Genomic DNA, 115,343 nt, shown 5'->3' with positions numbered 1-115,343 from the left:
ACACGAATTTGTTTTCTTTTCCGGCTAAGTCTATTCTTCCTGCAATAATGGTTCCATCGAATTTCATGTTTCTGTCTTTCAGAATATCTACAGTTTTTTTGGTAGGAAAGAAGGTTACATTGGCAGTGTCGCTAATTGGAATTAAACCTACACCGCGCAGTTGCATATCGGCAGTTTTTAAATCGAGGTAATCTATACCATCGGGTGCAATAGAGCGCATGCGCAGGTAATCGTAATCTACCTTTTTTGCATTTGCTAAAACATACTTAGAAAGTTTTTCGCTCAAGCGTACAAGACCTGCTTTTTCGTTGTAAATAATAAAGCCGTTTTCTACTAATTTATAGAGTAAACTTTTTATTTGAACTTCGGTGAGTTTGGGGTCTATTTTCTTGGCAATATCTATGGCTGCAATTTCATCGGTTCCTTTTTGTTTTTGAAGTTGGTAAATGAGTGCCAGTGGCTCGTATGCCGATACGCCTTGAATTTGGCGGATGCGATCTTTGTTAAAGTAATTGGTGCTTTCAAAATTGGCTGCATTTTTTCCAACGCCTGTAAGAATTTTCATTTGCATGCGTGAGGAGTCTAAGTTCCATATAAGCGCATCGGTTTCAAATTCAAACTGGTGGTAAGAATCTATAAAGCGTGAGCGACCAATGGCATTTTCGCCACGGAATAGGCGCATTTCGCGTCTATCTACACGGTAGTTTAAGTTTACCGATGGGTGAAAAATAGAGTCCTTTCCAAAGAATATTACTATTTCGGCATTGCTGGCGCCCAGCTCTTTATCGCGAATAATGAGAATGTCTTTTGAGCGGGCACGCATGGCCAATGTTTTACCATCGCGTGTATAGAAATCGAAGCCTGCACTTTCGCCATTGGAGTTGTAGCCCACCACTTTGGTTCCCCAAAAGTTGAAGCCTCCAAAGTAGTTTACGTTGGGCGCTACTTGGTTGAGTACAATATCGGTTTCGTACGATTCAAAACGCGGATAGTCGGATTTTGTAGTGTCGTTATTGGGAATAAGTTTATCGGTGAATTTGCCGGGCAATACGCGTTTTAAATAATAACTGTTGGTGAATATGGCAGAGTCGATAGTGTAACCGTATGTGCTTAAATCTACCACATAGTTTTTAAGGGTAACAAATACTTTGTTTACATCTTGGCTGGAACGCTTCCAATCGGCTTTCCCGCCCTTGCCTTCAAATTTATTTTCTACCGGATAGTAGTAACCTTGTGTGTTGTAAATTTGTATGGTATCGGTAGAAAGAAAACCATAAAAACGCGTGGCAGGAATTTTTAGGCGAGGCTTGCCATCGGTGTATTCCAACTTACATTCTGCGGCATCTACTTTCCATGCTTTGTTTTGTGTTTTGTGGAGAAGATTTTGTTCAAAATAAACTTTTGAAAATTCTAAGAACTTGGTGTAGCTGCTGTTTTCGCCACGCTTTAAGTTGCGCAGCATTTGGTCGCAAACTTCGTCCCAATCATTAAAAATACTTTCGGGTTTGCCGCTGCGTGCAAATGCCACAATAGCATTTATATAGTTGCTAAATTGTGGCGAAGCCGGGAAGTTTTTTTCGCGCATTACATTGGCGGTAGCGGCTATAAATTTTAACTGCTGCTCGGTAATTACACCATCTTTTACAGCTTTTTGAAATGCCTCAGTAGCTTCTTTGCAATCGGGTAGTTTGTTGGCATTCATAAAGCCATCGAGGTCGCGAACAAATTGTTGCGGCTCGGTAGAAAATAAGGCTACGTTTTGTGCAGTAGCAATAGAAAATGAAAGTAAAAGTGCGATGAGAAGTTTATTCATGGTTTTAAAAATATAATTATGAAACAGAACCCAAAACCGAAACTTTACAACCAAATTGTGAAATGAAGAACTTTCACATCATTTTTGTTGTTCTGCATTAAATTTCATGCTTCTTCGCACCCATAAATTCTATTGGAATGCTGCAACCTACTATTCAAAAAAATGATGCCTTGGCTTATGCGCTTATTGGTATATTATCTGTTATTGTATTTGCTGCCGTAGTGATGCTTAAAAAGGTACACCTGCAAGTAGAAGTTGGGTTCGATGTACATGTATTTGCTGCCATCAATGCTGTTATTAATTCTATGGTTTCGGTATTGCTAATTGCCGCTTTGGTATTTGTGAAGCAAAAAAAATATACGCTGCATAAAAAGGCAATGCTGGCAGCAATGGTACTGTCGGTGCTGTTTTTGGTGTCGTACATAGCACACCATTTACTAAGTGGAAGTACGGTGTATGGAGGCGTAGGCGCAGTTAAGTACTTCTATCTTTTTATACTCATTACACATATTATTTTGGCAGGAATCATTTTGCCATTTATTTTATTAACGGTGTACAGAGGGCTTACAGGTGAATTCAATATGCATAAAAAAATAGCGAGAATTACTTTCCCAATTTGGCTCTATGTAAGCATTACGGGCGTAATAGTGTACTTAATGATTTCGCCTTATTACAATTGAATACATGACCTCGTAGAAGCACAAAGAACACATGCAAGGCCGCATTTATTTTAGCGAACAGCAGCGTTTTAAGCAGGTTTGGCTTTGGCTTTTGCTTATTGGTATAAATGGCTTTTTTATTTACGGATTTATCACCCAAGTTTTTTTAGGGAAAGTTTTTGGAGATAATCCTACCAATAACGGAGTGTTGGCAGCGCTTACTTTAATGGTATTGGCTATTTCTGTTTGCATAGCTTTTGCCCGCCTTGAAACAGCTATTGATGAAACTGGTGTGCATTATCGCTTTTATCCGTTTTTTAGAATCGAAAAAACGATTCCATGGAATAGAATTTCCGAAGCGTATGTGCGCACATACAGTCCAATTGGCGAATACGGGGGTTGGGGATTGCGCATTGGTATTTTAGGAAAAGGTCAAGCATTTAATGTTGCAGGCAATCAGGGTTTACAACTGGTGTATGATGGAGGACGCAGGCTCTTACTGGGTACGCAAAAACCGGAAATGTTAAGAAGCTCACTGCTGCAACTTGGCAAGCTAACTAAAGGCGGTATGTAGTTTTATAGGCATTTATGATTGCAGTTTTTTATATGTGGTTTCTAAAACATTTAGTTACCTTCCCACACTGTATAAAAAGGCAAAATGAAAAATCTTTCAATTTTGATGTTGTGTGTTATCATAACATCGTTTGGCTGTAAAAAGGAAGTAAAAGATATAGTTGATAATACAGCTTGGGATACAGTTCAAATAAACAAGGTACAAGTATTGGCAAGCCACAACAGTTACCGTAAGCGTACTTACGACCCCATTTTGCAAATGGTGATGACTATAAAATCGAGCCTGCCTGCAAGTTTAAACCCCGAAGACTGGGATTATACACATATTCCATTGCCCGAGCAGTTTAATAATTACGGAGTGCGCAGTATTGAATTAGATGTGTATTACGACCACGATGGCGGGAGATTTTACAACAGAGCAGGAATGGGGCTTATTGGAGAATCGGTGGAGTCGGGTATTCCGCAATTAAAAGAACCGGGCTATAAAATATTGCATATTCCCGATGTAGATTTCGAAACCAACTATTACACTTTTAAGCAAGCATTAGAAACTATAAAAGATTGGTCCAATGCACATCCGCGCCATTTACCCATTTATATTTATGTAGAAACTAAACAAGAAACTGCGGGCGATAGATTGCCACTTAGCGGCTTTGTAAAAGGCATTCCATACACGCCTGCCTATATGGATGAATTAGATGCAGAAATAAAAGCTGTGTTTGGTGCAGATTTAGAAAAAGTAATTACGCCCGATAAGTTTAGAGGAAGCTATGCCACCTTGCGCGAAGCTGCACTTGCCAATAATTGGCCTACTTTAAAAGAAGCACGCGGAAAAGTAATATTCGTAATGAATGGTGAAGGTATGGATGCCTATCGCAGTGGCAAAACTACTTTAGAAGGAAGAGCCATGTTTGTATTTGCCGATAGCTCCAATGCCAGCGATGCCGCATTTATTATTCGCAATGCACCTATTGGAAATGAAGCCGCCATTGCCAATTTAGTGAAGCAGGGGTTTATGGTGCGCACTCGTGCCGACCATAGTACCGAAGCTGCCCGAAACAACGACTACACCGAAGCAAATGCCGCATTTGCCAGCGGAGCGCAAATAGTATCAACAGATTATTACAGACCCGATTACCGATGCGATACCAGCAGTATATATTCTTGCTACTCGGTTAAAATGCCAAACGGTAAGTTAGCGCGCGTAAGTCCTGCTTTTACCAATTATTCCGTAAATGCCGATATACGGGAATAGCAAGCATTGTAAGGGTACTTAAAGAATTACTTTTTTAAATAACATTTGCTTTTTAGGGTGAAGCCTTTTGTGTAATCTTGCGCCCTTTATTAGTTCACTAACGTAAATTATACCAATGTCTGCCTCAGAAAATTTCTTTACGAAAGAAGATTTAGCATTTTTAGAAAACTACTTGAATACCTATTCGCCCACCGGATTTGAAGCCGAAGGACAAAAGGTATGGTTAGAATACTTAAAACCTGCCATAGATGAATATCATGTAGATAACTATGGAACTGTTTATGGCGTTATTAACCCTAAAGCAGATTTTAAAGTAGTAATAGAAGCTCATGCCGATGAAATTTCTTGGTACGTAGCCAATATCACATCCGATGGTTTATTATATGTAAGAAGAAATGGCGGTAGCGATCACCAGATTGCACCTTCGATGCGCGTATGGATTCATACCGATAACGGAAAAATTCCTGGAGTATTTGGTTGGCCGGCCATTCACTTGCGCAAAGGTGCCAATGGCGAAACTCCTGCAAAAGTTGAAAATATTTTTGTGGATTGCGGCTGCACTTCTGCCGATGAGGTAAAAGAAAAGGGCATTCACCCGGGTACGGTAATTACCTTTCAAGATGGCTTCTTTACTTTAAACAATCGCTACTTTGGAGGCAGAGCTTTAGATAACCGCATGGGTGGTTTTATGATTGCAAAAGTAGCTCGCTTAATAAAAGAAGGCAAACACGAATTGCCATTCGGTTTATATATTGTAAACAGCGTGCAAGAAGAAGTTGGCTTGCATGGTGCTGCTATGATTGCGCATACCATTCATCCTAATTGCGCCATTATTACAGATGTATCGCACGATACTTCTACACCAATGATTGATAAGAATGTGGATGGCGACTATAAATGCGGAAAAGGGCCGGTATTAACCGTAGCACCTGCAGTGCATAATAAGTTGCTTCGCCATTTGCGCACTACTGCCGATAAAAACAATATCCCATATCAGTTAGATGCAGCTTCGCGTTCATCTGGCACAGATACCGATGCTTGGGCTTATACCAAAGGTGGTATTCCTTCGGCTTTAATATCGTTGCCATTGCGCTATATGCACACTACGGTTGAAATGGTGGCGCAAAGCGATGTGGAGCATGTTATTAAACTCATGAAAGAGAGTGTGCTCGGATTATCGCCAGATTTTAATTTTAAATACTTGTAATAGTTACACGGTGTGTAATATCATAGTTTGTTTCATTCTGTTCTATAAGAATGAAACAAACTATTCCACCGAATGCGCAATACTCCTCCAATAGCTTCTTTTACAATATTGGTGCTCATTTTGCTCACACCTTCTACGCGCTCGGTAAAAATAATTGGTATCTCTTTTATTGAAAATCCTAATTGTTTGGTGGCAAACTTCATTTCGATTTGAAAGGTGTAGCCAATAAACTTAATGTTATCCAGTTGAATGCTTTCCAGCACCTTTCTTTTAAAACATACAAAGCCTGCGGTAGTATCGGCAATACCAATCCAAGTAACTAAATTCACGTAAATAGATGCTATACGCGAAAGTAAAATTCTGCTCATGGGCCAGTTTACAAAGCCGCCATCTTTTACATAGCGCGAACCAATTACTAAATCGAATCCGTTTTGAGCTTCGCGGAGCAGGCGAATTAAATCATCGGGGTTGTGGCTAAAATCGCAATCCATTTCAAAAATATAATCGTAGCCTTTTTCGAGCGACCATTTAAATCCTGCAATGTAAGCAGTACCTAAACCTAATTTTCCGCTTCGCTGTATTAAATGCAAGCGTGTATCGAATTCCGATTGCAATTTTTTTACTACATCGGCAGTACCGTCCGGAGAGCCATCGTCTATAACCAATAAATGAAACTCGGGTTGTAACGACATTACTTTGCGCACCATTTTTTCAATGTTGCCCAGTTCGTTATAGGTGGGAATAATTACAATATTCTTGCTCAACTTGAGTTGGTTTTATGCGAATGTAAACTTATTCGGTTTCAACTTATTTGCTTTAGGACTTATTCACAGCGTTTGTATGAACTACTTACGTAAATAACTTTAACAAAAGAGCCTTTATTTTTAGCAATTTATACCGCAGCAGCTTATTAAATTCGCGTTCCTTTTTAAAAGAATGCGCACTATTTCAACACTTGTTTTATGGTTGTTTTTTTCAACTTTAATGGCCGAAACGCCTGCTGTGGCTGGTGTTTTGCTCGAAAAGAGGTTGGTAAAATCGTTTTCCGAAGAAGAGTTGAAAGCACTGTTTAAAAAGAACCGCATTCCATCTATTTTTTTTGCTGCCAAAAAGGGAATAAATATTTATGATGTACTTTATACCACTACTTATGCCGATGGAAGCATTGTAAAAGCATCGGGTTTGGTATTTGCCCCAATTGCCGAAAAGCGGGTGCTGCCTATGATGGTTTACAATCAGGGAACAGAAATTTGCAAGGAGCGCGTTTTCTCTTTTCGTGGTGAGCAGGCTGTGTGTATGGCGTATGCTTCCGATGACTATTTTGTGCTAATGCCGGATTATGTTGGTATGGCAAGCGGGGAGCGGTGCCATTTATATTTACATGCCCAAACCGAGGCCGATGCTACGGTTGATATGATGAATGCCGTTACAGATTCAATTGAAAGTTTTGGGGTGGCGGGATTTAATAAACTTTTTTTATCGGGCTATTCGCAAGGTGGCCATGCATGCCTTGCCACACATAAGTTGCTTCAAGAAAAATACTCCAATAGATATGAGGTAACTGCCAATTCGCCAATGTCGGGTCCTTACGATGTTTATTACACTATTTATGAAGGTAGAAATAAGCATTACGATTATCCGGGCTACATGGCATATATTTTTAAAGGCTATTATGAAAGTATAGGTCAGCCTGAAAGAGTGGGCGAGGCTTTTATTAGTCCTATTGATACGCTTTTGCCTACATTGCTCACAGGCGAATATCCAATGGAAGAGGTAGATAAACTATTGCCCGACACCGCATTTAAAGCAGTGAAGCCTGAGTTTTACAGAGCATTTGAGTCTGACCCGGAGCAGCCTTTTAGAAAGTATTTGGTTAGTAACAATGTGTACGATTGGAAACCGGAGGCTCCGGTACAACTTTGTTACTGCAACAGCGATGAACAGGTTACTTACAAAAACTCCATTATTGCTTACGAAACTATGGTGCGTAATGGAGCAAAGCAAGTAGAGTTGTGGCGTGCCGGAAAGAAATTCAAGCATATTAGTTGCGCTCTTTTCTCTATGGTTTATACCAAGATGTTTTTTGATGGTTTCATTCGGAATAAACCGGGTACGCACGGTCCTGGTTTTAAACGCTTATTGCTGAATATAGGCAAAATGGCTGTGAAACCTTAGTTTATTTCACCAACCTTTGCTTGCCAATAAATAACTCATCTATTCCGCTGGCATAAAAACTTGCTACGGCCTGGCGCGGTGTATGCACTATTGGTTCGTGGCTTAAATTAAAACTAGTGTTGAGCAGCACACCAAATCCAGTAAGCTTTTTAAATTCAGAAAGTAAATTGTAGTACAGTAAATTTTGTTGCGGGTTTACGGTTTGTACGCGGCAAGTGCCATCCGCATGGGTAACTCCTTTGAGAAGTGTACGGTATGCTTCTTTTACATAAAATACCTTAGTCATGTAAGGTGCATTGCTACATGGGGCTTCAAAAAAAAGATGAAAATCTTCTTCTAAAACACTAGCTCCAAATGGGCGAAAACCTTCGCGAAACTTTATTTTATGATTAACCGTTTGTTGTATATCCGGTGCCGCAGGATTGGCTAATATGCTTCTGTTGCCTAGGGCTCTTGGACCAAATTCCATTCTTCCTTGAAACCAGCCAATTACTTTATTGGCAGCTAACTGCTTTGCAGCAATGGCAATGTTGTTTTCTTCTTGTGTGAAATGTAAACCGCATCGTTGTAAAGTTTCGGTAATGTTTTGCTCTGTAAATTCATTGCCAAAGAAAGTATGTGTTTGTGTTTCGAAAGTAGTGATGCCTGTTTCTACACTCGCTAAATAGGCGGCACCCAAAGAGATGCCTGCATCGCTCGATGCTGGCTGAATAAACAAGGCTTCCACTTCTTCTAGTGCTTCAATTTTTTGATTGGCAAGGCAGTTTAACGCAACTCCACCTGCCATACATACTTGGCGAATGCCTGTTTTGTGAATGTACTTTTGCACTAATGCCGTTAATGCTTTTTCTAATTGATTTTGTGTGGCTGCGGCAATGTCTTTATATACAGTTGTAATTTCTTTTTGTGTTCTGCGGGTGGTGCCGAGGAGCTGTTCTAAATCGTGGCTAAACAGCATTTCGTTGCGCGAGGGTGCCGATTGCCCCGGCACAATTTGAACCATAAAATCTTCCTTAAAGTAATAGCCATAATCTCGTACGCGCAGCACTTCATCTAAGTTGAATTGTTGATGATTTCCGTAAGCTGCTAAACCCATTAGTTTATATTCATCGGCATCGCGCGTAAAGCCGCAAAATTGCGTAAGCATGGCATAAAACATTCCCAAACTTTGTGGGCGTTCGTATTGCTCTATTATTTCTATGGAATTGTTTTTGCCAATGGCAATTTGAGTGCTGATGCCATCTCCGGAGCCATCTACCGTAATAATAAGCGCTTCGCTAAAACCCGATGGATAATAAGTAGATGCTGCGTGGCAGTTGTGGTGGTGATAGCGTTTAATAGGTGGGCAATAACCAAAATAGTTATTGAAGTGTGATTGCAAAACACTTTCTATACTTTGCTGCCATGTGCTGCCATGAAAAGCTATTATAGATACTTGCTGTATGGTAATGCCTGCAATGTTTAATACTTCCTGTATTGCATAAATAGGTAAATGTCCGGCAGTATGTTTTACACGATTTATACGCTCTTCTTCTATGGCGGCAATTACTTTGCCGTGTTGCATCAGCACTGCAGAAATATCTTGGTAGCCGGGGCGAACGCCTCCATTTATTCCTAAAATATAGTTTGTTTCCATTTTAAAAAAGCAGTTTCAAAATTGAAGTTTAATTCCTTCTAGGATTGAAGCATTTAATGTCAATTACTCGCCACATAGGAAATATTTATCGTACACAATTTCCGGCATAAAGCCCATTTTGGTGGCAAGTTTAATGAAGGGACGAAGCCATAACATGGTATCGTGTCCGGTATTGTAATCGCGAAATGTTTTAGGTGGCAATTGTATCCACTCATCAAATTGTTCACGAGAGATGGCAAGGCGCTTTAGGCAAAGATCTATAATGCGCGGGTCTTCCATCACATAAGGCTTTTTTACGGCTTCTATTGCCCAGTTGCGATCCATTTGTGCATCGCGCACTAAAGCACTGTAGGCATTTAGCCTAAAATCAATATTAAACTTTACGCGGTGAACATAGGTGATGAGCGCCCAATATAAATCATCGTAATAATGCGCTCCGGGATATACCCAGTTGTATGCTTCTTTAATAATTTCTTCGGCATTTTTACGAATGTAGGGTTCGTAATATAGGGGCGAATGGGCTTTAATTCCTTTAATGATGCTGTAATAGAAGAGTTCTTTCCAACCTAAATGATAGTTGGGGTCATCGGCTTTCCATGGGCGTAATTTTACGCTGCCAAACTTGTTTTGTACATCGTTTACATAATCGCCTACCATATATGCCCAACTCATTGGTTTTATGCCTTCGGTGCGGAACGATTGCCCGTATATAACATGGCGAATGCCTTCTTTATGAGCAACGCCATAACATGCCGCAGCAATGCCTACATCGGTGCCTTCGTTTAGTTCGGGAACAGATGCTTTAAGGAAAGAAATTTTAAGGTCTTTTGCTTCGCGCCAATCGCTGGTAATGGTGCGCAGTTCAACCCCTAATTTGCGCGTAATATTTATCATGTTTTCGCCTCCAACCGGATTATCGAAACCATCGTTGAAATGAACGGCAAGCGGACGTAATTTATATTTAGTAACTACTAAATGAAGAATGTAAGTGCTGTCTCTTCCTCCACTGATGCCTACTACGCAATCGTATTTTTTGCCTTTACCATCGCGTTTTATTTTTTCTAGTTGTTTATTCCAAATTGCTTGACCTTGTTCGTTGTTGGGATACATTTTTTCCCATTTATCGTGTAAATGGCAGTAGTTGCAAACGCCATTTTTATCGAAGGTAATTCCGGGGCAAGTGCTGTCGCTAATGCAGCGCGAGCAGCGTTGGTAGTTTATGTTTCGTTTTATGCCGTTTACAACAACAAAATTATTCATGTTTAATTATAGAACTTAAAACCTTGTTTTTGTAATGATAATCCTATTTCTGTTCCTTTTAAGTGTGTTGTTGGCATTTCGAATGTAGCAATGGCAAGGTCTCCGGCAAATTCATTAAAAACTCCTTGGGCAATAATGCCGTTTTTACCAATGCAGAGTGAACAACCTACCATTTTTTTTCCTTCATATGGACCGCCAACAATATAGCCTACACTGGTGGCGCTGGCAATTACAATACCATGTGCTTTGGCTATTACGCTGAGTGGATGTATCCATTTATCGCGGTAAGGATCCTCAGCTTCGGTAATAGAATGCTCTACCGTCCACGAAGAGGGCGCTAAAATAAGTTGCGCGCCCATGCGTGCCAGGGTGTGTGCCATATCTATGGCGTCAATGTAATTATCGGCACAAATATTTAGCCCTATTTTGCCAAAGGGTGTATCGAATACTTCTAGTTTTTGCCCTACTGCGTAGTACGGAAATTCTACGGTAAGTAGGTTTATTTTTCGATGTTTTCCTATGATATTTCCTGCTGTATCTATTAACAATGCTGTGTTGTAATTACAATGTTCGGTTTTTTCGGTTAGGCCAACACAGAGCCATATTTGATAGTGCTTTGCTAATTCGCAAAATAGATTGCTGTATGCTCCGGGAATAGGTTTTGCATGTGTGAGCGCATCGGGGTGAGTCCAAGCAAAATCAATGGTTTCGGGGAGTAGTACTATATCGCAATGTTCTTTTTTTGCTTGTGCAATTAGTTTTTCGGCACGTTCAAAATTGCGTTCCGGTTCGGTTCCTTCTACTAAAAGTTGTGCTAAAGCGAGTTTCATTTTTCAACGGTAAACTTATGTACTTCCCACCAGAGTTTAGATGTTTCTATCATTGCTTTGCGCAAGGTTTTCCAGCTTCCACCTTTGGCAATGCCGTATGTTCTTGGTAAATACTCCGATGGAATTTCAATTGGCATGATATTCATTTTATAGAGTTTGGCGCAAATTTCGCTTTCTATAAGTGAGCTGGTGAGTTTCGTTTTTACGGCAAGGAGTTGTTCTTTTCTATACACTTTTATCCAGTTTACATCGCGCAGGTATATGCCGAGCAGGTGCTGGTTAAACAATCTGTTTATCCATGTTAAGCAACTTCTATAAAATGAATAGTTGGTTTTTAATCTGTAAAAGGAATAATAGGTGCTGTTGTTGAAAGGTTTAGTGTTGCTTAGCTCTTTAATATTGAATTGTCCATCGCCAGGAATGGCACATACGTATTCGTTTTTGGCTGCATGATAGCCGGCTGTGAGTGCTGCTCCAATACCTAGGTTTTTGGGGTGTGTAATGATGCTTGTGTATGGGAATTCGGTTTGTAGTTGTTGGCATATTTTTCCTGTATCGTCTGTGCTGCCATCGTTTACGAGTATTATTTCGTAGTTAGCATTCATGTGTTGAAGTTGTGCCACAACATCGCTATATACTTTCCGGATATTTCCGGCTTCGTTAAACATGAATATTACAATGGAAAAGTTCATGCAATCTCAACTATTTCGCCCCCTAATTCTATGGATTTTTGTGCAGCTTCCAATACTTTAATTACTTCTAATGCATTTTGCCCATCGGCAATGGGCGGTGTGGCGGTATGTATAGATTGGTAGAAGGCGTTTACTACGTTAAAGAGTGCTTCGCTGTGTTCAAACTTAGGAATGATGGCATTGCCTAAACGATAATCTGTGAGTTTACTTTTGTTTTTATCGGTTGCTTTAGCTTGTTCATAGTCGTAGATGGTGAGTTTGTTGGTGGGTTCAATATCGTCATAAATAATCATTTGCTTTTCGGCTCCCAGTATCATTTTTCGCATTTTAACCGGACTTGCCCAAGAGGCGTTTATATGCACTACTAAACCAGATTGGTAGTGTAAAAACATGTAAGCAAGGTCTTCTAATTGGTGTATTGGATTTAGTCTGCTAATAGTTCTTACCGCAGTTGGACGTTCGTTTATTAAGTAGTTGATAATGGCAATATCGTGGCATGCTAAGTCCCATAGTACATTTACATCGGTTTGGTATATGCCAAGATTTATTCTTGTAGAATCTACATACAGCAAGTTGCCGGTTTGTTCGGTGTTAGAAACAAATTCTTTAAGTTTTGTAATGGCCGGGTGGTAGAGGTAAATGTGATCTACCATAAGGGTTAAATTCTTTTCTGCGGCAATTTTTATGAGTTCCAAAATTTGGGCAGAGGAGGTGGTAGCCGGCTTTTCAATAAGTACATGCTTGCCGGCTAAGAGTGCTTGCTTGGCTAAATTGTAATGTGTAGAAGTTGGTGTTGCTATTGCCACGGCATCTATGCCTTCAAAAGCAAATACTTGTTCTGCTTTTTCAAGTATGCCTGCAATGCGATATTGTGCTGTGGCATCGTGTAGCATGGTATTGCTGCTGTCGCAAACCCATATATTGCCGGATTGTGGATGCTGCACTAAGTTTCGGAGAATATTTTTTCCCCAGTAGCCAACTCCAATAAGTGCTGTATTTATTACTTGTTTATGTAGCATGGTTTATGTTGTGTGAATGCGAGCGGTGCATTTTATTTTCCGAAAGGTTAAAAAAAAAAATTACTCTTCGGCTATTGACTTTTTAAAGTAAGCAGTGCACATAAAATAGTATTGCTGCTATTGCTTGCTAAATGCTTTAAGTTGCGTAGAATGTTCATTTATTTTTTCAATCACAATATCGGCATTTGCTATGGAATCTATTTGCCAACCAGCCTTGTTTTTTACAAAGAAAAATTGAATGCGGTTACTGCTGTTTGCTAATGTTCTACTAAAGCCTAATTGCTTGTTAGCTATAAAGAAGCCGCTGGGCGAAGAGCCATGAAACGTAAAGTGTTGTATGATATTTTTAATAGTAGTGCGCGGTGGTGAAGCAGGGAAATTATGTTGTATAGTTTCTAATAGATGACTGGTGGAAGGTATGGAGTCGGCATCTGCGGCTTCTATGTATAGGTACACAAAGAATATTTCTTTAAAGGCACGGTTGTAGTTTTTACGCTGTGTGTGCACATAGAGCAGCAGTATTGCTATTGCTGCAAACAAAAATATTCTAGCCGCAATGGTTGTTACTTTATTGGCCAACATTTACTGTATCTCCTTTTAGCGCAATGGCATCAATATCGTAAAACAATTCATAAGCTGTATTCCAATGTGGAGCGTTGCGATTTCTTTTTATATCGCTGCTTCTGCTAATGCTGGTAGGATAGCAAGGAATAGTATCTATGATGGCAAGCTTGTAACGGGCTTGAGTGTTTCGTACCGCTTCAAGTTGAGTATGCCTAAGTTTCATGGCATTGGAATAAGTGCTTAACTGGCCACTAGAAAATTCGGTACGTATTAAGTTGATATTGTTGTTTTCAGACAAAAAAATACTGCCAATCCACAATATACATACAAGCATTTTAAGCGTATTTGAAATGGCAATATTCGGAAGGTTTTCTAGTGCTCCAATTGCCAATAGAAGCATGAATAATACTGCCACAGAATTAAATATTCTATGTGGAAAATGCTCTGCTCCCCCCATAGGCAAATAGTATGTTGAAATCATGCTCCATGCCAGTAGCAGAGTAGAAATTGCAAAAAAGATAAACCGAAAAGGCAAATACGGAAACACCCTGCTTTTAACTGTAAATGCAGATTTAAAACAAGCTAAAAGCGCTAAAGAAAATAGAATAACAGGATGCAGAAAAAATTGCACCGTGTATAAACTCAGATGCTGTAAACTAATGCTTAATTTGTGAGTAAAGGAATAGTTTTCTATTCGGCTGCTTTCAATAAAAATACGCTGTGTAATGCCGGGCGACACTACAAAAAATGCAATGAACATAGTGCCGATGGCAGCAAAGAAAACTGCAAAGCCTAATTTTGAATTGTAGTAACCATAAGCCAAGGTATATAGCAGTAAGCACACATTGAGCGGCAACATCATTTCGTTTATTCCTATCGAGGCCGGCAGTAAGAGTAGCGCTAGCCATTCCCACCAATTGTTTGTTTGCTCAGATGATACTTGCATGGCTCGAATAAGTGAGCCACAGCAGAATAAAAAAAATATCCACGACCATAAGTAAACCATGCTGCTGCTCATCCAATACAATTGATGCAGTATAGATGGAGTTACCAAAAAGTAAATGCCTGTAAAAAGTAAACTAAAAAGCAGTTTGATACTTTTTTTTGCATAGAAGAGCGTATCGAAAATAAAGTAAACGGCAGCAATGAAAAGAGCTAAACTGCCTAATGCCATATAAGGATATGTGGCATAACTGCCGTAAGCCAAGGGTGTAAAAGTGTGTAATAGGTTTAAGAAAAATCTGCCATCGTACGTAGCCAAAGTGTGTACCACAAATTGAAAGCGTCCTACCGTAAAGGTTGGATGCGAAAGCGATAAATCTTCGGCATTAGGATGTGTAAACGTGGCTGCCAATGCCAACCATCCCAACATCCAAACTGCTGCTGCAACTAATAGAAAATAGGAAGCAGAAGAATAAAACCGTTGTTGCATACTTACCTGTCTTTGGCTCCTTTAAGCCCGGAAATTACAAACTGTTTATCCCAAAATAGGTAACGCAGTAAACTCCATCCTAATTGAAATATCTGGTTAAAATTATTTCTAAATACCGCTATGTTATTGGTGAAGTACGATGGGCGCAGGTAGAATCCCTTATAGAACCGCATTTTATCTTTATCGAATTTTTCGTACACGGTTTTATCTATCCATTCATTTTTGTAAGGATAGATACTGAAATCAATTTTGTCTTTTAATTGTTGGTACAATGGTGTGCCTGGGTAAGGTGTTAGCGGATTAAAAGAAGCGTAATTTAACTGGGCATCTTTGGCAAATGCAAGCGATTCTTGAAAATCGTTTTCTGTTTCATCGGGATGGCCGGCCATAAAGAAGGCAGCGCTTTCTACACCTACTTTTTGGCAGAGGAGTAGTGCTTCTAAGGCATCTTCTTTTTTAATATTCTTCTTGTAAATATCTAGCATACGTTGGCTGCCGGTTTCCACACCAAAGTAAATTCTTTTGCAGCCCGATTTTTTCATCCAAGTTAAGAGTTCTTCATCTAAGTCATCGGCTCTGCTGAGGCATGCCCATTCTATGTTGAGTTGATGGTTGATAATTGCCTTACACAATTCAATGGTTCTATGTTTATTGATGGTAAAGGTATCGTCTATAAAGCGAATGGCTTTTACGCCATGCAGTTGTTTCCACTGTTGTATTTCTTCTATAATTCTATCTACAGTTAATTGCGATAGCTTGGAGCCATAGCTTTTTACGCAGTAGTTGCATTGGTGCGGGCAGCCACGCATAGTTTGAATCATGCCGTAAGGTTGTGCAAGCAGCGGTTCATAGTATGCTCCTGTTTGGGGGAGTAAATCGTATGCGGGAGTTGGTAGTTCGTTGGGGTCTTTTATTCTGGAGGCTGTGCCTTGAAGGTGAAAATGGTTGTTTTTTAGATAAGCAATTCCTGTTACTTGTTCAATATCGCCTTGTGTGATGAGTGTTGAAAGTAGGTTGTTTAACACAATTTCCGGCTCACCTAAAATTATATAATCTGCAGAGGAATGGCGCAGGGTTTCTTCGGGAAAAGTAGTGGCATAGTGTCCAAACAGAATAAAGGTGGTATTTGTGAATTGCTGTTTAATTTCTCTCACAACATTTACATCTTGTTCGTAGCATTCAAAGCCTGTGAGTGCAACAATAACATTGGGATTCCATTCTTTTAGTTGGCGAATGGTTTGTGTAGTATCTGTTTTTTCGGCAATGGCATCGAGCAAATTTACTTGCAGTTGGTGGTGATGGCGTGCTACGGATGCACAAGAAATGAGCTCCAATGGAGGCATAAGGCTCTCCGGAGAAACATAGCTGCACATGTATCTTCGTGTAATTTGCTCAGGATTCGGCAGATTGAGTACTGTCAATTTTTTCAACATCATGTTTTGCTTCTTTGTTTGCTGCCAATATTTTAATTCGCTTTGCTTCTTCAATCTGGTACGCATTCCAGTTTTCGCGTGCTTCTATAAGCGATTCTTTTTGTGGTTTATAGTTGCTGTAAATTACCTCTTCGTAATCGTGTGGTTTAAGGTTTAAATGCTCGGTAATGGAGTTTCGTTTCAGTAAAATTTTCTTTATTACTTCTAAAGCAGCTTTGCGGTATTCCCATAAGAAGAGTAGCAAATCCCAGTATCGGTAATTGAATAAATATACTTTTAAATAGGCTCTAACTTGAAACCATTCAATTTGTCTTCTGCTTAGGTTGGCAAATTCCATTGCGCCACCAATTTGTTTGTTGTATTCATCCCAGTTGGTGGTGAGCAGCCTATAGCCGCCTTCGCCTTTGGCAGCCATCTTTGCAACTTCGGTTCCGGGATAGGGTGTCATTAAACCAAACATGGGTAAAACCGGGTTTAGTTTTACGGCTAAATCTACGGTGCGCTGTAAGCTTTCAATGGTTTCGTTAGGCTGGCCAAATAAGAAGAAAGTTCCGATGGGTACTTTGGCTTTTTTTCCGGCTTCAACAGCGGCATAAATTTTTTCGAGGTTGGTTCCTTTTCCGAGTTTACGGAGCATATCTAAATCGCCAGTTTCTATTCCCAATTCAACTCTTTCTACGTTTGCTTTTTTAAATTGGAGAAACATTTCGTAATCTACGTATTGCACGTGTGTTTGAACATCCCATTTTACTTTTTCGCCAATTTTGTGTTCAATCATTGCCTCGAGCAATTGGCGTGTTCTATCCATATCAACGCTAAAAATTTCATCTCCAAAGCTTATGCGTTGCGGGTGATATTGGTTAATAATGAGGTTAAGTTCTTCTATTACGTTTTCTACACTTCGTTTTCTTGCATAGCGCCCGTTGGGATTCATGCAAAAAATGCAATGTAGTGGGCAGCCTCTTTCGCTTTGTATATAATAAGTTTTGGCAGGCGGCAATAAATCCCAAGCCGGTAGTGGAAGGCTGTCTTGGTCGGCTATTCTTGCACGAGGTGGTGTTTGCTGTAAGGTGTCTTGCTTTCGGTAAATAAGTCCCCTAATTTTTGCAATGTCTTCTTTGTGCAGTACTGCATGGCATAGCTCGTGCAGGGTTTCTTCGCCTTCACCAACCACACCTATATCGAAAGATGAGAACTCGCGCATGGTTTCGCGCGGTATGGCTGTTATGTGTACACCTCCAATTACGGTGATGCATTCGGGTAAATTTTTTTTTATGAGGGCAGCTGTGTATGCAGAGGGTTTTATTTCGTTTGTGAAGGCTGTAAATCCAACTATATGTGGATTAAACTCTAGTATGCGTTCTAGTACTTTGGCAAAATTTAATCGCTCTAGCTTGGCATCTATAATTTGTATTTGAACCTGCATTTTTGAACGCAGGTAGCCTGCAAGAATAGCGAGTCCTGTTCTTCCGAAATCGGGTGTATCGTACCACGGCTCCATTACTCCAATTACGGGAGCATTTACTAAACAGATTTTAAGGTGTTCTTCCGAACTCATAACTCCATTTCAATTTAAGGAAACTGTGTACTAATAGTGGTGAGAAATTGCCAACTTACTTAATTAAAATCGTTTTTAAGTTAAGAGTATAGCCTGCTCCAAAAGTTCTGTAAAGGTAAATAAACCCACCACAAAAAAGAAATGGCTTTATGCAAAGCGTGTTTTAAATTCTCCGGAGTTTTTTTGAGCGCAGGTATTAAGTCATCTAAGTATTTAATGGTAATGGCGCCTAAACTTTGTGCATTTACCCATGTTTTTTGTTCGGCAAATTCGCTGCGTGTAATATCGAATACTAAAACAAATCTTCGGTTTTTTGTATGATTCCAAACGGTGTGGCGGTGGCAGTCGCTAAACAGTACTACTTTGCCTTCTTCCCAACTTCTTTCTTCGTTGCCCACGCGGATGCCGGCTTCGGGCAGTTTGCCGGGAATAGAAATGCCTAAATGCCCGCGTATAGTGGTGTTGGTTTCGCCAATATGCGGCAGTATTTGGCAGCCGGGTTCTAATACGGTAAATTCTGCAAAAGTGAGGTTGGGTATAGATTTTAGCAGGGCATAGGTTTTTGGAAATTGGCGGCAATTTTTATGGTATTGCCACATAAAGTTGAAGAAGTAAATATTTTTCCATGCACTGGGTTCAGATAATGAAGGAGGATACGGGCTGCTGAGTTCAATGGCTTTTTCTCCGCTGATAATTGGCATCATTTCATCGCGTATTATTGTCCAGTTATCTTCTAATGTTTGAGCCCACGGGTATTGTTTCTTATCGTAGAAATAAGGTTCGGGGCCGGAATAGATGGCTTCCTCGTTTAAAAAAAATAGTGCGTTTGCCGACATGGAGGCATATTTAGTAAATAAAATAATTATGAGCAGTGAAAATAAGTGGCATGGTTAGTTAGAAATTTCTTTTTGAATAAGTGGTGTTTTAATAAAGTTTCTTCATGTTATCTACTACCGATAAAACCTTATGCCCATCTAAGCCTACCATATCAAAATACCACTGCAATGCTTCATATCGAGGTTTGTTTTCTTCGTGTACGAGTGCAAGCGCGGTTTCTCTGTCGAGCAGTCCTTCTCTTATTTGGCGGGAGCGGAAAGAGTCGTTTTCGGTATAGCCCTGCCCAACATAGTAAATATAGTTGTAGAAGGCAGAAGTGCCGTCATCGGTGCGCCATGTAGCCTTTGTTTCGGGCGATGTTTCCCAATGATAGTTTTGCTGCAAGGTTGAAATAATTTTATGTTCATCCCATTTAATGTAGTGCCATAAAAATAAGTATTGGTGCGGCTGAATGTAGGTAGAGAAAAACCCTAATGCAGTATCAAAAAAAGAGGAGTTAAAGTACGAAGGATTCATAAGGTATTGCGAAGCATAAAAGCTCATGAGTTTCACTTTTTTAAACGGCTCCAAATGGTGAATTACACCTCCCGGATCGGCATCTTTTACACCGCAATGTCCGGTTTTAAATTCATCGCGTTCAAGTTCATTTCCCCTAAAGAAAAACATGAGTTTGAGCTTGTATTTCTTCATAATTTGATCGGCATAAAACTCACATTGTTTATCGCCTTCCATAAACAGAGGTACCATGCCTAAGTGTGGGCGTTTCATCCATGCGCTTATGTTCTCGCGTATGTGTTTTCGCTTCATGGTAATATCGGCAGAAACCAATATGTGCTCTACGCCCAAAGTGCCCAACATGCGTGCTTGGTTTCTACGCGCCATATCGGTTACCATACCCCAATCGTAGGTGTATGCAAGAGGTTGCATTCCCATTTCTTTTTTTAGGAAATGAAGTCCGTATGAACTGTCTCTGCCGCCACTAAATGCAATTAGGCAATCGGGTTCGCCTGTTCCTTTGCGATATTTTTGTAGTACAGCTTCTAAGGCATTCATGCCTTTTACTTTTATGGGTTGGTGTTCGCGGCAGTAGTTGCATACGCCTTTGCTATCGAATTCTATGAATGGTGTGGTAGCGGGCAAAATGCAGCGGGTGCAACGTTTAAGTGCATAAATAGTTTTATAGTCGAAGTTGTGTTGGCGCAGGATATTGATGTCGTTTTTTACGGTGTAGAGTTTAGTGGCAGCAGATTTTTTTTCGTACACACTAAATTCTTGCATGGGCACGGTGGGTGTTGCCGTATGCAATACGGGTTGCGATTCTTGGGGTGTTGTAGTATCTTTTTTTAGGGTAATAAATTCGCAATTTCCGTTGGTAAAAATGGCTGAAGTAAATGGTTGCAATTGGGTAGCAACGGTAGGTTGTGTTGTGTAGAATAATTGCAGTGCTTCATCTAAAAATATTTTTTCGGATGCAAAGTAAGTGGTGCTGCCATCGGGCGAGTTGGCATAGTAAAGCGATCCGGTATTGGTAGAAATAAATACAGCAGATATGGAAGGTATAATTACGGCTAAACTTGCCGAGCCTTCAAGTGTTGCATACATTGTTTGTATGCTGTATGGCAGGTTTTGCTTGTGTAGGGTATCGTTTAAAAACTCTGCTAGTGCAGCCGTATCTAAAATGGGAGGAGGTGTTTGCTTTCCAATTTGTTGCCACAACTGTTTGGGGTTGGTAATAATGCCATTGTGAACCATTACCAAATGTGGGGGCGATGGAATTACAGGTTGGTTGTTTTCGTGTACCAGTTGCGAACCGTGTGTGGCAAGTCGCGAATGCCCAATCATTGCTCTTATGTTTGATGAAGCAAGCGATTCTTTAAAGCGCAGGTATTCCGGTGCTTTTACAAGTTCTCTGCCATTGAGGTCGCTTTTTATATAGTGCATAGAGCCTTGCTCTATAAGTGCCGCAGCTCCCGATGCTTCTTTTCCACGCCAGTAGGCGGCTTTCATCAATTCATCAAAAATGGCTAATTGTTTGTTATCGGTGGTTGTTTTGTGTTGTATAAATCCAAAAATTCCGCACATGGTGAATACTGTTTCAATTAAATGATGGTGGATAAAAGCAAAGATGCTAATATATGATTTAGCTCGGAAGGTAACCGCAGCTATTTACCATGTAATTTTCCACCAAAAGAGTAAGAAAAGTGTTTTAATGCCATCGCGTTTACGCATTCCCTTTTTGTTATCGTGGTAAATGGTGCTAATGGTTACTTCTTTGCAGGGCACTTTATTGTGGGCAACTTTTGCTGCCATTTCTGCTACAAAACTATAGCGGTTACTTTCCCATTTTATAGCCGGAAATGCGGTTGCGAAAAATGCCCTGAAGCCGGTTAAAGTATCGCCTACGCTTGTGCCGAATAAATGGCTGCTTACTACTGAAAGTAAACGATTGCCCCATCTATTTTCGATAGGCATATTGGGAGTGCGCTGTCTGCCGCCAAATACTATTCCTGCATTTTGTTGCAGGAGGTTAGTTACCAGTAAGGGTATTTCATCCGGGTGGTGTTGGCCATCGGCATCAATTGTTACAATAATGTCTGCTCCGTTTTGTATGGCTGTTTCGCAGCCGATGCGGGTTGCAGCGCCCGCTCCTTCATTTAGTGTTAGGTTTATTACTTGTGCGCCATGCTGCTGTGCAACAAGGGCGGTATTGTCTTTAGAAGCATCATTTACTACAATTACGTGCTGCACATGTGCTTTAACGCGCTCTATTACCAAACCAATGCGGTTGGCTTCGTTATATGCAGGTATTATGGCTGTAATGTTGGTAGTAGTTTTCAATATGGCAACTGCGTTTTGAGCAGCGGTTAAAGATGCTCAAAAGTTCTAAAACAACAACTACCACAACTGCACGAAAAATGTTTTAATTGCTTGTATGTTTATTGTTGCAGTTGGTGTAGATGAAATTTATACTGAATAGTTATTTTTTTTAGTTCTTTGGTTGCGATAAGGAAAAACTATGACAGATGTGTGTTTTCAGATTGGTGTAAATGAACTCTGTTTTAAATTAAATGGAGCTATTGTTTATGGTGCAGACCAAATGCTATTAAAACAAGATGATAATCTTTTAGCTGAAACACCTTTTGATGAGGACGGCTATACTATACAACCGTTTTTAGATAAAGAGGACTTTTTACAGGTAAAGTCAGGAATTACAGAATTAGTAAAGCGTGTGTTATTGCAATGTGGTATTACTAAGCTCGAAAACTTTTCTCTGGAAAGGTATCATGATTTTGTGAATGATACTACGCATAGCATGGTAGCTCATGCAATTCAAAAAGGCTGGAATATTGCTCATTTCCCAATAGATTTTTCTAAAGTGCAAAATAGAGTTGCTGTAGTGCTTCAACAGCCGCTTACAGTAGAAGCTAAGCATGTAGATGCTGCCGATTTTTATTCAAATGAAGCATTACGCTATCCTATGGTTGCCATCTTTAATTTGCGAATAGCCCGTCCGGGAAAACTTGCCGATAATAACCCACCGCATAGAGATGTTTGGTTAGATAGGCTTAGGAATGCTGTAAATATTTATGCTCCACTTAGTGGTAGCACGGGTAATAGTTCATTGGCTCTTATTCCTGGAAGTCATTATTTTAATGAAAATCGGATTGGGCGAACTGTAGGAGGAGCTTTGTTAAATAATATAAGGTATACGGTTCCATGTGTGGTAGAAATAGATGGCAAAAAGCCGATGCTTACTCGTGCTAACCCTGCTGAAAATGAAATGCTGATTTTTTCGCCCTACCTAGTACATGGCGGTGCATATAATTTAGAAAGCGATGTTACTAGAGTATCATTAGAAATTCGCTTTTGGAAGGATGGGCTATAACTTTTGGATTTCAATTATATCTTGATGGCTGGCTGTAGATTGGCTGTTAATTTTAGTGTATTGATATATGCAATATGAATGGATAAGAAGCAGTAGTATAAATAATATAAGCAGAGGTGCTGCAAGTAGAAAGCTGCAATAAATACTTAGCCATAAGCCAATGCCCCCTATTGAAAGAATGATTATAGGATATACAAATTTCTTTTTACGACTGCTGCTGTATGCATACATGAGTAGCAACGCCCATAATCCTTGTATATAAAGTTTGTGACCGGAAGTACCACTATGTCTAGGCTGGTGCAATACCGGAATAGTTGAAATTATAGGTGTATTTGGAGTAACAATAGCATCAATAAAAATGAGTGGAGCTGCAAGAGTTGAGGAGTGGAATAATTTAGCATTAAGCAACCGGAAAGGGCTTCCGTTAGGGTGTGTTTTTAGTAAAGCGCAAAATGCATATAGCGCTAATTTACTGGCAATATTTCTTAACATGGAATGTTGGCGTGCACGCGGATAGCCATATACTAGTTGAGCGTTTGTTCTTTGTTGTTCTTTAATAAGCAATGCTATTTCTGAGGGGGGAAATTGTAAATCGTCATCTATGGTAACAAAGTAAGTACCTTTGGCGTGTAGCATACCTATATAGAGTGCATGGTGCTGTCCGGTATTTTGAGTTTTATTAATACCAAGTATGCGCTGTGCTTGGTAACATTGCATTTGTTGTATTACTTGCCACGAATTATCGGTGCTGCAATCATTTACTAAAATAATTTCGTAAGAAACACCAATTACTGCAAGGCTTTGGTGTATTTGCGCACAGAGTGTAGCTAAGATGTCGGCACTATTAAAAACTGGTACAATAATGGAGTAAACTGGAGTGTCGGATTGCATGTGTGAACTTATATGCTTAATTGTGTGTAGAAGGTTTGCGGTTAGTGTTGCCCTTGATTAAATGATAATAGAGGTACTAAGTGATATACATACTGGGTTTCTTCACATTTCATATATTCTTTTTCAAAAGCCCATTGGCTATACATGTTATTTAACCTTGCTCCGCAGGTAAAATTGGGCAAGTTGTTTTCAATACAAAACTTTCGTACTTGGCGGATAATGTTGGGAAACAAACCCTTGTTTTGGTAGGTAGGAATAACTCCTGCTAGTGATGCATCTACTTTAAGTGCATCATCATAAACTGTAAGTGCTACAAAGCCAATATAATTTTCATCTGCTTTCATGAGCCATAAGTAGTTCGAGGCATATTCTCTATTGTTATATAGATGGCAATAAAATTCTGAAAGACAGTTGGTTTCTGTTTCTTTACTTATGATATTTTGTAATAATGGCGTTCTACAATAGCCAATAGGTTCTTCTTGAATACATACTGAAAAAAGCGATTGTAGTATATGTTTATTTTGAGTAGTGTAGAGTTCAAAAGATATGTTCGCATGCGTAAATTGAGGTGGTGGCACTTCAAAACAGTTTACGGTATATCTGCGGATGCCTCCATGAAAGAAGAAAGGATATTTTAAACTATTTAGTTTGATATTTGCCCAGTTATCGGTAGCGCTGGTTCTAATTCTAATTACATCATATTGTTCGCTATAGAGTGTATGATTTAGGTAATCTGCATCAATACAGTTGGTATTGTATCGGGCAAATTTTAAACCGAGATATTTAGTTTCGTATGCTGAGTATTCACAGGTATTCATAGTCTGTGTTGTTGGTAAGTCGTTATCAAAGCTAAAATATTATAGTACAAGTAGATGAAATCTACATCAATGTTTTTATATATGTACTTGTCAAATTCGACTTATGACAACTAATGAACCCTTTTATTATATCACAAAAGAGTGGTATAAAGGCGGTAGTCCTGCGTTTTATGAAAACAGTGAATACCCGCTTACACATATTCTTGAAGAACATGCCGATATGATTGTAAACGAGGTAATTTCGTTTTATACAAATAACGGTTCCAAAACCAAGAATAATTTTGTGCCTTACAATTTAGATACATCAGGTTGGCAAACCTTGGTACTATATTCTGGCGGAGTAATCAACAAGGAAAACTTGCAATATTTACCTAAAACATGGGAGTTGCTAAAGGACTATCCCGGCTTAAGTTTACTTATGGTTTCTGTGTTAAAGCCAGGTACGCGCCTTAGTGCGCACTTTGGTGATACAGATGCAATTGTGCGGAATCATTTAGGTGTGCTAATTCCGGAGCCATATCCTGCAATTGGTTTGCGAATTAAGAACGAGGAAAGAGGATGGGAAGTAGGAAAAGTACTGTCGTTTTGCGTGGTAAATAGGCATTATGCTTGGAACTATACCAATAAAGCTCGTATCATTCTAATGGTTGATTTTGTAAAACCTGAGTTCATACATAGAAAGCAAGAAATAGAAGGGAAAATACTAGCAGCAGAAGCAATGAAACTTTTTGCAACTAAAATCCCCATTACTAAAAAACTACCAAATGCTGTAGTGTATTTTTTGCATGGTATTTTAGGAAGACTAGCTAATATCTATGTACGCCTGTTTAAGCAATAGCAACCTTTTTGTAAAGAATTCTCATTATTGAAGGGAGGGCTATTCTCTCCAAAGAAGTGTGTAGCGACCTGTTTTTTCCACTCGTGGAAACATAGCCTCCACTCCTTGAGGAATACACCAGTCTTGATTTATAGAATCAAGTAACAAACATTGTATGTTTAGTTCCTCTATCATTCTCTCTGCACTATTGCTGCTCTTTTCGTGAAAATTGAAATGATACAAATAGCTTTGTTGAATAAAAGTGTTTAGTGGAATATCGTGAAGATCACTAGTATCTTGCTGGGAAAGTGTAATACGGTAGAATTCTGCTCCTGGTGTAAATGCTCGTAAATATGGAGCCGGATGCATGTAGATTGATTCATCATAAAGTGGGGTATCTCTTTTACTGCAAATGCCAATTCCAACATTTATGAGCGTAGGCTTATTAAGCACATGGTACAATTTTAATGCTTCATCATGGCTCATTTTACTACATGTTTTCCATTCATTATCAGAACCGCTTAGATAATCTATACTTTGAGATAATGTGCGCGCATTGCCAAAATTTAGAGCCACAGCTACAGACGAAAGTAAGCAGAGTGCAATACATGCAAACGCAACTTTTTTTTGCTGGGTCGCTGCTTGCAGCAAGCCCAGCCCTCCAATGGGAATAAGAAGCGTGTTCCCAAACGCGATCCATATTTGTATGGTATCGCCCCCCATACTTCCAAACATAATTGCTTGGCTTATTGCAGCACCAATGGCGCAAAATAGTATTAGTAAGAAGAGGGTATTGTTGTTCTTAAGTGTGCTTAAACATTTTAAGCCATAAAAAAAAGGTAATACCAATATGTTGGCTACTAGCATCCCAACAAGCATTACAGTTATCTTGATAATGTTATCGGTATGCAAGAGGTTTATCTCTGTTCTCGCAGACCTGTTGGTTGCAAGTATGTATATAAAAATAGCAGAGGCTGCAATGGTTCCAATCAATGCAATAGCAGGAGTAATATCTTGCGGTGTCCACACCTTTTTATATCTATTTTTAATAAGGCTGCTTACCAATGCTAGAACTGATGCAATTAGAAGAAACGTAGCTGCTAATGGGTTTATTAGTGCCGAAAGCATAAGACCTGCATAACCTTTAGCGGTATGTTGTTCATAAATTAAAAGGCACATTGCCAATAGCCACATCGCTAACATTAGATAGTGGGAACAACTCCATAACATATCTACAACCTCAATAGGCTCTATCCTTAGAAAACGCAAACCAGGCATAAAAAGAGTAAATACTATTATACCTGCTATATAGTGTAAACCCTTTGTGTTCTCGCCCTGCCACCATGCAAGCATGAGCAGAAGAAGAATAGCTTCCATTAAAACACGATAAATCACCACATAAGAGTAGTAAGGTAGTATTGAAGGAATATGGCTGTAAAATCCGGCCAACCAGTGGTCACCAAAATGGTGTATTACTTGCTTATTTATATGGTTAAAAACAAAGCGTGATGTTTCTATGCTTCCACTTAAATACTCAAAACCAAAAGCTCCGGAATTGGCATAATCCCAGTTTTTCACCACTATATCTTTTCCTTGCCTAAGATCGGCTACCCACATTTCAAAAAGTAAAATGCTTACATAAGCTACTAGTATTGTAAGTAGCTGTTTGTTCCCAATTGCTTTAATATCGCTAAGAACACCTTTAGGAAAAGGTGTAAATAAAAAGGGAAGAAAAAAGCCAAAAGGCAATAGCATTGTTTTGTAGCCTGCATGAGTTATTGCTATTCCAAATGTAAATACCAACGAACCTATTGCCATACGTACAGCAATATTGCGCTTAGGGGTAGAAAGGCGAGGGGTAAAGAATGCTCCTACTAAGTAGAATACAAATAGGCTAGAAAATACAGAGGCCGCTATTATAGGTTGGTATGGCGAAAAAATATCCACCGCACAAATAACGCTTTTTCTTTCTTATATAATAGCTTCTGCTAAAAGTACACCACGCATCACCGCTCTTAATTAGCCAATAGAATTGCAGTACCTGTAATGATAATATTGGCAATAGCCAATGGAATCAAAATTTTCCAGCCCAAATTCATGAGTTGGTCGTAGCGAAAACGAGGTAAGGTCCAACGCACCCACATGTAGAAGAATATAAAGAATAGTATCTTGGCAAATAGCACCACTACACCTAGTATGGTAGCAATATTGGGGCCAATATGATCTGCCACCCAACCCACGCCCGGATAGTTATATCCGCCAAAATAAAGCGTAGCAAGAATGGCACTTGAAATAAACATGTTTATGTATTCGGCAAACAAGAAAAATCCAAGTTTCATCGAAGAGTATTCAGTATGGTAACCCCCTACCAATTCTGCCTCACATTCGGGTAAGTCGAATGGTGTTCTGTTGGTTTCGGCAAAGGCACATACTAAGAAAATTAGGAAGCCGAGTGGTTGGTAGAAGATATTCCAATTCATACCGCTGATGCCCAAAAATTCTTTGCCTTGTTGCGCTGCAATTTCGCGGATGCTTAATGTGCCGGAAAGCATTAAAAGCGCAATTATAGAAAGCCCCATGGCTACTTCGTACGAAATCATCTGCGAAGAAGCGCGTACGGCTCCTAACAATGCAAACTTATTGTTCGAAGCCCAACCACCAATCATAATGCCATATACGCCAATAGAAACTACACCAAAAACAAATAGTATGGCAACATTTATATCGGCAATATGTAAAGAAATATCGTATCCGAATAAGTGCAATTTATCGCCCCATGGAATTACAGAACTTGTAATAAGTGCCGTAGTCATAAACATGGCGGGACCAAAAATGAATAAGAACTTATTGGGAGTGTTGGGAATAAAATCTTCTTTGGTAAACATTTTAACACCATCGGCAAGTGGCTGCAAAAAACCTCCCGGACCGGCTCTATTAGGCCCTCTACGGTCTTGGAAGTATGCGGCAAAAACTCTTTCACCAAAGGTGGAGTATAATGCTATAAGCATGGTAATTCCCCAAATTACCAAAATCAATACACCTTTTTCTATTAAAAATGCTGTTTCCATAATTGTTTACTTCTGCTGCTCAAAGGTTGTGATAATTCTTAAATGAAATTGCAAGGTTGAAATTTATTGAAAACATAACCATCGCTTGCCGTGTTTTTACTTTCCATCGCTCAATACTTGCTTAGGCGAAAGCGTGTTATTCATACTAATGGCTTTTCTATCTTCTTTTCTGCCTGCTAAAAGTCGGGTATCTGCATCAATTTCAACTTGCTCCATTGGGCGTGTATAGTTATTTTGGTTAATTACACTCCATTTTTCCATTTTGCGTGGTCCTTCAATGTGCCAATCGCTTGGGTTTTTCTTTTCAAAACGGCAGGTATTGCAAATCCAATTTGCTTTTCCGTTTTCATCGTTTTCTACTTCGTGATATACATCTTTGCGCACTGTTACGCGGTAAATTTCTTTTCCAAACATCCACACGGTGGCTTTGCCGCTGCAGGTTGGGCAATCTCTATGTGCATCGTAAGGTTTTAAGAACCATACGCGGCTTTTAAAGCGGAATGTTTTATCGGTAAGTGCGCCTACAGGACATACATCTATCATATTGCCACTCATTTCATTATGTATGGCATTTTGGATGTAGGTAGAAATTTCGGCTACATCACCGCGATTCATCACACCGTGTATGCGGTTATCGGTAAGTTGGTTGGCAACCATAACGCAGCGATAGCAAAGTATGCAGCGGGTCATGTGCAACTGAATATTGTTGCCAATACCTATTTTGTCGAAAACTCTTTTGTCTTCTGTAAAGCGGGTACCTTCGGTGCCGTATTTAAAGCTTAAATTTTGGAGGTCGCACTCTCCGGCTTGGTCGCAAACCGGGCAATCGAGTGGGTGGTTAATAAGTAGAAATTCAACTACGCTTTTGCGAGCATCTTGCACTCTAGGGCTGGTCATGTTTTTTACTTCCATGCCATCGGCAATTGGGGTGCAGCAGCTTGCCTGTAGTTTAGGCATGGGGTTTGGGTTTGCTTCGCTGCCTTTAGATATTTCAACTAAGCAAACGCGGCATTTGCCCCCGCTGCCCTCTAATTTACTGTAATAGCACATTGCCGGTGGCACTAAATCGCCACCAATTTTTCTGGCGGCATTCATAATGGTGGTGCCCGGTTCTACTTCAACGGTTACACCATCTATGGTAACTTTTGGCATTATTTCAATTTTCTTTATTCAAAAATACACGCAGTGCGAAGGTATGTTTTTTTCGCACATGGTTTCATGCTATTGTTTGAATAATTTTTAGCGAATATGGGTTCTGTAATGCCGAAATGGAAACTGGAATGAAGTGGCAGTTTTAAAAGTTGTAATCGTTGTAATCGCTACTGAATTCGTTGGCGGTAAACGAAGGGTTTACAACCAAGTTTTTGAACTCATATTTCTCGAATATGCCTTTATTATCCCACATTTCTTGGTAAATGGGAAACATACTTTGCTTATCAATATACACCACACTTTTGCGGGCATACGATGTAAGAACTTTTAGCTTTTTGCCTTCTAAGTTATCATCAATGCTTTTTATACCATTGGCCTCTTGTATAAAGTATTCGGGAATAAGCAATTTTTGAGCCAAGGTGTATGGGTTGTCGCCTTTTACCCCGGTGTATGCAGTAACGGCATAGGTAGGATCTTCTATCACCAATTTGTAGCACTTGCGACCATCAAAGGTAACTTCTCCTTCTATTTTGAATACGCTGTTAAATTCGTTTTGCGCATCGGCTCTTTTTATGCCTTCAGAAATATTTTTGAAGAAAAAACTGAAGCCGGAACTTAGCAGGCAGTGGTGTTGTTCTTTCATGAGCAAACTGCTGAAAGGCGAAAGTTTTAATGCCGGAACCCAGCCTGCTTTTACTAGAATTTTGTTTTCTCTTTCCCCGTAGGCATATAGCATTTCGGTTCCTTTGTTGGGATCGTTCATTACGCGTGCAAAAATCTTTTTGGGTGCAATATTTACTTTGGTGAAAACCTCGGTAACGCGCATATCATTTTTGCCTAAAATACGCTCAGAACCACGCATGGTATAAGTATATCCTTTTGCATTTTTAATTGCGTTAAGCATGTTGTTTACAATGGTTTTGGTATCGGGCGATTCTGCAAATGAGAAATGGCAAGTAACAAGTAATAACACTGCTGCCAGAATATTTCTGTTCATATATTTTTTTGGAATGTAAAACACTGTAAAATGAAAAAGGTTTAATAAGAAATGCCGAGTTTTTTATAGATAAAACTCATAATCCATGCCGGTCCAATCATTAGAAATTGCAGGTCTTTTAAGAACGAAGGTTTTTTGCCTTCGATATTATGCCCCCAAAATTGAAATATCCATGCCATAATAAAAAGTATTACGCAGGTAATGGCAAGAACACTCTTAGACGATTGCAGTACGATGCTCTGTGAGATAACTAAACATAAGAATGAAAAAAGAAACATACCGATTGCCAGCGATACCGAAAGCCGGAGGTAATAAAGTGTTACCAATACCAATGCTATGGTGGCAACATTAAATTCTACTATTTTTAAATCTACCAATTGTGGAAATGGAATGCTGTAAAGCAAACCCACAATAGTGAAAAATATAACGGGCACACATACAAAATGAACTTTTTTGTTGGTAGGGTTTTGGTGGCTCACTGCATATTCATCTAACCAATTTTGGATAGTTTTCATGTGTTTAATTTTAGATTTTTATTATTAGCTGCCGAATGTAATTACTGCTTGGTGTAAAACAAAAAACCCGCACGAATTTTCGCGCGGGTTTTTTACTAAAAAGGCAATTGATGTCTTATTCAGTAATATTGAAACGCTTAGAAATATGGGTGTTTCCAATTGCAATATTCATTAAGTATAAACCGGATGAAATACCACTGCGTTCAAATACAAAGTTGTTTTCGCCAGTGGTTAAGTCCATATTTTTTGACCAAACTACTCTGCCTGCAATATCGGTTACAAATGCATTGGCACTGCTGTTTTCGTTAGCAAAAACACTTACGGTAGCTGTTGAGTTTACATTAGATGGTGTAACTTTTAAACTGCTGATGGCTGTAGCAATTTCACCAATGCTGTTGGGAGAGCAGTTAGCAGGATTGCCAACTTTGTTTGTAGCTCCGGCAGAGGTATCTACCGCTGCACAAGTAGTGCTGCCACTTGCTTTTACTTTTGCATATAACTTTACGTTTGGTATAGTGTTTTCGTGTGCTTCTAAACCTCCCGGTGGATCAATAAGTGCTTGCGGATTATATGAACCGGCATTTATTTGTGCTTTTATAACCAGCTTTAGTTTGTATTGACCAACTTGGTCGGTAGTAGTGCCACTGAATTTAATACAACCGCTCTCGCCACCTGTAAACACATTGTTTGATTTATTGGTGCTCCAGCAAATTCCGCATGGTAAATTTAAAATAGAGTCTATACGCAAGTAGTAAACGGTAATAGGGCCTGTTCCGGGAATTACCAAGTTGGTGAAGTTTTTAAATTGAACTACTACTTCGCCTGCTACTCCGCTTTCAAAGCATTCAATACTATCGGGATTCTCAAAGCCATTGTAGGAAAGTGCAACTGCGGTACATGCAGCAGCTCCCGAATTACCGCAAGGTAGCGATTGTGCATTGCTTCCAAAAGAAAGTAGCAATGCCGATAAAAGTGTAAAACTTAATTTTTTCATTCTGTTTTGTTTTGGTGATGAATGTGATACAAAGAAACATAACTTCTAAAAAACAACAAAGCCTCTTGGTTAGAGAGGCTTTGAAGGAATATAAGTTATCAACAAATTATTCTACTATAAAGCGTTTAGTAATTAAACCTTTACCATCGGTAAGAGAGAAGAAGTAAACTCCACCAGGCAACTCGTTTCTGTTGAAAGAAATGCTGTTGTTTCCGGCTTTAATTTCTACGCTTTTACGCATAACTTCTTTACCAATTAAGTTGGTGATTTTTGCAGTGTAAGCAGCTGTTTTTTCAGAAACAAATTCTACTACGGCTGCATTTGTAACCGGATTTGGCACAATGCTCAATTGGCTGATAGCGCTTTGCACATCAGAAATTCCATTTGGAGTGGTACCAACCTCTGGGCACATAGTTTCTGTTCCGGTGTATAGTTTAATATCGTTGGTAGTAGTTTTAGTTGTATCAACGCAAGGGCAAGTATTGCCGGCTTGGTCTTTCAAACGTACCCAAATAATGTATTTGTTTGCATCAGGAGCGTTTTGGCTGCTGGCAACTTCATAAAGTTCTCCAGGTAAAGTTAGAGCGTTGTTTACTTTAATTCTTACCCAAATTCCTAAACGATATTGACCTGCAGCAGAAGTTGGTGTTCCTGATAGTTTTACGCAACCAGTTTCGTTTGCATTGTATTGAGAACCCAATGGTTTGTTTAACTCGTAAGTTAAACCTGTAGGGAGGTTGGTTACGCTATCAATAGCCATCCAGTTAATAGTAAAGCTTCCGGCAGCATCTGGAATTCTGAACTTAAAGGTTTGCTCGTATGCCTGATTTTTTACCATGCAAGGAACTGAATCTGGTTTTGGATCAAATTTAGGCTCAGAAAGTGGCGGTGTTGGGCTACATACTTGAGCTAATAAAGCACCTGAAACAAACAGGCTTGAACAAATTGTAAATAGTTTTTTCATATAGAATCTGAATTGTTGTTTTAGCAAATGTAAAAATTAGAATTACAAATCGCAAAAAGAGATTCTCCACAATTTAAGTTTAGTAAGAAATAAATATGTTCATTTTAATAGATTCAGATACTACAGCATTTTTCTCTGCGTTTTAAGTAGCAGACAGCAGCTTTACATTTTCTTCTTATTGCTAAATTTTCAGCTATGAACATTATCCGAAAATGTATTGCTGTGCTATTGTTTTGCATAGCTGCCATTTGGCAGGTAGCTGCCCAAGATTCATTAACTAAAAAGATGGGTTACACCAAGGAATCGCTGCGTTATCAGGGTGGTAATTTCTCGTTGGGTTTACGCAGTACCATTAGTAGTTTTTCGCACGGCAATCCCAAAGGCGTGGGTATTGGTGCGGGCGGGCATGTTAGATTACAGTTAATAGATAGGCTCAATACCGAATGGTTTGCCGATGTGTTTACCAACGATGTGCGCGGTAAGGCACACAGAACCGATATTCACATAGGTTGGAGTGTAATGTTTTATCTGCTGAATCCACGTCAATTTACGCGAAAGTTTACGCCATACGTTGTGGCGGGGCATTGCTTCGATGAGTCTATTATGAAAATAAACGGACCTAATGGCGCCAAGGCTTCGCGGTTTAGCTCGGCAGTGCAGGCAGGAGTGGGTTGCAGTTACAACATTACACCGCGTTTCGATATTTCGCTAACCACACAATACATGCTGCATTTGGGCGAAGAGTTAGATGCGCACGAAAACAACGAAGGTGTGGTAACAATTCACACGCATAAACATGCCGGATGGGAGGGTCATTTATTAATTAGTTTAAGTGCTAACTACAAAATTGTAAAACTATGGAAAAGGAAAAAAGCATAGCTCGCGTAGTGTTGCTGTTGGTATTGTGTGGTATTATACAACAAGCTGCAGCACAAAAAATTTGGGAAGTTCGAAAAGGCTGTATTCGAATGCAGGGCAATGTAGCTCCGGGATATTTATTTTCGCAGAAATACCTTGCTGCTTATGTGGCGGGCGATATGGATTTGTTTTTAGATGATAGAACAGCATTTACGGGTGCTGTGTGGGTATCGTTTAGCACGGCAAAGAAGAATGCAGAGGGTTTACTTGCCAACCATTCTGTTTTTGGCGGTGTAAATTATCACTTCTTAAAACCAGGGCGTTTCGATCCTTACGTTGGGCTAACACCCGGTATGGCATTGGTGCAAACGGCATATAAAAATAGCGAAGGTGTGTTGCAAAAAAGTGCATTCTCGGCAGCGCCACTTATTTCGCTTTCTGCCGGATGCAATTATTATGTGGGCTTATTCTTTCACTTTTTTTTGAAAGCACAAGGGGTGGTTGGGCAAACTTTTGGGAATGCACCGATGCCAAGTCGCTTAGATGAGTTGAAAGTTACAGCAGGCTTAGGTTGGAACTTCCGTGCATGGAAACCTAAAAAGAGAGATGTGTGGAAGCAAAAAAACTAAAACAATGGCTACACTTTTTGCAAGTGCAAGCATATTGCATAGTTTCACTTCCGGTACATGAAAAAACCATTGTGGGCAAAACCTTATTGCAGTTACTTGAAACGCTTTTGCAGAATATGTGTGTTCCTTGTTTTAAGCACAGTATTTACTACTGTATATGCACAAGAGCAAACTAAAGAAGTTGAAATAATACATGCAGATTATTTGCGGTTTTCGGATATAGACGGTAAACGCTATACCATACTTTCTGGCGATGTGCAGTTAAAGCAAGAGGATGTTTTTATGTTTTGCGATAGCGCCAAAATACAGCGCGATTCTAATGCAGTAGATGCCTTTGGGCATGTGCATATTCAGCAAGATACCATAGATGCTTACAGCGATGTGTTGTATTATACAGGCAATAATAAAACCGCGCGCCTGCAGCGCAATGTAAAGCTGGCAACTCCAAACATGACCTTGTTTGCCAATGAACTTACTTACAATTCTGCCACCAAAACTTCTGCCTACACTACCGGAGGAAAAGTAATACGAAACGAATCTGTTATTACCAGCGAAAAAGGATACTTTTTTTCGCAAACCAATATGGTGCATTTTAGAAATGATGTTGTGATTACAGATCCCAATTACAACCTAACTTCCGATACGCTGCACTACGATATGAAGACAGACATTGCTTACTTCTTTGGGAAAACAAAAATTGTAAACAAGGAAAGCAATATAGAATGCAATAATGGTTGGTTCGATAGTAAAAACGATGTTGCCTCGTTTGGCGCAGGAACGGTGGTAAACAATACCCCTCAAACACTGTTTACCGATAGCCTTTTTTACGAACGGAAAGTAGGCTTTGGTCGCTGCTATAAAAATTTTGAATGGCGCGATAGTTCAATGGAAGTTTCTATTATTGGCAACTATGGTGAATATGCCGAGGCGCGGCAGTATATTAAAGCTACCCAACATCCGGTGTTGATTTACAAGTTGGAAAGCGACTCGCTTTTTTTAACTGCCGATACACTTAAAAGCCTTACAAGATCCGATACGGATAGTACGCGTGTGTTTTACGCCTACCATAAAGTACGTATGTTTATGAAAGGAATGCAAGGAGTTTGTGATTCGCTTTTTTATTCGTTTGAAGACTCTATGTTTCGTTTTCATTATGCTCCGGTGCTTTGGAACGATAGTGTGCAAATGACTGCCGACACCATTTTTCTTACCATTAAAGATAAAAAGCCCGATGAACTGAAAATGATGCGCAATGGATTTATTGTGTCGCCAAGTTCTTTCGGCTTTTACGACCAAGTGAAAGGGAAAAACATTTTTGGTTATTTTTTTAACCAAGAACTCAATAGAGTAAAGGTGGTACAAAATGCCGAAAGCCTTTATTTTGGTAAAGAAGACAATGGAAAAATAATGGGCGCCAACTTGGCAAAGTGCGCTCTAATGTGGATGTATTTTGGCGATAAAAAAATGAAGAAAATAACCTTTGTGAAAAAGCCTGAAGCGGTGTTTACGCCCATTAAGCAATTGCCGCAAGAGCAGTATTATTTAAAAGATTTTAAGTGGCAAATAAACCGAAGGCCGGCAAATAGGGCCGCCATTTTGAATAAGGATTAAGGAGTAAGCAATATTGAATTTGAGGGCATGATTTTTGGGGCTCAATAATTGTAAAATAGAGAATAAAAAAAGCGCTGGTGAATTTTCATCAGCGCTTTTTTTATATTGAATAAAAGAGATTTAGCGTGCTACGCTTACGCTTCTTTTTTCGCGTATAACGGTAACTTTTACTTGACCGGGATAAGTCATTTCTTTCTCTATTTTTTGTGATATTACAAAAGAGAGTTCCTCGCTTTTTTTATCATCCACTTTATCGGCTTCTACAATTACACGCAGTTCTCTTCCTGCTTGTATGGCATAAGCTTTTTCAACACCTTCAAAACTTACAGCCAAGTTTTCTAAGTCTTTAATACGCTGTAAATAGCCTTCCATTATTTCTCTGCGGGCACCGGGGCGGGCACCGCTAATGGCATCGCAAACTTGTACTAAAGGTGCAATCACGAATTTCATTTCCATTTCATCGTGGTGGGCACCTACTGCATTTATTACCGATGGGTGTTCTCCGTATTTCTCGCATATTTTGGCGCCCAGCAATGCGTGGCTTAATTCGCTTTCTTCATCGGGTACTTTGCCAATATCGTGTAGTAAACCTGCGCGTTTTGCCAATTTAGGACTTAAGCCCAATTCTGCCGCCATGGTGGCGCAGAGGTTAGCAACTTCACGGCTGTGTTGTAGTAGGTTTTGCCCATACGAAGAGCGGAAACGCATTCTACCCACATAGCGAATAAGTTCTTGGTGCATGCCTTGTATGCCCAAATCTATTACGGTTCTTTCGCCAATTTCTAAAATATGTTCGTTGAGTTGCTTGGTAGTTTTTGTTACTACTTCTTCAATTCTTGCAGGGTGAATTCTGCCATCGGTTACAAGGCGTTGTAAACTGAGGCGTGCAATTTCTCTTCTAATAGGGTCGAAACCGGAAATAATAATGGCTTCGGGCGTATCATCTACCACAAATTCGCAGCCGGTTGCGGCTTCGAGTGCGCGGATGTTTCTTCCTTCGCGCCCAATAATTTGCCCTTTTTGTTCATCGCTATCGAGGTTAAATACACTTACGGTGTTTTCTATTGTAACCTCTGAGGCTGTTCTTTGAATTGATTGAATGATAATGCGTTTTGCCTCTTTATTGGCTTTGGACTTAGCATCGTCTATGGCTGCTTTAACGTACGAAAGCGCATCGGTTTCGGCAGCTTTTTTCATGCTTTCTACTAATTCGCGTTTAGCATCTTCTTTAGATAGGTGGCTTATTTGTTCTAGCTTTTGAACAAAAATTTCATGGCTTTTTTCTAACTGTTCTTTTTTAGCATTTAGTTGGTCTAATTGCTTGCTTAAGTTATCGCGATATTGCTCTACTTCTTTTTCTTTTTTAGAAAAATCGGCCTGCGATTTAGATAGTTCTTGTTGTTGTTGTTTTAAGCTGGTTTCGCGCTCGGTAAGTTTTTTGCTGCGTTCTAAAACTTCGCTTTCGTGCTTGGTTTTTAGTTGTATAAAATGCTCTTTTGCTTCAAGCATTTTGTCTTTTTTGTTGTTTTCGGCATTGCGTTGTGCATCTGCAAGTATTTTTTCTGCTTGTGTTTTCGCATCGGCTACTTTTTTATCGGCATCGGCTAACTTTTTTTCGGCTGTTTCTTTTGCTGCTGCTTCAATTTGTTCAACTGCGCTTTTGCTGCTGGATTTGCCAATGAAAAAGCCAACTGCTACACCTGCTAATGCTGCTGCTATGGCGGCTATGATGTAAATCATGTTACGGTTGGTTTATATTTATATGAATAGAATACAGTTTTTGGATGAATCATTTAGCCGAAAGTTACTCGCAGATATACGCCCGCGCAATCGAGTTCAATGAATTTTCATTCAGTGTTTAACAGTGTTGGGTGGCAGAAAAACTAACCTAAGTAGGTGCAGTAATGCGGAAAAGAGCGGTTATGATAGTACTGCTTCGAGCAGTTGGTTTATTTCTGAAAGTTGTTCGCTTTCATTACTTTTCTGGTGAAGACTGCCTGTTTTAAGGGCTTCATATTCAACAGCCAACATCAACACACACATTGCAAGGTAATCTTGCCGATCTTTGCCGGCATATACCTGCTGGTATTCATTTATTTTATCATTTACCAAAGCTACGGCACGTTGCACTTTTTCTTCTTCACCTTTGCGTATCTTTAGTGGATACTGCCTTCCGGCAATAGCCACTTGTATATGCTGCAACGATTCGTTATGCTCCATTTTCTTCCGATAACTGCGCTATACAAAGATCTACTGAGCGTATCATTTCATTTAATTTCCGCTTCAGCTCGCCTTTTTCTGCTGCGCCTGTTTCCGTTAAACGCTGCGCTAACTTAAACATTTTTATTTGTTCACCTAAAGTTGCATTAATTTCTTGCTGTTCTTGCAACTGGCGGTTGGTTTCTTCCAATTCTTTTTCAAGCTTTGCCGTATTGTATTTCAGCGTATCGAAACGTTGCTTGAGTAAGCGCGATTTCTTTAGTATTTCGTCAATAGTTGCTTGGTTGGCAGGCATGGGGTAAATTTATCGGATTACAGTAACTTTTTTTACTTCCGAAAAATTTTTTCCGGAAATAATTAGATGGTACATGCCTTGTGGAAGTTCGGCAACATCAATAGGTAGTGCAAAATTTTCGCCCGTTCCATTAAAAATGGTTTTTACCTGTTTTCCCATCATGTTATACATATCTATTTGGAAAGAAGTTGGTGTGCGGAACGATAGTTCTAATGTAACCATATTTTGTGCAGGGTTGGGGAAGGTGCGAAACGATTTCATTGGGGTTAACTCAGTTATGGCAGAAGGAACAAAAATATATGGGTTGCCAACAATAAATTGTTGCGAAATTTGTGTTCCAAAATCGGGTTCAAAGGTTTTAAAGACTGCGTTAGACGGGTTTTTTGCAAAGCGTGCGTAGCCTATACCGGAAGTTTGCTGGTTGGCAAAAAAGCTTAGGCCATCTTTTCCTGTATCGTTGAGTGTAAACTGGTAGCAGCCTTCGGTAAGTTCAAAAGTGGTATTGAATACTTTGCTGGCAGAAAGCGTAGTGTTTTCGTATAAGATATTACCATCATCGTCTTTTAAGTCCCAGGTTGTTTCTTGGAAATCTTTGTTTGTTTTTAGAACAAAATTGAAAGTACTATCGTAGCGCGGTGGTATTAAAGTGGGTACGCGCAGGGTATCGTTCCAAATAAAGTTATCGCTGGTAGTGCCATTGGGTTGCCCAATCCATACTTTAAAAGTATGGTGTGCCGAATCGCTAATGGTGCGGTATGGCAACGATACGGTTTCGGTTTGGTTAAAGGTAAGGTTTCCGTTCCAGTTATAGAAGAATAATTCTTTGCCTTCTATGCCGTAGTAAATTCTAGCAGAGGTAAGTGGCGTACTTCCATTGTTTTTAATAATAATTTTAGGATTGGCACAAATTGGGTTGAAGCGTTTGTATGCATCGTGTGCATTGGGTGCAATTACATCTTCTATGGCGGCATCTAAGGCGAAATTAGGGTTGCCATAGGTAATGAGTTGTGAATAGATGGTGTAAATAGGATTGAAACCTGCGGGGTCTAAATCTTCGTAAGGCTCGGGTACTACCTGCAGCGAAAAGTTATTAGGTGTAATGGCGGGTGTAAGTTCAAATTCGTGGGTTAAGCCTTTGCTGCCCGGGCACCAGTTGGCGCGGTCGTATAGCCATGTACCACTTTGGTGCATGAGTGGATTCATACCGCAATCATCGCGCCAAATATTTTGGGTTGCAACCAATGTATTGTTCACCATTACATCGTAGGTTTTATTGCAAAATTCTGCACAGTTGTCGGTGTTATCGGCACCAAATCCGTGTCCGGTGGGTGTAAACCTCAACTTAGCTTGCGTTTCGTTACTGGCAAGTTGAATATTTTTTAGTGTAAGTTGGTTTTCGATAGGATTATTTGGGTTGCCGTAGCTAAAATCGCCATTGTAAATATTGCGAACTGAGCGCACCTCGCGTGCGGGTGTTCCTTCTATTAAATCGAAATCGAGGGTTACAGTAAAGCCGCTGCTCCAGCCACTATAAAATGCACGAAAGAATACGGTATCGTGTAGGAGCGGGGTGAAATCTGTAATATCGAATCGGTATTCGTTTTTCCAAGTTTTGGCATAGTAGCCGCCATAAGGTGTAATTACTCTGCCGAGTTCGTATGGTTCCATTACATCGAACTTTTTGTACACCTGTGTTTTGTACACAAATTTGGTGTCGGTGGCTGCAATCCAAAATGAATCTACTTTTGCTCCTGTAGTGTCAAACAAGTAGTTGTAGTAGTTGGCACTCCAAGCTGTAAACGAGTCGGTTTGTATGTATGGAGTGGTGGTGTCTGCAAATATTCTTACCAAGAAAGAATCGGCAGCGAGTGTGTCGGTTTGTTTGGTATTGTTGTTGAAACTTGTTTTTATGGTGGGGGTGCTGCTGTAAATAAAAGTGTCTATGGTATTTTTGTTTACTGTAAAGTTAGGTACAAGTGATAAGGTGGAATCTATGGCACCTGTTTTTTTCATCAAGAAAATTTGAGTGGTATAGTCCCATTGCGAGCAACCACTGGTTGGGCAGCCCAAGGTGTAGTGCATAATAATGCGGTTGTACTGTTTGGTTGCAGCTGGGAATACAGCAAAAGTATCGTAGTTGCCATACCAGGTCATAGGAACTTTATTGTGTGCCTGTATTTTAATGGTATCTCCTGATGATGCTATAATACTTGTGATGGTTAGTGAAAGTAAAAGCGCAGATAGTATTTTTTTCATAACAGGGGCAAAGCTAAGAAAACAAAAATGCCTGTTTCCACATCAAAGAAACAGGCATCTTATTTTTAAGCTAAGAAGCACCTACTTATTGTAGTACTCTTTTTAGGTTGATTTGTTGCTGTATGTATTGTGCAACTTCTGCAGTGGGAGTGCCTGGTGAAAACAACTTGCCACAACCCAAAGCATAGAGTTGTGTAGCATCGCTTTCGGGTATAATGCCCCCACCGGTAACTAATACGTGCTCTAAATTTTTTTCTTTCAGCAATGCCAAAATCTTAGGAAACACGGTCATGTGTGCACCAGAAAGAATACTTACGCCAATGGCATCTACATCTTCCTGCAATGCTGTGCTCACAACCATTTCGGGAGTTTGCCGTAAGCCGGTGTAAATAACTTCCATTCCTGCATCTTTAAGGGCTGTGGCAATTACTTTAGCCCCGCGGTCGTGTCCGTCTAATCCAACTTTTGCTACTAAAACTCGAATAGGTTGTGACATATATTAGAAATCGTCATCAAAATCGTCTGCGAAGTCATCGAAGTTGTCGTTCCCAAAATCGCCAAAGCCTAAATCGTCATCATCGCCTTTAGCTTTTTTGGAACGTCCGCGACCTGAACTGCGTTGTTCAATCATGTCGTCAAACTCTTCCATTCCTTCCATGGATTTCAAATCGTCTTCAGAAGGTTCAGATTCTTCAGATTCTTCATCGGAAGCATTTTCGTAGGAGTCTTCAAACTCTACATCTTCGTCTGTTTCTTCTTCGTTGTTTAATTCTAATTCCTCTTCCTCTTCTTGTTTCTTTTTACGTGGCATAAAACTGTGTTTGTTTTGGTTCTGAAATTTGTGCTGACTGCAAAGGAAATACACTATTCAAAATTACAAAAGCGAATTCAAAATTATTTTTTGTGAAGGATAATTTATGATTCCCGCAATGGGTGATTTGCTTGTGATTTTGGTATCGGATTTAGTAGGTTGCTTTAAGTAAATGAATGAAACCGCCTCCTTTTTGGTTGGGTGGCAATGTTTTTTTTATTTCTCCGGTACGTTGTTTTTCGTAGTAGTAGCCGCCATATAAATAAATTCCATCATTCAGCAGTTTCCCTGTTTTGTAATCGGTACCATCCCAAAGGATATCGGGATTGGTGGTTTCAAAAACTTTTTCACCCCAGCGATTAAAAATGCTCATTTCAATACGCGATATAAAACGATATGGCATGAATGGTTTAAACACATCGTTTTTGCCATCGCCATTGGGAGTAAAGGTGTTGGGGAGTTGGTAATAAGCACAGTTGTCAATACAAACTACTTGGCTTTTAGGGCTTTCGTTTCCTAATCTATCTACTGAGGTTGCAAAGTAGCAGCCTGCTAAATTATCGGTAAGGGTGTGGTTAAATACAGTATCGGCAGTAGAGTCTATAAAGATAAAATCGGTGCCGTTTTCGGCAAAGTAAATATTGTAGTGGTGGGCATCGTTGTCGCAGGTTGAAGCATTGGTGAAACTTAGGCTGAGGTGGTTTACAAAAGTGCTGTCGTTCCATGTGCTGTTGCTGAATTTATCGCAATCGTTTGTTACCGAAAGTATGGGTGGGCATGGTGCTACGGTGTCTTCGGGTTTTGCACAGCTTTCTTGCGATAAATTGATGAGCGGGAATTTTAAGTTTTGAACAGAATAGTGCCCAAAACTTTTCACATAATAGCAGTAAACGGAATCGTTTATCAAACCGGTATCAATAAACTCGTGTGTGTGCGAAATGCCTATAGAATCGAAGTTTGAGGTGGTATTGTTTTTCTTGAAAATGGCAAAGCTATCGTTTGACCATGGCACATTTTCTTGCCATGATAGCAAGATGGATTTATCGAGCGGATTGGCGGTTAAAAATATGGAAGATGCAACCGTAGTTACGCCAACGGAATCGCCATTGGATTTGAATACAATTTTGTAGCTGTTGGGTGTGGTTTGTGTATTGATGTTGTTGTGCTGGAATGTGGTATCGTTTAGGGTGGCATAACTGTTTGCCGTATAGGTTTGCACCAGGGTTGCATTGGCTAGGTTAAAACCAATGCCGCTATACACTTCAAAAGTATATGGCGGTGGTGTTTGAATGGTGTCTAACTGGTTGAAGCCCACGCGAGGTTTACTCCAAGCAATAAAACTACTACCTGTTGCCGTATTGGTTGTGTTTACGCTTACATTGGTAATTACTGGAATATCGAGCGGTACGTTTACACAAATTTCAACCGAAGGTACGCTTTCAACTTTATCGTATTCAAAAATACCATTAGGAGAAAATCGGCTGAAGTGTGCTAAAATGCGGTAGCAGTATTGCTGGCCACGTACAATATCATTATCATGAAAGGTATAAGATTGGGTGAGTGTTGTGTTTAATCTTGTGTAGCCTTTACCATCTAATCCTGTTTCGCAATAGGTTGGCACAAACGGATTGGAGCCTATTTTGCGCCATACAGAAAAGCCTCTGAAGTTTGGTGAAGAAGCGCAGAAGTATGGATTTTGCCAAGTAATGTTTACGGTGTTTCCGGCTACGGTAGCAGTTGGGTTTTTAACCGGAGGTGCTACAACATCAATCAGCCAAGTTTCGTTGTCGGTAAGCGGTAATTGGCTACCACCTTGTGAGAAATTATCTTGAGCAGCAAACACTACTGTGTATGGCTGCCTGCGTACCTGATTGCAATCGGGTTGCCATTCAAAAAGTCCTGATGTTGGGTTGCCCGGAGGCTGTGCTGTAAACTGAGCCAAACTGTTAGGTACATCAATAAATGGACCGCCATCGGCAGTAAGGGTAACCAATTGCCCCGCATCGGGGTCGCTGGCAGTTACGTTTATCTGTAACCAATCGCCTGCTCTAATGCAAGTGTCTTGTAGTGCTGCTATTTGCGGAGGGCGGTTAGGTTTGTTGTCAATAATAATATGAAAGTCGCGCAGGATGGTGCCCATTAAAATTCCTCTCCGGTATTCTTTTACCAAAATGCCAACATTGAATAGCCCAATTTGCTTTGGTACATCCCATGAAATTTCTCCCGTAAATTTATCTACTTTAAACTGGTTGGTAGGGTCGTTTGGGGTTGGTATATTTTGCGGATTTTGCCAGTTGGGCACAGGTAAGCTGGCATACTGCAAAGGACTTACAAGCTCAAAGGTAAGGCTGTCGCCATCGGAGTCCCAAGGGTTTTGGCTATGAACAAACAGTTGGTTCACATTGCCGTAATCAATAGGATCTTGGCGAAAGATGGGAGAATTGTTGTAGCCTATACTTGCAATATCTGCCGGAAAGCGGAGTGTGTCTTCTACATAAAAAGATATTTGATCCGAAACACCATTGTTGATGTTGGTAATACCGTTTCTACGAGCCGGATCGTAAAAAGAAATTACATAAAAGTTATTGGGTGGGGGCGGCACTCCGGGATATGTGTGTGTGCCGATGTATAGATTTCGTTTAAAGCCAAGCCCAATAAATTCCCCTTTGTGAAAGCCGCCCACGATAGGGCCATTTGTTCTTGCCAGCACTTCTTCCGGAGAACCATCGCCCCAGTTTATTCTCACTGTGTCGCGGTCTGCAGCATTATCTTCAGCAATAGTTCTTATGGTAACACGGTAGGTAAATGGAGCTATGAGTTCGTAAGTAACATCGCCAGAGCGGTAGTGTGTTGCCCACACATCGAGCGATGCCATTGCGGCAATAAAAACAAATAGCTTTAACAGATGATTATTAAAAGGCATTTCAGCAAATAAAACGAATTATAGTATTAAGAGGTTGGCAAAGCCGAAATAATTTATGCGATGTTACAAATAGTTAAGAAAGTAGAGGCTGCCGCTATTTGCATTTTTAGTGGTGGTACTTTTCATTTTTTAGTATGGTGCAGGCACGGTAAAGCTGTTCGGCAAAAACAGCACGTACCAATTGGTGCGGCATAGTCATTTTGGAGAGCGATAACTTGGCATTGGCGCGCTCATATATTTTTGCTGAAAAGCCATAAGCGCCACCAATTACAAAAGTAAGTTGCTTGCCGCCACTATTTATCCATTTATTCAACTGCTCTGCAAAGTGAACTGAGGTATATTCTTTTCCCGCTTCGTCTAAGAGAATTAGCAATGCAGCGGGTTCTATTTTTTTTAGCAATAGTTCGCCTTCTTCATCGGCATTGGTGGCTTTCAGTACAATTGTTTCAAAGGGGAAGTAGTGTTGAATACGGTTGCTGTATGTGCTCAATATTTCGGCTACGGGTTTTACGTTGGTTTCTCCAAAAACAATGAGGCGTATTTTCATGCTTGAAATGGTTTATTGCACTTTTCTGCCTTTGGCAACACGTTGGTTTAATTCCGTTTTTTGAATCTTGCGCAAGTCCACCATCAGTATGGTGTAAGCGGCATCGGGCGATGTGTAATAGGTTTTGCCGCTGTAGTTTACCTTGCCTATGCCATTGTTCCAATCTGTGGCTAAAAGGGTGAATTTAGTTCCTGCATTTGGGTTTATTCCAAAGCGTAAATAGTGGTTGTCGTCTTTCTCGAAACTTACTTCAATTCTATCTTTTGAAGGTACGGCAATGGCAATGCCGGGGGTGCCTCTTTGAATAATAATTTCTTCGATTTTTCTACCGTCTTTTATTTTGATTTTTCCACCTTGAATTACGGTTTCATCTTGCGAAAGCTGGCGTTGGAGCACTATTTCTCTTGAGGTGTAGAACTGAATTTTTTTGATTTGTGCATCGCTCCAGTTATGGTTTTGGCGCAATGCATCGGTGTAAGGTACTAAGTTTTTACAAGCTGCCAGCGAAAGTGAGCATATTATTATCAGAACAAAATTATTCATAACAGTAATTTGCTGGTTCAGATTTTTACGATGCAAAAAGGTTTAAGCAATACGGTTGCCGTCTTTATCAAAAACCTGCATATCGCCTTCGCGTTTTGGTGCGTTATGTGGCACTTCATTTTTTATCACCAGTTTTTCAAATAGACTGTTGAGTAGCGATAGAATGATGCTGAAAGCCAATGCCCACCAAAAATTCTTTACTTCAAAACCGGCACCTAAAATCCAATCGGCAATAAGAATAATACCAGCATTGATTACCAATAAAAACAAACCAAGTGTAAAAATGGTGAATGGTAAAGTGAAAAAGATAAGTAGCGGTTTTAGAGAAACATTTAAGAGTGCTAGTACTGCTGCCAACAAAATGGCATATCCCCAGTCTGGGATTGCTACACCCGGCAGTATTTGGGCTGCAATAAGTACTGCTAGAGAATTTAAAAATAGTTTTAGAATAAATTGCATACTGCAAAGCTAACATTATCAATAACGAGTTGCGCACCTTTAGATTTTATTTAGATGTAAATAATTTACAACGATAGCGTGCCGTTTAGTGCGGCTGTGTATTTAATGAAAAAATTTGCTGTTTAGCGCCCAATGAAAGTGCAACAAGTATTAATGGAAAATTTGCAACGGCTGCTTGAAAGAAACACGGCCTTGGGTTTTCCATTTGCCATTTACCGCTTGCCCAATACAGAAGAGGTAAAGGTAGTGGTTCAAAATACTGCCGAGTTGTATGCTCCGGAATCGCTTGCAGCAATTGCAGGTGAAGAAGGTTTTATTGTAGCGCCATTTGTGCAAGACGAAAAAAGTAAAACGGTTTTTATTCGCCCCGACTTTACAAATTTTGATTTCTTGAAGGAAGAAATGCCAAACGAAGTAAAACCCTTTTCTATAAGGCGAAAAGTGCGCACCATGTCGCGCAAAACTTTTCGGTTGTATGTAGAAAGAGCAAAGCAAAAAATAAGAAAAGGAAAGTTTGAAAAAGTAGTAACGGCAAGGGCAATTAAGCATAAAAGGCCTGAAGGGTTTAATGCCATAAATTTCTTTCTAAAAATTTGCAACACATACGAATGGAGTTTTGTAAGCCTTGTTTTTATTCCTCAGAGAGGGTTGTGGTTGGGTGCTTCGCCAGAATTGCTACTTCATTTTTCAAAAGGAGTTTTTAGTACTTATTCTTTAGCTGGCACACAGGCAAAAGAGAAAAGGCGGAAAGCAAAAGCGCATTGGGGTAATAAAGAAAAGCAGGAGCAAGAAATTGTAAGCAAGTATATTGAACAAGTGGTGAGCGCACACCCAAAAGTGAAACTAATGCTAGCAGGGCCGGAAACAGTTGAAGCCGGAAATATTATTCATTTGCGCACTACTTTTACTATAGAAAACATTCCCCATTTTTATTGGACAGAATTGGTAGAAGCACTGCATCCCACACCTGCCGTTGCGGGATTTTCGAAAGAAAAGGCCATTGATTTTATTGCAGATTACGAGAGAAACAACCGCGCTTATTATAGCGGATTTTTAGGCCCGGTGAATATGAACGATCAAATAAACTTATTTGTGAATTTGCGCTGCATGGAAATTCAAAACAGGCGGTTGGTATTGCATGTGGGTTGTGGTATTACCGCTAATAGTAGCAGTAAAAAAGAATGGGAAGAAACAAAGCTAAAATCGCAAACATTACTGAATCTAATTTAGCAGCAGTATTCCATTTACAATAGCATTAGCAGATTGCTATTGGGGGTGGTAAATAGATTCGGCATGTTTATACCAGTAATCTTTTTGTAGTGGCATTGGTTTGGTTTGCTGGTTTGAATAGAGTTTCATTTGGTCGGTATAGTGTTTAGATGTAGGCTTATTGGAAGCTCCATAGGGCGACACCGTAGAGATTTCGGGGCCGTTTTTAGTGAACTTAACCAAGCAGATATATGACTCTCCAATCCAAGATCTAAATCTTCCATTTTTGTAGGGTTGCGGATACTTGGCTCTCCACTGGTCGGGACCTCCTGAAACCGGCATTTCTATGCCACCTCTTTCGTGTACAAATAGTTGCCCATAAGGGATATTTACTTTTCCGAAATCGCGCAGTAGTTCTTCTTTAGCTTTGGTAATATGTTTTACATACAGTTGGTGGCGAAAGCTTTTATCTTCTACACATTTTTTTTCGATGTCGCTATTACCCAATTCTTCATATAAGCCCCAAAATGCTTTTAGAAAAATGGAGGCAATGGTATCGTTTGCATTGGTGGAGCGATCCCATTTTTTCATATCGGCAATGAGTGAAGCTATTGGGGGATAGTCGTTTTCTTTAAGTTCAAAAATATCGTCTAAAACTATTTTTCGGAATGGCATTCCTACTTCTGTTTGCGGATAGTGGTTGTCGTATTTTATGGTTAAGAAATCGTTCCAATCAATCTTCGAATAGTTTTTAATCATTTCATAGAATCGCTTGCTACGATTGTTTTTTCCCGTTCTGTAGCCCATGTTTGGATTGAAGTTTTCGGGCTTTAGGTTCTCTTCGGGGCAGGTTACTTCAAAGGCATTGTTGTTGGCATTAAAAATGTATCCGCAACTTGGGTTGAGTACTTGTGGCAAATCTTTTACCGGATGAAATTCTGTCCAAAGTGTTTTTTGTGTGTTGCCGGGTACGGTGTTTTTCCAATCGTAGCCTTCGGGTCGCTTAGGAACTAATCCGTTGCTAAGGCAGTAAATGGTATCGTATTTATCGGCATAAGCAAAGGTCATCATGGCGGCCGACAGTGTGTCTAATGCGCCTCTCCATTCGGTAAAGTTTTTTGCTTTGTTCATGCGGAAATACTGCTCTATGGTTTTGCATGTTTGCAAAGCTCCTAATCGAATTGCAAATGTTCCTTGCTTTGTTACAAGGGTGGGGCCATAAATGCTGTTCCATATTTTTTTCCATACGGGAAGAATAAACTTTCCTTTCTTACTCAGGTTTACTTCCATTTTGGCTTTACCGGTTTCTAATTTCAGCACCTTACCATCTACAATGTAATGGTTCTTCTTTTTTGGGTGCATTTGCAATTGAAAAACATCTACCAGACTTAAATCGTTTACGGTATGTGCCCAACCTAAATACTCATTTACTCCGTGAAAAATTGTAACACCTCCATGAAAAGTTCCGCCCAATATGTTTAGTCCTTGCTCGCTTACCAAGTGTGCTTCGTACCAACTGAGTGGACCTTCTAGTGGTTGATGCGAATTGATGTTGAGATATACATTCCCATCTTTGGTGAATTTAGAATTGGCAGCAAAAGTATTGGAGCCTTTCCCTGCTTGTTTCATATCTATCACAGGTTGTTTGCCATCTATAATTTTGCGGAGTGGTCCATCTACACCGCTAAGCAAAGCGTAGGAAAGCATATAGCTTGTTACCACATCTTTTCCTGTTGCGGGAAACGATTTTTTTACAATCACTTCTTCGGGGTGCAATGCTGCGTATTTGTTTACGGCAAGCACCATCGCCTCTATATACTCGCGTACATCTGGCGATAAATTGTGGTAATGTGCTTCTACAAAATCGCCTACACGCATCAACTGTACGGCATAATCTATTATAGCTCCTTCTTTTCCTTTCCAGCGTGCCATAAGGTGTTTACCGGCAAGCAGGCTCCATTGCAAGGTTTGGAAATCGTCTTCGCAGGTAGCCCAACCTAAGCCGTAGGCAACATCGGCATCTGTTTTTCCGAATATGTGGGGTACGCCAAAACTATCGCGCACAATTTCAACATTGGCTGCATAGTTGCGTTGTGCGTTTGTGTTTACGAATAATAGAGTACCGAGTAAAAGCAGGCAGTAGTGTTTCATTTTTTTTGAAAAGATAGAAGATGAAGTGTAGTGTGCAACGAATATAAGATTGTGAAAATTTTATATGTTGTTTTGACACTAAAAGTTTTCTATTTCTTCAAAAAAAGTCTTTTACAATACGCTTGGTTCTTGTTGGCTAAGACAGTGGAAACTGCCTAAGCCCCATATTAAATCGGTAGAATCAATTCCTACAATTTGTCGAGTGGGAAAGCATGTTTGCAGAATGTCTAATGCTTTTGTATCGTTTGTGGCATCTCTAAAAGTTGGCACAATTACTGCTTGGTTAGAAATGTAAAAGTTGGCATAAGATGCAGGCAGGCGCTGGTCTTCATAAACCACCGGAGCAGGCATGGGCAACTCCACAATGTTGAGTTGTTTTCCGTTTTCCAGCCGCATTGTTTTTAGAAGTTTCAAGTTGTGTTGGAGCAGGTAATAGTTTTCGTCTTGTTTGTTTTCTTCTACTACCGTAACTACGGTGTCTTCATTCACAAAGCGCGTAATATCGTCTATATGTCCATCGGTATCATCGCCCACAATGCCATCGTTGAGCCAAAGAATATTCTCTACACCATAGTATTCGGTTAAGAAGTATTCAATTTCTTTTTGCGACAGGTGCGGATTTCTATTTTTATTGAGTAAGCAAGCAGTGGTAGTAAGGAGTGTGCCTTTACCGTTAAATTCCACGCTGCCGCCTTCCATTACAATGCCTGGCTCAAAAACTTTTAGCTGTAATTTTTTAGCAATATGCGTAGGTATCACATCGTCTAAATCGTAAGGAGGGTATTTGCCGCCCCAAGCATTGTAGCCCCAATCTACTATAGCTTTTTCGTTGGAGTTTTTATTGAGTAAAAAAGCAGGTCCGTGGTCGCGGCACCATGCATCGTTGGTAGAATTAAAGTGAAACTCTATATTGTTTAATGCCGTTGATTGAAAAGAAGGCAACACCAATTGCAACTGCTGTAATGCAAAATTTTTCATGGCGGCATCGGCAACATTTATGTGTACTTTTTGATGCGAGGCCACCATAAGTATAAAACGACAATAAGGTTCGTAAACCGTATGTATTTTTCCCGGCCAGCTAGCTTCTTTATGTATCCACGAAAGCCACATGGCGTCTTGCGGACTGAATTCTGCCGGAAAGTAAAAACCCGCTTGCTTGGGGGTGTATTGTTCTCTTGAAATTGATTGAAACATGCGTGTAAATAAGTGTTATACAGTAAAGTTTTGGCTATACCACATTTCGGGGTTTTGATACCAGCGCAGCAGCGCTTCGTGTTGGGTTGCGGTAATGTATTTTTTTGCTGCAGCAATTTCTAATAAAATAGGGTAGTTGCTTAAGGTAAAATAACTGCAATTCGCATTGGTAAATGCCGTATCGGCCTTAGGAAAACCATAAGTAAAAATGGCACCTAAACCGAGTACTTCGGCATTGGCATCGCGTATAGCATCTACTGCTTTTAAGCTGCTGCCTCCGGTAGAAATAAGGTCTTCAATTACCACTACCTTTTTCCCTTTTTCAAGGAAGCCTTCAATTCTATTTTCAAGCCCATGTGCTTTGGGTTTATCGCGCACGTAAACGAAAGGTTTCCCCAAGGCATCTGCCACCAAGGCTCCGTGTGGAATGCCCGCAGTAGCCACACCTGCAATTACCTCGCAGTCGGGATACTTTTCTTGAATAAATTGTGCAAAACTTTTTTTAAGAAAGGAACGTACTTCCGGAAAAGATAAGGTCTTGCGATTATCGCAGTAAATAGGGCTTTTTAAGCCACTTGCCCACGTAAATGGACTTTCGGGAGAAAGCACTACTGCTTTTATTTCGAGCAAATATTCAGCTACTTCGCCAGCAATCGTATTATTTAAAATCATGGCGCAAACATACACCATCTGGTTTAACACTACATTTTTGAAAATAACATCTCCACAATTGCCCGACAATGAGGCAGAAATGCTCTTTGGAAAGGTAATAAAAACAGAAGCAGAGTTATTGGAACTATTACAACCAAGCTCGGTATTGTTTGATGGGAGGTCAGATGTTCGCTTACTTATTTCGGTAAAAGAACCAAGCGATGTATTGGCTATGTTTAAGCATCATTTGCGCTTGGTTTATGCCGGAGGTGGTATAGTGTTTAACGAGCACAATCAAATACTTTTAATTAAACGAAATGGATATTGGGATTTGCCCAAAGGTAAAATGGAAGCGGGTGAAGTGCTTCGCACCACAGCAATTAGGGAAGTGCAGGAAGAAACCGGAGTGCAAATAGAAACTGCTTCGGAACAGAATATTGTAACCTTCCATTGCTACAAAATGAAAGGGGAGTGTTGTATAAAGGAAACACATTGGTTTGAAATGACAGCCACGCTTGGCGAGCAAATATTAGTTCCTCAAACCGAAGAAGGAATTGAAAGAGTTTGCTGGGCCGAAATTAGCGACCTGCCTGCATTTAAGGAGGAAATGTATCCAATGGTTTGGAGTATTTTAGAGGCATATCTCATTGCACTTTAGTTAAATTTGGCATAGAACTTGAAACTGCTTTTAACCATAAAAAACCACCGTTGAAAAAGATAGTGCTTTGTTGCTTATTGTTTGTTGCCGCAAGCGAAATGCTCCTTGCGCAGGCAACTTGCTCTTTAAAGTACAAAGTAGTGAAGCAAGAAGAAGATGAGGAATATGAGCCATTGCAGCACGTGGTGGCAAGTGTTTCGGAAACTGCCATTGCAGCCGTGAGCGATAGTTTGGGCTATATAACTTTGCAAGATGTACCGCAAGGTAGTAGGCAGATTCACTTCTCGCTAATGGGTTATTTTAAGAAGGTAGTAAAGAAGCATGTGCTTGTTTCAGATTCTGTATTTACACTTGTGTATCTTGAGTCTAAAGAAGCTGAACTAGAGGAAATAACAGTGATTACCACCAGAACCAATAGGCACAAGGAAGAAAACTCAATTGCCATCGATGTGGTAAATAATGAGGAAATGACGGAGCGTAGTATTGATAAGCCATCGAGTATTTCGCACGCATTAAAGGAGCAGCAAGGTGTGCAGGTTCAAAGAACCTCTGCCACATCAGGCACTTTTAATATTCGCTTACAAGGCTTGAACGGTAAATACACTCAGTTTCTGAAAGATGGTTTTGCCACATTTGGCGGATTAAGCAGCGGTATAGGAATAGCACAAATTCCGCCACTCGATTTACAGCAGATAGAAATAATTAAAGGTCCGGCTTCTACTTTGTACGGTGGCGATGCTATTGCAGGAGTAGTAAATTTAGTTTCAAAAAAGCCAATAGAAAACGAGCCGGAGCGCGATATTTTATTAAATATAGAGAGCACTCGTTCGGTAGATGCAGGCGTTTATTTAAGCGAGAAAGCAAAGTGGTTTGGTTTTACTTTTACAGGAATGTATCGCAATCAAAAAGAGCGCGATTGGAACAACGATAACTTTGTGGAGTATCCCAAATTGCAGCGTGTGTACGTGGCTCCCAAACTGTATTTTGATGCAGGGAAAAACCTCCAAATAGTATTAGGCGGGCAGTATACTTTTGAAACGCGTTTGGGCGGAACTTTGCAATACATTAAGGGTAGAAACGATTCTGTATATAATTACTTTGAGCAAAACGGTACACACCAAGCCATCACTAACTTTTTATTGGAATACAACCTCCACAGTAAAGGAAAAATAACTGTGCGGCAGGCAATGAACTATTTCAATAGAACTATTGCTTTGCCCGATTACAAGTTTCATGGAGTGCAGTTGGCATCGGTGAGCGAAGTGAGCTATAGTTTTACTAAAAATAATCACACCGTTATTGCTGGTGTAGATGTGCGTACAGATGCTTTTCAGGATAAAATAAAAGATACGGTTTCCCACCGAAATTATAGCTACCAAACGCTGGGTTTTTTTATGCAATACACCGGTAGGTTTAAACGCGGAACCACATTAGAGGCAGGTTTTCGTGGCGACTACAATTTGCAAAAAGGTTTTGTGCCATTGCCTTTTGTTGCTCTTATGCAGCAATGGCATCGGCATTTTGTTACAAGGTTAAGTGGCGGTATGGGCTATAAATTACCTACCATTTTTCAAGGTGAAAGTGAGGAGTTTAATTTTAGAAATGTGCGAGCACTATCTTCGGGTTTACAGCCGGAACTTTCTGCCGGAGGAACGCTTCAGTTAATGGCTCCGCTGCCTAATTTCAATGGCGTTAATATCACACTTTCACAGCTTTGGTTTTATACGCATTTATTTCGTCCGTTATTGGCAGAAGTAAGGCCAATTTCTAACTGCATTACACTCGATTGCCAAGAGTTGATGTTTGCCAATGGAAGTGGTAATATAGAAACCAAAGGAGTAGAAACACGCTTTCAATTATATTATCGAGGGTTTTCTTTTGCTACCGGATATACGTTTACTGCACACACACACACCGTTGGCGGCATTACCAAAGCCGCTGCCATAACAGCTCCGCACCAAGTTTCGCTCTTGGTTGGCTATGAATTATTTAAACGCTTTAGTGCCGGTATAGATGCTTACTGGTTTAGCCCGCAAACTTTAAGCGATGGTACTATTACAAGATCAATTTGGGAAGTTGGTTTAAATACGCAACTAAACTTGAAATATGTAATTGTATTCGCCAACGTAGAAAACATGCTGGATATAAGGCAAAGCAAATATGGCAATTTGGTGAAACCATATCCAACCTATCGCAAACCCCAATTTGCCGAAATTTATGCACCTCTGGAAGGTACAATTTTCAATGTAGGCTTTAAAGCTGTGTTAGGAAGCCTTGGTAAGAAGAAAAAGGTTGATAACGATTAACCGTTTACCTTTTTATGGTCTTCTAAAAATTTTGCCAAACCAATATCGGTAAGCGGATGGTTAAATAATGTAAGAATAGAAGGTAGCGGACAGGTAGCAATATCTGCTCCGGCTTCGGCACAGCGCACAATGTGCAAACTGGTTCTAATAGAAGCGGCTAAAATTTCGGTATTAAAACCGTAGTTGTCGTAAATTAACCTGATTTGCTCAATTAGCTGAATACCATCCCAATTGCCATCGTCCACTCTGCCAATAAATGGCGAAACCATGGTGGCGCCAGCTTTAGCAGCTAAAAGTGCTTGTGCTGCACTAAAAACTAAAGTGCAGTTGGTTTTAATATTATTCTGAGTAAACCATTTTATGGCTTTTACGCCATCTTTTATCATAGGTACTTTTACTACAATATTTTTATGAAGCGCAGCTAACTTTTCGCCCTCTTTCACCATGCCGTTAAAATCGGTAGAAATAACTTCGGCACTTACCGGGCCGTTTACCAAATTACAAATAGTAACATAATGGTTTAAAATAGCTTCTTGCCCTTTTATTCCCTCTTTCGCCATTAATGAAGGATTGGTGGTTACGCCATCTAAAACGCCCAGTTCGTTTGCTTCTTTAATTTGTTCAAGATTGGCGGTATCAATAAAGAATTTCATAATATTTTATTTAGAAAATGAGAGAATTTACAAACGGTTAATGAAGAAAGGGAAGAGTTAGAATAATACTTCACAACGTATAAAATAAAAAAGGCAAGTTACTTATATCGCACCGCTACAACCATCTACCTTTGCTGGGTTTCCCCCCTGGAGGATTCAACAGGAGCTGGTCGTATAAGACTTGCCCGCTGCAAAAATAGAAGCAACTTTATCTTTAACAAATAATTTTTCAAGTATTAAGTAAACTTTTGCAAATGCCAATAGTCGCACCGCGTATTGTTTACCACATTAAAAAAATAAATTATGAAACTTGTTTCAAACAAAGTAGTAATGGTAGCGATAGTTGCCGTTGCTATGCTCAGCGCCTGCAAAAGAGAAACCGCAGATGACGATACTGCTCCCGCTACTAATTTCGCAGCCTCCAACAGTATTTTTTCGGAAGCGCAGAACATTGCCGATGATGCTGCCGAGAACGGAAGCATTTCGTTTAAAACCGATGATGCAACGGGCTTTTTAAGTGGGTGCGCAACTATTACGCACGATACGGCTTCTAGTCCTAAACTGCTTACCATAGATTTTGGTTCTTCGGGCTGTGTGGGAGCCGATGGTAAGCTCAGGAAGGGGAAAATAACAATTAGTTATAGTGGGAAATACAAAGCTCCCGGTACGGTTAAAACTTTCAGTTTCGATAATTACTCTGTAAATGGAAACCAAATTTCAAACAGCAGTTCAAAAACAGTAACTAATAACGGTTACAACAGTGCCAATCATTTAACTTGGAGTATTGCCGTAAATGGGGCTGTAACATTGGCCAATGGTAATGGTACGGTTACATGGACTTCTTCCCGAACTAGAGAAATGCTAGCCGGAGAGGGAACTCCGCAACTTGCAGACGATAAATATTCAATTACAGGTTCAAGTTCAGGAACTACGGCTGCGGGACTTGCTTTTACAGCTACAATAGACGATGCCAATCCTTTAGTGCGCGATTTAAGTTGTGCTCAAGGAAAGCGTAATTTTACAGCAGGAAAAGTTACCATTACTATTACCGGGAAATTGCCACGCGTAATAGATTTCGGAAGCGGTGCTTGTGATAATGAGGCAACCGTTACCATTGGTTCTAAAACCAAAACCATTATTTTATAAAGTAAAAAGCATAAGCGTGCAATGGGCTGCCGATTTTTATTGGCAGCCCATTCTTTTTGTAATTATCTACTTTTTTGGCTGTAGCATATTGTTACTTTTGCCCGCTCAAAAAAATAAAGCATGGGATTACAGTGTGGTATTGTGGGTTTGCCCAATGTTGGTAAATCAACTCTTTTTAATGCAATTTCTTCGGCAAAGGCGCAGGCTGCCAATTTTCCTTTTTGCACCATAGACCCCAACATAGGTGTGGTTACAGTGCCCGATGAACGCTTAGACCGATTGAGTGAAATTGTAAAGCCACAACGCGTGTTGCCTACTACCATTGAATTTGTAGATATTGCCGGGCTAGTAAAAGGCGCTCATAAAGGCGAAGGATTAGGTAATCAGTTTTTGGGAAACATTCGGTCGGTAGATGCCATTATTCACGTGTTAAGATGTTTTGAAGACTCCAATATTATTCACGTAGATGGCAGCGTGAATCCCGTACGCGATAAGGAAATTATTGATACCGAACTCCAGTTGAAAGACCTTGAAAGCGTTGATAAAAAGCTGGATAAACAAAAGAAGTTAGCTAAGAGCAACGATAAAGAAGTATTACGCAGTATTGATGTTTTAGAAATCTATAAGAGGCATTTAGAAGAAGGTAAAAGCGCTCGCAATGCTCCCGTAGAAGAAGAAGACAAAAAGTATGTAGAAGACTTACAGTTGCTTACTGCCAAACCCGTAATTTATGCTTGTAACGTAGATGAGGCAAGTGTGGTAACCGGTAATAGTTTTGTAGAAGCTGTAAGAAATGCAGTTGTAACAGAAAATGCCGAGGTGGTAATTATTTCTGCTGCCATAGAAAGCGATATTGCATCATTGGAAAGTGCTGAAGATCGCGCTGTGTTTTTAGCAGATTTAGGCTTGAAAGAAAGTGGCTTAAACCGTCTTATACAGGCTGCTTACAAGTTATTGAAACTACAAACGTATTTTACTGCCGGAGAAAAAGAAGTACGTGCTTGGACTATTTACGAAGGCACAAAGGCTCCGCAGGCAGCAGGTGTAATTCACTCCGATTTTGAGCGCGGTTTTATTCGTGCTCAAGTAATTTCTTATAGCGATTACACTACCTATAAAAGCGAATCTGCCGCCCGCGATGCAGGTAGGTTGCGTAGTGAAGGAAAAGAATATATAGTACAAGATGGTGATGTGATTCACTTCATGTTTAATGTGTAACTATATTGCCGTATAAAAACAAAGCGCCAAGCGAATTTTCACTTGGCGCTTTGCTTTATAGTAAGAATCCCTTTTAGGAATTACTCTTTTTTTAGATACACTTTCTCTTCTTTTTTATTCAGGTAGTATTTGCCACCCTTAGGGCCGGTGTAAACTGTTTCTCCGTTTGGTCCTTTTAGAGTTTTGTCAATTTTGTCTCCGGTTTTGGTTCTGCCGTCAGCAGGCTTTTTGGCTGTTTTAGCAGCAGTTTCTGTTTTGGCTTTTGCTTGTTGCTGCGAGTGTGTAGTGGCAGCGTTGGCTTGTAGAATAGCTACATTCAGCATTAGTGTAGCAAACATCGAAAGCATTAAAAATTTCAGGTTTTTCATATGAATGTTTTTTATTAAAACCTAAGGTAAAAGCTAATTTCTTAGTTGCAATATTCCTATTGTTGTTTTTTCCTAAAAACAGGAATAATCCATCCTAGTTTAATGCCAATAAAGGCATCTACTCTTTGGTGCGTATCTGCTGAATACGTGTCGAAATTCCACGGTCTTCTATTTTTTGTAAAGGCAACATCTGCTTGTATGCCACCGTAAATCGCAAACCATTTTTTATGTTTCAAAAATATACCTCCAATAAATTGAGAAATTACAAAGCCATTGCTGAGCCTGTCGTAACCTTTTCTATATGTTTTATTCAATTGTGGTAACACATCTTCGCGCACATCAATTAAAACCTTGTGTTCCAAAAAACCTATCCCGGTAAGAAACAGTAAACCGGAATGATTGAGTGCATGTTGCTTTTTGCTAAGTATAACAGTTTTTCCTGCTACGAACTTTAAGTTCCAACCGCGTTCTTGGAGCGATAAGTTTACCAGCGAATTATCTGTAGCATTAATAAATTTCCCATAGTTGCCGTCAAGCGCTGTTGAAAGGCTATCGAGCATAGTGTTTTCCTTTACCCTATTGCCAAAAAGAAAACCGCCTTCTATGCCTATGTGCCAATGTTTTAAAAACTGGTATGTTACAGTTCCTCCCAAATTGGAATTTCCGCCAAACCGTTTCTGCATATCGCCCAGCGGAAACTGGAAAGAATATGCCGGAGCAATTAAAAAAGCACTGGTGTAATTTCTGTCAGAAATAAATTCTTCGTCCTGTGCGTGCAGCACAGTAGCCAACCCAACTAAAATAACATATAGAATAATGCGGAATTGCATGAATGCAAATCTATTATATTCGCCACCGTTTTTAAATAAAGTTACAAAGTGAAAGAAATTAAAATGGTTGACCTGGTAGGTCAGTATCACAAAATAAAAGCAGAGGTAGATGCCGGAATTGCTGAAGTAATTGAAAGTGCCGCATTTATTAAAGGGCCACAGCTTAAAAAATTTGAAGATAACCTTGCTCAGTACTTAAATGTAAAGCATGTAATTGGCTGTGCAAATGGTACCGATGCGCTGCAAATTGCCATGATGGCACTCGATTTACAACCGGGTGATGAGGTAATTACACCGGCATGTACTTATGCCGCCACGGTTGAAGTAGTAGCACTTTTAAAACTTACACCGGTGTTTGTAGAAGTAAATGAAAGTACTTTTACAATGGATGTTGAGGCTATTGCTAAGGCAATTACCCCCAAAACAAAAGCAATTGTTCCCGTGCATTTGTACGGGCAGTGTGCAGATATGGAGCCTATTTTAGCATTGGCTGCCAAGCATAATATTTTTGTAATAGAAGATGTGGCACAAGCCATTGGTGCTTCCTATACCTTTGGCAATGGAGAAACCAAAAAAGCGGGAACCATGGGGACTGTAGGCTGCACTTCGTTTTTCCCTTCTAAAAACTTGGGCTGTTATGGCGATGGTGGTGCACTTTTTTGTAACGATGATGCTTTGGCAAGCAAACTAAAAATGGTAGCCAATCACGGGCAAAAAGTACAGTATCAATTCGAAGTGGTTGGTATCAATTCGCGTTTAGATACTTTACAGGCAGCAGTTTTAGATGTGAAACTGAAGTATTTAGATGAATATGCTGCAGCTAGAAATAAAGTAGCAGATTTTTACGATAACGCCTTCAAGGGCATGAGCGAACTTACGGTACCTTACCGCGCAGCTAATTCTACACATGTATTTCACCAATACACCTTAAAAGTAAACAAAGGAAGCAGAGATAATTTGCGCGAGTTTTTGAAAGAGCGCGGTGTGCCAACTATGGTTTATTATCCCAATCCTTTGCATGTAGAAAAAGCATATAATCCGGATGGTAAATGGAAGTTGGGCGATTTCCCATACAGCGAATGGCATTGCCTAAATTCGGTTTCGCTGCCTATTCACACAGAGTTTGACGAGGCAATGTTTGCTTATATTGCCGAAAGTGTAAAAGACTACTTTAAAACAGTATAAATTATAGAATGAAAATTGCAGTTGTAGGAACAGGCTATGTTGGATTAGTTACCGGAACGTGCTTTGCCGAAACCGGAAATCATGTTACATGCATTGATATTAACGAAGAAAAAGTTCAGAAACTTAAGAATGGAGAAGTGCCAATTTTTGAGCCGGAATTAGATTTGTTGTTTGAACGAAATGTAAAGCAAGGAAGACTGAGTTTTACAACCTCTTTAGAACAGGGAGTTGAAGGAGCAAAAGTTATTTTTCTTGCGCTGCCAACTCCTCCGGGCGAAGATGGTAGTGCCGATTTAAAATATGTTTTAGCCGTAGCATCGCAGTTGGGCAAGATTTTAAAAGAATATGCAGTTGTAGTAAATAAAAGCACAGTACCTGTGGGCACGGCAGAAAAAGTGCGTCAAGCAATTGCTCAACATGCAGCAGTAGAATTTGATGTAGTTAGCAACCCCGAGTTTTTACGCGAAGGTGTGGCTGTGCAAGATTTTTTAAAGCCCGAAAGAGTGGTGGTAGGTACACAGAGCGAAAGAGCAAAGAAAATAATGGAAGAATTGTACTTGCCATTTGTAAGGCAAGGCAATCCCGTAATTTTTATGGATGAGCGCTCATCCGAATTAACCAAGTATGCGGCAAATGCATTTTTGGCAACCAAAATTTCTTTTATGAACGAAATTGCCAATCTCTGCGAAAAAGTAGGTGCCGATGTGGATATGGTACGCAAAGGAATTGGCACCGATTCGCGTATTGGTAAGCAATTTTTATACGCAGGAATTGGTTATGGCGGCAGTTGCTTTCCTAAAGATGTGCAGGCGCTTCATTTTACTTCAAAAGAATACGAATATAATTTTGGAATATTAAACGCAGTAATGGAAGTGAATGCATTGCAGCGTCAATATTTTTTCAACAAAATAGCGGCTCACTACCAAGGTGGTTTACAAGGAAAAACGGTAGCTGTTTGGGGTTTAGCATTTAAACCCAATACCGATGATATTCGCGAAGCTCCGGCCTTGTATTTAATAGATGAACTATTGGCAGCAGGCGCAACTGTGCGCGCTTACGACCCCGAAGCTATTGCACATGTAGAGCGCATTTATGGCAATAAAGTATTTTTTGCCAGCGATGAGTACGATGCCTTAAACGGAGCCGATTTCTTAGTAATAGTTACAGAATGGAATGCCTTCCGTTCTCCGGATTTCGACAGAATAAAATCGCTGCTGAAAGAACCGGTTATTTTTGATGGTAGGAATGTTTTTAACTTAGATACCATGAAAGAATTGGGCTTTAGCTACCAAAGCATAGGCAGAACTAAAGTGTAAGCCAATGGCACTGCACAACGAAACCGGAAAACAAGGCGAAGTTGCAGCAGCAAATTTACTGCGCTCCAAAGGTTTTGAAGTGCTGGTTACCAATTACCGTTTTCAAAAAGCAGAAATAGACATTATTGCTATACTGCAAAGCACAGTAGTGTTTGTAGAAGTTAAAACCAGAAGCTCCGAAAAGTTTGGATTTCCCGAAGAGGCAGTGCATAAAAAAAAGCAACAACTAATGGCGTTAGCTGCTGCTCATTTTATGGAGGAACATAAACTTTCCGGGGAAGTTAGGTTCGATGTAATTAGTGTTTACAAAACACCCCAGCACCTACACTTGCATCATATTGAAGATGCTTTTTTCCCTATTGCCGAATAGTTTTTTATTGGTGTTGGCGGATAATTTGCTCTAGGGAATTTGCAGGCAAAACACCGCTTTGTCTCCATTTTACTTCTCCGTTTTTAAAGAGAATTAAAGTTGGTACACCTTGAATTTGAAAGGCAGCGGCAGCCTGTGGATTGCGATCTACATCTATTTTTACAATGCTGGCAGCATCGCCAACTTTCGCCTTTAATTCGTCTAAAATTGGTTTCATCATTTTGCAGGGGCCGCACCACTCGGCACTAAAATCTACCAACACCGGCTTGTTGGAGTTGATAAGTTCTTGAAAAGATTTTGGTTGATTGTTTGTTTCCATAGCTTATTGTTTTTTTGTTTTTAGTTCTTCGAATTGTACCTCTTCAATCGGAGGTTGAGGTGTAGTTTTGTTGCTACGTACCGGAGGCGTGTAGCAAGCTCCGGCTGCGCATCCGTAGTTCAATAATCCCATAGATGCAAAGTAGGCGCCAAACATTATGGCAAACCATTGTTTTTCTATTACACCTTGTATAATAACAGCTATGCCCAAAAGCAGATAAATAACTCTAATGGTGGACCATCCACCGGTGATTCTTTGTAACATATGCAACTACGAAATTTTGTTTTTTAAACTCATCCAGCCACCACCGTTGTAAACTTCGGTGAAGCCGTTTTCTTTCAAAATACTTTTGGCTTGCGCACTTCTTACGCCACTAGCACAGCAGGTTATTATGGGCTTGTTTTTCTTTAAAGAAGCATAATGGTTCGAAAGATTATTGAGCGGTATATTTACTGAGCCGCGAATGTGGCCTCCATTGAATTCTGCTTTGGTGCGTACATCTACAATTTGTGCGCCTTGCTGCATCAATTCTTTATAGTTTACCGATGGACCTAAACCCAAAAGTTGTTTTAGCATTTCTAACATAAACTAGGTTGTTTTTTTATGAGTTGAATAAAGAGTTCGTTGCCTGCTCTTGGTTTTACCGAGTTGGTGGCAAGTTTCATGTGTTTTGTTTCAAAGTAGGGTTGAAAGAGCTGCTGATATTCCGTTAGTTCACCTCCAAATGGTGGACCTTCTTTTTCAAAGTTGCAATTGAAAAGTAGGCCTGCCAATACTCCGTTTTCTTTTAAAAGATGGTGGACGTGCTGCACATATTTTGTACGTAGCGAAGGGTGAATGGCACAAAAAAAAGTTTGTTCCAGAATTACATCGTATTTGCCTTGGTGTTCAAAAAAATCGGAATGAATAATTTGAATTGGCTTGCCCTTAAACTTTTGTTGAAGGCGCATAATGGCTTCTTCTGCAATATCAACTAAAGTGATATTGGTAAAGCCTTTTTCTAAAAGGTATTCGGCTTCGTAAGCATTGCCGCAGCCTGGAATAAGTATGTGCAGATTTTTGTTTTCTAGCGAATTTATGTAAACTGTAAGCGGAGGCGATGGTGCTTTTAAGTCCCATCCGGTTTGGCTGCTCCGGTAGCGTTCATTCCAAAAATCTTTATTCAAATTTTCCATAGTATTAGCATAGGCAGTTTACATCGAGCCAACTTCCTCCGTTGGTACATTCAATGCCGTTGGTTTTTAGAAAAGCTGCCGCTTGGCCGCTTCGGTTTCCACTGGCACAGCATAAAATTAGCGGTTGTTGCAAAGCTTTTATTTCTGCTAGGCGATGTGGAATTTCTTGTAGTGGAATATTGATGCTTCCGGCTACATTTCCTCCCATAAATTCAGCGGGCGTTCTTACATCTACAATAGTTGCTTGTTTCATAATTGATTGTTTTCTGTTGTTGAATTTTTGTGTTGTTTTTCTTTTTCAAAAGTGGTTAGGAGTAAGCCGCCCATAATTGCTCCGTATGCAGTGCTGTTTAGCGGGTTAGAAGTAATGGCGCAAGTACCGCTGGCACAGCCAATAAAGTAGTAGTAAGCATATCCTGCAATGGCTCCGGCCATAATGCCAAACCACATTTTTTTCTGAAGAAGTATTTGTTTCATGTTATAGCATTGTTGTGGGGCATACATAATCGGTTATTGGGAATTTTCCGTATTCTTTTATGGCTTTAAAACCTCCTTGTACATCAATTAGGTTGTGGTAGCCGCGGGCTTTTAGTATAGAGGCAAATACCATAGAGCGGTAGCCGCCTGCGCAGTGTACATAGTAAGTTTGGTTTTTGTTTATGAGTGCCATGCTGTTGTTTATATAATCGAGAGGTGCATTAGTTGCGTTTACAATATGCTCGGAATTGTATTCGCTAAGTTTGCGTACATCTAAAATAGAAAGGTGGGGATTTGCATTGGCAGCAGCTGCTAATTCTTCAACAGTAATAGATGTAATTTGTTCTATTTCTTTTTCGGCTGCTTTCCATGATGAAAATCCATTTTCTAAATAACCAATGGTGTTGTCGTAACCAACTCGTGCTAAGCGTATAATGACTTCTTCTTCTCTTCCCGGATCGGTAACTAAAAGTATGGGTTGTTGTAAATCGGTTATTAAGGTTCCTACCCACACTGCAAAGCTGCCATCAATACCAATGTTTATGGAGTTTGGAACAAAACCTTTGGCAAAGTCTTGGGCATTTCTTGTATCTAATATCAGTGCGTTGGTTTCGTTTGCGGCTGCATCAAAAGCGTTGGGCGATAGTGGTTTCTTCCCTCTGTTCATTACGGTGTCTATGGTATCGTACCCTTGGATATTCATAAGTACGTTTTGTGGGAAATATCCGGGAGGAGGTGTTAATCCGGTGAGAACTTCGGTAATAAACTGTTCTTTGGTTAAATCTTGGCGCAATGCATAATTGGTTCGTTTTTGATTTCCTAGTGTATCGGATGTTTCTTTACTCATGTTTTTGCCACATGCGCTGCCAGCTCCGTGTGCAGGATAAACTGTGATGTAATCGGGCAGGGGCATAATTTTGTTGCGCAGCGAATCGTATAAGTATCCGGCAAGTTTTTCTTGCGTTAGATCCGATACTATTTTTTGTGCTAAATCGGGGCGACCCACATCGCCAATAAACAAAGTGTCTCCGGTAAACAAGGCGGTTTCTTTTCCATTTTCATCGAATAGAAGGTAGCAACTGCTTTCCATAGTGTGGCCGGGTGTGTGTAGAAGTTTTATTTGAATGTCGCCAATGCGGAAAATTTGATTGTCTTCGGCAATAATGCGTTCAAATCCGGTTGCTACTTCGGTGGGGCCGTAAACAATTGGTGCTCCTGTTTTCTTAGATAAATCTATGTGCCCCGAAACAAAATCGGCATGGAAATGGGTTTCAAAAATATACTTGATGGTGGCATTTCTTTTTTGAGCCATATCAATGTAGGGCTGTACTTCGCGCAAGGGATCAATGATGGCAGCTTCTCCATTACTTTCGATATAGTATGCTCCTTGAGCTAAACATCCGGTATAAATTTGTTCTATTTTCATAATTGCGTTTTTAGTGTTTTACTGTGCAAAGGTGCAAGGTGTGTGGCGTTCTTTCAGCCACTTTTGTTACAGTTTATTTTTTGTCTATAAAAAGCATTTTAAGTGCAATTAAAAGTAGCATTACGGCAAACGATTTTTTTAAAAGTAACTGAGGGATTTGATTGGCAAACTTGGCTCCAAGAAAACTACTTAAAAAGAATGCTAACGATAAGAGCAATGCTGCTTTAATATCAGCATTGCCTGCTTTGTAGTATTGCCATGCTGCCAATGCACCCACAGGCAATGTAAGCATTACCAAAGTAGTGCCTTGTGCCAATGTTTGCGAAAAACCTACCAACATTACCAATGCAGGTATAATAATGATGGCTCCGCCTAAACCCAGTAGCCCTCCCAGTAGCCCGGCCATAATTCCAATTGCAATAATTATAGCGTACTGCATTATTATTTTTTATTGGTGTTGATACCAAATGGCAGGTAAAGTGGGCAAGTGCCAATGGTTGCAGTTACTATAAATATGGCAGCTAGTGTACCTAATGCTATGGCGGTAGTTCCACTTATTTGGTTGGTGAAGTAAAGTGCTGCAATTGCAAGGGCAGTGAGTATTCTTACTGCTTTGTCTATTGTTCCAATGTTTTGTTTCATACCTCTAAATTTTAGAGGCAAATTTCGGTGGTGCTTTTTTGTGGAGCGGTAACTATTGTTACAAATCTTTTAGCAGTTTAATTTGATTGCGGTAAAGCAATAGTTTTTGGTCGTTTTCAAGTTTTTTAAGCAGTCGCGAAATTACCACGCGCGAAGTTGCCAGTTCGTTTGCTATTTGTTCGTGCGAAGCGTTTATGATAGTAGAGCCTGTGGCTTGTGATTTTTGTTTGAGGTAGTGCACCAATCGTTCATCTAATTTTTGAAAAGCTATTTGGTCTATTGTTTTTAGCAATTCATTAAAGCGAGCACGCATGGTTTTCATTACAAAACTTTTCCAAGTAGGATATTTAATAAGCCAAGTATCCATTACCGAAATGGGAATGAGTAGTAACTCCGAGGCGTCTTCTGCTACTGCTCTAATTTCGCTGGGATATTGCTGCATGCAGCAAGTAAATGTCATGGCGCAACTTTCGTGTGCATTCACATAATAGAGGAGGAGTTCTTGCCCTTCTTCATTAGGGCGGGTAATTTTTAAACTGCCCGAAAGCAGTATTGGAATGTTGCGAACGGTTTGCCCGGGTTCCATAATAGTTTCGCCTTCTGCTACCGAAATAGTTTTGCCTTTTTCTTCAATTTCTTTAAGTAGTTCTTGCTCGAATGTGTGTGCAAATTGACTCAGTAATTCCATACAGCTAAAGTAGAAATGGTGTTAAGAAATAAGAGTGCATACATACACTATTAACTTTTATAGCGTACTTTTTTGTTTTATTCGCCTCAAAATTCACACATGGTGTTATTGCGTTGTTATCCCCGAATTACCGATTGGCTATTTGAAATATCGGGTATAGATTTAAGATTTTTACCTATTTACAGTTATGGTTTTTTTGTGGCATGTGGCTTTATTGTAGCAGCAGCAATTGTAGCGTGGGAAATGAGGCGTAGAGAAAAGCTGGGGTTGCTAAATTATACCACCAAAACAGTAACGGTGGGCGAAGCACCTAAGCCTGCAGAAATTCTTACCAATGCGTTGTTGGGCTTTGTAGTGCTGTTTAAATTGGTAGCTGTGTTTTTAGATAAAGAAACATTTAGCGCTAATCCGCAGGCATTTATTTTTTCTATGGAAGGAAATTGGATAGCGGGTATAATTGGAGCTATACTGTTTGGCGGCTACTATTATTACGGTAAAAAGAAAGAACAACTGCCAACCCCCAAAACCGAAATAGTGAAAATATATCCCAGTCAGCAAATTGGCGATTTGGTTGTTATTGCGGCTGTATTAGGCGTGTTGGGTGCCAACTTGTTTAATTATTTAGAAAACCCCGAAGATTACAGCACCTTTATGCAAGACCCTATTGGTTCACTGTTTAGCGGTCTTTCAGTTTTTGGAGGCTTAATTTGCGCAGGAATTGGATTTGGTGTGTATGCTTATTTCAAAAAGATACACATACTACATTTTTTCGATAGTGTGGCTCCGGGCTATATTCTGGCAAACGGCATAGGGCGGCTGGGCTGCCAAGTAAGTGGGGATGGCGATTGGGGAATTGTGAATGTGGCTCCCAAGCCTTCATTTATTCCGCAGTTCTTATGGAGCGATGATTATGCACACAATATCATCAATGCCGGAGTTCCCATTCCGGGATGCGAAGGCAATTTTTGTACTCACTTGGTATTGCCGGTGTATCCAACTCCCATTTATGAATTTATACAATGTGCTCTTATCTGTATTTTCTTATTGGCAATACGGAAGAAGGTTACCCATTTGCCGGGAATGATATTTGCCGTTTTTCTTATATTAAATGGAATTCAGCGATTTTCAATTGAAAAAATTAGAGATATTTCAGACAGAAATCTAATAAACATTGCAGGATTTCATTTAAAACAGGCAGAAATCATAGCAATCGGCATGGTATTGGTTGGGATTGTGTTGAGTGTAATACTAGTGCGCATCTATCAACCCAAAAAGGCGTAGCGAAATTTATTTTCACAAAATGTTTCATTTCATTTGAACTTTTGTGATTTTTTATACCTTTGGCACTCATCTTTTTTGAAAAACTAAACTAAATAGTGACTATGGCTTTAAATCTACGAGCTAAGTTTGTTTCGGCACTTGCAGGTGTTTCTTTGTTTGGAACCCTTGCCGCACAAGACATCCACTTTTCGCAGTACTACACATTTGCATCTGCCATGAACCCGGCATTGGTGGGTAATTACGATGGTAGTTTCCGCTTGGCGGCATTATACAGAAATCAATGGAGAAGCGCTTTGGCGGGCAAAGCCTACCAAACTGTGGCTGCCGATGTTGATGTTTCATTCTTAGAGAATTACTTAAGAACCGACAAGTTGGCTGTAGGTGTTGGTTTTTACAACGATATTTCAGGTCAAGCAGGTTTATCGGTGTTAAATGCTTCTTTGTCGGTAGCTTACCATAAAGGAATAGATAAAGACGGTAAGCACCGTATATCTTTTGCCGCACAAGGCGCTTATATGCAAAAAAGAATTACAGATCCTTTGTTTGCGGACCAATTTCAAGGGCACGACCAAACTGTAAGAAATTACACTTCGGAGCAATTGATGCGAGGTGATCATACTTTCGATTTTAATGCGGGTTTATACTGGCGTTCTAATATTAAAGATAAAGTAAAGTTGAATGCAGGCTTTGCAGCTTATCACCTTATTCAACCTAAAGAGGATTTTGTGCGCGATTCTGCCGGAGTTTTTGGTAACTTAACCAGAAGATTTGTGGCAGATTTGAGTGTAGAAGCCTTCCTTACCAAAAAGAAGAATGTGTCTTTAACTCCGGAATTTATTTTCCAATATAAAGACAAGCAAATGGAAGCAGTTCCGGGTTTATTGGTGAGTTATTATTTCAATACCGGATTTAGAAACAACAATAGCGTACACTTGGGAGGTCGTTACCGTTTAGGACAAAGTGTTAATGGCACCGGAGGCGATGCTTTTGTGGTATTGGCACAAGTAGAATTTAAAAACGTGCGTTTGGGATTTGCTTACGATGTGAACCTTTCTAAACTGAGCGCTGCTACTCAAAACCGTGGAGGTTTCGAAATTTCATTGAGCTATATTGGTGAAAGTATCAAATCGTTCAAAGCCAATAAGAGTTTGCCAAGCCGCAGATTCTAATTTATAGGTTTCATTTTGAGTATTGAAATTAGAACCTATTTACAGCGGATTTTCATTAGAAATTGAATCAATCAAAAAAACTCTTCCAAATGCGTAAAGCAATATTACTTCTTTCTATCAGTTTGCTTGCCCTAAATTGTATTGTGGCACAAGGAACTAAAGAAAAAAAGGCAGAAAAAGCCCCGAAAGAAAAAACAGAAAAGGCAGAAAAAGCACCTGAGGCTAAAGGTGAAAAGAAAAAGAAAAAAGGCGGCACCGACACAGAAACTCGTAAGTTAAATGTAAAGCGCTATTTGAAATTGGGCGACCGTTTCTTTGCAGAATCTGCATACTACACTGCAACAGAGTACTACAAAGAAGTAGTATTGGTAAAGCCTGAAAATCGTTATGCCAACTATTGGTTAGCAATGAGTTTGCTCATGTCTAGAGATTACGAAGCTGCAGAAACATTCTTCCAGAAATTTGGAACTATTAAACCAGGTGAAAAAGATAAAGAAAGCAAATGGAAAGAGGAAGACGAAAAACTCTTCGATAAATACCATTTTTATTACGGTCAAGCATTGCACCGCAATGGTAAATACGAAGAAGCCATAAAAGAATATGGCAAGTTCAAAAGTTCCTACGGTAAAGAAGATAAAGAAAAATGGGCAAAGTTGGCCAATAATGGAATTAAAGGATGCGAGCTTGGTTTAAATCCTTACAATTCAAAAATTAAAACATTGCGTTTAAGCCCTGTTGTAAACCGTTCCTATAATGAATTATCGCCTGCGCCTTTCGATGCAAAAACATTGTACTTCTCTTCTTTGCCATCAGATACACTAGTGTTTGATAATAAGAGAAAGGAAAGACCTGAATACAAAATTTATACCACTACTTTAGCAGATGGCACATGGGGCAAACCTACTGCCATAAAAAATGAGGATGTAAATACTCCTAAATATAATGTAGGAAACGGATCTTTTAATGCAGATAAATCACGCTTCTATTTCACTAAATGCACCGATATGGAAGACGATCGCTCGTTGTGCAATATCTTTGTAGCAACAGCAAAAGAAGGTAAGTTCAGCAATGTAGAGCGTTTACCTGAACCAATCAATTTTAAGGAGAAATTTACTAGCACTCACCCTACGGTTAGAACCGGCAGCGATGGTCGCGAAATAGTTTATTTTGTGAGCGACCGCACCGGAGGTAAAGGTGGCTTAGATATATGGTTTACAAGCAGAATCAAAAGTGGCGAATATACTGCGCCTAAACTAGTAGGTGGAGTAATAAACACTCCGGGTGATGATGTTACTCCATTTTGGGACGAAACCAATAAAACACTTTACTTTTCTTCAAACGGACATCCGGGTTTTGGAGGTTTCGATGTGTTTTCAAGCAAAGAATTAGGCGATTTAAGTTGGACAGAACCACACAACTTAGGAAAAATATTGAATACAGGTTACGATGAACTGTATTACAATACTTCTGCCAATCAAGAGCATGGTTTCTTTACTTCTAACCGCCCTGGTGGAAGAAGTTTAAACGGCATCGCTTCTGCATCTGATGATATTTTTACTTGGGAGGTTTTCAGCTATGCTGTAGAAGGTATTGCATTTAAAGATGGCGATGTAGATGGCGGTTCATTAGAAGGAGCTACTTTTAATTTATATCGCAAAAATGCTGATGGCACACGTGAATTAGTTGCCGTAGATACAACTTCTAAAGAAGGCAACTACTTCTTTAAGTTGAAGCCGGATCAAGACTATGAAGTAGAAGTGGTGCGCCCTGGATTTAAGCCAACGGTTGAGTTTGTTTCTACAAAAGACTTGCCTATGGAAGACACCATAAATAAAAACTTAGGTGTGAGGAAAAGTGCTTATGTAGTATATGGCAATGTTGTAGAAGATGGCAAACCGGAAGTGAAATTAGATGATGTAGTTTATACTGTAATTGAGCAAAGCGGAAGCGGTGTTCAGCGTACCATCTTAAATGGTAAAACAGAGGTAGGCGACTTAAAATTTGCTTTTGATTTAGATCGTGATAAAGATTACAAACTTATCTTCAGAAAGAATGGCTATTTCAGCAAAACAGTTCCATTTACTACCAAAGGTTTAGGTAATAGAGATTCAGTTTTAGCCGATGTTGCCCTTACTAAGTTAGAATTAAATAAAGACTATACACTTAAAAATATTCTGTATGAGTTTGGTAAAGCAACCTTAACCGAATCATCAAAAGAAGTATTGGATACACTGCACTCAATTTTGGTTGAGAATCCAACTTTTGTAATTGAGTTAAGTTCGCATACAGATGCTATTGGCTCTGATGCTGCAAACCAGAAGTTATCGCAAGATCGTGCCGAGAGTTGTGTTAGCTACTTAATTTCTAAAGGAATTTCTAAAGATCGCTTGAAACCGGTAGGTTATGGCGAGTCTAGACCAAAGGCTCCTAACCAAACCGATGAAGGAAAAGACAATCCTGAAGGTAGAGCATTGAACCGCAGAACAGAGTTCAAAATCTTAAAGAGCTAGATAATATTTATTGGAGCGCATATCTAACATTGGTGTGCGCTTTTTTTCATTCATATCATATTTCAACATGAAAAAGTTAGTATTTTCATTATTAGCACTGTTTTCTTTAGTGCTATATTCTTCGAGTGTATATGCACAGTGTGGTGCTACCACCAATAATGCAGGAACTGTAGATGTGGGTTGTGCAGCATTTGGCACAAGTACTGCCATTCCTTCTACTGCATATAAAACATTTCTTGTGGTAAATGGAGTAAACTATACGGTTTCTACTTGCGGTACCGGTTGGGATTCTCAATTAACATTAAGGGATAATGCAGATACATATAAAGCCTACAACGATAATAACGGGCCGGACTGTACAGGGGCAGCAGCTTCTTTAGCATGGACGGCTGATTTTACAGGTACAGCCAAGGCGTATGTGCATAGGTACAGTTGCGGTAGTGTTTGGGAGGGAACTTCTGCTGTTTTAAAAGTTCGCCAAAATACAACAATAAGTAATACAACTTCTACTGCAGCTATTTGTACCGGAGGTTCTAAAGCATTAACTTCTACCTTGGGAGGAACTTATTCTGGAAACCCTACTGTTACATATTCTATTGTTTCGGGTTCTGGTTCCATTTCTGGATCTACCTATAACCATTCAGGCGGAGCAGGCAGTGTAACTGTTCGTGCTACTGTTGGTGTGTGTAATTCAGATGTAACATTCAACGTAGTGCCTCAGCCGGATGATCCAACTACTGCTACAAAATCGCCTAATTTATCAGCCATTTGTACAGGAACTGTAGTTTCGGCTTCTGCGCCATCGGGCGGAACTAATACCGGTTTGGGATGTAGTTTTGAGTATCGTTTTCAAGATGCTGGTTCAGGTTCTTGGACAGCATGGGGCAGTACCAGTAGCTTCACTACCAGTGGGGTGGGTGTTGGTACCAATGCGGCCAAAATTCAAATTAGAAGAGGAAGTTGTTCCTCTGGCTGTACCAATTCTCCCGGAACTTTCCAACTTACTTGGGATGTTCAGGCACAACCTGCTTTACCTACATTGAATGCTAAAACGCCCAATGTAGCAACGGTTTGTGCAGGTACAGGTGTAAATGCAACCATCAATGCGGGTACAGGTGGAGTAGGTTGTTCAGATGTATATCAATATAGAACAAGAAATTTATCTAATACTTGGTCTGCTTGGACTACTTATAGTTCGGGTGCTAATATTGCAACTACTGCTGCTATGAACAGAGTAGAAGTTCAAGTTCAAAGAGCTGGTTGTACTGCAGGTACAGGGTGTACCGGAACAGCATTTTCAACCATTGCTGCTTGGGATGTAACGCCACAGCCGATTGCTCCAACATTAAATGCTAAAACACCTAATTTAGCTGCTATTTGTGAAGGACAAACTGTAAGTGCTACTATAAATGTAGGTTCTGGTGGTGTAGGTTGCAGCGATACGTATGAATATAGAAGAAGAACTACCGCAAATGCATACGAACCTTGGGCTGCTTATGTTTCGGCTTCTTCAATTCCTACAACAGGATATAACTTGGTTGAAATTAGAGTGGCACGTGAAAATTGCACGGCTCTCAGTGGTTGTAATTCAACAGGTTATACAACCATTGCTTCTTGGACAGTAAACCCTCAACCATCTAATCCTACTTTGAATGTAAAAACGCCTAATTCAGCAGCGGTATGTGATGGCCAAAATGTAAGCGCTACTATAAATGCAGGTACAGGTGGTGTAGGTTGTAGCGATGTGTATGAGTATAGAACACGCGATTTGTCAAATATTTGGAGTGCATGGGCTGCTTATACTTCAGGTGCGTCTTTAGCTACAAGCGGTACTAATCGTGTAGAAATAAGAGTGCAACGCGGAAGTTGTTCTGCCGGAACGGGTTGTTCAGCTACATCTCCGGCTACTATTGCTTCTTGGGATGTGTATCCACAAGGCTCAATCACTATTACTCCTTCACAAACAGTTTGTAGTGGAACAGGTGTATTGCTAAGCGCTACTGTTACTGGTGGAAGCGGTGCTGATAATTATCAATGGCAAGTGTTTAATGCAGGCGTTTGGAATAATGTAGGAATTAACAGCGATAATTACACCACACCAGTATTAAGCTCTACTACTCAATACCGTTGTGTTTTATCATCAACAGTGCCGGGTTGTGATGCGGATACTTCTGCGGTAACAACTTTAACAGTGGTACCTAATCCAACCATAAGTATTGGTACTGCACAAACTATTTGTAGCGGTGGCAGTGTAACTCTTTCATCTTCTGTAAGTGGCGGTACAGGCACCTTAACTTACCAATGGCAGTATTTTGATGGTATTGCATGGCAAAATACAGGTGGTAACACTGCTACATTGGCTACCGGAGCATTGGCTGCTTCAACTGATTTTAGATGTGTGTATTCGGCAACTGGCTTAGGTTGTTCGCCTGCAACATCTAATACCGTAACCATTACTGTGTTACCGGATCCAACGGTAAGCATTGTCGGTTCTACAACTTTTTGTGGTTCAGGAGGTACTACACTTACAGCTGTTGGTAGCGGTGGTACCGGTACATTAACTTATCAATGGCAGGAAAGTACCGATAGTTTAGCGTGGAGCGATGTTGGCACCAACAGTTCATCACATGCCACGGGTACAGTTTCTACAACAACATTCTTTAGAACAAAATATTTTGCTACTGGCATAGGTTGTGATACTGCAATTTCAAATGTGGTAAAAGTAACTATACAACCTACCATTGCTAATAATATAGTTAGCCCAACTTATCAGAAATTTTGTGCATCCGGAACTCCTACACTTATTGTTGGAGGCGTACCTACGGGGGGAACCGGAACTTATACTTATTTGTGGGAGCAAAGCGTAAACAGTGGAGCTACTTGGACTCCTGCTTCAGGTTTAAATGGTGGTGTAGATTATCAACCTCCATTTGCAACTTCAACAATATGGTATAAACGCACAGTTACTTCGGGTGTTTGTTCCGATGATAACAATCTAAGTATTGTGAATGTTCTTACGCTTCCTTCATTTGTAAGTGTAAGCCATACTGATGTTTCATGTTTTGGCGGTAATGATGGAACTATTTCAGCTTCCGGTTCTTCTGCAAATGGTGGCGTTTTATATTCATTAGATGGTGGACCATTCCAAACAAGTCCTTTTACGGGATTAACTGCAGGAAGTTACACTATAACTATAAGAGATGATAGTGCATGTTCGGTAACTTATCCATCGCAGGTTGTAGTTAGTGAGCCAACACAATTATCGGCAACAATTTTTGCTACAGCAGATGCAAGTTGTGCCAATGTTTTTGATGGAAGTTTAACAGGATTTGCATCAGGTGGTGTAGCTCCTTATCAATATTCATTAAATGGAGGGCCATTTCAAATTTCTCCTACATTCAGCAATATAGCCGCAGGTTTTTACACATTTACGGCAATTGATGATAAAGGCTGTTTGGCAAGCGATACTGTAACAATCAATAATCAATATGCAGTATCGGCAACATTAGATTCTATTAAAAATGTTTCTTGCTTTGGTGGAAACGATGGCGAAATTTATGTAACGCTTTCTGGAGGTGTAATGCCATATAGCTATTCAATAAATGGTATAACATATCAAGCGGTACCTGTATTTACCGGATTAACAGCGAATAATTATGTGGTAACATTGCGTGATGCAAAAGGTTGTTCTGCATTTTTGAATGCAGGAGTTACACAGCCCGGCTTACTTTCTGTACTTATAGACTCTGTGGTAAATTCATTGTGTAATGGCGGTTCTACTGGTGGTATCTACATTACTACAGCGGGTGGCACAGCTCCTTATACTTACTTATGGAGTAATGGTTCCGGAAGTGAAGATATAACCAATGTTCCTGCAAATTCTTACAATGTAACAGTAACCGATAGTAAAGGTTGTACTGCTGTGGGAGGCGCTTCAATTAGCCAGCCGCTTCCTTTGTCAGCTTATGTAGCATCTTACAGAGATGTATTATGTAATGGCGACAGTACAGGATTTGTGGATATTTCTGTTGCAGGCGGAACTTCTCCTTATTCATTCAATTGGAGTAATGGTGCTTCTACAGAAGATATTTTAAATGTCCCTGTTGGTACTTATAGTGTTACTGTAACAGATGCCAATGCTTGTGTGCAAGTAGTTTCGCAAACAATAGGTGAGCCTGCATTATTATCGTCTTCATTTACTTCAGTAAATATACTTTGTAATGGAGGGGCAAATGGAAGTATCGACTTAACAGTAAACGGTGGCGTAACACCATATACTTATTTGTGGAGCAATGGACAAACTACAGAGGATATTTCAGGACTTCTAGCAGGTCTTTATACTGTAGTGGTAACAGATGGAAATGGATGTACAACTTCTAACCTAGTAAATATCACAGAAGCTCCAGCACTTACACTTTCAGTTTCTACAGTAAATGTATTGTGTAATGGCGATAGTGGAACAGCATCATTAACAGTGAGTGGAGGAACCGGAGCGTACAGTTATGCATGGAGCAATGGAGCATCAACTTCATCTATTAGTGATGTAGCCGGAACATATAGTGTAACGGTAACAGATGGTAACGGATGTACGAAAGTAACCAGTGTAACGATAACCGAACCGACAGCAATTGTTGTAAATGCGACAGTAGTAAATGTAAACTGTTATGGAGGCAATACAGGCAGTGTATCGATTACAGTAGGAGGAGGCGTATTCCCATACAGCTACTCATGGAGCAATGGAGCACTTACACAAAACATCAATGGCTTAACAGGCGGTACCTATACCGTAACAGTAAGCGATGCAAATGGTTGTACAGTAGAAGAGAGTTATACAGTAGTAGCGCCAGCATCAGGTTTGCAAACAGTAATGAGCGGAACAGATTTGAATTGTAATGGAGATGGCAATGGCAGTGCGAGTGTAAGCGTAAGTGGCGGAACAGCGCCATACAGCTATGGCTGGAGCACCTTTGCCAATACATCAAGCATTAGCGGATTGAATGGCGGCACCTATTTTGTAACAGTAACAGATGTAAATGGTTGCAGTGCAAGAGACAGTGTGGTAATCAATGAACCAGCGGCCATACAGATAAGCAGCAGTGTAGTAAATGTATTGTGTAATGGCGATAGTGGAACAGCATCATTAGCTGTGAGTGGAGGAACCGGAGCGTACAGTTATGCATGGAGCAATGGAGCATCAACCTCATCTATTAGTGATGTAGCCGGAACATATAGTGTAACGGTAACAGACGGTAACGGATGTACGAAAGTAACCAGTGTAACTATTACTCAGCCAGCAGTTGCATTGAATATAGTAGGCAGCCAAACAGATGTAACTTGCAATGGATTGGCGAATGGAACTATAAATGTAAATGTAGTTGGTGGAACAGTGCCATATAGCTATTTATGGAACAATGGTGCTATTGTAAATAGTTTAACCGGATTAGGTGCAGGTACTTATACGGTTACCGTTACAGATGCCAACGGATGTACTTTAGCTGCTTCTTATACTATCAATGAGCCGTCAGCATTGGTTACCGGAATTTCAGGTACAGATGTGTCTTGTGCAGGCGCTAATGATGGTACAGTAGATTTTAGTGTTTCAGGAGGAACAGCACCTTATACATATTCATGGAATACATTTGCTAACACAGAAGATTTGAATGGTGTAGGCGGTGGAACTTATATTGTGGTAGTTACCGATGCCAATGGCTGTACAGCAAGAGAATCTATAACTATTGCAGAGCCTCAGCCGTTGGTAATTACTTTAGATTCATTAACCAATGTAAATTGTAATGGCGGTGCAAATGGTGCAATCAATTTAACTACAACCGGTGGTATTACTCCTTATACCTTTGCTTGGTCTAATGGTGCCGCTACTGAGGATGTTTCTGGATTGCAAGTAGGCACTTATACAGTTACTGTAACAGACTTCAATAATTGTAGTGTAGTAAGCTCATTTACAATTACGCAACCTGCTCCTATTCAAGTTAGCGGTGTAGTAAAAGATGTAAGTTGTTCCGGTGCTTCGGATGGAACTATTTCTCAATCAATAGTAGGTGGTGTTCAGCCATATACTTTTGCTTGGAACAATGGTGCAAGCACGCAGGATTTAGCTGGTTTAGGTGGAGGTACATATACCTTCACTGTAACAGACTTTAATGGATGTACTGTAACTGCATCTTATACAGTTGCAGAGCCACAACCACTGGCAGCTACAATTTCTAAAGTTGATGTAGATTGTCCGGGGGCAGCAAATGGTTCGGCTACAGTAAGTGTAACAGGCGGCACACTGCCTTATACATACTTCTGGAGTAATTTTACATTAAGTTCAAGCATAAATGCAGTTAGCGGAGGCAAGTATTATGTAATTGTTAAAGACAAAAACAATTGCGAATTGCGCGATAGTGTAGTTATTGCAGAGCCTCAACCAATTGTAATTACCCCAACTGTTACTAATGTAGCATGTAACAATGGAAATAGTGGTGCTATTTCAGTTACAGTTAGTGGTGGTACACCGGCTTACGCGTATGCTTGGAGCAATGGTGGTACTACTGCTTCAATTAGTGGTTTAACAGCAGGCTCCTATACTTTAACTGTTACAGATGCTAATAACTGTACACAAGAAATTACTGTAACTGTTACCCAACCGGTAGTACTTGCTCTTACAGGAGTTGCAGTAGATGCACTTTGTAATGGAGCTTCAAACGGTAAGGTGGATATTACCGTGGTGGGTGGCACTATTCCTTATACCTTTAGTTGGTCTAATGGATCTGCTTTAGAAGATTTGAATAATGTACCTGCCGGAACATACGATGTTACGGTTACAGACTTGGCCGGATGTACAGCTACCGATTCTTATGTAGTAGCAGAGCCAAGTGCAATTGTATCGTTAGTAACCTCAACAGATGTAACTTGCTTTAATGCTAAAAATGGAACAGCATCTGTAACTGTAAGTGGAGGTACTCCTCCTTATACTTACTTATGGAGTACATTCCAAGGTAGTTCAAGCATTGGTAATTTGAATGGTGGCTTATATATCGTTATCGTTACCGATAATAACGGATGTGAAAAACGTGATAGTGCTGATATTTTTGAACCTCAACCGTTGGTGGCAACTACAACTGTAAATCAAATTACATGTTTTAATGCTAATGACGGTTCTATTACAGTAAATGTAACAGGCGGAACACCAGGCTATACTTATGCTTGGAGTAATGGCGGAACAGGAGCTACCCTTACCGGATTGTCGGGAGGTATTTATGAAGTAACCGTTACCGATACCCAAAATTGTTCGGTAGTTACTAGTGCACAAATCATCAATCCTTCTCAGTTAAATATCAATGCATTGGTAAGAACACCTAAGTGTTCTGGAGACAGCAACGGAGGTATAGATTTAATAGTATCAGGTGGAACGCCAATTTACAGCTACAATTGGAGCAATGGCGACACACTTGAAGATTTGAATGCATTGGCATCCGGTGTTTATATTGTAACTGTTACAGATTCAAAAGGCTGTACGGCAGTAGATACCATAGATGTTTCGCAACCAAGTCCATTGTACCAAACCGGTATTATTACAGATGTAACTTGTGCCGGAGCCAGCGATGGTGTTATTATCAACACCGCATACGGGGGAACCTTACCATATACTTATGCATGGAATGATGGTTCTGTAAACAAAGACCGTAGCAACTTGGCAGGGGGCTCTTACCGTGTTACCGTAACCGATGGAAATGGTTGTGAGGCAACTGGTGTTTACAATGTAATAGAGCCATTACCTTTGGTAGTTACATTGCAAAAAACAGATGTGGTATGCTATGGAGCTTCAACCGGAAGCGTTTCGGCTGTAGTAACCGGAGGCACATATCCATACTACTACTTGTGGAGTAATTTTGAAATTGATTCTGCGCAAACCAACTTAACTGCAGGTAAGTATGCAGTTGTGGTAACTGATAAAAACAATTGCCGCATTACAGATTCAATTACTATTAACCAAAGCACTCAAATTGTAATTGTAGGTACTGTTACCGATTCAAAATGTAATGGTGTAGCAGATGGTAGCATTTCAATTGCGGTTTCGGGAGGTGCAGGAAACTATACTTTTGCATGGACTGGCGGAGCCACTTCACAAGATTTGCAAAGTATAGCAGCCGGAGTTTATACCGTTACTGTTACTGATGCCTCGGGATGTACCTCAACAGCAACATTTACAGTTGGAGAGAAAACAAAACTTTCGACTGTAATGAGCGTGAGCAACCCAATTTGCACCGGAGGCAACACAGGATTTGCATCAGTAGTTGTAACCGGAGGTGCAGAGCCTTACACTTATAGCTGGAATGCTACTCCTCAGCAGAATGGTGCTACGGCAACTCAATTAGCTGCAGGTACATATATTGTTTCAATTACAGATAGCTATGGCTGTATTGCTGTAGATACTGCTGTGTTGGCACAACCAGTACCAATTACTGTTACAACCAACGTAGTTGCTTCTAAATGTTCAAATACTGCCACCGGAAAAGTTACTGCAACTGTAACTGGAGGTAATGCTCCTTATGTGTATGTATTGAACAACATTACGCAAGCATCGAATGAGTTTACAGGTTTATTGCCAGGTACTTATACTTTGTTAGTACGCGATGCAAATGGCTGTGAGGGAATAGCTACCTTCACCATTAATGCGCCAAATGCTATTACTGTAGATTTGGTAAGCGACAAGCAAATAATCCTTGCAGGAATGGAAGCTCAACTTTCAGCAATTACTAATTCAACTAAGAATGTAGTAAGCCATGTTTGGAGTCCGTTGGGTACATTCAATTTCAGCAACTGTGCCGATAGTACCAATTGCAGCGACCCACGTGTTGCACCTCTTTCTACCACTACTTATACAGTTGTTGTAATGGATGAGGATTCATGCACAGCCAGCGATACAGTAACTGTTGCTGTAAGTATAGTTGAATCATCTTTCTTACCTACTGCATTCTCTCCAAATGGCGATGGCTTGAACGATAGATTTGAGTTCGATATTTTGGGAGCAATAGATGCACAAGTAAAAGTGTACGACCGTTGGGGTAACCTAATTTTTGAGAACGATAAACAAACAAACGGTATTGGCAATGGCGAAGGTTGGGATGGAACCTTTAAAGGTGAGCCGGTACAATTTGATACCTATGTTTATGTAATGAAAGTTCGTTATTACAACAATGTAGAAAAAGACTTTACCGGTACTATTGCTGTTATGAAGTAATACTTAATACCTTAATTTCTTAAAAGGAGCTAAGCGTAATGTTTAGCTCCTTTTTTTTGTAGTTTCGCGAGCCTGTTTTTTACAAGTATTTCAATTGCATATAAAATATGAAAAGGAAAAATTCATTAGACGCTCTTTACCCGGAATTTGAACAGTTAAATATGCCTGCTATTGAAAAGGAAATTTTACAATGGTGGAAAGAAAATAAAGTATTTGAACGCAGTATTAGCGAGCGTTCTGAAGATAGGCGTTTCGTGTTTTATGAAGGACCGCCATCGGCAAATGGTAAGCCGGGCATTCACCACGTAATGAGCCGCACCATAAAAGATTTATTCTGCCGATTCAAAACATTGCAAGGCTACCGCGTAGAGCGAAAAGCCGGATGGGACACGCATGGTTTGCCGGTAGAGCTAAATGTAGAAAAGCAGTTAGGAATAACTAAAGCCGATATTGGCACAAAGATTACAGTTGCAGCTTACAATCAACTTTGCAGAGAAGATGTAATGCGCTTTACCGATGTATGGAACGATCTCACCGAAAAAATGGGCTATTGGGTAGATTTGAAGCATCCATACATTACGTACGAAAATAACTATATAGAAAGTTTGTGGGCGCTACTCAAAAAGCTATACGACAAAGGATTGCTCTATGAAGGTTACACCATTCAGCCATACTCTCCGGCTGCGGGTACCGGATTAAGTTCGCATGAATTAAACCAACCGGGATGCTATCGGAATGTAAAAGATGTGAGTGCCGTTGCTCAGTTTAAAGTAAAGGAGCCTAAGTTTGGAGTAGAGGGCGATGTGTTTTTCTTGGCATGGACCACCACTCCGTGGACATTGCCTTCAAATACGGCATTGGCAGTGGGAAAAGACATAGAATACGTATTGGTGAAAACGTACAACGCTTTCACGCATCAATTGATACATGTAATTCTTGCCAAGGACTTATTCGGTAAATATTTTCCGGCAGAGAATGCCATCTTAAAATTTGAAGAATATAAAAGTGGCGATAAAAAAATTCCTTACGAGGTACTCTTATCTGTAAAAGGAGCAGCACTAGAAGGTACACATTACGAGCAATTGTTGCCATATACTCAGCCAAAAGATGGCGATGCCTTTCGGGTTGTGTTGGGCGATTTTGTAACTACCACAGATGGTACGGGAATAGTTCATATTGCACCTTCGTTTGGTGCCGATGATTTTAAGGTAGCCAAGCAGAATGGAATAGGATCGCTTACATTGGTAGATAGGCAAGGAAAATTTACCGAAGAAGTAAACGATGCTGTTTTCCCAATTCAAATGCGTTATGTAAAAGAAGCATACTACACCGATGCCGAAAAACAACAGGAGTTTGAACACCAAAAGCAAGTGCTGAAGGCGCACGGCATTATTGCCGATTTAAAGAGTTTTATGAGTGCAGATGATTTAATTGTATTGAAGTTGAAACTGGAAAACAAACTCTTTAAAACTGAAAAATACGAGCACAATTATCCGCATTGCTGGCGTACCGATAAGCCTATTGTTTACTATCCTTTAGATAGTTGGTTTATACGCACCACCGCAATAAAAGATAAGCTAATAGCCCTCAATAAAACCATTAATTGGAAACCGGCTCATACAGGCGAAGGCCGCTTTGGGCAATGGTTAGAAAATTTGGTAGATTGGAATTTGTCGCGCTCTCGTTATTGGGGAACTCCGCTGCCAATTTGGGTTGCAGAAGATGGTTCAGAAACCAAGTGCATAGGCTCCATTGAAGAATTGAAAAATGAAATAGCAAAAGCCGTAGCAGCAGGCGTATCAAGGCCAATAGAAGTAACAGATTTACACAAACCTGTGGTAGATGAAATTACCCTTGTTTCAGCTTTGGGCAAGCCAATGAAGCGCGTACCGGATTTGATAGATGTGTGGTTCGATAGCGGTGCTATGCCATTTGCACAATGGCATTGGCCATTTGAGAACGAGGAAAAAGTTGGTTCCTTTAATTCGCAAGGCGTGTTTGAAGCGGGTAGTTTTTTCCCTGCCGATTTTATTGCCGAAGGCGTAGATCAAACTCGCGGCTGGTTCTTTACGCTACATGTATTAGCTTGCGCTATCACCGATGGAAAATATCCTGCTTACAAGAACGTGGTGTCTAATGGTTTGCTGCTAGATAAAAACGGCAACAAAATGAGTAAACGTTTGGGCAATGTAATAGATCCGTTTGAGACCTTGGAAAAATACAGTGCCGATGCCACTCGCTGGTACATGATGCGCAATAGCGATCCGTGGGATAATATGAAGTTTGATATTGCAGGCTTGCAGGAAGTACAGCGCTCACTGTTTGGAACCTTATATAACACTTACGCATTTTTTGCGCTCTATGCCAATATAGATAAGCCGCAAAAGCCTAATAGTAAATTGGAAAACAATCCAAACTTTGTGGAGCTAGATAAATGGATTCTTTCGCGCCTACAAACTTTAGTAAAAGAAACTACAGCATATTACGAAGATTTTGAACCCACAAAAGCAGCACGCGCAATAGAAAAATTTGTGGATGAAGATTTAAGCAACTGGTATGTACGCCTTAATAGAAGACGCTTTTGGAAAGGTGAAATGAGCAGCGATAAGCAAGCTGCCTACGATGTACTTTACCATTGCTTAGTTACGGTAGCCAAACTCATGTCGCCAATTTCGCCATTTGTAAGTGAGTGGTTGTTTCAAAACTTAAATGGCAGCGGAAGCATACATTTAGAACTGTTGGAACCTGCAAACGAAGACTTCATAAACCAAGATTTAGAGCAGCGAATGGAGTTGGCTCAAAAATCCTGTTCGCTTATTCTTTCGTTGCGTAAGAAAGAAAAAATTAAAGTGCGTCAGCCACTTAGCAAAATACTTATTCCTGTATTGAGCGAGGCGCAGCAACTACATTTTGAGAAAGTTGAAAACTACATTTTAAGCGAAGTAAACGTAAAAGCAATTGAATACATTAGCGATGCTTCCGGTGTGGTGAAAAAGAAAATAAAGCCCAACTTTAAAGAATTAGGAAAGCGAGCAGGGCAAAAAATAAAAGCTGTGCAAAATGCAGTAGCTCAATTTGAGCAAGAAGATATTCTTAAAATAGAGCGCGAGCAGCAGTATAAACTACAATTGGAAGGAGAAGAATTTGTATTGCAATTGCACGAAGTAGAAATTCAAACCGAAGATATTCCGGGTTGGTTGGTAGCCAGCGATGCAGGTTTAACGGTAGCTTTAGACGTTACCATCACCGATGCTTTACGCAAAGAGGGGAATGCCCGCGAGTTTATCAATAAGGTTCAAAACTTACGAAAAGATAAAGACTTTCAAGTGCTCGACCGCATTAAAGTTTCAGTAGTAAAGAATGCAACTTTTGAAGAAGCATTGAACAACTTCCGTGAATACATCAGCAATGAAATATTGGCAAGAGATATTGCACTTGTAGAAACTTTAGATGTAGCCGATGAAATAGAAATGAATGAAGAAGTGCTACAAGTAAAAGTAGAGGTAGTATAAATTATTGTACCTATTGTAAATGCCTTGTACGCTCAACGTGCAAGGCATTTTTATTAAAAAGCTCTGTTGATGCCCACCACAAAACGCCATTGTACGTTTTTTTCCGTAGCAGGCGCATGGCTTACATAAAACGGAACATCGAAGCGGATAGTAAGCGGTTGAATGCCTTGCAGTACACTCCATTTTTTTATGGTAAATGCCGCGCCCACTCCGGCATCGGCACGCAGTTGAGAGAATTGGTTTTTGCCAATAGAATTGGTGTAGTGTATCATACCTGCATCTGCAAAAAGATAAGTGTTTAAACCTATCCATTCGCGCAGTTTATTTTTTTTGAATTGAACGATACGCGCAAAATCAAGTTCTGTGTTTACAGCCCAACCACTATTGCCGCGATAGGCAAAAGCAGTATTGCCTGCATTGTCTTTTTCAACTACTAAGTAGCCGCTGTAGCCGCGCAAATTTAAACCACCGCCATAGTGAAAATGATTGGTAGAAGAACCATAACTGCCTGTCCATTGCGGAGGGAAAAAGCCTTGTGCACGCACATATTTGTTTTCCATCATTTCTTCTGCGTTTGCACCAGCAAAGTAGAGTGCGCTTTCGTTGGGTAGGTTATTTCCTGTGCCTATTCTTCCATAAATACGGTTGTGGAAATCTAAGCGCCAAAAAGAGGTTGTATTGGTGTGTTCAATTTCTAAATAGTGATAGTTGGAGCTATTAAAAAGTGTAGCGCTTCTAAGTGTGGCACGCACATTTCCTCCACTTTTTTGTTTGGCATAATTAAAGTTTGCAGTAATGTTTATACTGGCATTAAAGCCGTGGTGGTTATCCCAAATAGTACTCCACTCGTTGCGATAAAGCAAGTAGTTGCGCCATGCAATTCTGTTGCGTGTAAATGCTTTTAAATTTATGTCTATCGAAAAATTTTTCGGTAAGTTTTTCTGTAAACCGGTGCGGTACATTTCATATCCGTCTAACCAACGAGAACTGAAATAAACAGACGCGTTTTTCCATAATTTATCAATAGTAGTTTGGTAGTCGAAACGGTAAGAGAACCAACCTGCTTTACCTTTTTCTTCTTGTGGGAAGTATGGTTTACCGCCTTGTGCTAAGTGCGTATTTGCCCAAACGGTAAGTGCAAACCTATGTTTTATGTTCATGTAGTTGCCATGCAGGTGTAAACCAATTTTAAAGCCATCAAAGGCATTCCACCACACATCGGGGCGCAACCATACACGGTATTTTGTACGGCTCAGAGGCGGAAAAATGCGCGAATCGAATCGCACCTCGGTATTGCCTTTTAACCTATTGTTGAGCATGTTAATATCGGCAAGACGCTCGGTTGGGTCTATTACAATATTTTTTATTCCGGAAGGAATAGCAACCGTAGCTGTATAAGTTGGCCGTAGTTTATCCCAACCAACCCAACGAGGTAAAAGTATTGTTGTGGCAGCAGTACTTTTGGTGAACCAAGTATTAGGAATGTGATAGTCGTATGTTTTTCCATTCTTTGCAATAACACGGAAATCAATAGGCATTTGCATGCTGCCTTTGCGCTCAAAAGTGATGTTGTATTCTTCAGATATGCTGCCTTTTTTTACAGACTTTATTTTGTAATCTATGCTTTTGGTAGATTCCATCCAATCATCGAAAAACCAGTTTAAATCTTGCTTGGTAAATCGAATAATAGAGTTGCGAAAATCTTCGGGATAAGGGTGGGCAATTTTCCATGTATTTACATAGTGTTGCATAGCTGCTAAAAAAAGCGAGTCGCCTAAAACGTATTGTAAATTATAGAGCATGGTAGCCGTTTTCATATACACGTGGCGGTAGCCGCCTCCTTGCCCAAGTGCTCCGTTGAAATGGTCGCTGTGAGTATTTAGAGGTTCATCGCTGCAGCGGGCTGCATCCATTACATAGCCAAGATAAACACGCGAGTCGCGAATGTTTTGTGGTTCAACAAAGTGGCGTAGGTAGCGGTTTTTTATTTTGTTCCATTCGTACACTATGGTATCGGTTTGGTCTATATGTTCTAAGCCCCAAGCGGTAATAAACTGTGTGAAGCCTTCATCCATCATGGCGCGATAGGTTTCGTTGTTGCCGAGCATGCCATAAAACCAGTTGTGCCCAACTTCGTGCACCAATAGGCCGCGATATTCAGGGTCTTTACCGCCATCTAATGTTAGCATAGGATATTCCATGCCATCGGCAGCATCTGCCACTACCATTTTAGGATACTCGTAGTTGCCAAAATCGCGACTGAATGTGCCAATAATTTTCGCGCAATACTCATGTGCATTTTGCCAACCGCTGCAATGTGGTTCTTGGGCAATGGCTACGCATTTTACTTGGTTTCCGTTGTTGAGTGTAATGGTGGTATCGGCAATGCGGTAGGTGGGGTCTGCTGTAAATGCAAAATCGTGTACGTTGATGGCACGATATTTCCATGTTTTTGTTATTCCCCTTTTGTAAGGAATAGGAATGCCGGGTTTTTCGTTCCACTTTTTTTGAGCAAAGTTTCGGATGTGCAATTGTTGCTTTAGAGTATCGGGAAGCACCTCTGCTTCGTTTAGCAATACTCCAGTGGCTTCTACAATGTAGTTGGATGCAAAGGTGAGCTCTACTTCAAATGTGCCGAAGTTGCCGTAAAATTCACGGTTTAAATGCTGGTCTGTATTCCAGCCGCTGTGAGCATCATAAACGCAGACTTTAGGATACCATTGGCAGCCATTAAAATGTTTGAAATTCCATGCATTGTATTTTTTCATTCTTCTGCGTGTGCTGCCGTTATCGTAAAAGGTGCGGAATTGAAAATGGATAGCGGAAGAATCGTTTGGCAACAGTGGCTGAAGAAGTTTTACTTTCAAAATAGTGTTGTCAATTTCAATCTCTGGTGTTTGCGATTGGGCAGATGCGTGGTTGTAAATTTGTATTTTTTCAATGGTGGTTCCTTGTCTTGCCGCTTCGTATTTTCCATAGCTTGGTTTTACGCCATTGGCCATTTGCAAGTCGTGTAAATAGCTTCCGGGTTGAAAGGCATTTTGATATAAATGGAAGAATAATTCATGCAGTGTATCGGGTGAATTATTGTAATAAGTAAGGCTTTGTTTTCCGGTAATAATATCGGTTGATTCATCAATATCTGCTTGGATTTTGTAATGCACATCTTGCTGCCAATAACCGGGATGAGGCATTTTGTTTTTCCAATATAAAGTGTTGCCTGAAGTGCGGTATGGATTGGTTTGTGCAAATGCATGTGTGCTTAGTAAAAAAAGCAGTAGTGTATTTACAGTTGCAGATAAAAAAGTTGCACGATGAAACATGCAACAAAACTGTGAATTTTGATGTAAGCATCCAATAGGTTTCTTGGATTACAAATGCTAGGGCTGTACTTGTATGCTATTTGTTTATAGTTTTAATTATATCGGCAAACACACCGGCTGCAGTTACATCGGCTCCGGCTCCGGGACCTTTTACAACTAATGGATATTGGCGATAGCGTGTGGTGGTGAAGCTAAAGCAGTTTTCGGTGCCTGCAAGTGCATAGAAAGGATGTTTTTCATCTACTTCTACAAGTGCTGTTTTGGCTTCTCCGTTTTCATAAGTGGCAATATACTTTAGTTTATTGCCATTCTTTTTTGCTTTCAGTAGTTTATTGGTAAATAATTTTTCTTCTGTTTTAAGTGTGGTAAAGAAGGCTTCAACCGATGTTGCTTTTTTGCTTTTAGCAGGTACTAAGTTTTCTATGGCAATATCTTTTAGTTCTAATGTGCTGCCGCACTCGCGCGCAAGAATTAAAATTTTTCTTGCCACATCTGTTCCACTCAAATCATCGCGTGGATCGGGTTCTGTGTAGCCTAACTCTTTTGCTTTTAGTAGTAGTTCTGCAAAGCTCATGCCTTCGCTAAAATGGTAGAAAAGATAGTTGAGCGTACCGGAAACTACGGCTTCAATTTTTATGATTTCATCGCCACTAAGGAGTAAGTCATTTAGCGTATTGATTACCGGTAATCCGGCTCCCACATTTGTTTCGTAAAGAAAGTGTGTGTTGTGTTTAAGGCTGAGCGATTTTAATTTTTGGTAGTAACTGAACTTGCCTGAACATGCACGTTTATTGGGCGTAACAATGGCTATGTTGGAAGCTAGAGCATTTTCGTAAATAGCAACCGGTACATCGCTGGCAGTGGCATCTACAATTACGCTGTTGGGTAAATTAAGTTGTTTTACGCGCTCCCAAAATGCCTGCACATTACTTGTATCTTGTGCAGTGAGCATGGTGTTTTTCCAATTCTTTATTTCATCGTTTTGAAGCAGCATGTGGCGACTGTTGGCAATGCCCATTATGCGTACATCTATCAATTGTTTTTGCAATAAATTTTTGCGCTGTTTTTCAATAATATCTAAGAGTTTTCCGCCTACTAATCCTACGCCCATCACAAATACATTCAGTACTTTTTTATCGGAAAGGAAAAACGATTCGTGTAGCGTACTGAGTGCTTTGGTTCGGTCTTTGGCTTCTATTACTGCCGAAATATTTTTTTCGGAAGAGCCTTGTGCAATGGCAATAATATTTACACCGTTTTTTCCTAATGCTGCAAACATTTTAGAAGCAGTTCCGGGAAGGTGTTTCATGTTTTCGCCCACAATAGCCACAATGTTTAAATCTGTTTTTACGGCTACAGCATCTATAAGTCCACTCTTTATTTCGTAGTGAAATTCTTCTTCAATAATTTGTTTGGCATTGGCGATATCGCCTTCGTGTACGGCTAAGCAAATGGAGTGTTCGCTCGATGCTTGTGAGATTAGAATGATATTTATTTTGCCTTGTGCAAGCGCGGTGAATAGTCGGCCAGAAACACCTGCTACACCAAGCATTCCGCTGCCTTCAACATTAAGAAGTGCAATGTTGTTTAATGATGAAATTCCTTTAACTACAAGTGTACTATCTAAATTTTTGTTTGAAATAAGCGTGCCAGAAAAAGAAGGGTTGAAAGTGTTTTTTACCCAAATTGGAATATTGGCGCTCATGGCAGGGCGCATGGTGGCAGGAAAAATAACCTTTGCTCCAAAGTGCGAAAGTTCCATTGCTTCTTCGTAAGTAATGCTTGGCACGGGAAAGGCTTGCTTTACTATGCGCGGATCGGTTGTCATAATGCCATCTACATCGGTCCAAATTTCTATTGCAGTGGCTTTTAGTGCTGCGCCAAAAATGGAGGCAGTGTAATCGGAGCCGCTTCTACCTAAAGTGGTAGTTTCTCCGGCAGCATTGGAGCCAATGAATCCGGTAATAAATATGGTGCCTGTGGTTTGCTTAAAGTAGTTTTTTATGAGTTGGTTGGTTTGCTCAAAATTTACTTTTGCATAGCCGAAAGTAGAGTCGGTTTTTATTACTTCCCGGGCATCTAAGAAGCTGCAATTTTTAAGCGTTACTTTAGCTGCTTCGCAAACAATGTAGGCAGAGAGGCGTTCGCCAAAACTAATTACAGTATCTAGTGTTTTAGGCGATAATTCTTTAATGAGCGATATGCCTTTGCAAAGGTCGTAAAGTGCATTTAATTGTTGAATTACATTGCCTTGTACTTGCGGCTGTTGCTTTACAGGCACCAAGGCTTTTACGGCTTCGCAGTGGCGTTTTTCTAATTGCTTGTAGATTGCTTTGTAGTACTCTTCGCCTTGCAAGGCTTGCTGTGCCATAGCAATTAAGTTATCGGTAACACCGCTGAATGCAGATACTACTACTGCTGTTTTTTCTTTGGCTGCAATGCTTGCTGTAATGGCAATAACATCTTTTATTTTTTGTGGCGTGCCCACCGAGGAACCACCAAATTTTATTACACGCATTTTTGATAAAAAGTAAGTTGTAGTGAAATTCTTTATTACAGCTAAATAGAACAATATTTAGCTAATAGAATTGCTAACGCAGCAGTTTGAATTGTATAGAAATAGAATAACAGCCGGAGTTTATTCTATTTTATGAGGCACAATAAATTTGAATGCAGAACCGCCTAGTGCGCTCTTTTCTACCCAAATTTTTCCATTCATATTGTCTATTATTTTTTTGCAGATGGCTAGGCCTATTCCCGTGCCAGAGAACTCATTGCGGGAGTGTAATCGCTGGAAGATTACAAATACTTTTTCGCGGTACTCGGCAGGTATGCCAATGCCATTATCTTCTATGGAAATTTCATGTGCTCCGCGGTGATTTTTACAGGTAATTTCAACTCGTGCTTTTTCACTCTTATTGTATTTTATGGCATTGGAAATAAGGTTTTGGAAAAGTTGCAGCATTTGCGTGCGATCGGCTTCTATTACAGGAAGTGAAGATTGTACTAAGATATCTGCTTTGCTGCGGGTTTCGGGTGCAAGGTTTTGAATAACTTCGTACACCACCAGGTTTAAGTTTACTTCTCTAAAATGCGACTCTACATTTATTTTTGAAATCTCTAAAATATCGTTGATAAGCGAGTACATGCGTTTGGTTCCGTCTAGCACAAAATCCATGTAAATGGCTTCGTCTTCAGAGAGTCTGCCTTTTAGTTTTTTCTCTAAGAGCGAAACATAGCTGCCCACCATGCGCAGTGGTTCTTTTAAATCGTGCGATGCAATGTGTGCAAATTGTTTTAGTTCGCGGTTGCTGCTTTCGAGCCGATAGGCGTAACGTTCTATTTCTGCATTTTTTTGGCGCAGTAGTTCGGCTTCTTTTTCTTTTTTATCTAGTTCAAATTTTGTTTGCGCATCTAAGATGGCTGCTGCTTTATCGAAGTTTTGATTTTCCTTCGATATTTCTATAAATTTTTTGAGGTATTCGTATGCCGATTCAAAATCGTTGAGTGCAGAAAATATTTTAGAAATGTAATCGTAGCAAGTATGTATTTCGTGTTTGGTGCCTGCCGACAAAATTAGTTTTTCAGCTTCTAGGAAGTTTTCTAATGCTTCGCGATATTTTCCCCAATCGAAGTATGCTTTGCCAATATGGATATGTGTGAAGCCAATGGCATTGGGCTTTCCGGTATCTTTTTTTAACTGGAGTGCTTGGTTTAAATACTGTAATCCTTTCTCAAATTCTTTGAGTTCTACGTGTGTGCTGCCTAAGTTGTTGTAGCAAACTGCCAGCATGTTTTTTTCGCCAATCTCTAACGCGAGGTCGAGCGATTTTTGGTAATAGTTGAGTGCAATTTCAAATTCTTTCCGTTTGGCGTAGTAAACTGCAAATGCGTTGTAGCATCGAGAAATGGTGCCTTTGTCGCCACTTTGCAAGGCATATTCCAATGCTTTGCCCAGGTACATTTTTTTTAGTTCATCGAATTGCGATAGGTCGTGTAATATGGCTAAGCCGTAGTAGGTGCGTGCAAGTTCTTCTATTATGTAATCGTTTTTTTTAGGAAACGCTTCCATAAGGCGCAGCGCATTAAGGTAGTATTCTTGAGATTTTAGGTAGATTCCTTTGTAGTAGAAAATCATACCCATTGTTTTGTTGATGCGTGCCGCAAGCAGTGGTTGCTCTTCGGCATTTACAGTGCTGAGTGCTTGCTGGGCAAGGTTAAAGGCTTCTTCGTTGGTGCCGTTTATCCAAAAGAGGAAGATGGCTTTTTCATGTATGGCTTCGGTTTTGTAAACTTGGTGGTTGTTGTTTTCTGCCCATTCGTTTACTTGTTCTATGAGTTCTTTTACAGCAGGGTTGCGCTGCTGGTTCATTACTCTAATTTGGTTGAGCAGGTGTTCAATATTATGCCAACCTCCTTGTGCGCTATCTGCATGGTTGGTAACCGCAAGTGTAGAATGTTTAACCATATCAGAGTTTTTTAGTTCATAAATTCTTCACAAAACATTTTACTTCTTATTGCACATACGAGTGGTGTTTAAAAAGGTTTCGTATAGGTAGGTGGTATTATTTTTTTATTACTTTTTGTTGAACAGATTGTTGAAGATTTTTGAGTGTTGTCCACAGTTGCATAGTGGTGTTGCAGATTTGTTGAGCTGTGGCTGTAGATTGTGCATGGCTTGTGGTGTGTTCTTTTAAAAGTAGCAGGCTGTAGCTGGTTATCATGCGTATGGGTTCGCGTAGGTCGTGCGAAGCTATATATACCATTTGCATTAGCTCGTTTTGTGCTGTTTCGAGTTTATGGATATAGTCTGATAGTTCGTGTTGTTTTTGGAGTTCAAATGCCGCTTCTTTTTCTTGTTGTTCAATAAGTAGTTTAGAGGCTTCTATGTTGAGCGATGTTTTGTAATCGAAACTGAATATCTCGTCTTTTAGTTGAACAAATAAGCGGTGGTAGCGGAGTGCTTCTTTGTAGTTTTTTTTGTGTGCATAGCTTTTAGAAAGTTGGTCGTATAAAGAATGTAGTTCGTGCTTGCTGTTTATTTCTTTTAGAAGTGTTTCGGCATGTTGGTAGTGTGTGATTGCTTCGTCAAACATTTGGTTGCTGTCTAGCACACTTCCCATATAGAAAAAGCTGGCTGCCATTCCTTTTTTGTTTCCTAATTGTTTGCGAATGGCAAGGCTGCGTTCTAAGTATTGCAGTGCATTGTTTATTTGCTTGAGCATGCCGTATTTATAGCCAATATTATTGTAGGCGGTTGCTAAGCCAATTAGGTCTTTATCTTCTTCAAAATACTGTGCTGCCTTTAAATAGTATTCTATGGAAACCGATTCGTTTTGTTGGGAGTTTGGATGGTGGTGTCCTAGCGCATTATAGCAGCGTGCTAAGCCTGATTTGCTTTGTAGTTGCGTGTAAATTTCAAGTGCTTTTTCAACGTAGTTTATGCTGCTTTCTTTGTTGATGAGGTTGGTGTGCAGTAGGCCTGTGTTGTAGTATAATTTTGCAAGGCTATCGAAGTCTTCGGTATTTTTTTCTCCTTTTTGTTCTAAGAGTTCTATGCCTAAAAGGTAATGTGGTTGCGCTTTTTCGTAATGGCCCATGAGGTGGAAGTTGGTACCCATGAGTGCTTGGTAGGTGGTTTCAAACTCGGTGTCAGTTTCGGCAAAATGTGTTTTGGCTTGGTTGCAGAGGTCTATAGATTGTTGAAAATTACCTTTTGCCATGTAGCAGTAATGTGCCTTTTCAAAAAGTATTTTTGTTTGAAGGCTTCTATTGGTTATTTCCGGTAGCAGAAGGTCTATTTCGGTTAGAATTTCGGCCCATTTTTGTGCATTATTTTTGCGCACATTACTACACTGCAAAAGCAATGATTCTGCCTGTTGGGCAACGTGTAAGTGTGGCATGTGCAAGGCGGCTGGCGCTGCCGTTTTTTTCGGCTGCATGTTTTGTTTTGGAATGGTTTTTCTGCATATACGAATAATTGGTCTATTATGTTTCTGCAATAAAAAAAAGCCGCTCAATTTTGTTTGAACGGCTTTTAAATTCACATAAAACCAAAACAAAAATTTATTTATTGCTCGAAGCGAAATACCATTGGATTAAATGGGTCGCTGCTGAGTTTATATACTACATTGCCGGTACTTTTTATGGTAGAGGTTTCTGGCTCTAATAGTATATTGATATCTACGAAAGATTGATTTTTATCTATGTTTTTGGCAACAAATTTTTTGTACCCGGGAATTTTAAATGTGATGCGGATAGGTTCTCCCAATTCACTTTTCTTTAATGCTAATGCATAGTTGCCGTTGCGATCTATAGAAGCCTGCATCAATTCATCTCCAAACTTATCTAAGTTAATTTTGGCCTTGCCAATTGGCTGCATGGTGTTGGCATTTAGAATTTTGCCCGATACAATTAAAACATTGGCATCGCTGCTGGCTTTAGCTGCTACTTCTTGTGCCGAACTGCTATTCCTCTTTTGGTGTATAGAAATGTTTACAGCTTCTTGTGAAAAAGTAGATACTGACAAGATGGCTAAGGCTGCCACAAGCCCCCAAAATTTGAATTCAGTTTGTTTCATGGTTTTTTATTTGAATTGTTAAGAAGAATATGGATGTTATTTTTACTTGCTTTTTATTTAGCGAAGATTTCTTTTTAGCGAAAATTCGCTATTTTTATTAGCTCTGCGAAAATAACGAATCGCTCGGATATTTATTGAGTATATGTGTCAAATTTTCCTTGAAAAATTGTTAATAAATTTGTGGGTAACTTGAGTGCCTCCCAAATTGAACCTGGCTCAATGGAATATTTATTGAAAATGAGTGCTACTTAGCAAGCAGTATATTTCAAGAAAAAGATATTGTAAAGTGAAGTACTATGTGTGGTGTTGCGGCAATAGGGGTGCTATTCTTTTTTTAAATTGATGCCAACGAATTTTTAAGTTTTAGCATTTGAGTTAGGCAAATCATTTACTTTTGTTTAGTGGTTAAGCAATTATCTTTTCTAATACTATTGGCGTTTGGGTGGGTTGGCGTTCGTGCTTCGCATTTGGTTGGAGGCGAGTTATATTACGATAACTTGGGGAATGGGAGCTATAATATCACATTAAAATTATATCGCGATTGCAATTGCTTGAATTGTGCAGGGTTTGGGCAGGTGGAGTATATTTCTATTTATACTGCAAACGGCACTTTATTGCAGCAGTTGGGTTTGCCGTTTCCGGGTTCGCAAACGCTTTCTTCTACTATTACAAATCCATGTTTGGTGGCCACCGATGTTTGTGTGGAGCAGGCTGTTTATACGGGTTCAGTAAATTTGCCTCCGGTAGCGGGAGGTTATACACTCATTTACCAGCGCTGTTGCCGCAATTCTTCGGTAAATAATATTTTGCAAGATCAAGGAGCTACTTATGTGGCTCAAATTCCGGGTAGCGATGTGGTTGCCAATAGCACCAATAGTTCGCCTCGGTTCAAAAATTTTCCTCCAATATTTATTTGTAATAATGCGCCTTTAGTATTTGACCATTCTGCAACCGACCCAGATGGTAATGTGCTGCGATATAGCTTGGCAGCGCCTTTTGATGGAGCTACATCTGCTTGCCCCGATCCAAGTCCTGCAACACAGCAGACTGGTTGCCAAACTACTCCATACCCTTATTCATCGGTAATTTATACAGGTGTATATGAAGAAAAAAATCCAATGAATAATCCGCCCAATACCGGAGTAATGCGAATAGATTCGGTAACTGGTTACCTAACGGTAACGCCTAATCAGCAGGGGCAGTTTGTGGTGGGCGTAAAAGTTGATGAATATAAAAATGGTGTGCTCCTTAGTTCTGTAACGCGCGATTTTCAATTTAATGTGGTGCAGTGCAATATCCCTATTGCCGAATTGCCTGCTACTTCTTTTGATCCGGCAACGGGTATTGGAATTTACAAAGTTGAATGTACCGGAAATTCAATTCCATTTAGCCCCATTGTATATAATCCCCCGCCCACTTCTACGCCTGTTACGGTAATGTGGGATTTTGGAGTGCAGGGTAGTACTACCGATACTTCTACAGCGTTAAACCCAACTTATACTTATGCCGATACCGGCACTTATTTAGTTACGCTTATTGTTCGTAAAGAAATAAATGGCGATGGCTGCTACGATACTACACGTGCTTTCGTAAAGGTATATCCTGTGTTTATTCCCGATTTTAATTTTGGTTTTAATGTGGCCGATACATGCCAAGGTTTTCCAACAGTATTGCAAGATGCCACCATTACCACCTCGGGAAATGTAACGGCATGGAACTGGGATTTTGGTGATGGCACTTCGAGCAATCAGGCAAATCCTGTAAAAACTTATGCTGCTGCAGGCTCCTTTGATATTACATTAACCGTAGAGAATGCCAGAGGGTGCAAAGGGGCTTCCACCAAAAAAGCAACCATATTTCCTAAGCCCGATGCGGACTTTTCGGCATCGGCAGTTTGTATCAATCAACCTACGGTTTTCACAGATGCTTCTTCTATTTCCGGAGGAAGTATTGTTACTTACGATTGGAGTTTCGATAATATAGGCACGTCCACGGCTCATTCACCTGTGTTTGCATTTCCTACTACAGGCTCAAAAACCATACGTCTTGCATTGGTATCGGATAAGGGATGCGTAGATACATTGGTGAAAACAGTGGCAGTAAATCCATTGCCCATTGTAAATGCTACTCCTAAATTAGTGAATTTGTGTCCGGGGAAAACAGCGCAGTTATTAGCAAATGGAGGCACAACGTATGTATGGTTTCCTTCTTCGGGATTAGATAATGCTTCTTTGCCTAATCCTGTATTAACTGCGGGCGATACTAGTATTACATATACGGTACAAGTTACCGATGCAAATGGCTGTATAAACAAAGATTCAATAAGGTTGGAAATTTATCCGTTGCCTACCATCGAAGCCGGAAGCGATACTTCTGTTTGCTTGAGTGCAGGGAGTTTTCGCGATAGTGTAATGTTGGTAGCAACCGGAGGTGTTACGTATGTGTGGTCGCCAGCTACGGGACTTTCTGATGCTACGGTTTTTAATCCGGTTTCGCGCCCGCTTGCCAACACTACTTATTATGTAACAGGTACAGATTTAAATGGTTGCTCTAATATAGATTCTGTAAACGTATATTTTTTAGACCCCAATTTGAATTTGATTCTTGAAGATGAAAAGCCGATTTGTGTAGGGCAGGAAGGCACTGTAACGGTGGTAGATCAAGGTTCTTCAGCCTATTTATGGATGCCTGCTAATTATGTTTCTAACCCTACAATTTTTAACCCGAAGTTTACTCCGCCCGTAACCACCGATTATGTATTGCGGATTACCAATTATTGCTATACCAAAACCGATACAGTTACTATTTCTGTTCTTGATTTGCCTGAAGTGGAGGCCGGAAATGATACTTCAATTTATCGCGATTTACCGGTGTTTTTAAATGGTACAACCACAGGTTCGGAGTACTATTGGTTTCCGGGAGATAATGTGGTATCGCCATTTAATGTAAGTACTTTAGCATATCCCGAAAAATCGCAATGGTATTATCTGTATGCGCTTAATCGTGCAGGTTGTGTGGCGGTAGATTCTATGTTTGTTACGGTAGTGCCATTCACGCAATTGCTTTTGCCAACGGGTTTTTCGCCTAATGGTGATGGTGTAAATGATGTGTTTAGAATTGTGCGCTCATTAAATATTAAAGAGTTAAAATGGTTTAGAGTATTCAACCGCTGGGGGCAATTGGTGTTTGAAACCAACCGTGTAGAAGCGGGCTGGGATGGGCAGTTTAAAGGTGAGCCACAACCTCTTTCAACCTATGTTTGGACATTGCGAGCCATTACTAAAGATGGCGAAGAAATTAATGAAAGTGGCAATGTTACTTTAGTTCGATAGTCTTTTTTCTTAATAAAATTTACTTGTATGAATTATTTGAAATGTGCTTTGGGTTTTTGTGTTGCAATATGTTTAAGTGCCAATACTTTACTCGCGCAAGACAATTTAGAAGATGTAGTGTACCTTAAAAATGGGAATATCTACAGAGGTATTATTATTGAGCAAGTGCCGGGTGAAAGCATAAAGATAAAAACCATTGGCGGCAATGTGTTTGGCGTGCAAATTTCTGATATTCAAAAGCTAACCAAGGAAGAAAAAATAGTATTGACATCGCCAACTTCTTCTAGCAGTTCCACTAGCGTAAGTAATACAAATAGCAGTGTAAATCCTGTAGTGAACGACACTATGGTAGTAAGAGTTAGGAAACCTTGGGAGCGTAAACGCGGCTACTTAATGCAAGTGAATTTTATTGCCGATTTCTTAGAGTTTGGCGTGCGTGTAGTAAATGGATACAAAATAAATCGCTACGCACAAATAGGAATTGGATTAGGTGTAGATGGTGTGGTTGGAGCACCACAAACAATTTTTAGAGGCGATTTTGGTGATTACTCCGGAGTGTTTTTTCCGGCATACTTATACTTTGGTGGTGAAATATTAAAGAAACGTTTTACGCCATATTATGCGGTGGAAGCCGGTTACGCATTTGCCCGCAATAATCACTATTTGCCAATGGGGAATAGTAGTGGCAGTATAAAAGGTGGCCCCATGGGCAGCGTTGGTTTTGGAGGAAGAGTACACATAAAGAAGTATTTCAATATCACCGTATTGTTTAACTTAAATGTTAAGAATATAGCGTTTGAAAGAAGTTATTATGAAACTCAAGGGCAAGTATATATTCAAGAACGAAGAAGGGAAACATTCTTTTTTCCGGGCGTGCGTTTAGGGCTTGGTTTTTAAAGTTATTGTATAGTACAAAAAAAAGCCGCACCGAAGTATATGGAAACTCCGATGCGGCAAACGTTTATCCCTTAAAAATTTATTCGGCAATCATCTTTCCTTTGCCGATGGTTTGGTTGTTCTGTTTTACTTCGTAAACATATACACCATGCGCCAAGTTGCCTGCTTGCAATTGAATTAGGTTTGTTGAGGAAACTTGTTTCAATACATTGCGTCCGGCAAGGTCGCATACTTCAATTTCAATTGGCTCATTCTCATTTGCGCCATTCACTAAAATATTGGTGAATGTTTTAAACGGATTAGGCGCAACCGAAATAGTAACATGTTGTGTACTAGGATCGCTTACATTCAATGTTACATCAATAGTGTTTAATGTAGTATTGGTAAGTACAGCTTCGTTGTAATCGAAATAAATAGCTGCACGGTTAGTAATTTGCGTGCCTGCTGCCAAATTGTTTTGAGCTTTTATTTTGTAGCTTACAAAACCGTGGCTTTCAGGTTCATTGTGGAAACTATCCGGCAACATAATATTGCTGAAGTTGAAACTTACTAAGCCACCTTCTTGTGTAATGTTACAGCTATGGCTTGCGTCTTTTAGTTCTAATGAGCTCCAATTGAGTGAAGCGCTGAGTGTATCTAAAATTACCACATTTATGGCAGGTGCGGTACCCGTGTTTTGGAAACGAATGGTGTAAACTAAATCCTGACCAACGTTGGCAATGTTTCCTTCTGGCGATACATGTTTATCGTTAGGATCGTAAGAGCCAACTACAGTTTGGTGTGTGGTATCAATATTGTTTACCAAATTGTTTTCGGTGCAAGAACCATTGGTGGTAAATTCTGCAAAACTAAAAATTGGTGTGCCTAGTTGTAGTGATGTTGGTACATTCAAGCGAGCTGTAAACGATTGATGTGTACCCGGAGCTAAAGCGCTTACATTCCAAGTAACGGTAGCACTTGTGTTGTTATAGCTGCTTTGTACAGGGCTGGCACTTTTGAAAGTTAAACCGGGTTCAAAATTAAAAGTAAGCAAGCCACCTGTTGTAACTCCGTTTAGGTTGAAAACCTTAACTGAGTAAATAGCCGTAAAACCTGGAGTTACGGTGCTAATAGGTGTTAGGGTAACGGCCACATCGCATTGGCTTTGCGGAACTTGGATGCCAAAATCGTTGCCGCAGTATTGTTGCCCAACGGTAGTAGCTACAACAGTATAGTTTGCAGGAGTGGCAGTATAGCCTGTATATGGCGATGCAGGTGTAAATGTGGCAGTATGGGTTCCGGCAGCTAAGTTGAAAATATAGTAACCGTTGTTATTGGTGTAAGCTGTATAGTTGCCAACTTTCACTGCTTGTCCTTGAATGCCCGGCTCGCCACTGTCTTTGGTACCGTTGGAGTTAGCATCAACATACACGTAACCGCAAATACTCACTCTTGTATTTTGGAATCCAAAATTTACACCACATAGGTTTTGGTTAGGAGCTAAGGTAATGCTGTAGCAAGATATACCTCCGGTTAGTCCATTATTTTGATTAACAGGAACAGTAGCAACCCAGCCGCTAGGTGTTCCCGAATTATTTACACGTGCACAAATTTGGTAAGTGCCGGCAGGCAGGTAGGTTTCCCATTTTCCGGTAAGTGAATCGCTGATAAGTGTTCTTTGCATACCGTTGCCACTAATGGTAATGAGCATGCTCATAGGCGATTCGTTGGCATCTAAAACGCCATTCCCATTTAAGTCGTTAAAGGTTACACCACAGAGTGTATCTAACGGTGCCGAAGGCTGATAAACATGACAAGAAGAAGCGGTACAGCCTGTAGAAACCTGAGTAACAGTTACACAGTAAGTTCCATAGTTATTTGTAACATTTATCGTTTTAGTAGTTGCTCCGGTATTCCAACTGTAAGTAAAATTACCCGGTATGTTTGGAGTAGATGCCTCCAAAACTGTTTGCCCGTTTAATGTAAGCCCTTGTGCAATACCAACGTTGAGGTTGCAAGGAGTAGTATTTTGAATAATTACTGTTTGGCAAAGTGAATCTCTACATGCATTATTTGCAGTGCTTATTACTCTATGGCAAACAGTGTATGTGCCGGGCGCAAGTGTTACGTTTGGGTTGGGCAGATTGCTGCCTGTGCCGGCTCCAAATGTCCAAAGGTGATCCCAACCTTGGTTAGATACAGATGAAGAAAAATGGGTTACTCCATTAGAGTCTGTTGCAAATTGAAATCCTGCATTTGCATAGCAAGGGTTGGCTTGTAGAACAGTACAAAATGAATCTTTGCAAGCAATAGAATTTGCGCTGCTTACCACATGGCAAATAGTAGTGCCTATGTAACTATTGGGGAATTTAATTTTGGGATTTGCAGTAGTGGCAAATACATTGCCGTTAGCATACCACTTGTGTATATAGTTGCTTATAGCTGTATTAGATGTAGAAAATTGAACGGTATCGTTTGCTAATATACTGTATGTGAACTCTCCATTGGCGCGGCAAATAGTTACCGATTTGCAGATAGAATCTTTACAGTTGCTATTGGGTTGCTCTACTTTTAAACAGAGTTGGTAAGTACCATCGGATATAGTATTTGGAATAGCAATAGTATATGAAGTATTATTGCCTGAAGATGTACCCACAGCTAATCCTCCTAATTTCCAAATGTTAGCATTGGCTGTTGGGTTGCCTCCGGTGGTAGTTGAGGTAACAACAATAGTATGCTTATTTGGTTGTGTAAATGTAAAATTGGCAGCAAGGTTGCAAGCTATGGTTCCGCCCGTAACGGTAACTAGTTTACAAACTGTTTTACTGCATCCAAAGCTGTCGCTTACTTCCACACACACATTGTAAGTGCCTGCTGAAGTGTAGGTATGAGTAGCATTTGCAGTAGTAGATGAAGTGCCATCGCCAAAGTGCCAAACATAACTAAGTGGAGGATAATTACTGCTAAAGGAAGGTGTAAAAGCTGCCGTAAGTTGTTGTGTGGTAACTGTAAAGTTGCCGTTTATGTAAGAAGGGCAGGTGTACACAATAGATTGGCACATAGAATCTACACACGTGCTACCATTGGTATTTTGTGCAGTAATAGTTAGGCATACATTGTAAGTGCCTGGTGAAGAAAAATACTGAGTTGGATTTTGTGCGGTACTGCTATTCCCATTGCCAAAACTCCAATCCCAGTTAGTAATGGTATAACCTGAAGCAGCGAATGAAGAGTCGTAAAACGTAAAGACTCCATTTGGGTTGGATGTTGCGTAAAACATTGCCTCGCAACTTGTTTGTGCTCGGAGCGCAATAGCAAAAAATGCTAATAGCGGCAGGAGCAATAGGTGTTTAATGTGTTGTTTCATAAAGCATAATTTTTAGTTAGCAAAAACTTTCGTTACCCAAATGTACGATATGTATCAAGTAAGTTTTCAAAATGTAACGCATATCTTACTTGTTTAAATAGATAATTTGTATAACTGTTCTATCTTTTGCTGTATCCATTTTTCATAGTTTAGTAGCTCATTTTCTACATCTTTTTCTTTGAACTTAATAATGAATTTTTGTGCATTTGCATTTGTTTTAGCATTGTTTTCGCTAAATGATTCAAGAATTTTTAAGAATTCATTATCGCGGTTGTTTTCTTTTTTTCTTAAAATGGTTGCAAACTCTTTTCTTACCTGTACAAGCCTGTTTTTAAATACCTTTTTATCACCACTTTCGTATTGCATAATAAGCTCTGCAATAGCTATTTTAAGTTTAAAAATGGATGATGCATTTTGGTAACTATCGTTTAGATATAAGCGAACCAATTGCCTGATGGCTTCGTTAAATCTTTGTTGTTCAAAAAGCAGCGTAGATTTATTTAAGAGAATAAATTGTTCGTAGTAGCTGTTTTTTAATTGTTTCATGGTCTTGTCTAACTCATCCAATGCTTTGATGGCTTTATCTAAGTTAGTTCTAGAATAGTTGATGTACAGTGCATTGTAATAGAAAAAAATATACTTGGAGTAGTACAGTTTATTAAATGCGTGTGCTTCTTTTCCAAGTACTTCGGCTTCTGCCAAAGACTCATTGTATTTTTCGTTTCTAAAGAGAGAATTGATAAGATACACTTGCATTTGTAGTTTAGTGTCGTGGTTGTTTTTATCGAACCACTTATTTTTTGTAAAAGTGGCAATGGTGTTATTCATAAACTTTTCTAACTGCAAGTAATGGTGTGTTTGCAATAGTTGCTGGCTTACGGCTCTGTATAATTTTGTTTGAAAGGTTTTGCTTGTTTTTAGAAAGTTATCGCTGCTGAACTCTTTAATAGATTTATCTAATAGCTCTAATAGTGCGGTAGGTTTTTTTCCAAATGTTTGCGATGTTTTTAATCGGTAGATTACCGCTGCCAGTGCTTGATCCATGGCGCGTAGCCTGTTAAGGTGAATGGCGTTTTCTTTTTGCTTTCGTATATATTCTTCGGGGTTTATTTCAGAGTAATCGTTGGAGAGTGTAATATAGCTCGAAAATATCCAGTCTAGTATTTCTAAGTTTTCAATGGCTGTAGCTTGTTTTTCGGCACGTTTTAGAAAGTAGATAGAAAGTGAAAGGTTGTTTTTAGCTCTAAAGATATTGAAGAGCATTAGCTCTCTAAATAAGCTATTGGTATTTACTTTTCCGGTGTGGAGCAGTGCCAGTGCATCGCATACATCTTCTTGTAGTCTGTTCTTTAATCTGTAAAAAGCATTTATTTCTGCGTAAGAAAGTTTTTGTGCTGCTTTAGTGTTGCTAAAGTCTTTTGGATGAGCTTTAATATAGTTGAAGAGTTGTGCATCTTTCCTTTCTTTTCCAGTATCAATACGCGATAAATAAATTTTAAAATGCCTTATCTCTTCTTTAGAAAGTGAATATATAATTTCTTGAAGTGCCTCCATTTTTTAGCTTTGAATTGGTAAGATTACTTAAAATTCCTTATATGCTTATTGCAACTATATGGTAGCTTTAGGGTACTTTAATTTTAAAATGGAATTACTGCCATGAAAAAGTTCATACTTAGTACACTTGCTTATTCTGCCGTGATGGTGCTTTGCGCACAAGTTAATTTGCAGATTTCCATAGATCCGCTTACATCGCAACCTCCGTTTAGGGTAAAGTATGGCGATTCTATCAGTTATTCTATCGAAGTTTTAAATACCGATTCAGTAGTATTTGCAGGTAGTACATATATTGGCTTTAAAGGTTCTAATACTGTAAACTACGATAGTGTTTCATTGGGTATTTTGCAGATTGCACCCGGCAGTTCTGTGCAAAAAGTAATTCAAATAGATGTAAAACCTGCTTATTTCAAAACGGGGCCTGAAGTGGTAGTGGTATGGCCAATTTTTGATGGTAAAGCAGGGAATGAAGTTGCCGATTTTATTCTTGTAAAGGATGTAGTGAATGGTATGAACGATGTGGAGGAAGTGCAGCATCCATATTTTATTTCAAGCAATATTCTGCAATGTATGGAGTGTATTTCTGCTGTTAAACGGGTAAGAATATTTGATTTGGCGGGGCGTATAGCTTCTACAATAAACTATCCTGCTATTCCACTCGGATTAGAACATGTAACTAAAGGAATGTATATAGTACAAGTAGAGGATGAGCAGGGAAAATACCAAGTATTAAAATGGTGGGTGCAATAGTTTATACAACTATTTGTTGCAGTGCTTGGCAATTGATTTCATGTGCGCCATCAAATTCAATAAGGTGTAGATTTATTTCACCAAATACATCATGGAGGGTGTTGGGAGCAAATGCGGGTAGTAATGGGTCTTTAGTGCCATAAATAAAGTAACATTTGGTGTGGTGCAAAAAAGCAGGTAGCGGTTTAGTTTTTAGCTCGTATGCCAATTCTCCGGCATACATAACTAGGCAATCGGGTGCAAAATTAGAAAGGTGAAGCCAGCGCGTAAGTGTTGCCACACCTTGCGAAAAACCAAGCACAATTACTTTGGTAGTAGTGCGATTGATATTAAGTTGCTTTACAAGCGTATTAAGATAATGATGGTTGTCTTGTATATCGTGTTCGCGCGCTTCTTTTGTCATCCAAGTGGCGCCAACATTTCCACTGTAGCCTTTTGTATAGAATCTATTCAATGCTTCCGGTGCTACTATAAATTTATCATTGCTGGCAAATGGTTCAAAGTGTTGGAGAAAGGTTGCAGCAAGTTGTGCAAATCCGTGCAATACAATCCAAACCTCTTTAGTGTTTTCGTTTAAAGAACCTAATGTGAAATAGCGTGCAGTACGTTGTGTATTCAATTCATGTTGTTTCATTGCTTATTTTTTTTTGTAGTAAGTAAGCACTAAACCATGCACGGTATGCTAGCACAACAATTAGCAATATAACTGCAATATGAAAAGGTTGTGGTAAAACAAAATGCAGTATCAACAAACCAAGCAGCCACACTGCACTTATGTGGAGCCATTTAGTATTGAAGGTTGCCATCTTTTTAGAGAAGAGTAAAAAGGAAAGTGGTAAGAATAACGGCATTGCCCATAATACATTTAAATTTTTGGGTACTGAATAATGCTCTGTGAATGCCCACATACATAAGAAAAATACTCCCAATAATCCGGCAGAGAAGAACAAAAGAAAGTCGAAGATGGTAGCAGATTTTTTTAATCTATATTCTATTGCAGAAAGCACTATTGCTGTGGTAAGTAGAAGCAATATGCAAAACACCGGAGTGAATAATGAATCGGGTGCAGCCGCAGGAGGATACTGCAATAATACATGCGATTGGCGCACCAATGGCGAGGAGTTGCTGCCGTTATTTAAGACTGCTTGTTTAAATGTTTTTTGTAGAAAATCAGGTAAGAAGGCCTGTATTCGTGGTGTGGCGTTTACATCGCAGGGCAATCCCAAGATAAGGTAGAAACCCAATTGCACCCAAGGGCTGTTGGAAACATATAAATCGAGCATTTGGCGCAAGCTTTTTGTGCTATCGAACCCGGCATAGTTAAAGTGGATTTTCTGTTTAAGTTCTTGTTCAAAAACATCGCGAATTCTGGTAGCGCAATTGTCAAAGAAAAATTCATATCGGTAGTTGCGATTGGCAGGTTGAGCATTATCTACAAGAAAGAGGAAAATGTGCTGTTTCTCTTCGTTCGTTAAGTTTAATACATCTTCGGTTACACTTCTTTCTTCGTATTCATACATTTGCATAAAATCGCTGAAAGAGCCTACATCCAGCATGTATAGCAAGCGTCCTCTTACAAAGTTTACATAGAAATTGGGTTGATTAAAATCAAATGTTCCATAGTTAAAAACAATATCAATATCTTGTTTAAAGTCGTGGATACGAATGCCACTATGCCCAAATGCAGAGTAAAGTTCACTACCGGGCGCTACCGTAAGAAGCGAAATTTGTGAAGAGTCTGAAAGTTGTATTGCCCGCGCAGGTTGAGTTAAAAACAAGATAATAGCCAATACCGAAAGCATTGTCTGCCGCAAGGTAGCATCTAAACTGCGTTTCTCTATTTGCTTCATGTTAGTTTAAAATAGGATTTTCTGGATAGCCTGCCATAGTTTCATAAATACCACCCATGTTTCGCAATACATCGCGCCAAATAGTTTCTTTATATTGAAAAACATTAGGAGCCTCTACCTGCGAAATTATCCACGAATTGCTCTCTAACTCTACCTGTAATTGCTCGGCTCCCCATCCAGAATAGCCAATGTAAAAAGCAATATCATCGGACTGTACATTATTATTTTCTATCAGCAATTTTATTTGTTCAAAGTTGCCTCCCCAAAAAAGTCCATCAGCCAACTCTACACTGCCTTCTATTTTTTCGCCCAAGCGATGCAGGAATTGCATGGTATCGGTTCCCACAGGACCGCCTAAGTAAACCTTACCTGCAAAAGGCGGCAATGATGGTACCACTTCATTCAGTTGTATTTTTACAGGCTTGTTTAGTATTAAACCCATAGTGCCGTTTTCTAAATCATGCTCACAAATAAGCACCACGGTTCGGCTGAAATTTTCATCTAACATAAAAGGCTCAGACAGCAACAATTTGCCGGGTGCCAATATCTTCCCTTTTTCGTTCTCGTAGCTCCAAATATTCTTACTCATTGCGATAAACGTATTTTAATTTGTGCGAAAAGCAAACTCATTTTTCTAACAAAAAGTTAGTGATGTACAAAATGAAGGTTTGCAGCATTGCAAGAAAATTGCAGTTTTACAAAATGTTTAATCGTGCAATTTCTTTTATACTTCTCTTTATTGGATTGGCAATAAGTGCGCAGGCACAAAATTATGTACGTTTTAGTAAAAGTGTAGATTCTGTTTATGAATCTTCGCCTTACGGTTATATTTATGTGGAGTGCAACAATACTACGGCAGATACTTTTAATGCTTTTGTGGTGCTAAACCAAAGCCAAACCAATGTGGTGGCATTCGAAGATTTTTTCTTTAGCAATAAACCTATTGTGGTACCTCCGGGCTTTCAGCGCGATACATTTAAGTTTGATATTTACGATAATGAAGATTACGATCCGGGTAAGAAGGCCGTATTTACAATAATAAATATCGAAGACACTTCATTTATTACTGCAGATACAACTATGGTGTCGGAAATTTTAAATGACGATTCTTTTAAAATTTCTTTTGTGGGGGCGGGGAGAACTGTGGTAGAAAACGATACCACCATTTTTATTCGTGTTGCTACTAATGGAATATCAGATAGCGTAACTACTGCCAAAGTAAAGTTAGATATGGGCAATGCCGTAAAAGGGAAGCACTTTTTATTTAATGATACTACCATTTCTATTGCTGCATTAGCGCGCGATACGGCTTTAATTCCGGTAGTTATTTTAAACGATACAGTAGTGGAAGCAATGCGCGAAGCCAATTTTACTTTATACGATGCTACTAATAATGCAATATTGAATGTAAGGGGCTTTACACTCACTATTCGCGATGATGATTTACAGCCAAGTGGTATAATCGAAAATTATTTTTCTATGATAAAGGTGTTTCCAAATCCTGCTGTAGATTTTATTCAAATTGAAAACATGCCGGAGCAGGCAACTATTCAGGTTTTTGATTTAAGTGGCAGTTTATTAAAAGAAGTTGCTGCGCTTTCTGTAAGCGAAAAATTGTCGGTACAGGAATTGGCAGATGGCGTTTATTTATTGAAAATAAGTAGTGGCAGCCAATCTAAAATAGTACGGGTTGCAATTGCTCGATAGTTGTATGCCATTTTACGGACGACTGTGCTAAATTCAACATATACAAGCAGACAGACGAATAAATATGGAGCTAAAAGAAATCAGACAAATTGTTGCAGAGATTCTGAGCGACATTAACAAAAACCAATTCAACCTGACTTATAGAAGATACGATACTTTTTTTGACAGAATTGGTATGACTTATAGGCGGAAGTTTGACATTCTTGCAAAGTTTGACCGACAATTCAAAAATCACAATGTAACACTTTGGGCAGGAAAAGAACCTGTAAAAAAATTAGAACAATTTCGCAAAGGAGAAACAATTACTTTTCGCTTGTCTGACATTTCCAAATCAACCGTCAACCATCAAGAAGTTTCAAACAATAATTCAACTTCTACAAAAGTAAAATTCAAACACGCAGGAACTATAACCATTGAACAGTCTGAAAGTGGCATTGAACCTTATCCACATCAAGAAGAAGCATTTTACAATCTGCAAAAAGAGATTATCAAGTCAAACAAAAATCCATTTGCAGGGCTTTTAGTTTTACCAACCGGTGGTGGAAAAACCTTAACTGCCGCTCATTGGATTTCAAAAAACATTCTTGACAAAAACAAAAAAGTGCTTTGGGTTGCTCACAGACACGAATTGTTGGAACAAGCACAAAAAACGTTTGCCGAAAAATTGGCTTTCAAAGACATTTTTGCGAACAAACAAAGTTTCAGTTATCGTATTATTTCAGGCATTCACGACAAACCTGTTCACATTAAACAAACGGACGACATCATTATTTCAAGTAAAGACAGTTTGAACGCAGGTTTTGACCATTTGTATAAAAATTGGATTAAGAACAACACTGACGAAATATTTTTGGTGGTGGACGAAGCCCACCACGCCACAGCAAAAACGTATCGCAAACTCATTTCAAACCTAAAAGAAAAAGTATCACAATTCAGAATGTTAGGTTTGACCGCAACACCTTTCAGAACTGCGGAAGATGAACAAGGTTTGCTGAAAAAAGTTTTTCCAGACGACATTATTTACAAAATAGATTTACGGACTTTAATCCGTTTGGGAATTTTATCCGAACCGCATTTTGAAGAAGTAACAACAGGACAAAACATTATTGAGCAGTTTGATTTGACCGATGAACAAATCAACGAACTCAATTCAAAATTTGGCGACTTCAACACAATTTTGGGCGAAAACATTTCAAAATCAATCGCTACCAATAAAGAAAGAAACTTGACAATCATAAATCGTTACATTACTCAAAAGGCAAAATACAAGCAAACTATTGTGTTTGCATTAAATGTGGACAATGCCATTGCATTAAACGCATTGTTCCGTGAAGCAGGTGTAAAATCGGATTATGTTCTTTCTTCAATAAAAGACATTGCCACAGGCGTAACGCTTTCAAGCAAAGACAACAAAAACAAAATTGAACAATTCCGCAAAGGTGAATTGGAAGTTTTAATCAATGTAAATATTTTAACCGAAGGAACTGACGTTCCGAATGTGCAATCTATTTTCTTGGCACGACCAACCATTTCAAGCATTTTAATGACACAAATGATTGGACGTGGTTTGCGTGGACCAAAAGCAGGCGGCACAAAAGACGCTTACATTGTCAGCTTTATTGACGAATGGCAAAACAAAATTTCGTGGGTTAATCCTGAAAAACTGTTCATTGAAGATAACATTGACTTTGAAGATAAAACCGCTGAAGTCAAAAAACAAATCATTCGTCTTGTTGCTATCAATAAGTTGGAAGAATTTGCCATTCTCAATAATCAAATCATTGAACCGCAAATAAGAGAAGAACTTGAAAAATTGGATTTCATTGAACGTTTTCCAATCGGCATTTATCAATTCAAGTTTTTGAAAGAAACAGAAAATGAACCAGTGGAAAGACATTGCGAAGTATTGGTGTATGATAACATTCAGCAATCATACAATGACTTTGTAAACAGTTTGCCAGCAATTTTTGCAGAATATAAGTTAGACAAAAAGGATTTTTTGACTGAAGCAGAATTGGATAAATACGCAAGCATAATTGAAGATGAATTTTTTAACGGTTGTTTGAAATATCCTGCGTATCACGTTCAAGACATTAAAGACATTTTGCAGTATTATGCCATTCAAGACCAAACACCACCATTCATTGAACTGAAAGAGAGAGAAAAATACAACATTGACGAAATTGCAAGGGAAATTATTGAGAAAGACTTGGGCGAAAGAGCACAAGCAGAAATGATAAACCAAACTTGGGAAAGTAATGAAATTGCTTGGGAGACATTTTTCAACTTTGACAAAAAGAGCTTTTTACGAGAAGTCAATTTAGCCAAAACAAAATTCTTGCACCCAGAACTTTACGCAAGAAAATCGGTTGTTCCAAAAGACGAAAAAGAATTGAGAGAATTAGAAAAACTTAATCTTTATGAAATCAAAGAAACAAATCCTGAATACGGCAAATGGCTTTCAGACCAAGTTTATAAAAAGTTCACCGACCAAGACGGCTTTTATTTTAGTGCGACCAAAAACTATAAAAGCAAAAACAAATTGGACTTTCAAATTGACCATATCAAACCAATGCATAATGGCGGTTTGACAGTTCTTGACAACTTACAACTATTGACAAGAAGCGAAAATGCCAAGAAGGGAAACAAAGAATGATGAACAAAAAGCGGCATACAACATCGTATTGGCAATAGGCGGGTGAAGTGCTTGTTTGCAAGTTTTTGCTATATTTAAAAGGTAGTTCTTCGGTTTGGGTTTTGTGCTAAAAACCCGCCACATCACCAAGCCTAGAACAGTTACTTTTTTATAGATTGGCGTAGTGTTTTGGCTCTCAAATCGGGACCATCGTGGCTCCAACCCGGAGGCATAAATAAATAGCGTAATTTATCGGCAAAGGTGGGAGCACGTTTTATATCCTTCCAAATACTTTTGTATTCGTGCGACACAATTACAAGCGGATTGGTAGAATGTATATTGGTAGTTAAGCCATAAATAGGTTTATCGTTTTCGTTTTCCGGACAAAAGGTGCCGAATAGTTTATCCCATATTATTAAAATGCCTGCATGGTTTTGATCTAAATACCTAGCATTGCTGGCATGGTGTACTCTGTGGTGCGAAGGTGTATTAAAGAACCATTCAAACCAATTGGGTAGTTTTCGTATAATTTCGGTGTGTGGCCAAAATTGGTAAATGAGCGAAATGCTCATCATCATTAAAATCATAAGCGGATGAAAACCAACGAGCGGCAACCAAAACCACCAGATATATTTATAGAGTAGCTCTGTCCAGCTTTGGCGCAATGCAGTGGCTAAATTTAGCGATTGCGATGAATGGTGTTGCACGTGTGCTGCCCATAAAATTCGTATTTCGTGGCTAAGCCTATGGTGCCAATAAAAGGTAAAATCATCTGCAAAGAGAATAAGCAGCCAACTCCACCAGTGCCAGCCAATATCAAACAATCTATATTGAAAGAGCCATGTGTATAGTGCAAATGCCAAGGCTTTCATTAAAATATTTACAACCAAAGAGCCAAGCCCCATGGCAATGCTGCTGAGGGCTTCGCCTGTGTTGTAAAGGTGGCGTTGTTCTTTCCAGTTTACGTATAACTCAATTCCAATTAGAAGTAGAAAAAAAGGAATGGCATAAGCTACCGGTTCTTGCTCAATAGGTACTGCTTGGAAATTAAGCGTTAATAGCATGGCACAACTTTTATACGAATATAGATTTATTGCAATGCTTGATCTATTTTACTTTTAAGAGATAGTAGTTCTTTTTCCCTTTTTGTATTACCAAGTATTGATTGTTTAAGAGTTTATTGGTGTCGGTAACGGTATCTACAGTAATTTTTTCTTTATTAACGCTTACTGCATTTTCCTGTAAGCTTCTTCTTGCTTCGCCTTTGGATGCAAATACTTTTGTGTGTTCGCCCAATACTGTAACCCAATCGCTGCCACTTAATTGGTCTTTAGAAATTTCATACGTAGGCACTCCTTCAAATACTTCTAAAATATCTCTTTCGCTTAGTTGCAAGAGTGCTTCGGTGGTAGATTTTCCAAATAAAATTTCCGATGCTTCCTTGGCTTTAGTTAATGCATCTTTGCCGTGTACGCGCGTAACAATTTCATCTGCCAATGCTTTTTGTAAAGTGCGCAGGTGCGGAGCTGCGGTATGTTCTTTTTCTATGGCTTCTATGGCTTCTTTTTCGGCCAGCGAAAATATGCGAATTACTTTTGGAGCATCTTCGTCTGCTATATTTAAGAAGAACTGGTAAAATTTATAGGGCGAAGTTTTTGCGGCATCTAACCAAACATTTCCCGATTCGCTTTTGCCAAACTTGGTGCCATCGGCTTTCATCAGCAATTTGGTGGTAAGAGCAAATGCTTCGCCTCCTTCTTTCTTGCGAATAAGTTCAGAGCCGGTAACAATGTTGCCCCATTGGTCGCTTCCTCCCATTTGCAGTTGTACGCCTTTGTTCTTCCAAAGCCAGTAAAAATCGTATCCTTGAATAAGTTGATACGAAAGTTCGGCAAAGGTCATTCCATTTTCTAATCGGTTTTGAACGCTGTCTTTTGCCAGCATATAATTTACGGTAATGTATTTTCCTGCTTCTCTAATAAATTGTAGAAATGAAAAATCTTTAAACCAGTCGTAGTTATTTACAATAGTAGCTGCATTATTGCCTGAAAAATCTAGAAATTTTTCCAATTGCTTTTTCTGGCATTCTAAATTGTGTATCAGTGTTTCTTCCGAAAGAAAATTGCGTTCCAAGCTTTTTCCGCTCGGATCGCCCACCATGCCTGTTGCGCCACCCACCAAGGCTACGGGTTGATGTCCGCATTTTTGAAAATGCAGTAAGGTCATTACTTGAACCATATTGCCAATACCGAGCGAATCGGCTGTAGGGTCAAAACCTATATAACCTTTTACACTTTGCTTCTGCAATAATTCTTCCGTGCCGGGAATAATGTCGTGTAACATATTCCGCCATTTCAATTCTTCAATAAAATTTTTCATGTTCTTATTATATGGAATAAAGTATTATCCTAAAAATGGATAGCGATAATCAATGGGCGGCACAAATGTTTCTTTTATAGTTTGTGGCGAAACCCAGCGCAGTAAATTTATCATACTGCCGGCTTTATCGTTGGTGCCGGAACCGCGGCTGCCGCCAAAGGGCTGTTGTCCGACTACTGCTCCGGTAGGTTTATCGTTTATATAAAAGTTGCCTGCTGCATTTTTTAAATGCTGTGTTGCATATTCTATGGCATATCGATCTTGTGCAATAATGGAACCGGTTAGTGCATACATAGATGTAGTGTTTACCAATTCTACGGTTTCTTCAAATTTATTTTCATCGTAAACGTAAACCGTAAGTACAGGGCCAAATAATTCTTCGCACATGGTAACATAATTAGGGTTTTGGGTAAGTATTATAGTTGGCTCTATAAACCATCCTTTTGTACTGTCGCAATTTCCTCCGGCAATAATTGTTGCATCGTTGGCCGTTTTTGCTTGTTCAATGTATTCCGATAGTTTATTGAAACTCTTTTCGTTTATTACGGCATTTATGAAATTACTAAAGTCTTCGGTGCTTCCCATTTTAAAAGTGCTTACATCTTGCAATACTTTTATTTTTACTTCTTCCCAAATATTAGAAGGAATATAAGCACGTGAGGCGGCAGAGCATTTTTGTCCCTGAAACTCAAAAGCACCGCGCGAAATGGCTGTTGCTACTACGTTGGCATGAGCACTTGGGTGTGCTAAAATAAAATCTTTACCTCCGGTTTCGCCCACAATGCGCGGGTAGGTTTTATAGAGATGTATGTTTTCACCAATGGTTTTCCAAATGGTTTGAAAAACGGCCGTAGAGCCTGTAAAGTGAATGCCTGCAAAATCGCGATGTTTAAATATTACTTCGCCTGCTTCCGGCCCATCGGGGAAAATAAGGTTTATTACACCATCGGGCACGCCCGCCTCTTTAAATATTTTCATGAGCACGTGTGCAGAATAAACTTGGTCATCGCTGGGTTTCCATACAACCACATTGCCCATTAAGGCGCAACTGGTGGGCAAATTTCCTGCAATGGCAGTAAAATTGAATGGTGTAAGTGCAAACACAAATCCTTCCAATGCGCGCCATTCGGTTCGGTTCCAAATTCCTGCGGCACTTTGCGGTTGCATGGCATAAATTTGGCTCATAAAATGTACGTTGAACCTCAAAAAATCTATTATTTCGCAGGCAGAGTCTATTTCTGCTTGAAATGCATTTTTGCTTTGTCCAAGCATGGTTGCTGCATTCAATTCATCGCGATATGGCCCGGCAATGAGTTCGGCTGCTTTTAGGAAAATAGAAGCGCGTTGTTCCCATGCTAAGTTTTCCCATCTTGCTTTGGCTTGCAGTGCAGCGTTAATGGCAAGTGTTACATGTTCTTTTTTTCCTCTGGAGAAAGTGCCTAAAGTATGGTGGCGCTCATGTGGCGGATGAATGCTTATCTTTTCGTTCGTAAAAACGTCTTTCCCGTTTATTACCATTGGTATATCGCGGAATTCGCTCTTGAGTTGTGCCAACTTCTGTTGAAGGCTGCCTCTTTCCGCACTTCCAGGAGCGTAACTTTTTATCGGTTCATTTATAGGAACAGGTATAGAATAAAATCCTTTCATAATCTTTTATTGAAAAGCAATAATAAAACTCTTTGCTAATTTGCTAGAGCTATGCCGAAACAGTGCGTGAAGTTGAGCTATGTAACTAAACTTATGCCAAGAGCCACGCTAATATCGTGTTTATGAATGTCATAACCAATGAAAATGCAATAGCCCACCACCAACCATCTACTTTAAAGTTATTACCAATTAGCCATGCCGCTATTTTTATTATGGCAGCATTGATAACCAATAAAAACAGACCTACAGTAATAAACGTAATAGGAAATGCAAAGAATTCCATAATAGGTTTTATGTACGTATTTAATAAGCTCAGCACAAGAGCTACCACAATTGCGTATTTAAAATCTTTTAAATGAATGCCTCTTAGTAGGTAGGAAGCGCCAAAAACAGCTACTGCATTCAATAGTATTTGTACAATGAAATTTCTCATATCAATTTGTTTTAGTTAGTTCTTGTTATCGTAAAATATGACACTAATGTATCTAATGTGCGGAAATACAGTACTTAAATTATTGCTCCCACGAAATATGCTGAATAGTAGATTCTTGTTGTAGCAATATAATGAAAGCATCAAGTTTTTCGTTAGGTGCAAAATCAAGTTTAAGTTCGTATGTTATATCACCGCCTTGCTTTTGTAAAGAGAACGATTGTATTTTCAAACCATTACCTTCAATCAATGAAAAGAGATGATGGGTAAAAGCGGTATCAGTAGTACTGGTAATTTTCAAAGTCCGTTGTTGGAATTTCTTTGAATACAATTGTTCCAACGGCTGAAGCGCCCAAAGAATTATCAAAGCCGCCACCGTAGTAGCCACTGCTGCAAAATATAACCCTCCGCCAATTGCCAAACCAATGGCAGCAACCGTCCATAAACCCGATGCTGTAGTTAAGCCGTGTACAGTACCTTGTTTAGAAAACAAAATGGTTCCGGCTCCAATAAAACCTATGCCACTAATTACTTGAGCCGCTATGCGCGAAGGATCTAAAGCAACATCTGGAGTGCCCAAAACATCTTTGAAACCAAATGCAGATACTATCATAATTAGGCAAGCGCCTACGCATACCATCATGTGTGTACGTAAGCCGGCAGCCCAATGCTTTCTTTCCCTTTCTAAGCCAATTAACGCTCCTAAAAAAGAAGCCAACGCCAACCGTAGAAGTATCTCATTCCAACTAAGCATATATCTAGGATACGAAAGTTAGTGTAATAGCTTCTATTGCGTAAAAATTTCTTTTAGTCTTTCTAAATCGGTAATAGAATAGTAGCTTACCACAATTTCTCCCTTTTCGGTTGTAATAGGTTTAATGGTAACTTTCGTACTCAATGCACTAGTAAGTTCATCTTCTAATTTCTTAAAGTGCCCGGCTGGCTCAACTAGTTTTTTAGCTGCTGCCTTTTTAGGCGCTTTATGCTCAGAACTGCGCACCAATTCTTCTGTTTGGCG

The 115,343-nt window shown here is 39.8% G+C and carries 93 protein-coding genes and 1 other RNA gene (2 of these 94 cut by a window edge); 28 read left to right on the top strand and 66 right to left on the bottom strand.

What is annotated here, in order from left to right; translation table 11 throughout:
• Positions 1-1,813, bottom strand: partial view of a brain acid soluble protein 1 gene (locus tag KF872_11005; protein MBX2904069.1) — the 5' portion only. It extends 3,233 nt beyond the left edge of the window; 1,813 of the gene's 5,046 nt are visible here — the first part of the coding sequence; its start codon is at positions 1,811-1,813; its stop codon lies off the left edge, out of view.
• A gap of 137 nt (positions 1,814-1,950) precedes the next feature.
• Here KF872_11005 and KF872_11000 point away from each other — a divergent pair, with 137 nt between their 5' ends.
• The 4 genes from KF872_11000 (at position 1,951) to KF872_10985 (ending at position 5,507) form a co-directional block, all read left to right on the top strand.
• Positions 1,951-2,493 (top strand): DUF420 domain-containing protein, encoded by a 543-nt coding sequence (locus tag KF872_11000; protein MBX2904068.1) that lies wholly within the window; start codon positions 1,951-1,953, stop codon positions 2,491-2,493.
• A 31-nt stretch (positions 2,494-2,524) separates the two neighbouring features.
• Positions 2,525-3,046, top strand: coding sequence for a hypothetical protein (locus tag KF872_10995; protein ID MBX2904067.1), 522 nt, complete (start codon positions 2,525-2,527; stop codon positions 3,044-3,046).
• 84 nt (positions 3,047-3,130) lie between these two features.
• Complete coding sequence (locus KF872_10990; protein MBX2904066.1) at positions 3,131-4,300, top strand: hypothetical protein; 1,170 nt, start codon at positions 3,131-3,133, stop codon at positions 4,298-4,300.
• A gap of 115 nt (positions 4,301-4,415) precedes the next feature.
• Positions 4,416-5,507 carry a M42 family metallopeptidase gene (locus KF872_10985; GenBank protein MBX2904065.1) on the top strand — a complete coding sequence of 364 codons (1,092 nt, stop codon included), beginning with the start codon at positions 4,416-4,418 and terminating at the stop codon, positions 5,505-5,507.
• Between the two features lie 32 nt (positions 5,508-5,539).
• On the opposite strand, the gene KF872_10980 is transcribed toward KF872_10985, so the two are convergent.
• Positions 5,540-6,214 (bottom strand): polyprenol monophosphomannose synthase, encoded by a 675-nt coding sequence (locus KF872_10980; protein ID MBX2904064.1) that lies wholly within the window; start codon positions 6,212-6,214, stop codon positions 5,540-5,542.
• A 229-nt stretch (positions 6,215-6,443) separates the two neighbouring features.
• Between KF872_10980 and KF872_10975 the strand changes: the two genes are divergently transcribed.
• Positions 6,444-7,682: a hypothetical protein gene (locus KF872_10975; protein ID MBX2904063.1), complete on the top strand. Its 1,239-nt coding sequence runs from the start codon at positions 6,444-6,446 to the stop codon at positions 7,680-7,682.
• Between the two features lies 1 nt (position 7,683).
• Here KF872_10975 and KF872_10970 read toward each other — a convergent pair whose 3' ends face one another.
• From KF872_10970 to KF872_10915, 12 genes are all read right to left on the bottom strand, one after another.
• Entirely contained in the window at positions 7,684-9,318 is a 1,635-nt protein-coding gene (locus KF872_10970; GenBank protein ID MBX2904062.1) for a hypothetical protein, read from the bottom strand.
• 63 nt (positions 9,319-9,381) lie between these two features.
• A complete protein-coding gene (locus tag KF872_10965) occupies positions 9,382-10,578 on the bottom strand; it encodes an N-acetyl sugar amidotransferase (protein ID MBX2904061.1) in 1,197 nt (398 codons plus the stop codon).
• A gap of 2 nt (positions 10,579-10,580) precedes the next feature.
• On the bottom strand, positions 10,581-11,408 hold the full coding sequence (locus tag KF872_10960; GenBank protein ID MBX2904060.1) for a carbon-nitrogen hydrolase family protein: 828 nt from the start codon (positions 11,406-11,408) through the stop codon (positions 10,581-10,583).
• Positions 11,405-12,100 (bottom strand): glycosyltransferase family 2 protein, encoded by a 696-nt coding sequence (locus tag KF872_10955; protein MBX2904059.1) that lies wholly within the window; start codon positions 12,098-12,100, stop codon positions 11,405-11,407. The genes KF872_10960 and KF872_10955 overlap by 4 nt, the downstream gene beginning before the upstream one ends.
• A complete protein-coding gene (locus KF872_10950; GenBank protein MBX2904058.1) occupies positions 12,097-13,119 on the bottom strand; it encodes a Gfo/Idh/MocA family oxidoreductase in 1,023 nt (340 codons plus the stop codon). The genes KF872_10955 and KF872_10950 overlap by 4 nt, the downstream gene beginning before the upstream one ends.
• A gap of 117 nt (positions 13,120-13,236) precedes the next feature.
• Complete coding sequence (locus KF872_10945) at positions 13,237-13,701, bottom strand: hypothetical protein (protein MBX2904057.1); 465 nt, start codon at positions 13,699-13,701, stop codon at positions 13,237-13,239.
• On the bottom strand, positions 13,688-15,115 hold the full coding sequence (locus KF872_10940) for a hypothetical protein (GenBank protein ID MBX2904056.1): 1,428 nt from the start codon (positions 15,113-15,115) through the stop codon (positions 13,688-13,690). Before KF872_10940 ends, KF872_10945 begins: the two co-directional genes overlap by 14 nt.
• Positions 15,116-15,117: 2 nt before the next feature.
• A complete protein-coding gene (locus tag KF872_10935; protein ID MBX2904055.1) occupies positions 15,118-16,551 on the bottom strand; it encodes a B12-binding domain-containing radical SAM protein in 1,434 nt (477 codons plus the stop codon).
• Complete coding sequence (locus tag KF872_10930) at positions 16,508-18,106, bottom strand: B12-binding domain-containing radical SAM protein (GenBank protein MBX2904054.1); 1,599 nt, start codon at positions 18,104-18,106, stop codon at positions 16,508-16,510. Before KF872_10930 ends, KF872_10935 begins: the two co-directional genes overlap by 44 nt.
• Before the next feature lie 80 nt (positions 18,107-18,186).
• Positions 18,187-18,942, bottom strand: a complete 756-nt coding sequence (locus KF872_10925; protein MBX2904053.1) for an aspartyl/asparaginyl beta-hydroxylase domain-containing protein — start codon at positions 18,940-18,942, stop codon at positions 18,187-18,189.
• An 88-nt stretch (positions 18,943-19,030) separates the two neighbouring features.
• Positions 19,031-21,025, bottom strand: a complete 1,995-nt coding sequence (locus tag KF872_10920) for a hypothetical protein (GenBank protein ID MBX2904052.1) — start codon at positions 21,023-21,025, stop codon at positions 19,031-19,033.
• 84 nt (positions 21,026-21,109) lie between these two features.
• Positions 21,110-21,781, bottom strand: a complete 672-nt coding sequence (locus tag KF872_10915) for a glycosyltransferase family 2 protein (GenBank protein ID MBX2904051.1) — start codon at positions 21,779-21,781, stop codon at positions 21,110-21,112.
• Between the two features lie 178 nt (positions 21,782-21,959).
• Here KF872_10915 and KF872_10910 point away from each other — a divergent pair, with 178 nt between their 5' ends.
• Positions 21,960-22,829 (top strand): hypothetical protein, encoded by an 870-nt coding sequence (locus tag KF872_10910; protein ID MBX2904050.1) that lies wholly within the window; start codon positions 21,960-21,962, stop codon positions 22,827-22,829.
• Here the strand turns inward: KF872_10910 and KF872_10905 are convergent.
• Entirely contained in the window at positions 22,824-23,720 is an 897-nt protein-coding gene (locus tag KF872_10905; GenBank protein ID MBX2904049.1) for a glycosyltransferase, read from the bottom strand. The two genes, KF872_10910 and KF872_10905, sit on opposite strands and share 6 nt — an antisense overlap.
• Before the next feature lie 41 nt (positions 23,721-23,761).
• The gene (locus KF872_10900) at positions 23,762-24,538 is read right to left on the bottom strand and encodes a hypothetical protein (protein ID MBX2904048.1); all 777 of its coding nucleotides are present in this window, start codon (positions 24,536-24,538) and stop codon (positions 23,762-23,764) included.
• 103 nt (positions 24,539-24,641) lie between these two features.
• Here KF872_10900 and KF872_10895 point away from each other — a divergent pair, with 103 nt between their 5' ends.
• Positions 24,642-25,376, top strand: a complete 735-nt coding sequence (locus KF872_10895; protein MBX2904047.1) for an aspartyl/asparaginyl beta-hydroxylase domain-containing protein — start codon at positions 24,642-24,644, stop codon at positions 25,374-25,376.
• A gap of 1,681 nt (positions 25,377-27,057) precedes the next feature.
• Here the strand turns inward: KF872_10895 and KF872_10890 are convergent.
• From KF872_10890 to KF872_10860, 7 genes are all read right to left on the bottom strand, one after another.
• Complete coding sequence (locus KF872_10890) at positions 27,058-27,153, bottom strand: hypothetical protein (protein ID MBX2904046.1); 96 nt, start codon at positions 27,151-27,153, stop codon at positions 27,058-27,060.
• A 217-nt stretch (positions 27,154-27,370) separates the two neighbouring features.
• On the bottom strand, positions 27,371-28,423 hold the full coding sequence (nuoH, locus tag KF872_10885; protein ID MBX2904045.1) for an NADH-quinone oxidoreductase subunit NuoH: 1,053 nt from the start codon (positions 28,421-28,423) through the stop codon (positions 27,371-27,373).
• Positions 28,424-28,519: 96 nt separating this feature from the next.
• A complete protein-coding gene (locus KF872_10880) occupies positions 28,520-29,575 on the bottom strand; it encodes a (2Fe-2S)-binding protein (protein ID MBX2904044.1) in 1,056 nt (351 codons plus the stop codon).
• A gap of 142 nt (positions 29,576-29,717) precedes the next feature.
• Positions 29,718-30,572 carry a DUF1571 domain-containing protein gene (locus tag KF872_10875; GenBank protein ID MBX2904043.1) on the bottom strand — a complete coding sequence of 285 codons (855 nt, stop codon included), beginning with the start codon at positions 30,570-30,572 and terminating at the stop codon, positions 29,718-29,720.
• A gap of 41 nt (positions 30,573-30,613) precedes the next feature.
• Positions 30,614-31,087, bottom strand: a complete 474-nt coding sequence (locus KF872_10870) for a DUF962 domain-containing protein (protein MBX2904042.1) — start codon at positions 31,085-31,087, stop codon at positions 30,614-30,616.
• A 115-nt stretch (positions 31,088-31,202) separates the two neighbouring features.
• On the bottom strand, positions 31,203-32,081 hold the full coding sequence (locus KF872_10865; GenBank protein MBX2904041.1) for a T9SS type A sorting domain-containing protein: 879 nt from the start codon (positions 32,079-32,081) through the stop codon (positions 31,203-31,205).
• 106 nt (positions 32,082-32,187) lie between these two features.
• The gene (locus tag KF872_10860) at positions 32,188-33,045 is read right to left on the bottom strand and encodes a T9SS type A sorting domain-containing protein (GenBank protein ID MBX2904040.1); all 858 of its coding nucleotides are present in this window, start codon (positions 33,043-33,045) and stop codon (positions 32,188-32,190) included.
• 195 nt (positions 33,046-33,240) lie between these two features.
• On the opposite strand from KF872_10860, the gene KF872_10855 reads away from it, so the two are divergent.
• The 3 genes from KF872_10855 to KF872_10845 are packed head-to-tail and all read left to right on the top strand — an operon-like array spanning position 33,241 to position 36,143.
• The gene (locus tag KF872_10855; GenBank protein ID MBX2904039.1) at positions 33,241-33,924 is read left to right on the top strand and encodes a hypothetical protein; all 684 of its coding nucleotides are present in this window, start codon (positions 33,241-33,243) and stop codon (positions 33,922-33,924) included.
• Entirely contained in the window at positions 33,903-34,532 is a 630-nt protein-coding gene (locus tag KF872_10850; protein MBX2904038.1) for a hypothetical protein, read from the top strand. The genes KF872_10855 and KF872_10850 overlap by 22 nt, the downstream gene beginning before the upstream one ends.
• Before the next feature lie 57 nt (positions 34,533-34,589).
• On the top strand, positions 34,590-36,143 hold the full coding sequence (locus KF872_10845; GenBank protein MBX2904037.1) for a hypothetical protein: 1,554 nt from the start codon (positions 34,590-34,592) through the stop codon (positions 36,141-36,143).
• 120 nt (positions 36,144-36,263) lie between these two features.
• Here KF872_10845 and rny read toward each other — a convergent pair whose 3' ends face one another.
• From rny to KF872_10795, 10 genes are all read right to left on the bottom strand, one after another.
• A complete protein-coding gene (gene rny, locus KF872_10840) occupies positions 36,264-37,883 on the bottom strand; it encodes a ribonuclease Y (protein ID MBX2904036.1) in 1,620 nt (539 codons plus the stop codon).
• 180 nt (positions 37,884-38,063) lie between these two features.
• Positions 38,064-38,363: a cell division protein ZapA gene (locus KF872_10835; GenBank protein MBX2904035.1), complete on the bottom strand. Its 300-nt coding sequence runs from the start codon at positions 38,361-38,363 to the stop codon at positions 38,064-38,066.
• Positions 38,353-38,658: a hypothetical protein gene (locus tag KF872_10830; GenBank protein ID MBX2904034.1), complete on the bottom strand. Its 306-nt coding sequence runs from the start codon at positions 38,656-38,658 to the stop codon at positions 38,353-38,355. The genes KF872_10835 and KF872_10830 overlap by 11 nt, the downstream gene beginning before the upstream one ends.
• A gap of 9 nt (positions 38,659-38,667) precedes the next feature.
• Entirely contained in the window at positions 38,668-40,914 is a 2,247-nt protein-coding gene (locus tag KF872_10825) for a T9SS type A sorting domain-containing protein (GenBank protein ID MBX2904033.1), read from the bottom strand.
• A gap of 85 nt (positions 40,915-40,999) precedes the next feature.
• Positions 41,000-41,410, bottom strand: coding sequence for a cobalamin B12-binding domain-containing protein (locus tag KF872_10820; protein ID MBX2904032.1), 411 nt, complete (start codon positions 41,408-41,410; stop codon positions 41,000-41,002).
• 3 nt (positions 41,411-41,413) lie between these two features.
• The gene (locus KF872_10815) at positions 41,414-41,725 is read right to left on the bottom strand and encodes a hypothetical protein (protein ID MBX2904031.1); all 312 of its coding nucleotides are present in this window, start codon (positions 41,723-41,725) and stop codon (positions 41,414-41,416) included.
• 151 nt (positions 41,726-41,876) lie between these two features.
• Positions 41,877-44,648: a gliding motility-associated C-terminal domain-containing protein gene (locus tag KF872_10810; GenBank protein ID MBX2904030.1), complete on the bottom strand. Its 2,772-nt coding sequence runs from the start codon at positions 44,646-44,648 to the stop codon at positions 41,877-41,879.
• A 106-nt stretch (positions 44,649-44,754) separates the two neighbouring features.
• Positions 44,755-45,195 carry a 23S rRNA (pseudouridine(1915)-N(3))-methyltransferase RlmH gene (locus KF872_10805; protein ID MBX2904029.1) on the bottom strand — a complete coding sequence of 147 codons (441 nt, stop codon included), beginning with the start codon at positions 45,193-45,195 and terminating at the stop codon, positions 44,755-44,757.
• 12 nt (positions 45,196-45,207) lie between these two features.
• Positions 45,208-45,738, bottom strand: a complete 531-nt coding sequence (locus KF872_10800) for a hypothetical protein (protein MBX2904028.1) — start codon at positions 45,736-45,738, stop codon at positions 45,208-45,210.
• Between the two features lie 42 nt (positions 45,739-45,780).
• Positions 45,781-46,197 carry a phage holin family protein gene (locus tag KF872_10795; protein MBX2904027.1) on the bottom strand — a complete coding sequence of 139 codons (417 nt, stop codon included), beginning with the start codon at positions 46,195-46,197 and terminating at the stop codon, positions 45,781-45,783.
• A gap of 153 nt (positions 46,198-46,350) precedes the next feature.
• On the opposite strand from KF872_10795, the gene KF872_10790 reads away from it, so the two are divergent.
• Positions 46,351-47,427, top strand: coding sequence for an isochorismate synthase (locus KF872_10790; GenBank protein ID MBX2904026.1), 1,077 nt, complete (start codon positions 46,351-46,353; stop codon positions 47,425-47,427).
• Between the two features lie 36 nt (positions 47,428-47,463).
• Here KF872_10790 and KF872_10785 read toward each other — a convergent pair whose 3' ends face one another.
• The 3 genes from KF872_10785 to KF872_10775 all read right to left on the bottom strand — a co-directional run bounded on the left by KF872_10785 (position 47,464) and on the right by KF872_10775 (position 51,441).
• Complete coding sequence (locus KF872_10785) at positions 47,464-49,557, bottom strand: penicillin acylase family protein (GenBank protein MBX2904025.1); 2,094 nt, start codon at positions 49,555-49,557, stop codon at positions 47,464-47,466.
• 111 nt (positions 49,558-49,668) lie between these two features.
• Positions 49,669-50,751 (bottom strand): agmatine deiminase family protein, encoded by a 1,083-nt coding sequence (locus KF872_10780; GenBank protein MBX2904024.1) that lies wholly within the window; start codon positions 50,749-50,751, stop codon positions 49,669-49,671.
• Between the two features lie 15 nt (positions 50,752-50,766).
• On the bottom strand, positions 50,767-51,441 hold the full coding sequence (locus KF872_10775) for an orotate phosphoribosyltransferase (GenBank protein MBX2904023.1): 675 nt from the start codon (positions 51,439-51,441) through the stop codon (positions 50,767-50,769).
• On the opposite strand from KF872_10775, the gene KF872_10770 reads away from it, so the two are divergent.
• Positions 51,422-52,060 carry an NUDIX domain-containing protein gene (locus tag KF872_10770; protein ID MBX2904022.1) on the top strand — a complete coding sequence of 213 codons (639 nt, stop codon included), beginning with the start codon at positions 51,422-51,424 and terminating at the stop codon, positions 52,058-52,060. The two genes, KF872_10775 and KF872_10770, sit on opposite strands and share 20 nt — an antisense overlap.
• Positions 52,061-52,200: 140 nt before the next feature.
• Complete coding sequence (locus tag KF872_10765) at positions 52,201-54,366, top strand: TonB-dependent receptor plug domain-containing protein (protein MBX2904021.1); 2,166 nt, start codon at positions 52,201-52,203, stop codon at positions 54,364-54,366.
• On the opposite strand, the gene fsa is transcribed toward KF872_10765, so the two are convergent.
• Together fsa and ffs are read right to left on the bottom strand one after the other, a co-directional pair.
• Positions 54,363-55,019, bottom strand: a complete 657-nt coding sequence (gene fsa, locus KF872_10760; GenBank protein ID MBX2904020.1) for a fructose-6-phosphate aldolase — start codon at positions 55,017-55,019, stop codon at positions 54,363-54,365. The two genes, KF872_10765 and fsa, sit on opposite strands and share 4 nt — an antisense overlap.
• 88 nt (positions 55,020-55,107) lie before the next feature.
• Positions 55,108-55,206: signal recognition particle sRNA small type (gene ffs / locus KF872_10755), an RNA gene on the bottom strand.
• Positions 55,207-55,322: 116 nt separating this feature from the next.
• Between ffs and KF872_10750 the strand changes: the two genes are divergently transcribed.
• Together KF872_10750 and ychF are read left to right on the top strand one after the other, a co-directional pair.
• Positions 55,323-56,165, top strand: a complete 843-nt coding sequence (locus KF872_10750; protein ID MBX2904019.1) for a hypothetical protein — start codon at positions 55,323-55,325, stop codon at positions 56,163-56,165.
• A 120-nt stretch (positions 56,166-56,285) separates the two neighbouring features.
• Entirely contained in the window at positions 56,286-57,383 is a 1,098-nt protein-coding gene (gene ychF / locus KF872_10745) for a redox-regulated ATPase YchF (protein ID MBX2904018.1), read from the top strand.
• A gap of 80 nt (positions 57,384-57,463) precedes the next feature.
• Here ychF and KF872_10740 read toward each other — a convergent pair whose 3' ends face one another.
• Together KF872_10740 and KF872_10735 are read right to left on the bottom strand one after the other, a co-directional pair.
• Complete coding sequence (locus KF872_10740) at positions 57,464-57,751, bottom strand: hypothetical protein (GenBank protein ID MBX2904017.1); 288 nt, start codon at positions 57,749-57,751, stop codon at positions 57,464-57,466.
• A 56-nt stretch (positions 57,752-57,807) separates the two neighbouring features.
• The gene (locus KF872_10735) at positions 57,808-58,581 is read right to left on the bottom strand and encodes a hypothetical protein (protein MBX2904016.1); all 774 of its coding nucleotides are present in this window, start codon (positions 58,579-58,581) and stop codon (positions 57,808-57,810) included.
• 48 nt (positions 58,582-58,629) lie between these two features.
• On the opposite strand from KF872_10735, the gene KF872_10730 reads away from it, so the two are divergent.
• Genes KF872_10730 through KF872_10720 form a run of 3 tightly spaced genes read left to right on the top strand, consistent with a single transcriptional unit; the run spans position 58,630 to position 61,452 of the window.
• On the top strand, positions 58,630-59,766 hold the full coding sequence (locus tag KF872_10730) for a DegT/DnrJ/EryC1/StrS family aminotransferase (protein ID MBX2904015.1): 1,137 nt from the start codon (positions 58,630-58,632) through the stop codon (positions 59,764-59,766).
• Between the two features lie 8 nt (positions 59,767-59,774).
• Complete coding sequence (locus KF872_10725) at positions 59,775-61,082, top strand: UDP-glucose/GDP-mannose dehydrogenase family protein (GenBank protein ID MBX2904014.1); 1,308 nt, start codon at positions 59,775-59,777, stop codon at positions 61,080-61,082.
• Positions 61,083-61,086: 4 nt separating this feature from the next.
• Positions 61,087-61,452: a YraN family protein gene (locus KF872_10720; GenBank protein MBX2904013.1), complete on the top strand. Its 366-nt coding sequence runs from the start codon at positions 61,087-61,089 to the stop codon at positions 61,450-61,452.
• Between the two features lie 4 nt (positions 61,453-61,456).
• Here the strand turns inward: KF872_10720 and trxA are convergent, their stop codons facing one another.
• The 10 genes from trxA to KF872_10670 all read right to left on the bottom strand — a co-directional run bounded on the left by trxA (position 61,457) and on the right by KF872_10670 (position 66,179).
• Positions 61,457-61,771 carry a thioredoxin gene (trxA, locus tag KF872_10715; protein MBX2904012.1) on the bottom strand — a complete coding sequence of 105 codons (315 nt, stop codon included), beginning with the start codon at positions 61,769-61,771 and terminating at the stop codon, positions 61,457-61,459.
• 3 nt (positions 61,772-61,774) lie between these two features.
• Positions 61,775-62,035 carry a hypothetical protein gene (locus KF872_10710; protein ID MBX2904011.1) on the bottom strand — a complete coding sequence of 87 codons (261 nt, stop codon included), beginning with the start codon at positions 62,033-62,035 and terminating at the stop codon, positions 61,775-61,777.
• A 6-nt stretch (positions 62,036-62,041) separates the two neighbouring features.
• A complete protein-coding gene (locus KF872_10705; protein ID MBX2904010.1) occupies positions 62,042-62,347 on the bottom strand; it encodes a rhodanese-like domain-containing protein in 306 nt (101 codons plus the stop codon).
• A gap of 2 nt (positions 62,348-62,349) precedes the next feature.
• Positions 62,350-62,946: a methyltransferase domain-containing protein gene (locus KF872_10700; GenBank protein ID MBX2904009.1), complete on the bottom strand. Its 597-nt coding sequence runs from the start codon at positions 62,944-62,946 to the stop codon at positions 62,350-62,352.
• A 4-nt stretch (positions 62,947-62,950) separates the two neighbouring features.
• Complete coding sequence (locus KF872_10695; protein MBX2904008.1) at positions 62,951-63,199, bottom strand: rhodanese-like domain-containing protein; 249 nt, start codon at positions 63,197-63,199, stop codon at positions 62,951-62,953.
• Positions 63,196-63,423 carry a hypothetical protein gene (locus KF872_10690; protein MBX2904007.1) on the bottom strand — a complete coding sequence of 76 codons (228 nt, stop codon included), beginning with the start codon at positions 63,421-63,423 and terminating at the stop codon, positions 63,196-63,198. The genes KF872_10695 and KF872_10690 overlap by 4 nt, the downstream gene beginning before the upstream one ends.
• 1 nt (position 63,424) lies before the next feature.
• Positions 63,425-64,849: an MBL fold metallo-hydrolase gene (locus KF872_10685; GenBank protein ID MBX2904006.1), complete on the bottom strand. Its 1,425-nt coding sequence runs from the start codon at positions 64,847-64,849 to the stop codon at positions 63,425-63,427.
• 73 nt (positions 64,850-64,922) lie between these two features.
• On the bottom strand, positions 64,923-65,288 hold the full coding sequence (locus tag KF872_10680; protein ID MBX2904005.1) for a sulfite exporter TauE/SafE family protein: 366 nt from the start codon (positions 65,286-65,288) through the stop codon (positions 64,923-64,925).
• Positions 65,289-65,290: 2 nt separating this feature from the next.
• Positions 65,291-65,491 carry a DUF2892 domain-containing protein gene (locus KF872_10675; protein MBX2904004.1) on the bottom strand — a complete coding sequence of 67 codons (201 nt, stop codon included), beginning with the start codon at positions 65,489-65,491 and terminating at the stop codon, positions 65,291-65,293.
• 58 nt (positions 65,492-65,549) lie between these two features.
• On the bottom strand, positions 65,550-66,179 hold the full coding sequence (locus tag KF872_10670) for a Crp/Fnr family transcriptional regulator (GenBank protein ID MBX2904003.1): 630 nt from the start codon (positions 66,177-66,179) through the stop codon (positions 65,550-65,552).
• A 99-nt stretch (positions 66,180-66,278) separates the two neighbouring features.
• Here KF872_10670 and KF872_10665 point away from each other — a divergent pair, with 99 nt between their 5' ends.
• The 5 genes from KF872_10665 (at position 66,279) to ileS (ending at position 83,895) form a co-directional block, all read left to right on the top strand.
• The gene (locus KF872_10665; GenBank protein MBX2904002.1) at positions 66,279-67,460 is read left to right on the top strand and encodes a prolipoprotein diacylglyceryl transferase; all 1,182 of its coding nucleotides are present in this window, start codon (positions 66,279-66,281) and stop codon (positions 67,458-67,460) included.
• Positions 67,461-67,561: 101 nt separating this feature from the next.
• Positions 67,562-68,629, top strand: coding sequence for a PorP/SprF family type IX secretion system membrane protein (locus KF872_10660; GenBank protein ID MBX2904001.1), 1,068 nt, complete (start codon positions 67,562-67,564; stop codon positions 68,627-68,629).
• An 89-nt stretch (positions 68,630-68,718) separates the two neighbouring features.
• Complete coding sequence (locus KF872_10655; GenBank protein MBX2904000.1) at positions 68,719-71,139, top strand: OmpA family protein; 2,421 nt, start codon at positions 68,719-68,721, stop codon at positions 71,137-71,139.
• A gap of 67 nt (positions 71,140-71,206) precedes the next feature.
• Positions 71,207-80,383, top strand: coding sequence for a gliding motility-associated C-terminal domain-containing protein (locus KF872_10650; protein MBX2903999.1), 9,177 nt, complete (start codon positions 71,207-71,209; stop codon positions 80,381-80,383).
• Positions 80,384-80,490: 107 nt separating this feature from the next.
• Complete coding sequence (ileS, locus tag KF872_10645) at positions 80,491-83,895, top strand: isoleucine--tRNA ligase (protein ID MBX2903998.1); 3,405 nt, start codon at positions 80,491-80,493, stop codon at positions 83,893-83,895.
• A 53-nt stretch (positions 83,896-83,948) separates the two neighbouring features.
• On the opposite strand, the gene KF872_10640 is transcribed toward ileS, so the two are convergent.
• From KF872_10640 to KF872_10620, 5 genes are all read right to left on the bottom strand, one after another.
• On the bottom strand, positions 83,949-87,218 hold the full coding sequence (locus KF872_10640) for a hypothetical protein (protein ID MBX2903997.1): 3,270 nt from the start codon (positions 87,216-87,218) through the stop codon (positions 83,949-83,951).
• 76 nt (positions 87,219-87,294) lie between these two features.
• Positions 87,295-89,736: a bifunctional aspartate kinase/homoserine dehydrogenase I gene (gene thrA, locus KF872_10635; GenBank protein ID MBX2903996.1), complete on the bottom strand. Its 2,442-nt coding sequence runs from the start codon at positions 89,734-89,736 to the stop codon at positions 87,295-87,297.
• Positions 89,737-89,856: 120 nt separating this feature from the next.
• The gene (locus tag KF872_10630; GenBank protein ID MBX2903995.1) at positions 89,857-91,686 is read right to left on the bottom strand and encodes a tetratricopeptide repeat protein; all 1,830 of its coding nucleotides are present in this window, start codon (positions 91,684-91,686) and stop codon (positions 89,857-89,859) included.
• Between the two features lie 97 nt (positions 91,687-91,783).
• Positions 91,784-93,160 (bottom strand): tetratricopeptide repeat protein, encoded by a 1,377-nt coding sequence (locus tag KF872_10625; GenBank protein MBX2903994.1) that lies wholly within the window; start codon positions 93,158-93,160, stop codon positions 91,784-91,786.
• 128 nt (positions 93,161-93,288) lie between these two features.
• Complete coding sequence (locus tag KF872_10620) at positions 93,289-93,798, bottom strand: hypothetical protein (protein ID MBX2903993.1); 510 nt, start codon at positions 93,796-93,798, stop codon at positions 93,289-93,291.
• 401 nt (positions 93,799-94,199) lie between these two features.
• On the opposite strand from KF872_10620, the gene KF872_10615 reads away from it, so the two are divergent.
• Together KF872_10615 and KF872_10610 are read left to right on the top strand one after the other, a co-directional pair.
• Entirely contained in the window at positions 94,200-97,130 is a 2,931-nt protein-coding gene (locus tag KF872_10615; protein ID MBX2903992.1) for a PKD domain-containing protein, read from the top strand.
• Between the two features lie 27 nt (positions 97,131-97,157).
• A complete protein-coding gene (locus tag KF872_10610) occupies positions 97,158-98,027 on the top strand; it encodes a hypothetical protein (GenBank protein MBX2903991.1) in 870 nt (289 codons plus the stop codon).
• A gap of 79 nt (positions 98,028-98,106) precedes the next feature.
• Here KF872_10610 and KF872_10605 read toward each other — a convergent pair whose 3' ends face one another.
• A complete protein-coding gene (locus KF872_10605; GenBank protein MBX2903990.1) occupies positions 98,107-101,373 on the bottom strand; it encodes a PKD domain-containing protein in 3,267 nt (1,088 codons plus the stop codon).
• A gap of 93 nt (positions 101,374-101,466) precedes the next feature.
• Positions 101,467-102,927, bottom strand: a complete 1,461-nt coding sequence (locus tag KF872_10600) for a hypothetical protein (protein MBX2903989.1) — start codon at positions 102,925-102,927, stop codon at positions 101,467-101,469.
• Between the two features lie 102 nt (positions 102,928-103,029).
• Between KF872_10600 and KF872_10595 the strand changes: the two genes are divergently transcribed.
• Complete coding sequence (locus KF872_10595; protein ID MBX2903988.1) at positions 103,030-103,677, top strand: T9SS type A sorting domain-containing protein; 648 nt, start codon at positions 103,030-103,032, stop codon at positions 103,675-103,677.
• A gap of 1 nt (position 103,678) precedes the next feature.
• Here the strand turns inward: KF872_10595 and KF872_10590 are convergent, their stop codons facing one another.
• From KF872_10590 to KF872_10580, 3 genes are read right to left on the bottom strand one after another with little or no spacing between them, the layout of a single operon-like run.
• Complete coding sequence (locus KF872_10590) at positions 103,679-104,311, bottom strand: hypothetical protein (protein MBX2903987.1); 633 nt, start codon at positions 104,309-104,311, stop codon at positions 103,679-103,681.
• On the bottom strand, positions 104,298-105,527 hold the full coding sequence (locus KF872_10585) for a DUF4105 domain-containing protein (protein ID MBX2903986.1): 1,230 nt from the start codon (positions 105,525-105,527) through the stop codon (positions 104,298-104,300). Before KF872_10585 ends, KF872_10590 begins: the two co-directional genes overlap by 14 nt.
• A 1-nt stretch (position 105,528) precedes the next feature.
• A complete protein-coding gene (locus tag KF872_10580; protein MBX2903985.1) occupies positions 105,529-106,116 on the bottom strand; it encodes a YqgE/AlgH family protein in 588 nt (195 codons plus the stop codon).
• A gap of 113 nt (positions 106,117-106,229) precedes the next feature.
• On the opposite strand from KF872_10580, the gene KF872_10575 reads away from it, so the two are divergent.
• Together KF872_10575 and KF872_10570 are read left to right on the top strand one after the other, a co-directional pair.
• A complete protein-coding gene (locus KF872_10575; protein MBX2903984.1) occupies positions 106,230-107,234 on the top strand; it encodes a T9SS type A sorting domain-containing protein in 1,005 nt (334 codons plus the stop codon).
• 64 nt (positions 107,235-107,298) lie between these two features.
• Entirely contained in the window at positions 107,299-109,890 is a 2,592-nt protein-coding gene (locus KF872_10570; protein MBX2903983.1) for a DEAD/DEAH box helicase family protein, read from the top strand.
• Positions 109,891-110,030: 140 nt separating this feature from the next.
• On the opposite strand, the gene KF872_10565 is transcribed toward KF872_10570, so the two are convergent.
• The 6 genes from KF872_10565 to KF872_10540 form a co-directional block, all read right to left on the bottom strand.
• Positions 110,031-110,900, bottom strand: a complete 870-nt coding sequence (locus KF872_10565; GenBank protein ID MBX2903982.1) for a sterol desaturase family protein — start codon at positions 110,898-110,900, stop codon at positions 110,031-110,033.
• A gap of 76 nt (positions 110,901-110,976) precedes the next feature.
• Positions 110,977-112,248: a tyrosine--tRNA ligase gene (locus KF872_10560; GenBank protein MBX2903981.1), complete on the bottom strand. Its 1,272-nt coding sequence runs from the start codon at positions 112,246-112,248 to the stop codon at positions 110,977-110,979.
• Between the two features lie 24 nt (positions 112,249-112,272).
• Positions 112,273-113,898: an L-glutamate gamma-semialdehyde dehydrogenase gene (gene pruA / locus KF872_10555; GenBank protein ID MBX2903980.1), complete on the bottom strand. Its 1,626-nt coding sequence runs from the start codon at positions 113,896-113,898 to the stop codon at positions 112,273-112,275.
• A gap of 88 nt (positions 113,899-113,986) precedes the next feature.
• Positions 113,987-114,328, bottom strand: a complete 342-nt coding sequence (locus KF872_10550) for a phage holin family protein (protein ID MBX2903979.1) — start codon at positions 114,326-114,328, stop codon at positions 113,987-113,989.
• Positions 114,329-114,407: 79 nt separating this feature from the next.
• Positions 114,408-115,079 carry an MgtC/SapB family protein gene (locus tag KF872_10545; GenBank protein ID MBX2903978.1) on the bottom strand — a complete coding sequence of 224 codons (672 nt, stop codon included), beginning with the start codon at positions 115,077-115,079 and terminating at the stop codon, positions 114,408-114,410.
• Positions 115,080-115,112: 33 nt separating this feature from the next.
• Positions 115,113-115,343, bottom strand: the 3' end of a protein-coding gene (locus KF872_10540) for a ParB/RepB/Spo0J family partition protein (protein MBX2903977.1). The gene runs 687 nt beyond the window's last position; the window shows 231 of its 918 coding nt (coding positions 688-918); its start codon lies off the right edge, out of view; the stop codon is at positions 115,113-115,115.

Source organism: Chitinophagales bacterium (assembly GCA_019638515.1).
Lineage (GTDB): Bacteria > Bacteroidota > Bacteroidia > Chitinophagales > LD1 > UBA7692.
The sequence above is the reverse complement of the archived record's forward strand: the minus strand, read 5'-3'. Positions and strand labels throughout refer to the sequence as shown.

Excerpts from the sequence above, each read along its gene's own strand:
- KF872_11000 (MBX2904068.1), top strand. The coding sequence starts at position 1,951 with ATGCTGCAACCTACTATTCAAAAAAATGATGCCTTGGCTTATGCGCTT.
- KF872_10995 (MBX2904067.1), top strand. The coding sequence starts at position 2,525 with ATGCAAGGCCGCATTTATTTTAGCGAACAGCAGCGTTTTAAGCAGGTT.
- KF872_10990 (MBX2904066.1), top strand. The coding sequence starts at position 3,131 with ATGAAAAATCTTTCAATTTTGATGTTGTGTGTTATCATAACATCGTTT.
- KF872_10985 (MBX2904065.1), top strand. The coding sequence starts at position 4,416 with ATGTCTGCCTCAGAAAATTTCTTTACGAAAGAAGATTTAGCATTTTTA.
- KF872_10980 (MBX2904064.1), bottom strand. The coding sequence starts at position 6,214 with ATGGTGCGCAAAGTAATGTCGTTACAACCCGAGTTTCATTTATTGGTT.
- KF872_10975 (MBX2904063.1), top strand. The coding sequence starts at position 6,444 with ATGCGCACTATTTCAACACTTGTTTTATGGTTGTTTTTTTCAACTTTA.
- KF872_10970 (MBX2904062.1), bottom strand. The coding sequence starts at position 9,318 with ATGGAAACAAACTATATTTTAGGAATAAATGGAGGCGTTCGCCCCGGC.
- KF872_10965 (MBX2904061.1), bottom strand. The coding sequence starts at position 10,578 with ATGAATAATTTTGTTGTTGTAAACGGCATAAAACGAAACATAAACTAC.
- KF872_10960 (MBX2904060.1), bottom strand. The coding sequence starts at position 11,408 with ATGAAACTCGCTTTAGCACAACTTTTAGTAGAAGGAACCGAACCGGAA.
- KF872_10955 (MBX2904059.1), bottom strand. The coding sequence starts at position 12,100 with ATGAACTTTTCCATTGTAATATTCATGTTTAACGAAGCCGGAAATATC.
- KF872_10950 (MBX2904058.1), bottom strand. The coding sequence starts at position 13,119 with ATGCTACATAAACAAGTAATAAATACAGCACTTATTGGAGTTGGCTAC.
- KF872_10945 (MBX2904057.1), bottom strand. The coding sequence starts at position 13,701 with ATGTTGGCCAATAAAGTAACAACCATTGCGGCTAGAATATTTTTGTTT.
- KF872_10940 (MBX2904056.1), bottom strand. The coding sequence starts at position 15,115 with ATGCAACAACGGTTTTATTCTTCTGCTTCCTATTTTCTATTAGTTGCA.
- KF872_10935 (MBX2904055.1), bottom strand. The coding sequence starts at position 16,551 with ATGATGTTGAAAAAATTGACAGTACTCAATCTGCCGAATCCTGAGCAA.
- KF872_10930 (MBX2904054.1), bottom strand. The coding sequence starts at position 18,106 with ATGAGTTCGGAAGAACACCTTAAAATCTGTTTAGTAAATGCTCCCGTA.
- KF872_10925 (MBX2904053.1), bottom strand. The coding sequence starts at position 18,942 with ATGTCGGCAAACGCACTATTTTTTTTAAACGAGGAAGCCATCTATTCC.
- KF872_10920 (MBX2904052.1), bottom strand. The coding sequence starts at position 21,025 with ATGTGCGGAATTTTTGGATTTATACAACACAAAACAACCACCGATAAC.
- KF872_10910 (MBX2904050.1), top strand. The coding sequence starts at position 21,960 with ATGACAGATGTGTGTTTTCAGATTGGTGTAAATGAACTCTGTTTTAAA.
- KF872_10905 (MBX2904049.1), bottom strand. The coding sequence starts at position 23,720 with ATGCAATCCGACACTCCAGTTTACTCCATTATTGTACCAGTTTTTAAT.
- KF872_10900 (MBX2904048.1), bottom strand. The coding sequence starts at position 24,538 with ATGAATACCTGTGAATACTCAGCATACGAAACTAAATATCTCGGTTTA.
- KF872_10895 (MBX2904047.1), top strand. The coding sequence starts at position 24,642 with ATGACAACTAATGAACCCTTTTATTATATCACAAAAGAGTGGTATAAA.
- nuoH (MBX2904045.1), bottom strand. The coding sequence starts at position 28,423 with ATGGAAACAGCATTTTTAATAGAAAAAGGTGTATTGATTTTGGTAATT.
- KF872_10880 (MBX2904044.1), bottom strand. The coding sequence starts at position 29,575 with ATGCCAAAAGTTACCATAGATGGTGTAACCGTTGAAGTAGAACCGGGC.
- KF872_10875 (MBX2904043.1), bottom strand. The coding sequence starts at position 30,572 with ATGAACAGAAATATTCTGGCAGCAGTGTTATTACTTGTTACTTGCCAT.
- KF872_10870 (MBX2904042.1), bottom strand. The coding sequence starts at position 31,087 with ATGAAAACTATCCAAAATTGGTTAGATGAATATGCAGTGAGCCACCAA.
- KF872_10865 (MBX2904041.1), bottom strand. The coding sequence starts at position 32,081 with ATGAAAAAATTAAGTTTTACACTTTTATCGGCATTGCTACTTTCTTTT.
- KF872_10860 (MBX2904040.1), bottom strand. The coding sequence starts at position 33,045 with ATGAAAAAACTATTTACAATTTGTTCAAGCCTGTTTGTTTCAGGTGCT.
- KF872_10855 (MBX2904039.1), top strand. The coding sequence starts at position 33,241 with ATGAACATTATCCGAAAATGTATTGCTGTGCTATTGTTTTGCATAGCT.
- KF872_10850 (MBX2904038.1), top strand. The coding sequence starts at position 33,903 with ATGGAAAAGGAAAAAAGCATAGCTCGCGTAGTGTTGCTGTTGGTATTG.
- KF872_10845 (MBX2904037.1), top strand. The coding sequence starts at position 34,590 with ATGAAAAAACCATTGTGGGCAAAACCTTATTGCAGTTACTTGAAACGC.
- rny (MBX2904036.1), bottom strand. The coding sequence starts at position 37,883 with ATGATTTACATCATAGCCGCCATAGCAGCAGCATTAGCAGGTGTAGCA.
- KF872_10835 (MBX2904035.1), bottom strand. The coding sequence starts at position 38,363 with ATGGAGCATAACGAATCGTTGCAGCATATACAAGTGGCTATTGCCGGA.
- KF872_10830 (MBX2904034.1), bottom strand. The coding sequence starts at position 38,658 with ATGCCTGCCAACCAAGCAACTATTGACGAAATACTAAAGAAATCGCGC.
- KF872_10825 (MBX2904033.1), bottom strand. The coding sequence starts at position 40,914 with ATGAAAAAAATACTATCTGCGCTTTTACTTTCACTAACCATCACAAGT.
- KF872_10820 (MBX2904032.1), bottom strand. The coding sequence starts at position 41,410 with ATGTCACAACCTATTCGAGTTTTAGTAGCAAAAGTTGGATTAGACGGA.
- KF872_10815 (MBX2904031.1), bottom strand. The coding sequence starts at position 41,725 with ATGCCACGTAAAAAGAAACAAGAAGAGGAAGAGGAATTAGAATTAAAC.
- KF872_10810 (MBX2904030.1), bottom strand. The coding sequence starts at position 44,648 with ATGCCTTTTAATAATCATCTGTTAAAGCTATTTGTTTTTATTGCCGCA.
- KF872_10805 (MBX2904029.1), bottom strand. The coding sequence starts at position 45,195 with ATGAAAATACGCCTCATTGTTTTTGGAGAAACCAACGTAAAACCCGTA.
- KF872_10800 (MBX2904028.1), bottom strand. The coding sequence starts at position 45,738 with ATGAATAATTTTGTTCTGATAATAATATGCTCACTTTCGCTGGCAGCT.
- KF872_10795 (MBX2904027.1), bottom strand. The coding sequence starts at position 46,197 with ATGCAATTTATTCTAAAACTATTTTTAAATTCTCTAGCAGTACTTATT.
- KF872_10790 (MBX2904026.1), top strand. The coding sequence starts at position 46,351 with ATGGAAAATTTGCAACGGCTGCTTGAAAGAAACACGGCCTTGGGTTTT.
- KF872_10785 (MBX2904025.1), bottom strand. The coding sequence starts at position 49,557 with ATGAAACACTACTGCCTGCTTTTACTCGGTACTCTATTATTCGTAAAC.
- KF872_10780 (MBX2904024.1), bottom strand. The coding sequence starts at position 50,751 with ATGTTTCAATCAATTTCAAGAGAACAATACACCCCCAAGCAAGCGGGT.
- KF872_10770 (MBX2904022.1), top strand. The coding sequence starts at position 51,422 with ATGGCGCAAACATACACCATCTGGTTTAACACTACATTTTTGAAAATA.
- KF872_10775 (MBX2904023.1), bottom strand. The coding sequence starts at position 51,441 with ATGGTGTATGTTTGCGCCATGATTTTAAATAATACGATTGCTGGCGAA.
- fsa (MBX2904020.1), bottom strand. The coding sequence starts at position 55,019 with ATGAAATTCTTTATTGATACCGCCAATCTTGAACAAATTAAAGAAGCA.
- KF872_10750 (MBX2904019.1), top strand. The coding sequence starts at position 55,323 with ATGAAACTTGTTTCAAACAAAGTAGTAATGGTAGCGATAGTTGCCGTT.
- ychF (MBX2904018.1), top strand. The coding sequence starts at position 56,286 with ATGGGATTACAGTGTGGTATTGTGGGTTTGCCCAATGTTGGTAAATCA.
- KF872_10740 (MBX2904017.1), bottom strand. The coding sequence starts at position 57,751 with ATGAAAAACCTGAAATTTTTAATGCTTTCGATGTTTGCTACACTAATG.
- KF872_10735 (MBX2904016.1), bottom strand. The coding sequence starts at position 58,581 with ATGCAATTCCGCATTATTCTATATGTTATTTTAGTTGGGTTGGCTACT.
- KF872_10725 (MBX2904014.1), top strand. The coding sequence starts at position 59,775 with ATGAAAATTGCAGTTGTAGGAACAGGCTATGTTGGATTAGTTACCGGA.
- KF872_10720 (MBX2904013.1), top strand. The coding sequence starts at position 61,087 with ATGGCACTGCACAACGAAACCGGAAAACAAGGCGAAGTTGCAGCAGCA.
- trxA (MBX2904012.1), bottom strand. The coding sequence starts at position 61,771 with ATGGAAACAAACAATCAACCAAAATCTTTTCAAGAACTTATCAACTCC.
- KF872_10710 (MBX2904011.1), bottom strand. The coding sequence starts at position 62,035 with ATGTTACAAAGAATCACCGGTGGATGGTCCACCATTAGAGTTATTTAT.
- KF872_10705 (MBX2904010.1), bottom strand. The coding sequence starts at position 62,347 with ATGCTAAAACAACTTTTGGGTTTAGGTCCATCGGTAAACTATAAAGAA.
- KF872_10700 (MBX2904009.1), bottom strand. The coding sequence starts at position 62,946 with ATGGAAAATTTGAATAAAGATTTTTGGAATGAACGCTACCGGAGCAGC.
- KF872_10695 (MBX2904008.1), bottom strand. The coding sequence starts at position 63,199 with ATGAAACAAGCAACTATTGTAGATGTAAGAACGCCCGCTGAATTTATG.
- KF872_10690 (MBX2904007.1), bottom strand. The coding sequence starts at position 63,423 with ATGAAACAAATACTTCTTCAGAAAAAAATGTGGTTTGGCATTATGGCC.
- KF872_10685 (MBX2904006.1), bottom strand. The coding sequence starts at position 64,849 with ATGAAAATAGAACAAATTTATACCGGATGTTTAGCTCAAGGAGCATAC.
- KF872_10680 (MBX2904005.1), bottom strand. The coding sequence starts at position 65,288 with ATGCAGTACGCTATAATTATTGCAATTGGAATTATGGCCGGGCTACTG.
- KF872_10675 (MBX2904004.1), bottom strand. The coding sequence starts at position 65,491 with ATGAAACAAAACATTGGAACAATAGACAAAGCAGTAAGAATACTCACT.
- KF872_10670 (MBX2904003.1), bottom strand. The coding sequence starts at position 66,179 with ATGGAATTACTGAGTCAATTTGCACACACATTCGAGCAAGAACTACTT.
- KF872_10665 (MBX2904002.1), top strand. The coding sequence starts at position 66,279 with ATGGTGTTATTGCGTTGTTATCCCCGAATTACCGATTGGCTATTTGAA.
- KF872_10660 (MBX2904001.1), top strand. The coding sequence starts at position 67,562 with ATGGCTTTAAATCTACGAGCTAAGTTTGTTTCGGCACTTGCAGGTGTT.
- KF872_10655 (MBX2904000.1), top strand. The coding sequence starts at position 68,719 with ATGCGTAAAGCAATATTACTTCTTTCTATCAGTTTGCTTGCCCTAAAT.
- KF872_10650 (MBX2903999.1), top strand. The coding sequence starts at position 71,207 with ATGAAAAAGTTAGTATTTTCATTATTAGCACTGTTTTCTTTAGTGCTA.
- ileS (MBX2903998.1), top strand. The coding sequence starts at position 80,491 with ATGAAAAGGAAAAATTCATTAGACGCTCTTTACCCGGAATTTGAACAG.
- KF872_10640 (MBX2903997.1), bottom strand. The coding sequence starts at position 87,218 with ATGTTTCATCGTGCAACTTTTTTATCTGCAACTGTAAATACACTACTG.
- thrA (MBX2903996.1), bottom strand. The coding sequence starts at position 89,736 with ATGCGTGTAATAAAATTTGGTGGTTCCTCGGTGGGCACGCCACAAAAA.
- KF872_10630 (MBX2903995.1), bottom strand. The coding sequence starts at position 91,686 with ATGGTTAAACATTCTACACTTGCGGTTACCAACCATGCAGATAGCGCA.
- KF872_10625 (MBX2903994.1), bottom strand. The coding sequence starts at position 93,160 with ATGCAGCCGAAAAAAACGGCAGCGCCAGCCGCCTTGCACATGCCACAC.
- KF872_10620 (MBX2903993.1), bottom strand. The coding sequence starts at position 93,798 with ATGAAACAAACTGAATTCAAATTTTGGGGGCTTGTGGCAGCCTTAGCC.
- KF872_10610 (MBX2903991.1), top strand. The coding sequence starts at position 97,158 with ATGAATTATTTGAAATGTGCTTTGGGTTTTTGTGTTGCAATATGTTTA.
- KF872_10605 (MBX2903990.1), bottom strand. The coding sequence starts at position 101,373 with ATGAAACAACACATTAAACACCTATTGCTCCTGCCGCTATTAGCATTT.
- KF872_10600 (MBX2903989.1), bottom strand. The coding sequence starts at position 102,927 with ATGGAGGCACTTCAAGAAATTATATATTCACTTTCTAAAGAAGAGATA.
- KF872_10595 (MBX2903988.1), top strand. The coding sequence starts at position 103,030 with ATGAAAAAGTTCATACTTAGTACACTTGCTTATTCTGCCGTGATGGTG.
- KF872_10590 (MBX2903987.1), bottom strand. The coding sequence starts at position 104,311 with ATGAAACAACATGAATTGAATACACAACGTACTGCACGCTATTTCACA.
- KF872_10585 (MBX2903986.1), bottom strand. The coding sequence starts at position 105,527 with ATGAAGCAAATAGAGAAACGCAGTTTAGATGCTACCTTGCGGCAGACA.
- KF872_10580 (MBX2903985.1), bottom strand. The coding sequence starts at position 106,116 with ATGAGTAAGAATATTTGGAGCTACGAGAACGAAAAAGGGAAGATATTG.
- KF872_10575 (MBX2903984.1), top strand. The coding sequence starts at position 106,230 with ATGTTTAATCGTGCAATTTCTTTTATACTTCTCTTTATTGGATTGGCA.
- KF872_10570 (MBX2903983.1), top strand. The coding sequence starts at position 107,299 with ATGGAGCTAAAAGAAATCAGACAAATTGTTGCAGAGATTCTGAGCGAC.
- KF872_10560 (MBX2903981.1), bottom strand. The coding sequence starts at position 112,248 with ATGAAAAATTTTATTGAAGAATTGAAATGGCGGAATATGTTACACGAC.
- KF872_10550 (MBX2903979.1), bottom strand. The coding sequence starts at position 114,328 with ATGAGAAATTTCATTGTACAAATACTATTGAATGCAGTAGCTGTTTTT.
- KF872_10545 (MBX2903978.1), bottom strand. The coding sequence starts at position 115,079 with ATGCTTAGTTGGAATGAGATACTTCTACGGTTGGCGTTGGCTTCTTTT.